This window comes from Agrococcus casei LMG 22410 (genome assembly GCF_900163565.1).
GTDB classification, from domain to species: Bacteria; Actinomycetota; Actinomycetes; order Actinomycetales; family Microbacteriaceae; genus Agrococcus; species Agrococcus casei.
This window is the reverse complement of sequence record NZ_FUHU01000020.1, coordinates 115,344-227,005: the sequence shown is the minus strand read 5'-3', so window position 1 is coordinate 227,005 and position 111,662 is coordinate 115,344. Positions and strand designations below refer to the sequence as shown.

General features: G+C 64.3%; 120 protein-coding genes and 1 pseudogene (2 of these 121 cut by a window edge). 33 read left to right on the top strand and 88 right to left on the bottom strand.

All coding sequences use genetic code 11. The annotated features are described in order from the left end of the window. Positions 1-578, top strand: partial view of a phospho-sugar mutase gene (locus CZ674_RS04060; protein WP_086991245.1) — the 3' end only. The gene continues 1,036 nt to the left of window position 1, outside the view; the window shows 578 of its 1,614 coding nt (coding positions 1,037-1,614); its start codon lies off the left edge, out of view; it ends in the stop codon at positions 576-578. Between the two features lie 12 nt (positions 579-590). On the opposite strand, the gene CZ674_RS04055 is transcribed toward CZ674_RS04060, so the two are convergent. The 12 genes from CZ674_RS04055 to CZ674_RS04000 all read right to left on the bottom strand — a co-directional run bounded on the left by CZ674_RS04055 (position 591) and on the right by CZ674_RS04000 (position 12,233). Then, a complete protein-coding gene (locus tag CZ674_RS04055) occupies positions 591-1,040 on the bottom strand; it encodes a PTS sugar transporter subunit IIA (RefSeq protein ID WP_086991244.1) in 450 nt (149 codons plus the stop codon). After that, positions 1,037-2,134 (bottom strand): adenosine deaminase, encoded by a 1,098-nt coding sequence (locus tag CZ674_RS04050; RefSeq protein ID WP_086991243.1) that lies wholly within the window; start codon positions 2,132-2,134, stop codon positions 1,037-1,039. The genes CZ674_RS04055 and CZ674_RS04050 overlap by 4 nt, the downstream gene beginning before the upstream one ends. Before the next feature lie 79 nt (positions 2,135-2,213). Next, positions 2,214-2,714 (bottom strand): hypothetical protein, encoded by a 501-nt coding sequence (locus tag CZ674_RS04045; RefSeq protein ID WP_086991242.1) that lies wholly within the window; start codon positions 2,712-2,714, stop codon positions 2,214-2,216. 59 nt (positions 2,715-2,773) lie between these two features. After that, positions 2,774-3,274 (bottom strand): hypothetical protein, encoded by a 501-nt coding sequence (locus CZ674_RS04040; protein ID WP_143244623.1) that lies wholly within the window; start codon positions 3,272-3,274, stop codon positions 2,774-2,776. Positions 3,275-3,316: 42 nt separating this feature from the next. Then, on the bottom strand, positions 3,317-3,892 hold the full coding sequence (locus tag CZ674_RS04035) for a hypothetical protein (RefSeq protein ID WP_086991240.1): 576 nt from the start codon (positions 3,890-3,892) through the stop codon (positions 3,317-3,319). A gap of 64 nt (positions 3,893-3,956) precedes the next feature. After that, the gene (locus CZ674_RS04030) at positions 3,957-5,249 is read right to left on the bottom strand and encodes a thymidine phosphorylase (protein WP_086991239.1); all 1,293 of its coding nucleotides are present in this window, start codon (positions 5,247-5,249) and stop codon (positions 3,957-3,959) included. Then, positions 5,249-5,662, bottom strand: a complete 414-nt coding sequence (locus CZ674_RS04025) for a cytidine deaminase (RefSeq protein ID WP_086991300.1) — start codon at positions 5,660-5,662, stop codon at positions 5,249-5,251. Before CZ674_RS04025 ends, CZ674_RS04030 begins: the two co-directional genes overlap by 1 nt. Before the next feature lie 10 nt (positions 5,663-5,672). After that, positions 5,673-6,986, bottom strand: coding sequence for an ABC transporter permease (locus CZ674_RS04020; protein ID WP_086991238.1), 1,314 nt, complete (start codon positions 6,984-6,986; stop codon positions 5,673-5,675). Next, positions 6,983-8,200 carry an ABC transporter permease gene (locus CZ674_RS04015; RefSeq protein WP_086991237.1) on the bottom strand — a complete coding sequence of 406 codons (1,218 nt, stop codon included), beginning with the start codon at positions 8,198-8,200 and terminating at the stop codon, positions 6,983-6,985. The genes CZ674_RS04020 and CZ674_RS04015 overlap by 4 nt, the downstream gene beginning before the upstream one ends. Next, positions 8,197-9,720 carry an ABC transporter ATP-binding protein gene (locus tag CZ674_RS04010; protein ID WP_086991236.1) on the bottom strand — a complete coding sequence of 508 codons (1,524 nt, stop codon included), beginning with the start codon at positions 9,718-9,720 and terminating at the stop codon, positions 8,197-8,199. Before CZ674_RS04010 ends, CZ674_RS04015 begins: the two co-directional genes overlap by 4 nt. A 106-nt stretch (positions 9,721-9,826) precedes the next feature. After that, positions 9,827-10,912 carry a BMP family lipoprotein gene (locus CZ674_RS04005; protein ID WP_086991299.1) on the bottom strand — a complete coding sequence of 362 codons (1,086 nt, stop codon included), beginning with the start codon at positions 10,910-10,912 and terminating at the stop codon, positions 9,827-9,829. A 196-nt stretch (positions 10,913-11,108) separates the two neighbouring features. Next, entirely contained in the window at positions 11,109-12,233 is a 1,125-nt protein-coding gene (locus CZ674_RS04000; RefSeq protein WP_086991235.1) for a mannose-1-phosphate guanylyltransferase, read from the bottom strand. Positions 12,234-12,565: 332 nt separating this feature from the next. Here CZ674_RS04000 and CZ674_RS03995 point away from each other — a divergent pair, with 332 nt between their 5' ends. The 5 genes from CZ674_RS03995 to CZ674_RS03975 all read left to right on the top strand — a co-directional run bounded on the left by CZ674_RS03995 (position 12,566) and on the right by CZ674_RS03975 (position 17,302). Continuing rightward, the gene (locus CZ674_RS03995; RefSeq protein WP_234988412.1) at positions 12,566-13,723 is read left to right on the top strand and encodes a glycosyltransferase family 4 protein; all 1,158 of its coding nucleotides are present in this window, start codon (positions 12,566-12,568) and stop codon (positions 13,721-13,723) included. An 80-nt stretch (positions 13,724-13,803) separates the two neighbouring features. Further along, a complete protein-coding gene (sdhC, locus tag CZ674_RS03990; protein ID WP_086991234.1) occupies positions 13,804-14,235 on the top strand; it encodes a succinate dehydrogenase, cytochrome b556 subunit in 432 nt (143 codons plus the stop codon). Next, the gene (locus CZ674_RS03985) at positions 14,235-14,687 is read left to right on the top strand and encodes a succinate dehydrogenase hydrophobic membrane anchor subunit (protein ID WP_086991233.1); all 453 of its coding nucleotides are present in this window, start codon (positions 14,235-14,237) and stop codon (positions 14,685-14,687) included. The genes sdhC and CZ674_RS03985 overlap by 1 nt, the downstream gene beginning before the upstream one ends. Positions 14,688-14,718: 31 nt before the next feature. Next, positions 14,719-16,521, top strand: coding sequence for a succinate dehydrogenase flavoprotein subunit (sdhA, locus tag CZ674_RS03980; RefSeq protein ID WP_407640212.1), 1,803 nt, complete (start codon positions 14,719-14,721; stop codon positions 16,519-16,521). Positions 16,522-16,534: 13 nt separating this feature from the next. Further along, positions 16,535-17,302 (top strand): succinate dehydrogenase iron-sulfur subunit, encoded by a 768-nt coding sequence (locus CZ674_RS03975; protein ID WP_086991231.1) that lies wholly within the window; start codon positions 16,535-16,537, stop codon positions 17,300-17,302. Between the two features lie 54 nt (positions 17,303-17,356). Here the strand turns inward: CZ674_RS03975 and CZ674_RS03970 are convergent, their stop codons facing one another. Further along, entirely contained in the window at positions 17,357-17,980 is a 624-nt protein-coding gene (locus CZ674_RS03970) for a hypothetical protein (protein ID WP_086991230.1), read from the bottom strand. A 133-nt stretch (positions 17,981-18,113) separates the two neighbouring features. On the opposite strand from CZ674_RS03970, the gene CZ674_RS03965 reads away from it, so the two are divergent. After that, on the top strand, positions 18,114-19,856 hold the full coding sequence (locus tag CZ674_RS03965) for a dynamin family protein (RefSeq protein WP_159456888.1): 1,743 nt from the start codon (positions 18,114-18,116) through the stop codon (positions 19,854-19,856). After that, positions 19,853-21,445 carry a GTPase gene (locus CZ674_RS03960; protein WP_086991228.1) on the top strand — a complete coding sequence of 531 codons (1,593 nt, stop codon included), beginning with the start codon at positions 19,853-19,855 and terminating at the stop codon, positions 21,443-21,445. Before CZ674_RS03965 ends, CZ674_RS03960 begins: the two co-directional genes overlap by 4 nt. A gap of 76 nt (positions 21,446-21,521) precedes the next feature. Here CZ674_RS03960 and ptsP read toward each other — a convergent pair whose 3' ends face one another. Further along, a complete protein-coding gene (ptsP, locus tag CZ674_RS03955; RefSeq protein ID WP_086991227.1) occupies positions 21,522-23,171 on the bottom strand; it encodes a phosphoenolpyruvate--protein phosphotransferase in 1,650 nt (549 codons plus the stop codon). Positions 23,172-23,222: 51 nt separating this feature from the next. Here ptsP and CZ674_RS03950 point away from each other — a divergent pair, with 51 nt between their 5' ends. Genes CZ674_RS03950 through CZ674_RS03930 form a run of 5 tightly spaced genes read left to right on the top strand, consistent with a single transcriptional unit; the run spans position 23,223 to position 27,656 of the window. After that, complete coding sequence (locus CZ674_RS03950; protein WP_086991226.1) at positions 23,223-24,251, top strand: YihY/virulence factor BrkB family protein; 1,029 nt, start codon at positions 23,223-23,225, stop codon at positions 24,249-24,251. 24 nt (positions 24,252-24,275) lie between these two features. After that, the gene (locus CZ674_RS03945; RefSeq protein WP_086991225.1) at positions 24,276-25,103 is read left to right on the top strand and encodes an exodeoxyribonuclease III; all 828 of its coding nucleotides are present in this window, start codon (positions 24,276-24,278) and stop codon (positions 25,101-25,103) included. 10 nt (positions 25,104-25,113) lie between these two features. After that, a complete protein-coding gene (trpS, locus tag CZ674_RS03940) occupies positions 25,114-26,109 on the top strand; it encodes a tryptophan--tRNA ligase (RefSeq protein WP_086991224.1) in 996 nt (331 codons plus the stop codon). Further along, the gene (locus CZ674_RS03935; RefSeq protein WP_086991223.1) at positions 26,109-26,702 is read left to right on the top strand and encodes a GNAT family N-acetyltransferase; all 594 of its coding nucleotides are present in this window, start codon (positions 26,109-26,111) and stop codon (positions 26,700-26,702) included. The genes trpS and CZ674_RS03935 overlap by 1 nt, the downstream gene beginning before the upstream one ends. A gap of 60 nt (positions 26,703-26,762) precedes the next feature. Further along, positions 26,763-27,656, top strand: a complete 894-nt coding sequence (locus tag CZ674_RS03930) for a hypothetical protein (RefSeq protein WP_086991222.1) — start codon at positions 26,763-26,765, stop codon at positions 27,654-27,656. Positions 27,657-27,662: 6 nt separating this feature from the next. On the opposite strand, the gene guaB is transcribed toward CZ674_RS03930, so the two are convergent. Continuing rightward, on the bottom strand, positions 27,663-29,168 hold the full coding sequence (gene guaB, locus CZ674_RS03925; RefSeq protein WP_086991221.1) for an IMP dehydrogenase: 1,506 nt from the start codon (positions 29,166-29,168) through the stop codon (positions 27,663-27,665). Positions 29,169-29,314: 146 nt separating this feature from the next. On the opposite strand from guaB, the gene CZ674_RS03920 reads away from it, so the two are divergent. The 4 genes and pseudogenes from CZ674_RS03920 to CZ674_RS03905 form a co-directional block, all read left to right on the top strand. Next, positions 29,315-30,760 (top strand): branched-chain amino acid ABC transporter permease, encoded by a 1,446-nt coding sequence (locus CZ674_RS03920; protein WP_234988411.1) that lies wholly within the window; start codon positions 29,315-29,317, stop codon positions 30,758-30,760. 1 nt (position 30,761) lies between these two features. Continuing rightward, positions 30,762-31,769, top strand: coding sequence for a branched-chain amino acid ABC transporter permease (locus tag CZ674_RS03915; RefSeq protein WP_086991220.1), 1,008 nt, complete (start codon positions 30,762-30,764; stop codon positions 31,767-31,769). Next, positions 31,762-32,700 (top strand): ABC transporter ATP-binding protein, encoded by a 939-nt coding sequence (locus tag CZ674_RS03910; protein WP_086991219.1) that lies wholly within the window; start codon positions 31,762-31,764, stop codon positions 32,698-32,700. The genes CZ674_RS03915 and CZ674_RS03910 overlap by 8 nt, the downstream gene beginning before the upstream one ends. Further along, a pseudogene (locus CZ674_RS03905) lies at positions 32,697-33,425 on the top strand (ABC transporter ATP-binding protein); the annotation flags it as partial. The gene CZ674_RS03910 and the pseudogene CZ674_RS03905, both read left to right, overlap by 4 nt. A gap of 392 nt (positions 33,426-33,817) precedes the next feature. Here the strand turns inward: CZ674_RS03905 and CZ674_RS03900 are convergent. From CZ674_RS03900 to groES, 3 genes are all read right to left on the bottom strand, one after another. After that, positions 33,818-35,086, bottom strand: coding sequence for an ABC transporter substrate-binding protein (locus tag CZ674_RS03900; RefSeq protein WP_086991217.1), 1,269 nt, complete (start codon positions 35,084-35,086; stop codon positions 33,818-33,820). Positions 35,087-35,241: 155 nt separating this feature from the next. Beyond that, positions 35,242-36,168, bottom strand: a complete 927-nt coding sequence (gene rarD / locus CZ674_RS03895) for an EamA family transporter RarD (protein ID WP_086991216.1) — start codon at positions 36,166-36,168, stop codon at positions 35,242-35,244. 68 nt (positions 36,169-36,236) lie between these two features. Continuing rightward, a complete protein-coding gene (groES, locus tag CZ674_RS03890; RefSeq protein WP_086991215.1) occupies positions 36,237-36,533 on the bottom strand; it encodes a co-chaperone GroES in 297 nt (98 codons plus the stop codon). Between the two features lie 125 nt (positions 36,534-36,658). Between groES and CZ674_RS03885 the strand changes: the two genes are divergently transcribed. Beyond that, complete coding sequence (locus CZ674_RS03885; protein WP_086991214.1) at positions 36,659-37,831, top strand: THUMP-like domain-containing protein; 1,173 nt, start codon at positions 36,659-36,661, stop codon at positions 37,829-37,831. Positions 37,832-37,850: 19 nt separating this feature from the next. On the opposite strand, the gene CZ674_RS14240 is transcribed toward CZ674_RS03885, so the two are convergent. From CZ674_RS14240 to glmS, 9 genes are all read right to left on the bottom strand, one after another. Further along, positions 37,851-38,804 carry a hypothetical protein gene (locus tag CZ674_RS14240; RefSeq protein ID WP_200810038.1) on the bottom strand — a complete coding sequence of 318 codons (954 nt, stop codon included), beginning with the start codon at positions 38,802-38,804 and terminating at the stop codon, positions 37,851-37,853. A gap of 106 nt (positions 38,805-38,910) precedes the next feature. After that, a complete protein-coding gene (locus tag CZ674_RS03875; protein ID WP_086991213.1) occupies positions 38,911-39,255 on the bottom strand; it encodes a DUF4190 domain-containing protein in 345 nt (114 codons plus the stop codon). Further along, positions 39,252-40,337, bottom strand: a complete 1,086-nt coding sequence (tsaD, locus tag CZ674_RS03870; RefSeq protein ID WP_086991212.1) for a tRNA (adenosine(37)-N6)-threonylcarbamoyltransferase complex transferase subunit TsaD — start codon at positions 40,335-40,337, stop codon at positions 39,252-39,254. The genes CZ674_RS03875 and tsaD overlap by 4 nt, the downstream gene beginning before the upstream one ends. After that, positions 40,334-40,789 carry a ribosomal protein S18-alanine N-acetyltransferase gene (rimI, locus tag CZ674_RS03865; RefSeq protein ID WP_086991211.1) on the bottom strand — a complete coding sequence of 152 codons (456 nt, stop codon included), beginning with the start codon at positions 40,787-40,789 and terminating at the stop codon, positions 40,334-40,336. The genes tsaD and rimI overlap by 4 nt, the downstream gene beginning before the upstream one ends. A gap of 16 nt (positions 40,790-40,805) precedes the next feature. Next, positions 40,806-41,363 (bottom strand): tRNA (adenosine(37)-N6)-threonylcarbamoyltransferase complex dimerization subunit type 1 TsaB, encoded by a 558-nt coding sequence (gene tsaB / locus CZ674_RS03860; protein WP_159456887.1) that lies wholly within the window; start codon positions 41,361-41,363, stop codon positions 40,806-40,808. Continuing rightward, positions 41,360-42,268 carry a tRNA (adenosine(37)-N6)-threonylcarbamoyltransferase complex ATPase subunit type 1 TsaE gene (gene tsaE / locus CZ674_RS14350; protein ID WP_086991209.1) on the bottom strand — a complete coding sequence of 303 codons (909 nt, stop codon included), beginning with the start codon at positions 42,266-42,268 and terminating at the stop codon, positions 41,360-41,362. The genes tsaB and tsaE overlap by 4 nt, the downstream gene beginning before the upstream one ends. Continuing rightward, positions 42,265-43,263, bottom strand: coding sequence for an alanine racemase (locus CZ674_RS03850; RefSeq protein WP_086991208.1), 999 nt, complete (start codon positions 43,261-43,263; stop codon positions 42,265-42,267). The genes tsaE and CZ674_RS03850 overlap by 4 nt, the downstream gene beginning before the upstream one ends. Further along, positions 43,263-43,628: a holo-ACP synthase gene (locus CZ674_RS03845; RefSeq protein WP_086991207.1), complete on the bottom strand. Its 366-nt coding sequence runs from the start codon at positions 43,626-43,628 to the stop codon at positions 43,263-43,265. Before CZ674_RS03845 ends, CZ674_RS03850 begins: the two co-directional genes overlap by 1 nt. Next, entirely contained in the window at positions 43,628-45,478 is a 1,851-nt protein-coding gene (gene glmS, locus CZ674_RS03840) for a glutamine--fructose-6-phosphate transaminase (isomerizing) (protein ID WP_086991206.1), read from the bottom strand. Before glmS ends, CZ674_RS03845 begins: the two co-directional genes overlap by 1 nt. A gap of 53 nt (positions 45,479-45,531) precedes the next feature. Here glmS and coaA point away from each other — a divergent pair, with 53 nt between their 5' ends. From coaA to CZ674_RS03825, 3 genes are all read left to right on the top strand, one after another. After that, complete coding sequence (gene coaA / locus CZ674_RS03835) at positions 45,532-46,467, top strand: type I pantothenate kinase (RefSeq protein ID WP_086991205.1); 936 nt, start codon at positions 45,532-45,534, stop codon at positions 46,465-46,467. A 195-nt stretch (positions 46,468-46,662) separates the two neighbouring features. Further along, the gene (locus tag CZ674_RS03830) at positions 46,663-48,552 is read left to right on the top strand and encodes a glycosyltransferase family protein (RefSeq protein WP_086991204.1); all 1,890 of its coding nucleotides are present in this window, start codon (positions 46,663-46,665) and stop codon (positions 48,550-48,552) included. Between the two features lie 23 nt (positions 48,553-48,575). Further along, entirely contained in the window at positions 48,576-49,817 is a 1,242-nt protein-coding gene (locus CZ674_RS03825) for a glycosyltransferase family 4 protein (RefSeq protein WP_234988410.1), read from the top strand. 20 nt (positions 49,818-49,837) lie between these two features. On the opposite strand, the gene wecB is transcribed toward CZ674_RS03825, so the two are convergent. The 3 genes from wecB to CZ674_RS03810 are packed head-to-tail and all read right to left on the bottom strand — an operon-like array spanning position 49,838 to position 52,837. Then, the gene (wecB, locus tag CZ674_RS03820; RefSeq protein ID WP_327078611.1) at positions 49,838-50,974 is read right to left on the bottom strand and encodes a non-hydrolyzing UDP-N-acetylglucosamine 2-epimerase; all 1,137 of its coding nucleotides are present in this window, start codon (positions 50,972-50,974) and stop codon (positions 49,838-49,840) included. Positions 50,975-50,991: 17 nt separating this feature from the next. Beyond that, positions 50,992-51,918 carry an ABC transporter ATP-binding protein gene (locus tag CZ674_RS03815; protein ID WP_234988409.1) on the bottom strand — a complete coding sequence of 309 codons (927 nt, stop codon included), beginning with the start codon at positions 51,916-51,918 and terminating at the stop codon, positions 50,992-50,994. Then, a complete protein-coding gene (locus CZ674_RS03810; protein ID WP_086991202.1) occupies positions 51,911-52,837 on the bottom strand; it encodes an ABC transporter permease in 927 nt (308 codons plus the stop codon). The genes CZ674_RS03815 and CZ674_RS03810 overlap by 8 nt, the downstream gene beginning before the upstream one ends. A gap of 261 nt (positions 52,838-53,098) precedes the next feature. On the opposite strand from CZ674_RS03810, the gene wecC reads away from it, so the two are divergent. The 3 genes from wecC (at position 53,099) to CZ674_RS03795 (ending at position 57,547) form a co-directional block, all read left to right on the top strand. Further along, positions 53,099-54,367, top strand: a complete 1,269-nt coding sequence (wecC, locus tag CZ674_RS03805; RefSeq protein WP_327078610.1) for a UDP-N-acetyl-D-mannosamine dehydrogenase — start codon at positions 53,099-53,101, stop codon at positions 54,365-54,367. Next, complete coding sequence (locus tag CZ674_RS03800) at positions 54,367-56,517, top strand: glycosyltransferase (RefSeq protein ID WP_234988420.1); 2,151 nt, start codon at positions 54,367-54,369, stop codon at positions 56,515-56,517. The genes wecC and CZ674_RS03800 overlap by 1 nt, the downstream gene beginning before the upstream one ends. A gap of 184 nt (positions 56,518-56,701) precedes the next feature. Beyond that, positions 56,702-57,547, top strand: coding sequence for a hypothetical protein (locus CZ674_RS03795; protein WP_086991199.1), 846 nt, complete (start codon positions 56,702-56,704; stop codon positions 57,545-57,547). A gap of 117 nt (positions 57,548-57,664) precedes the next feature. On the opposite strand, the gene CZ674_RS03790 is transcribed toward CZ674_RS03795, so the two are convergent. Further along, positions 57,665-59,155, bottom strand: coding sequence for a hypothetical protein (locus tag CZ674_RS03790; protein ID WP_086991198.1), 1,491 nt, complete (start codon positions 59,153-59,155; stop codon positions 57,665-57,667). A gap of 30 nt (positions 59,156-59,185) precedes the next feature. After that, complete coding sequence (locus CZ674_RS03785; protein ID WP_143244622.1) at positions 59,186-60,403, bottom strand: asparagine synthetase B family protein; 1,218 nt, start codon at positions 60,401-60,403, stop codon at positions 59,186-59,188. 404 nt (positions 60,404-60,807) lie between these two features. Between CZ674_RS03785 and CZ674_RS03780 the strand changes: the two genes are divergently transcribed. From CZ674_RS03780 to CZ674_RS03770, 3 genes are all read left to right on the top strand, one after another. After that, on the top strand, positions 60,808-61,539 hold the full coding sequence (locus tag CZ674_RS03780) for a DUF6270 domain-containing protein (protein ID WP_086991196.1): 732 nt from the start codon (positions 60,808-60,810) through the stop codon (positions 61,537-61,539). A 35-nt stretch (positions 61,540-61,574) separates the two neighbouring features. Beyond that, complete coding sequence (locus CZ674_RS03775) at positions 61,575-62,378, top strand: hypothetical protein (RefSeq protein ID WP_086991195.1); 804 nt, start codon at positions 61,575-61,577, stop codon at positions 62,376-62,378. A gap of 207 nt (positions 62,379-62,585) precedes the next feature. Then, complete coding sequence (locus tag CZ674_RS03770) at positions 62,586-63,872, top strand: HNH endonuclease signature motif containing protein (RefSeq protein ID WP_086991194.1); 1,287 nt, start codon at positions 62,586-62,588, stop codon at positions 63,870-63,872. A gap of 97 nt (positions 63,873-63,969) precedes the next feature. On the opposite strand, the gene CZ674_RS03765 is transcribed toward CZ674_RS03770, so the two are convergent. From CZ674_RS03765 to CZ674_RS03560, 42 genes are all read right to left on the bottom strand, one after another. Continuing rightward, the gene (locus CZ674_RS03765; RefSeq protein ID WP_143244621.1) at positions 63,970-65,652 is read right to left on the bottom strand and encodes a glycosyltransferase family 4 protein; all 1,683 of its coding nucleotides are present in this window, start codon (positions 65,650-65,652) and stop codon (positions 63,970-63,972) included. Between the two features lie 26 nt (positions 65,653-65,678). Continuing rightward, complete coding sequence (locus tag CZ674_RS03760; protein ID WP_086991192.1) at positions 65,679-66,680, bottom strand: LCP family protein; 1,002 nt, start codon at positions 66,678-66,680, stop codon at positions 65,679-65,681. 37 nt (positions 66,681-66,717) lie between these two features. Beyond that, positions 66,718-68,064: a phosphoglucosamine mutase gene (glmM, locus tag CZ674_RS03755; protein ID WP_086991191.1), complete on the bottom strand. Its 1,347-nt coding sequence runs from the start codon at positions 68,062-68,064 to the stop codon at positions 66,718-66,720. A 6-nt stretch (positions 68,065-68,070) separates the two neighbouring features. Beyond that, positions 68,071-68,547 (bottom strand): 30S ribosomal protein S9, encoded by a 477-nt coding sequence (gene rpsI, locus CZ674_RS03750; protein ID WP_086991190.1) that lies wholly within the window; start codon positions 68,545-68,547, stop codon positions 68,071-68,073. Between the two features lie 17 nt (positions 68,548-68,564). Then, complete coding sequence (gene rplM, locus CZ674_RS03745) at positions 68,565-69,011, bottom strand: 50S ribosomal protein L13 (protein ID WP_086991189.1); 447 nt, start codon at positions 69,009-69,011, stop codon at positions 68,565-68,567. 252 nt (positions 69,012-69,263) lie between these two features. Continuing rightward, positions 69,264-69,827 (bottom strand): hypothetical protein, encoded by a 564-nt coding sequence (locus tag CZ674_RS03740; protein ID WP_086991188.1) that lies wholly within the window; start codon positions 69,825-69,827, stop codon positions 69,264-69,266. A 36-nt stretch (positions 69,828-69,863) separates the two neighbouring features. Further along, complete coding sequence (locus tag CZ674_RS03735; protein WP_143244620.1) at positions 69,864-70,439, bottom strand: hypothetical protein; 576 nt, start codon at positions 70,437-70,439, stop codon at positions 69,864-69,866. Positions 70,440-70,513: 74 nt separating this feature from the next. Further along, on the bottom strand, positions 70,514-71,827 hold the full coding sequence (locus CZ674_RS03730) for a hypothetical protein (protein ID WP_086991186.1): 1,314 nt from the start codon (positions 71,825-71,827) through the stop codon (positions 70,514-70,516). 66 nt (positions 71,828-71,893) lie between these two features. Next, entirely contained in the window at positions 71,894-72,739 is an 846-nt protein-coding gene (gene truA / locus CZ674_RS03725; RefSeq protein WP_200810037.1) for a tRNA pseudouridine(38-40) synthase TruA, read from the bottom strand. Positions 72,740-72,840: 101 nt separating this feature from the next. After that, positions 72,841-73,542 (bottom strand): 50S ribosomal protein L17, sunset domain variant, encoded by a 702-nt coding sequence (gene rplQ, locus CZ674_RS03720; protein ID WP_086991184.1) that lies wholly within the window; start codon positions 73,540-73,542, stop codon positions 72,841-72,843. A gap of 32 nt (positions 73,543-73,574) precedes the next feature. Continuing rightward, complete coding sequence (locus CZ674_RS03715) at positions 73,575-74,567, bottom strand: DNA-directed RNA polymerase subunit alpha (RefSeq protein ID WP_086991183.1); 993 nt, start codon at positions 74,565-74,567, stop codon at positions 73,575-73,577. A gap of 101 nt (positions 74,568-74,668) precedes the next feature. Continuing rightward, positions 74,669-75,067, bottom strand: coding sequence for a 30S ribosomal protein S11 (gene rpsK / locus CZ674_RS03710; RefSeq protein ID WP_086991182.1), 399 nt, complete (start codon positions 75,065-75,067; stop codon positions 74,669-74,671). 19 nt (positions 75,068-75,086) lie between these two features. After that, positions 75,087-75,467: a 30S ribosomal protein S13 gene (gene rpsM / locus CZ674_RS03705; protein WP_086991181.1), complete on the bottom strand. Its 381-nt coding sequence runs from the start codon at positions 75,465-75,467 to the stop codon at positions 75,087-75,089. A 137-nt stretch (positions 75,468-75,604) separates the two neighbouring features. Next, positions 75,605-75,718 (bottom strand): 50S ribosomal protein L36, encoded by a 114-nt coding sequence (rpmJ, locus tag CZ674_RS03700; protein WP_086991180.1) that lies wholly within the window; start codon positions 75,716-75,718, stop codon positions 75,605-75,607. Positions 75,719-75,783: 65 nt separating this feature from the next. After that, positions 75,784-76,005 (bottom strand): translation initiation factor IF-1, encoded by a 222-nt coding sequence (infA, locus tag CZ674_RS03695; protein ID WP_086991179.1) that lies wholly within the window; start codon positions 76,003-76,005, stop codon positions 75,784-75,786. A gap of 110 nt (positions 76,006-76,115) precedes the next feature. Next, positions 76,116-77,237, bottom strand: a complete 1,122-nt coding sequence (locus CZ674_RS03690; RefSeq protein WP_086991178.1) for a mannitol-1-phosphate 5-dehydrogenase — start codon at positions 77,235-77,237, stop codon at positions 76,116-76,118. Next, positions 77,237-79,264 carry a PTS mannitol transporter subunit IICBA gene (locus CZ674_RS03685; RefSeq protein WP_086991177.1) on the bottom strand — a complete coding sequence of 676 codons (2,028 nt, stop codon included), beginning with the start codon at positions 79,262-79,264 and terminating at the stop codon, positions 77,237-77,239. Before CZ674_RS03685 ends, CZ674_RS03690 begins: the two co-directional genes overlap by 1 nt. 11 nt (positions 79,265-79,275) lie before the next feature. Then, on the bottom strand, positions 79,276-79,530 hold the full coding sequence (locus CZ674_RS03680) for an HPr family phosphocarrier protein (protein WP_086991176.1): 255 nt from the start codon (positions 79,528-79,530) through the stop codon (positions 79,276-79,278). A gap of 52 nt (positions 79,531-79,582) precedes the next feature. Continuing rightward, positions 79,583-80,401, bottom strand: a complete 819-nt coding sequence (gene map, locus CZ674_RS03675) for a type I methionyl aminopeptidase (protein WP_086991175.1) — start codon at positions 80,399-80,401, stop codon at positions 79,583-79,585. 17 nt (positions 80,402-80,418) lie between these two features. Then, positions 80,419-80,997 (bottom strand): adenylate kinase, encoded by a 579-nt coding sequence (locus tag CZ674_RS03670; RefSeq protein ID WP_200810036.1) that lies wholly within the window; start codon positions 80,995-80,997, stop codon positions 80,419-80,421. Continuing rightward, the gene (gene secY, locus CZ674_RS03665; RefSeq protein WP_086991174.1) at positions 80,994-82,334 is read right to left on the bottom strand and encodes a preprotein translocase subunit SecY; all 1,341 of its coding nucleotides are present in this window, start codon (positions 82,332-82,334) and stop codon (positions 80,994-80,996) included. Before secY ends, CZ674_RS03670 begins: the two co-directional genes overlap by 4 nt. Positions 82,335-82,390: 56 nt before the next feature. Continuing rightward, positions 82,391-82,849 carry a 50S ribosomal protein L15 gene (gene rplO, locus CZ674_RS03660; protein WP_086991173.1) on the bottom strand — a complete coding sequence of 153 codons (459 nt, stop codon included), beginning with the start codon at positions 82,847-82,849 and terminating at the stop codon, positions 82,391-82,393. Beyond that, a complete protein-coding gene (gene rpmD / locus CZ674_RS03655; RefSeq protein ID WP_200810035.1) occupies positions 82,849-83,031 on the bottom strand; it encodes a 50S ribosomal protein L30 in 183 nt (60 codons plus the stop codon). The genes rplO and rpmD overlap by 1 nt, the downstream gene beginning before the upstream one ends. Beyond that, positions 83,028-83,762, bottom strand: coding sequence for a 30S ribosomal protein S5 (gene rpsE, locus CZ674_RS03650; protein WP_086991172.1), 735 nt, complete (start codon positions 83,760-83,762; stop codon positions 83,028-83,030). The genes rpmD and rpsE overlap by 4 nt, the downstream gene beginning before the upstream one ends. Further along, positions 83,759-84,130: a 50S ribosomal protein L18 gene (gene rplR, locus CZ674_RS03645; protein ID WP_086991171.1), complete on the bottom strand. Its 372-nt coding sequence runs from the start codon at positions 84,128-84,130 to the stop codon at positions 83,759-83,761. The genes rpsE and rplR overlap by 4 nt, the downstream gene beginning before the upstream one ends. Further along, the gene (gene rplF, locus CZ674_RS03640) at positions 84,130-84,666 is read right to left on the bottom strand and encodes a 50S ribosomal protein L6 (RefSeq protein WP_086991170.1); all 537 of its coding nucleotides are present in this window, start codon (positions 84,664-84,666) and stop codon (positions 84,130-84,132) included. Before rplF ends, rplR begins: the two co-directional genes overlap by 1 nt. A 6-nt stretch (positions 84,667-84,672) precedes the next feature. Further along, positions 84,673-85,071 carry a 30S ribosomal protein S8 gene (gene rpsH, locus CZ674_RS03635; RefSeq protein ID WP_086991169.1) on the bottom strand — a complete coding sequence of 133 codons (399 nt, stop codon included), beginning with the start codon at positions 85,069-85,071 and terminating at the stop codon, positions 84,673-84,675. A gap of 91 nt (positions 85,072-85,162) precedes the next feature. After that, entirely contained in the window at positions 85,163-85,726 is a 564-nt protein-coding gene (rplE, locus tag CZ674_RS03630; protein ID WP_086991168.1) for a 50S ribosomal protein L5, read from the bottom strand. Further along, positions 85,719-86,090, bottom strand: coding sequence for a 50S ribosomal protein L24 (rplX, locus tag CZ674_RS03625; RefSeq protein ID WP_086991167.1), 372 nt, complete (start codon positions 86,088-86,090; stop codon positions 85,719-85,721). The genes rplE and rplX overlap by 8 nt, the downstream gene beginning before the upstream one ends. Next, a complete protein-coding gene (rplN, locus tag CZ674_RS03620; RefSeq protein ID WP_086991166.1) occupies positions 86,091-86,459 on the bottom strand; it encodes a 50S ribosomal protein L14 in 369 nt (122 codons plus the stop codon). Positions 86,460-86,484: 25 nt separating this feature from the next. Next, complete coding sequence (rpsQ, locus tag CZ674_RS03615; protein ID WP_086991165.1) at positions 86,485-86,766, bottom strand: 30S ribosomal protein S17; 282 nt, start codon at positions 86,764-86,766, stop codon at positions 86,485-86,487. Beyond that, on the bottom strand, positions 86,766-87,080 hold the full coding sequence (gene rpmC / locus CZ674_RS03610) for a 50S ribosomal protein L29 (RefSeq protein WP_086991164.1): 315 nt from the start codon (positions 87,078-87,080) through the stop codon (positions 86,766-86,768). The genes rpsQ and rpmC overlap by 1 nt, the downstream gene beginning before the upstream one ends. Then, positions 87,080-87,496, bottom strand: coding sequence for a 50S ribosomal protein L16 (rplP, locus tag CZ674_RS03605; RefSeq protein ID WP_086991163.1), 417 nt, complete (start codon positions 87,494-87,496; stop codon positions 87,080-87,082). Before rplP ends, rpmC begins: the two co-directional genes overlap by 1 nt. 2 nt (positions 87,497-87,498) lie before the next feature. Then, on the bottom strand, positions 87,499-88,242 hold the full coding sequence (gene rpsC / locus CZ674_RS03600; RefSeq protein WP_086991162.1) for a 30S ribosomal protein S3: 744 nt from the start codon (positions 88,240-88,242) through the stop codon (positions 87,499-87,501). Next, a complete protein-coding gene (gene rplV / locus CZ674_RS03595) occupies positions 88,242-88,607 on the bottom strand; it encodes a 50S ribosomal protein L22 (protein WP_086991161.1) in 366 nt (121 codons plus the stop codon). Before rplV ends, rpsC begins: the two co-directional genes overlap by 1 nt. Before the next feature lie 24 nt (positions 88,608-88,631). Beyond that, the gene (gene rpsS / locus CZ674_RS03590) at positions 88,632-88,913 is read right to left on the bottom strand and encodes a 30S ribosomal protein S19 (RefSeq protein ID WP_086991160.1); all 282 of its coding nucleotides are present in this window, start codon (positions 88,911-88,913) and stop codon (positions 88,632-88,634) included. Between the two features lie 11 nt (positions 88,914-88,924). After that, positions 88,925-89,764 (bottom strand): 50S ribosomal protein L2, encoded by an 840-nt coding sequence (gene rplB / locus CZ674_RS03585; RefSeq protein WP_086991159.1) that lies wholly within the window; start codon positions 89,762-89,764, stop codon positions 88,925-88,927. A gap of 20 nt (positions 89,765-89,784) precedes the next feature. After that, positions 89,785-90,087 (bottom strand): 50S ribosomal protein L23, encoded by a 303-nt coding sequence (rplW, locus tag CZ674_RS03580; protein ID WP_086991158.1) that lies wholly within the window; start codon positions 90,085-90,087, stop codon positions 89,785-89,787. After that, positions 90,087-91,043, bottom strand: a complete 957-nt coding sequence (gene rplD / locus CZ674_RS03575) for a 50S ribosomal protein L4, sunset domain variant (RefSeq protein WP_086991157.1) — start codon at positions 91,041-91,043, stop codon at positions 90,087-90,089. The genes rplW and rplD overlap by 1 nt, the downstream gene beginning before the upstream one ends. Positions 91,044-91,045: 2 nt before the next feature. Further along, complete coding sequence (rplC, locus tag CZ674_RS03570; protein ID WP_086991156.1) at positions 91,046-91,696, bottom strand: 50S ribosomal protein L3; 651 nt, start codon at positions 91,694-91,696, stop codon at positions 91,046-91,048. A gap of 11 nt (positions 91,697-91,707) precedes the next feature. Further along, positions 91,708-92,016 (bottom strand): 30S ribosomal protein S10, encoded by a 309-nt coding sequence (gene rpsJ / locus CZ674_RS03565; RefSeq protein ID WP_086991155.1) that lies wholly within the window; start codon positions 92,014-92,016, stop codon positions 91,708-91,710. A 579-nt stretch (positions 92,017-92,595) separates the two neighbouring features. After that, the gene (locus CZ674_RS03560) at positions 92,596-92,814 is read right to left on the bottom strand and encodes an antitoxin (protein ID WP_086991154.1); all 219 of its coding nucleotides are present in this window, start codon (positions 92,812-92,814) and stop codon (positions 92,596-92,598) included. Between the two features lie 272 nt (positions 92,815-93,086). Between CZ674_RS03560 and CZ674_RS03555 the strand changes: the two genes are divergently transcribed. The 5 genes from CZ674_RS03555 to CZ674_RS03535 are packed head-to-tail and all read left to right on the top strand — an operon-like array spanning position 93,087 to position 97,463. Beyond that, on the top strand, positions 93,087-94,160 hold the full coding sequence (locus tag CZ674_RS03555) for an ABC transporter ATP-binding protein (protein WP_086991153.1): 1,074 nt from the start codon (positions 93,087-93,089) through the stop codon (positions 94,158-94,160). Between the two features lie 2 nt (positions 94,161-94,162). After that, on the top strand, positions 94,163-94,810 hold the full coding sequence (locus CZ674_RS03550) for an ABC transporter permease (RefSeq protein WP_086991152.1): 648 nt from the start codon (positions 94,163-94,165) through the stop codon (positions 94,808-94,810). Continuing rightward, the gene (locus CZ674_RS03545) at positions 94,810-95,508 is read left to right on the top strand and encodes an ABC transporter permease (protein WP_086991151.1); all 699 of its coding nucleotides are present in this window, start codon (positions 94,810-94,812) and stop codon (positions 95,506-95,508) included. Before CZ674_RS03550 ends, CZ674_RS03545 begins: the two co-directional genes overlap by 1 nt. 33 nt (positions 95,509-95,541) lie before the next feature. Beyond that, positions 95,542-96,459 (top strand): ABC transporter substrate-binding protein, encoded by a 918-nt coding sequence (locus CZ674_RS03540; RefSeq protein WP_086991150.1) that lies wholly within the window; start codon positions 95,542-95,544, stop codon positions 96,457-96,459. Between the two features lie 50 nt (positions 96,460-96,509). Continuing rightward, a complete protein-coding gene (locus CZ674_RS03535; RefSeq protein ID WP_234988408.1) occupies positions 96,510-97,463 on the top strand; it encodes an arginase family protein in 954 nt (317 codons plus the stop codon). Between the two features lie 465 nt (positions 97,464-97,928). Here the strand turns inward: CZ674_RS03535 and hutI are convergent, their stop codons facing one another. From hutI to hutH, 3 genes are read right to left on the bottom strand one after another with little or no spacing between them, the layout of a single operon-like run. After that, a complete protein-coding gene (gene hutI, locus CZ674_RS03530) occupies positions 97,929-99,119 on the bottom strand; it encodes an imidazolonepropionase (protein WP_086991149.1) in 1,191 nt (396 codons plus the stop codon). Continuing rightward, the gene (gene hutU, locus CZ674_RS03525; RefSeq protein ID WP_200810034.1) at positions 99,116-100,798 is read right to left on the bottom strand and encodes a urocanate hydratase; all 1,683 of its coding nucleotides are present in this window, start codon (positions 100,796-100,798) and stop codon (positions 99,116-99,118) included. Before hutU ends, hutI begins: the two co-directional genes overlap by 4 nt. After that, positions 100,795-102,348, bottom strand: coding sequence for a histidine ammonia-lyase (gene hutH, locus CZ674_RS03520; RefSeq protein ID WP_086991147.1), 1,554 nt, complete (start codon positions 102,346-102,348; stop codon positions 100,795-100,797). Before hutH ends, hutU begins: the two co-directional genes overlap by 4 nt. Before the next feature lie 91 nt (positions 102,349-102,439). On the opposite strand from hutH, the gene CZ674_RS03515 reads away from it, so the two are divergent. Beyond that, on the top strand, positions 102,440-103,201 hold the full coding sequence (locus CZ674_RS03515; protein ID WP_234988407.1) for an IclR family transcriptional regulator: 762 nt from the start codon (positions 102,440-102,442) through the stop codon (positions 103,199-103,201). 20 nt (positions 103,202-103,221) lie between these two features. Here the strand turns inward: CZ674_RS03515 and CZ674_RS03510 are convergent, their stop codons facing one another. The 11 genes from CZ674_RS03510 to CZ674_RS03460 all read right to left on the bottom strand — a co-directional run. After that, positions 103,222-103,500: a DUF4190 domain-containing protein gene (locus CZ674_RS03510; RefSeq protein WP_086991146.1), complete on the bottom strand. Its 279-nt coding sequence runs from the start codon at positions 103,498-103,500 to the stop codon at positions 103,222-103,224. Positions 103,501-103,636: 136 nt separating this feature from the next. Beyond that, on the bottom strand, positions 103,637-103,852 hold the full coding sequence (locus CZ674_RS03505) for a PLDc N-terminal domain-containing protein (RefSeq protein ID WP_086991145.1): 216 nt from the start codon (positions 103,850-103,852) through the stop codon (positions 103,637-103,639). Further along, positions 103,852-104,415, bottom strand: coding sequence for a dTDP-4-dehydrorhamnose 3,5-epimerase family protein (locus CZ674_RS03500; protein WP_234988406.1), 564 nt, complete (start codon positions 104,413-104,415; stop codon positions 103,852-103,854). Before CZ674_RS03500 ends, CZ674_RS03505 begins: the two co-directional genes overlap by 1 nt. Positions 104,416-104,424: 9 nt before the next feature. Beyond that, the gene (locus CZ674_RS03495) at positions 104,425-105,591 is read right to left on the bottom strand and encodes an AI-2E family transporter (RefSeq protein WP_086991144.1); all 1,167 of its coding nucleotides are present in this window, start codon (positions 105,589-105,591) and stop codon (positions 104,425-104,427) included. Between the two features lie 69 nt (positions 105,592-105,660). Then, complete coding sequence (locus CZ674_RS03490; RefSeq protein ID WP_086991143.1) at positions 105,661-106,083, bottom strand: DUF1801 domain-containing protein; 423 nt, start codon at positions 106,081-106,083, stop codon at positions 105,661-105,663. Positions 106,084-106,216: 133 nt separating this feature from the next. Beyond that, positions 106,217-107,410 (bottom strand): elongation factor Tu, encoded by a 1,194-nt coding sequence (gene tuf / locus CZ674_RS03485; protein ID WP_086991142.1) that lies wholly within the window; start codon positions 107,408-107,410, stop codon positions 106,217-106,219. A gap of 109 nt (positions 107,411-107,519) precedes the next feature. Continuing rightward, positions 107,520-109,634 carry an elongation factor G gene (gene fusA / locus CZ674_RS03480; RefSeq protein ID WP_086991141.1) on the bottom strand — a complete coding sequence of 705 codons (2,115 nt, stop codon included), beginning with the start codon at positions 109,632-109,634 and terminating at the stop codon, positions 107,520-107,522. A gap of 68 nt (positions 109,635-109,702) precedes the next feature. Further along, positions 109,703-110,173, bottom strand: coding sequence for a 30S ribosomal protein S7 (gene rpsG / locus CZ674_RS03475; RefSeq protein WP_086991140.1), 471 nt, complete (start codon positions 110,171-110,173; stop codon positions 109,703-109,705). Then, positions 110,173-110,547: a 30S ribosomal protein S12 gene (gene rpsL / locus CZ674_RS03470; RefSeq protein ID WP_086991139.1), complete on the bottom strand. Its 375-nt coding sequence runs from the start codon at positions 110,545-110,547 to the stop codon at positions 110,173-110,175. The genes rpsG and rpsL overlap by 1 nt, the downstream gene beginning before the upstream one ends. Before the next feature lie 297 nt (positions 110,548-110,844). Continuing rightward, on the bottom strand, positions 110,845-111,471 hold the full coding sequence (locus CZ674_RS03465) for a hypothetical protein (protein WP_086991138.1): 627 nt from the start codon (positions 111,469-111,471) through the stop codon (positions 110,845-110,847). Continuing rightward, positions 111,468-111,662, bottom strand: the 3' portion of a protein-coding gene (locus tag CZ674_RS03460) for a hypothetical protein (RefSeq protein ID WP_086991137.1). 171 nt of this gene lie beyond the right edge of the window; only the last 195 of its 366 coding nucleotides appear in the window; its start codon lies beyond the right edge, outside the window — the gene reads right to left on this strand; the stop codon is at positions 111,468-111,470. Before CZ674_RS03460 ends, CZ674_RS03465 begins: the two co-directional genes overlap by 4 nt.

The window sequence follows — 111,662 nt, the reverse complement described above, 5'->3', positions numbered from 1 at the left end:
GGCTCGAGGCGATCGCGAAGCACTTCGGCCTCGAGTTCCAGGCGACGCTGACGGGCTTCAAATGGGTCTCGCGCGTCGACGGCCTCGTCTACGGCTACGAAGAAGCGCTCGGCTACCTCGTGAACCCCGAGACGGTGCGCGACAAAGACGGCATCTCTGCCCTGCTACGCATCCTGTCGATTCACGGTGCTCTGCGCGCCGAGGGTCGCACCCTGCTCGACCTGCTCGACGAGATCGCGACCACCGTCGGCGCCTATGCCTCGGGTCAGGTCTCGGTGCGCGTCACCGATCTCGCGCGCATCCCAGCGACGATGGCTGCCTTGCGCGCCACACCGCCGACCGAGCTCGCAGGCGTCGCCGTCACCGCGGCCGACGACCTGAACCTGCCGGAGCACGGGTCGATCGGCAACATCCTGCGCTTCACGATGGCCGACGGCTCACGCGTCATGGTGCGGCCAAGCGGCACCGAGCCGAAGGTCAAGGTCTACATCGACTCCGTCGACGCGACGGGCGACCAGGATGCGGCACGCGCGCTGGTCAGTGCGTACGCAGAGGCGATGCGTCCACTCGTCGCGTAGCGAGGCCTCTGGCTACGCGCGCACCTTGACGCCCAGCAGCTCGAGGGCCTCCTTGCGGCTGCCCGCGGCCACGATCTGGTTGACGACACCGGGTGCGTCGAGCGACTTCGCGAGCCCTGCAAGCATCGTGATGTGGCGCTTCGCCGTGGTCGCGGCGATGCCGACGATGAGGCGAACCGGGTCGTTGTGCGGGTGGCCGAAGCGCACCGGCTCTTCAAGTGCCAGCACGGCGACGCCGTCTTTGCGCACGAGCGAGCTCGCGTTCGCGTGCGGCACGGCGACGCCGGGGGCGACCACGCAGTAGGGGCCGTAGTTGTCGATGATCTGCAGCATCTCGTCGATGTACGCCGGGCCCACCGCGTGCGCGTTGACGAGGTCGAGGCCGGCAGCTCGGACGGCCTCTTCCCACGACGGGGCATAGACGCCCGACGCGTACGTCGCCGTCGCAACAGTCACGCTCATTGCAGGTCGTCGAATCCGTCAGAGATGATGTCGGCCAGCTCTTCGCGCTCGTCGACCGGCAGGAAGGCAGCTGCAGCCGCATGCAGCTGCAGCGCCTCGTGGTCGATCAGGTCGTAGCCGAAGGCGTCAGACAGGATGCTCAGCTCCCGTGAGAGGGTCGTGCCGCTCTGCAGGCGGTTGTCGGTGTTGACCGTGACCTTGAATCCGAGCTGGAACAGCAGGTCGATCGGATGCGAGCGCACGTCGTCGCCCCACTGCTCGATCGCGCCGGTGCCGAGGTTGCTCGTGACCGACAGCTCGAGTGCGATGCCGCGGTCTTTGACCCACTCGGCAGTCTGGCCGAGCATCACCTGCAGCGCGTCGCGCTCGTCAGACACCTCGATGTCTTCTGCGATGCGCACGCCGTGCCCGAGGCGCAGCGCGCGGCCGACCGTGAGGGCCTCGCGAATCGAGTCGAGGCCGGCTGCCTCGCCCGCGTGCACCGTAACCGGCATGAACTCCTTCGCCAGATAGTCGAAGGTGCCAGCGAACCGCGAAGGGGCAAAGCCGTCTTCGGGGCCGGCGATGTCGAAGCCGGCCACCCCGCGGGCACGGTGCCGCACTGCGAGCCGAGCGATCTCATCCACCCGATCGCCCTGTCGCATGCCGCACAGCAGCTGCTGCACCCGCACATCCTCGTCGGTCTCGTCCATGCCGTCTTCGAGACCGCGACGCACCGCGGCGACAGCCTCGTCGAGCGTGAGGCCCTGCTGCAGATGCTGCTCGGGAGCCCACCGGACTTCGCCGTAGACGACGCCGTCGTCGGCGAGGTCGAGCACGTACTCGCGAGCTGCGCGCTCGAGGCTCTCGGCCGTCTGCAGCACCGCTGTCGTGACGGCGAAGGTCTCGAGGTACTCGGTCAGCGAGCCGGAGTTGGCAGAGTCGACGAACCAGTCGGCCAGTGCATCTGCATCGTCTGCAGGCACGTCGACGCCGGCTTCGTCAGCCAGGTCGAGAATCGTCTCGGGCCTGAGGGCCCCGTCGAGATGGTCGTGGAGGCTCACCTTGGGGATGGCGACGGCATCGATCCCATCGGTCATGAAGTCATCGTCCATGATGCACGCTCCCCTGCTCTCCGCCGCCATTGTACCCAGCGCCCGGTTCTTGAAAGTGAACTCTGGCACATTGCGATTCTCACGGTCGCTGCCCCTGCTCGACAAAGCGCAGCTGGTACCCCGCATACGTCTTGCCGGCCGCCCAGATGGCGAAGCCTGTGACCGGCACGCAGATGCCGAGCGCGAGCATGCCGATGCTCATGATCCAGTGGAAGACGCCCGAGATGAAGCCGGTGTCGGCCTGCAGCCACAGCAGCGCGGCGAGGCCGACCGCAAAGGCGATGACCGCAGTGAGCACCCCGACGACGCGCTGCAGCGACTGCAGCTGCGCATCCGCCTCACGACGCCCGACCACCGAGTGTGCGGTGATCGCCACGAGCACGCCTGCGAGCAGACCCGTGGCGACTGCCGGCACGCCGCCTGCGAGGGTCGGGATGCCGAGCGAGCGAGCGCCGGTCGAGATGAGACCCAGCAGCTCGGTCATGATGAGCGCGATCAGCCCGCCGACCACGCCCCACAGCGCGCCGCGGATGATGACGAAGATCAGCGGAGAGTCGCCGCGCAGTCCGTCTCTAGCCATAGGGGCCAGTCTAGTTGCGGATGCGGGCCGTCAGCGCTGGATCGTCGTGACGCGTCGGGTCAGGTCGTCGGAATCACCGGCATGCACTGCGTCACCGCGTTCTCGCGTCGCAGCAGCGAGCGCCGCGTGTGCCAGATGGCGAACAGGCAGACAGGCAGAGCGGGTGCCAGCACGAGCATCCAGACCGCGAACGTCGGCATGAAGCCGGTGTCGCTGATCTCGGCGAACCAGGCCAGCCCCAGCGCGACGACCGCGATCGGCACGGCAGCCGAGAGGGCGACGATGAGCACGAGACTCGCTCGCTGCGATGCCGTCTGCAGGCGACGACGCACGAAGCGCCAGCCGACAGCGGCGACCAGGAGGCCGCAGAGCGCACCGACCAGGAGCGCCGGAGCAGCGAAGACCGCAGCCGATTCGAACGACCACGCGCGACCGCCGGATGCAAGGTTGAAGCCCATTGCGCCGACGAGTGTCGAGGCCCCTGCGAGGGCGCCCCAGAGGGTCCCGCGGGCAAGGAGAAGCCGGCGGTTTCCGGCTCGTTCGCTGCTCTTGGACCCCACTCTTCGAGGCTACGCGGATGCGCGCTGCGGCAAGCCCGGTTTCTATGCCGATTCGGTCACGATTGTGTCGTCTGAGGTGTCACTGGCGGGGTCGGAATCGCGGATGCGCGGGCGCTGCACACGAACGATGGTCCAGCCGGCGAGGGCCGAGAGGGGAACCAGCGCGAGGCCAGCGGCGGTCGGTCCGACCATCGTGGGCCAGTCGATGTCGCCCCAAGCACCCGATGCGATGTGGATGAGCAGCGCCACCGCAGGCAGCAGGAGCGCCGTCATCAGCGCGAATGCGGCGCCGTACCACGCGCCGTGTCGTGATGCGACACCGCCACGACGCTTCGCCCAGAGCCACCCCACGGCACCTGCCAGCGCCGCGGACGCCGCCAGAGGCAACACCAGAACCGGCACGACTTCAGTCAGGCCCGACATTGTCGTGGTGAAGATCGGGTCCTGCCCGCAGCCACATCCGTCTTCGGTACTGTCGTCAATCAGTTCGAGCGCGTCAGGCAGCACGCCGAAGGCCAGCACCAGCAGCACCGACTGCAGCGCACCCCACAGTGCCCCGAACAGAATGGTCGGAACAGCACGGATGCGCGATGCAGGCGCAGGGCTGACTGGGGTCATGCTCTCAACAGTAGGAGGGCGCGCTGGTCGGCCCCTGGCAGGCTGCCTCAAGAACGCTGGACGTCTACGCCGTGATGCGGTCTCGCACGATCGGCAGGGCATCGAACGCCGTGCCGGGAGCCGCCACATCGTAGGCGCCCTCGAGCGCCTCGAGTGCACGCTCGAAGCGTGCCGGCTCATTCGCCGAGAGCGTGAACAGCGGCTCGCCTGCGCGCACCACGTCGCCGGGCTTCGCGTGCAGGTCGATTCCTGCCGCGTGCACCACGGCATCCGTCGCCCTCGCGCGACCTGCCCCGAGACGCCAGGCTGCGATGCCGAACGACAGGGCGTCCTGGCGGGTCAGCACACCGTCTGCCTCAGCCTTGACGACATGCGTCTCGTTCGGGGTCGGCAGCGCGCCGTCGGGGTCGCCGTCCTGGGCGGTGATGAACTGGCGCCACACGTCCATCGCGCGGCCGTCGCTGAGCGCGGCTTCGACGTCGGCGTCGGGCTGGCCGACCGACGCGAGCATCTCACGAGCCAGCGCGACCGTGAGCTCGACGACGTCGGAAGGCCCGCCGCCTGCGAGCACCTCGACCGATTCGCGCACCTCGTTGGCATTGCCGATGGCGAGGCCGAGGGGCGACTCCATGCTGGTGAGCAGCGCCGAAGTCGTGACTCCGGCGTCGGTTCCGAGGGCGACCATGGTCTCGGCGAGCTCGCGAGCCCGCTCCTCTTCGCGCATGAACGCGCCCGAGCCGAACTTGACGTCGAGGGTGAGCGCGCTCGTGCCCTCTGCGATCTTCTTCGACATGATCGACGACGCGATCAGCGGAATCGCCTCGACCGTGCCGGTCACGTCGCGCAGCGCGTAGAGTCGCTTGTCGGCAGGTGCGAGCCCCTTGCCCGCCGCGCAGATGACGCCGCCGAGGCCTTCGAGCTGCTGCATGATCTCGTCGTTCGACAGGTCGGCACGCCACCCCGGAATCGACTCGAGCTTGTCGAGGGTTCCTCCCGTGTGCCCGAGGCCGCGGCCCGAGAGCTGCGGCACCGCCACACCGAATGCGGCCACGAGCGGCATGAGCGGCAGCGTGATCTTGTCGCCGACGCCGCCGGTCGAGTGCTTGTCGACGGTCGGCTTCGACAGCTGCGAGAAGTCCATGCGCTCGCCCGAGCGGATCATCGCCTGCGTCATGTCGAAGATCTCGCGACGCTCCATGCCGTTCAGGAAGATCGCCATGATGAGCGAGGCCATCTGCGCGTCGTCGACGTACTCGCGCGTGTACGCGTCGATGAGCCAGTCGATCTGCTCGGTGCTCAGCGCACCCTTGTCGCGCTTGGCGCGGATGATGTCGACAGCGTCGAAAGCTTCAACCATCATGAGTCCTTTCGGTAGTCATCGAGTGCGCTCGGGCCGAACGCGTCGGGCAGCACTTCGTTCATGGTGCGGATGCCCGACACAGTCATGAGGCGAGTCTCGGCAGTCGAGTGCTCGTTGAGCAGCTGTCGGCAGCGCCCGCACGGCATGATGACGTCGCCGTCGCCGTTGACGCACACGAACGCGGCGATCGTGCCGCCGCCCGTCATGAACAGCTCTGACACGAGCGAGCATTCGGCGCACAGCGTGACGCCGTATGCGGCGTTCTCGATGTTGCAGCCAGAAACCAGCCGGCCGTCGTCGGCGAATGCCGCAGCGCCGACCGGGTAGGCCGAGTACGGCACGTAGGCCTTCTTGGTCGCCGCGAGGGCAGCCTCGGTCAGCGCATCCCAGTCGATCGAGTTCTCGCTCATGCCTGTCACACTATTGCTTCGCGTACGGTTTGCCGCTGGCGGCAGGCGCACGCGAGAGCCCGATGAACCCGGTCACCGCGAGGATCGTGATGACGTACGGCAGCATCAGCAGCACTTCGCTGGGCACCTGGCTTCCGGCCGCCGACAGCGTCTGCTGCAGCGCCCTCGCGAAGCCGAACAGCAGCGCCGCGAACGTCGCCTTGAGCGGGTGCCACTTTCCGAAGATGACTGCGGCGAGCGCGATGTAGCCCAGGCCGCCCGTCATCTCCTTCGTGAACTGGCCGGTCTGGTCGAGTGTGAAGTATGCCCCTCCGAGACCCGCGATCGCTCCTGCGAGCGAGACGTTCCAGAAGCGCCACCTGCCGACCTTGATGCCGACAGTGTCAGCAGCCAGCGGGTGCTCGCCGAGCGATCGAAGGCGAAGACCCCAGGTCGAGTTGAACATCGCCCAGGTGATCACGACAACCGCGACGTACATCGCGTAGACGATGATCGTCTGGTTGAACAGCGTCGGCCCGATGACCGGGATCTTCGACAGCAGAGGAAGCGCTATCGCCGGAAGCCGGTCGGGGTTGTTCAGCTCGGGCGACGATGACAGCACCGACGAGTAGAAGAAGCCTGTGAGGCCGACGACGAGCACGTTGAGCACGACACCGACAATGACCTGCTCGACGAGGTACTTGATCGCGAAGGCTGCGAGCACGAACGACACGAGCATGCCGGCGACCATAGCGGCGAGAAGACCGACGTATGTGTTGCCGGTGATCGAGGCGACGAGGGCACCTGAGAACGCACCCGAGAGGAGCTGCGCCTCGATCGCGATGTTCACGATTCCCGCACGCTCAGAGATCACGCCGCCGAGGGCACCGAAGATCAGGGGCACCGACAGGGCGACCGTCGAGATCATGAGGTCGGTGAACGAGAACTGGCTGCCAGACCCGGCCCAGGTGAGGAAATCGACCGCGAAGAAGGCGCCGAACACGACGTACAGCCAACCCCAGACGCGCTTGCGGGCGAGGGTGCGCCAGACGGCGATGCCAGTGATCGCCGCCATGACAAGCGTCGACACGATGCCGATGACTCGCACACCGAGCGCAACTGCCGGAATCGAGAAGAAGTCGCTGCCCTTCGCGAAGCTGAACGTGGTGCTCTCGTCAGTGCCGAATCCGACCGTCAGCACGAACGCCACGACTGTGAGCGCCGCGAGGGCGATCGCAGGGCGCCATTTGCGCACCACGACACGCTCGAGATGAACCTCGGTGTCGGGCTGGTGGGTGCCCTCAGCTGCCTTCGATGTGTCTGTCGAGGGTGCTTCGCTGCTCATTTGCGGCCTCCCTTCGGCAGGAAGAAGATCGTCTTCACCAGCGCGGGCGCTGCGATGAAGAGAACAATGAACGACTGCAGCACGAGCACCAGGTCGATCGGCACACCCTCAGCCGCGGCCATGTTGTAGCCACCAGCCTTGAGAGCGCCGAACAGGATGCCGGCGATCAGGGTTCCCCACGGAGACGACCGGCCCAGCAGCGCGACGGTGATCGCATCGAACCCGATGCCTGCGTCGATGTGCGACGTGAACCCGGTTGTCACCTGACCAGTCACCTGGATGCCGCCGGCGAGTCCCATGAAGGCTCCGGCGAAGAGCATCGCAAGGGTCGTGATGAGGCCGACGTTCATGCCTGCCATTTTGGCCGCCGCCGGGTTGAGGCCGACGGTGCGGAACTGGAATCCGAGGCTCGAGCGTTCGATGAACCACCAGTAGAGCACCACGACTGCCAGCGCAATCAGGAAGCCTGCGTGCACTTTGAAGCCGGGGAGCGGATTGAGGATGGCCGTTTCGAGCATGCCCGGAGTGATCGGGTTGTTGTTGTCTGGGTTGCGCAGCAGGTCTGGCGAGCGCAGCGCATACACGAGCGCCCAGTAGGCGACGTAGTTGAGCATGATCGTCAGGATCACCTCGTGAGCGCCAGTGCGGGCCTTCAGCAGGCCGACGATGCCGCCCCAGATCGCAGCGGCTCCGATTCCGGCGATGAGTGCGACAGTGACGTGGATGATCGGCGGCATTTCGACCGAGAAGCCGATCCAGCCTGCAACAGCAGCGCCGACGAGCATCTGCCCCTGCCCGCCGATGTTGAACAGGCCGACCTTGAAGGCGATCGCAACGCCGAGCCCCGCGATGATCAGCGGTGCCGCGTAGTAGAACGTGTTCGACACCGGTGTCAGCGCCTGCTGCAGCGTGTCGATGCGATTGATGTTGAGGATCGAGCCTTGGAACATCGCTGTGTATGCACCGGCGACTGAGTCCCAGAGTGCCTGCAGCATGTCGGTGGGCCGCGCGAAGAAGTAGCCTGCGGTCTTCGCCACACGCTCGTCGGTGAAGGCGATCAGCAGTGCACCGAGCACGAGCGACGCGACAACCGCGAGCACCGAGAGCATCGGAGTGCCGGTCATCAGTCGCTGCATGAACTCCCGAGAACGGTCGACCTGCTCTTCGCCTTCAGGCGGGGGCGGAGCCGCCTGCTTTGCCAACTGTTCGCTCATGCTGCAGCCTCCTCAGCCGCTGCCTTGAGATGCTCAGGCATTTCGCCCGCCATCATCAGACCTAGGTCTTCGCGGTCGGTGTCGGCCGGCACGATGCCGACGATGCCGCCGCGGTACATCACTGCGATGCGATCTGCGAGGCCGATGACCTCGTCGAGCTCTGTTGACACGACCACCACGGGAATCCCTGTGTCACGCGTTGCGATGATCTGCTTGTGCACGAACTCGATCGATCCGACGTCGAGCCCGCGGGTGGGTTGCGAGGCGACGAAGAGCTCGAGCTTTCGACCCAGCTCGCGCGCCAGCACAACCTTCTGCTGGTTTCCGCCCGAGAGCGAGCCAGCCGGCGAGTGGATGCTCTGCGCGCGAACGTCGTAGTCGGTCTTCGCCTGCTCGGCGAATTCGTTGCGAGTCGCGAAGTCGATGGTGCCCGCCTTGACGAACGGTGCTCCCTTGTAGCGGTCGAGCATGATGTTCTCAGACACTGAGAACTCTGAGACGAGGCCGTCGACCTTGCGATCTTCGGGCACAAACCCGACACCTGAGTCGAGCACTTCGCGCACCGACTTGCCTGTCAATCGCCTGCCGCTGAGCGAGATGCTGCCCGATGCGGGCTTCTCGAGACCGATGATCGCCTCGGTCAGCTCAGTCTGGCCATTGCCCTGCACACCCGCGATGCACAGGACTTCTCCGCCTCGCACCTCGAATGAGACATCGTTGACGACCTTCTGTCCAATGCGGTCAAGCACTGTGAGCACTGTGACCTCAAGCTTCTTGTCTGTGAACTTCGCGTCGTCTTTGTCGACAGTGAGTGAGACATCGCGGCCGACCATCAGCGACGCGAGCTCGTTGCTGCTCGCCGTGGGCTCGGCGGAGCCGACGATCTTGCCAAGGCGGATGACGGTGATTCTGTCAGCGACCTCGCGAACCTCACGCAGCTTGTGCGTGATGAAGACGATCGCTGTGCCGTCGTCGCGCAGCTGACGCATGACATTCATCAGCTCGTCGGTCTCTTGCGGCGTGAGCACTGCAGTGGGCTCGTCGAACACGAGCACCCGAGCATCGAGCGAAAGCGCCTTGATGATCTCGACGCGCTGCTGCACGCCGACCGGCAGATCCTGCACCAGCGCATCCGGGTCGATGTCGAACCCGAACCGCTTCGACAGCTCGACGACAGCTTTTCGAGCGCCCTTGAGTCCGCCGAGCTCACGCTCGTGGCCGAGCAGAACGTTCTCGGCGACAGTGAACACGGGAATCAGCATGAAGTGCTGGTGCACCATGCCGATGCCGGCGCGCATCGCATCGCCGGGGCCCTGGAAGCGCTGCGGCTTGCCGTCAATGAGAATCTCGCCCTCTTCAGCCTGGTAGAGGCCGTAGAGCACATTCATCATCGTCGACTTGCCGGCACCGTTCTCACCGAGCAGACAGTGGATCTCACCAGCCTCGATCTTGAGGTTGATGCGATCGTTCGCCGTGAATGTGCCAAAGCGCTTGGTGATGCCCTTGAGCTCAAGCGTCATCGCTTCGTCCCTTCGTTTCGCCTAAGAGAATCTAGCCGAAAACCTGATGAGACACCGAAACCGGGAGTCGACACGAGCCGACTCCCGGTCTGGGTGCTGTCGGTGACTAGATCGCGGGCGAGGAGGGCGAGCCCACCTCGATCGATCCGTCGATGATGCCCTGCTTGATCTCGTCGAGCTCGGCCATGAGGTCCTCAGGCAGCTCAGCCTCGAAATCATTGAACGGTGCGAGGCTCACGCCCTCGTTCTCGAGCGTGCCGACGAACGGAGTGTTGTCGAACTCACCGTTCACGGTGTCAGTGATGGCGTCTTCGACCGAAGTGGCGAGTCCCTTCATGACCGAGGTCAGGAAGAGGTCGGCGTACTGCGGAGCCGACTGCGAGAGGTCGGTGTCAACACCGATCATCGCGATGTGCTCGTTGCCGTTGTCGTGTGCGTCGATGACAGCCTCAGCAGCGGGCTGGAAGATCGGTCCGCCCACGGGCATGAGCACGTCAGCGCCCTGCGAGATGAACGTTTCGGCCATCGACTTGGCCTGCGTGTTGGCCTCGAAGCCACCGGTGAACGAGCCGTCCTGAGCCTCGAGGTCCCAGCCGAGCACCTCGACATCGTCTTCGTTCTGCTCGTTGTAGTACTCGACACCCGCGACGAAGCCATCCATGAAGACGGTGACGGTGGGGATGTTCATGCCGCCCCAGGTGGCGACCTTGCCGCTCTCGGAGTACGAGGCAGCCGTGTAACCGGCCATGAACGCGGGCTGCGCTGCATCGTAGATCAGCGGGCGCACGTTCTCGGCGTCGATCTGGTTGTCGTCGATGATGGCGAAGTTCACGTCGGGGTTGGCGGCAGCCGCTGCCTCGGTTGCGTCCTTCAGCAGGAAGCCGACCGAGAAGATGACGGTGCAGTTCTGAGCGACGAGGCTCTCGATGTTCGACTGGTAGACCGTGTCGTTCTCTGACTCGGCGGTCTTGTACTCGATGCCGTTGGCGTCAGAGCCTGAGAGCAGGCCGTCGTAGCTGAGCTCGTTGAACGACTTGTCGTCGAATCCGCCCGAGTCGGAGACCATGCAGGCGAGGTTGTCGCCGCCGGCTGCGTCGGTGTTGCCGCCGTCGCCTTCGGGAGCTTCTTCGGGTGCGGTGCCGCACGCTGCGAGCAGGCTGGCGATGGCGATGGCAGATGCGCCGCCCAGCATTGCGCGACGCGCTGCCTTCTTGTTTGAGAGCTTGATCAAGGGATCCTCCGGATCAAAGAGTTGAAAACCGCATGCCGCGGTTGAGATACACAGATGTTACGCGAGCGTCACCGCGAATTAACGCGGGAGTCGGCGATCGAAACCGAAATGTTGCGATTGAGGTTGACGCAATTGGAGGATCGCGCTAAAAGTCGGCTCAGAGCACGTCGGAGTTGCCAGAGCGACGGATCGCGTCAACGACCTGCTTGACCCGCTGGGCCTGCTCTGTCGTGGTGACGAGCAGCGCATCCGGAGTGTCGACGACCACGATGTCCTTCACCCCGACGAGGGAGATGATGCGCTTCGACTGCGAGATCACGACGCCGGCCGACGAGTCTGCGAGCACCGTGCCGCCGTCGCCGAGGATCGCGAGGCGGTCGTTGCGGCCCTGGTTGTGCAGCTTCGCGACCGCCGAGAAGTCGCCGACGTCGTCCCAGTCGAAGTCGCCGGGCACGACGACGAGGCGGCCGCGCTCGGCTGCGGGCTCGGCGACCGAGTAGTCGATCGCGATCTTCTTCAGCTGCGGCCAGATGCGGTCGACTGCGGGGCCGCGCTGCTCGGGCTCGTCCCACACTGCGGCGAGCTCTTCGATCTGGTCGGTCAGCTCGGGCTCGCTCTTGCGCAGCTCGTCGATCAGCACGTCGGCGCGAGCGATGAACATGCCGGCGTTCCAGAGGTAGTCGCCCGAGGCGACGTACTGCTGCGCGACATCGAGGGTCGGCTTCTCGACGAAGCTGTCGACCTTGCGGGCGCTGGGGGCGCCGTCGATCTCGGCCGGGCCGTCGGCGCAGATGTAGCCGAAGCCGACAGCCGGCTCGGTGGGCGTGATGCCGATCGTGGCGATGTGGCCTGCGCGAGCCGCAGCGACCGCCTCGCCGACGCAGCGACGGAAGCCGCGCTCGTCGTTGATGACGTGGTCGGCGGCGAACGATCCGACGATCACGTCGGGCTCGCGGCGCTTGAGGATGGCGGCTGCGAGCGCGATCGCGACCGTCGAGTCGCGCGGGTCTGCCTCGAGCACGATGTTTGCGTCTGACAGGCCCTCGACCTGGCTCTCGACTGCCGAACGGTGAGCGCGGCCTGTGACGACCATTGTCCGGCCTTCGCCGGCCAGCGGCGCGAGGCGGTCGACGGTCGACTGCAGCAGCGTCTTGCCGCTGCCGGTGAGGTCATGCAGAAACTTGGGGGCCTCTGCGCGCGAGAGCGGCCAGAGTCGGGAGCCGACACCACCGGCCGGGATGACAGCGTAGAAGTCGTCGAGCGAAGCTGTTGCGTCGTGCATGGCTCCAGCGTAGCCGCGCGGGTGCCGGACCAAGACTGCTGTGCCGACTCCAAAGGGAGTTCAGATTGCACAGGTGCACTCCAAAGGGAGTTCAGTGCTCGAAAAGGAGCTGGTTCAACTCCCATTGGCGATTTCAGCCCGTCTGACCTCCTTTTCAGACATGACCCGCGCATCCCAACTCCCTTTGGAGTTCAAAACGGCCACGACGCCACAAACCGAGCCGCGCATCCGCGACCCCATCTCAACTCCAAAAGGAGTTCAGTTCAGCAAGGTTCACCCGGCATTCACCTCGGGTTCGACCCGAAAGCACCGGGGCTTCCTACGCTGAAGCTGTGAAGATCGAACGAGTTGCCATTGTGACTGAGTCTTTCCTCCCCACTATCAACGGCGTCACCACCAGCGTGTGCCGTGTGCTCGACCACCTGCAGGAGACGGGCCGCGAGGCCATCGTCATCACTCCTCGCTGCGGAGCACCGACCCAGTACCGCGGCACTCCCGTGTTCGAAGTGCCGTCGCTCGCCTACCGCCAGTTTCCGGTGGGCCTTCCGAGTCCGCAGGTCGCGGCTCTCCTGCAGCGCTTTCAGCCGGATGTGCTGCATGCGGCGAGTCCGTTCATGCTCGGCGGACAGGCGATCGGCGAGGCTCAGCGCGTCGGCCTCCCCTCGGTCGCGATCTACCAGACCGACGTCGCCGGCTATGCGAAGCGCAACCGGCTCGGAGCCGGAGCCAGCATCGCCTGGAAGGTGATCAAGCAGATCCACAACGGAGCCGACCGCACGCTGGCACCGTCGAGCGCCGCCATCGCCGACCTCAAGAACGCTGGCGTCAAGCGCGTCAAGAAGTGGGTGCGGGGCGTCGACCTCGAGGGCTTCCACCCCGACAACCGCCGTGGCGCCGCATCCGCCGCCCTCCGCGAGCGCATCGCACCCGGCGGCGAGACCATCGCCGGCTACGTGGGCCGCGTCGCACCCGAGAAGGGCCTGCACCGGCTCGAGGCGCTCGAAGGCATTCCGAACATCCGCGTCGCGATCGTCGGAGACGGCCCCGCGATGCCCGAGGTGCGCAGCCGCCTCGCGAAGTTCGACCCCGTCTACCTCGGCGCCCTCAGCGGCAACGCGCTGTCGGCCGCCTACGGCTCATTCGACATGTTCTGCCACACAGGAGCCGAGGAGACCTTCGGCCAGACCCTGCAGGAGGCCGCCGCTGCCGGTCTGCCGGTCATCGCGCCGCGAGCCGGCGGCCCCATCGACCTCGTCGACGAGGGCGAGACGGGCCACCTCTTCGAACCCGACTCGCGCACCGAGCTGCACCAGGCGGTCGCGAGGCTCGCCTCATCGTCGTCAGAACGGGGGCGGATGGGCGAGGCAGGTCGCAGACGCGTGCTCACCCGGTCGTGGCCCTCGGTGTGCGATGACCTGATCAAGCACTACGAGAAGGCGACCGCACGCGCCCTCCGCGGTGTCGAAGAGGCAGAACTGGTCGAGGCCTGACGCCGCTCCGGCCGCTAAGGCGAACCTAAGCGCCGGCGAGGCGTAGACTGATGTCGTCTCTTACAGCAACAAGAAGGGGAATGCGCGTGTCCCAAAGCACCAGCAGCCTCGCCGATGAGACCCCGAAGCCTTCGAAAAACCGCATTGCGGGCACCGTTTACCGGGGCAACGAAGGAATGTGGTCGTGGGTCCTGCACCGAATCACCGGCATCGCCATCTTTTTCTTCCTCCTGGTACACGTTCTCGACACGGCGGTCGTCCGTGTGAGCCCAGAGGTCTACAACGCCGTCATCGGCGCCTACAAGAACCCCATCATGGGCTTCGGCGAGATCGTGCTGGTCGGAGCAGTGGTCTTCCACGCGCTCAATGGCCTCCGCATCATCGCGGTTGACATGTGGCCGGCGGCCACCAAGATCCAGCGTTCGCTGTTCTGGGTCGTCATCGCGCTCGCCGTCATCCTGGTGGTCGGATTCTCGATCCGCCACATCCCGAACGTGCTGGGAGCCCACTGATGACGATCGACAACCCCAACTACGCGTACCCGGCTCGCTCGTCGAACCGCAAGGGCCCCAACCTCGACAAGATCGGCTGGGTCTTCATGCGCGCCTCCGGCGTCGTGCTGATCGTGCTGATCTTCGGGCACCTCTTCTACAACCTCATCTGGACCGAGGGCGGCATCCAGGCCATCACCTTCGGATTCGTGGCCGGCAAGTGGGCTGACCCGTTCTGGATGTGGTGGGACGTCATCATGCTGTGGCTCGCATTCATCCACGGCTCGAACGGCATGCGCACCGTCATCAACGACTACGTGCACAAGGAGGGCATCCGCAAGGTGCTCATCGGCGCGGTCGTCGTGGCCGCTGCAGTGCTGATCATCCTCGGCACGCTCATCACGTTCACATTCGACCCGTGCCCCGCCGGCGCAGACCCCGAGCTGCTCCCGTCGTTCTGCGCGACGCTCTAGCGACAGGCATCTAAGGACTATGGCTAAGAAGATCAAGACAAACCCCAACGCGGGCGAGATCCGCGACGGCATCCACTACCACCAGCACGACGTCGTCATCGTCGGGGCAGGCGGAGCCGGGATGCGCGCCGCAATCGAGTCCGCGCCGCAGGCATCGACTGCCGTGATCACCAAGCTGTACCCGACGCGATCGCACACCGGTGCGGCGCAGGGCGGCATGGCGGCAGCGCTGGCGAACGTCGAAGAAGACAACAACGAGTGGCACACCTACGACACCGTCAAGGGCGGCGACTACCTCGTCGACCAGGACGCCGCTGAGATCCTCACCCGCGAGGCCATCGACGCAGTGCTCGACCTCGAGAACATGGGTCTGCCGTTCAACCGCACGCCTGAGGGCAAGATCGACCAGCGACGCTTCGGCGGCCACACCCGCGATCACGGCAAGGCACCGGTTCGCCGCGCCTGCTACGCGGCAGACCGCACGGGTCACATGATCCTGCAGACGCTCTACCAGAACTGCGTCAAGCACGGCGTGAACTTCTTCAACGAGTTCTACGCCCTCGACCTGGTCATGACCGAGGTCGACGGCGTGCAGCGCGTCTCGGGCGTCGTGGCCTACGACCTGTCAACGGGCGACATCCACGTCTTCCAGGGCAAGTCGGTCATCTTCGCAACGGGCGGCTTCGGCAAGATCTTCAAGACCACGTCGAACGCGCACACGCTGACCGGCGACGGCGTCGGCATCATCTGGCGCAAGGGCCTCCCGCTCGAAGACATGGAGTTCTACCAGTTCCACCCCACCGGCCTTGCCGGCCTCGGCATCCTACTCACCGAGGGTGCTCGCGGCGAGGGTGCGATCCTGCGAAACGCATCCGGCGAGCGCTTCATGGAGCGCTACGCCCCCACCATCAAAGACCTCGCACCTCGTGACATCGTCGCGCGCTCGATGGTGCAGGAGGTGCTCGACGGTCGCGGCGCCGGCCCCAACAAGGACTACGTCTTCCTCGACTGCACGCACCTCGGCGAGGATGTGCTCGAGAACAAGCTGCCCGACATCACCGAGTTCGCACGCACCTACCTGGGCGTCGACCCCGTGACCGAGCCTGTTCCCGTCTACCCGACCGCGCACTACGCGATGGGCGGCATCCCGACGAACAACGACGCCGAAGTGCTCGCCGACAACGACACCGTCGTGCCCGGCCTGTACGCAGCGGGCGAGTGCGCCTGCGTCTCGGTCCACGGCGCCAACCGCCTCGGAACGAACTCGCTGCTCGACATCAACGTCTTCGGCAAGCGCGCCGGCAACAACGCCGTCACGTACGCCAAGACGGCTGAGTTCATCGACCTGCCAGCCAACCCCGCTCAGGGCGTGATCGGCATGCTCGACGAGCTGCGCGCATCCGACGGAACCGAGAACGTCGCCGCGATCCGCAAGGATCTGCAGGACACGATGGACATGAACGCCCAGGTGTTCCGCACCGAAGAGACGCTCACGAAGGCCACCGAGGTCATCGCCGGTCTGCGCGAGCGCTACAAGAACGTTGCTGTGCACGACCGCGGCAAGCGCTTCAACACCGACCTGCTTGAGGCAGTCGAGCTCGGGTTCCTGCTCGATCTCGCCGAGGTCCTCGTCGCATGCGCGCTCAACCGCAAGGAGTCGCGCGGCGGTCACATGCGCGACGACTACCCCGACCGCGACGACGCGACGTACCTGAAGCACACGATGGCGTACCTCGCGGGTGACCCCCATTCGTCGGTCGCCACCGACCATATTCGTCTCGACTGGAAGCCCGTTCGTCTCGGCACGTACGAGCCGAAGGCCAGAAAGTACTAGCAGGAGGTATCGATTGAGTGACGCTGCTGTTGCAGAAGCCGGCGAAGTGATCGTCGAAGAAGAGGCTCCCAAGTCGTTCACGGTGACGCTGAACATCCGCCGCTTCGACCCTGAGGTCGACGACGAGCCCCGCTGGGTCGACTACGACGTCGAGATGTTCCCGACCGAGCGCATCCTCGATGCCTTGCACCGCATCAAGTGGGAGCAGGACTCGACGCTGACGTTCCGCCGCTCGTGCGCTCACGGCATCTGCGGATCGGATGCGATGCGCATCAACGGCAAGAACCGCTTGGCATGCAAGGCGCTCGTGAAGGACTTCGACATCTCGAAGCCCATCTACGTCGAGGCGATCAAGGGTCTGCCCCTCGAGAAGGACCTCATCGTCGACATGGAGCCGTTCTTCGACTCCTTCCGCGAGATCCAGCCGTTCCTGCAGGCGACTTCGAAGCCCGAGAAGGAGCGTCACCAGACAGTCGAGCAGCGCGCTCGCTTCGACGACACGACCAAGTGCATCCTGTGCGCAGCATGCACCACGTCATGCCCCGTGTTCTGGACTGACGGCCAGTACTTCGGCCCGGCCGCGATTGTGAACGCACACCGCTTCATCTTCGACTCGCGTGACGAGGCATCGCAGGTTCGCCTCGATATCCTCAACGACCGCGAGGGCGTGTGGCGCTGCCGCACCACCTTCAACTGCACCGACGCCTGCCCCCGCGGCATCCAGGTGACGAAGGCGATCGCAGAGGTCAAGCAGGCGATGATCTCGGGCGTGAAGCTCTAACTCGAACATCACAGCTGATGGCGGGGCCCCTCGGGGCTCCGCCATTCTTCTGTCTCAGCTGATGTCGGCTGCGTTGGCGACGAGAGCATCGTGGACGACCCGAAGGTAGCCAGCCAGATCCTCGTAGCTGATGTCAGCACTGTACGAGGTCATCCATGTCTCGCCGTCTGTTCCGATGATCCAGCACGTGCGCGAATAGATCTCTGACTCGCTGGAGCCGCCATTGCCACCGCACAGCACTCCGTCGACGTAGTGCAGGTTGCTGTACGAGTAGTCGCGCGCGTTGTAGCCATAAAAGTTGTCGGCGACCCGCACCGAAAGCAGGTTGTAGTCGTTGTCGGTGTAGACACTCGAGACGAAGAAGGTGGTGACGTTAACGTCTGTTCCACCGGTGAAGCCGTCGCCGACCTCGTGCGGAAACTCGACCACGCCTGACTCAGGCCACAGCGGCTGCGGTTCATACGGGGGCGGCATGCCCATGTGATCGGGGGTGTGTTCGCCGCTGGGCTCACTCTCGTCAGCTGCGGACTCGCGATTGGGGAGCGTGCCGTCATGCTGCTGTTCTTGCTGAGTCTGCTGCGGACGCGCCTGGGGGGTCGCATTGCTGGCACAACCGGCCAGCAGGGTCAGGGCAGCAGCGGTTGCGACCATGGCTGTGATGCCTTGCCGCTTTCGCATGAGTGCTCCCTGATGTTCAGAATTGAAACGAGTCTGCCGTCGACTTCTGATGGTAACCGCTCATCAGCAAAGGACGCTGAACGCTGGCTATGAGGCCGATGGGCAGGAAGCCTGCATGGGGCAGAATGGAATCGTGCCAGGCAACCAGACAGATGCGCCGCAGGCGCTGCGCTCAACCCTAGAAGAGACGCAGTTCGCCCTCGACGCCGACTCTGCCGCCAAGCGAGACTCCATCGTGCGACAGCTCGCCGACTACGTGCAGCCAAGGCTCGAGCGACTCGACGCTCCCCTGCTCGCAGTCGTTGGCGGTTCGACGGGCGCCGGCAAGTCGACACTCGTGAACGCCCTGGTGGGCCGCCGTGTCAGCGCCGCCGGTGTCATTAGGCCGACCACCAGGCAGCCGTTGATCGTCTGCCATCCCGATGACGAGCGCTGGTTCAGCGATTCGCGCATCCTGCCGTCCCTCGCTCGCGTGCGCAGCGACGGCGCCACCGGTGAGAGCGCAGACGGTGCTGCAATTCGCATCCTCGCGACCGACTCGATGCCCTCGGGCCTCGCCCTGCTTGACGCCCCCGACTTCGACAGCATCGACGACGGCAACAGGGCACTGGCAGCTCAGTTGCTGGCTGCCGCCGATCTCTGGCTGTTCGTCACGACACCGGCGCGATACGCGGATGCGCTCCCCTGGCAGTTCCTGCATCGTGCGGCCGAGCGCGACATCGAGGTCGCCGTGGTGCTGAACAGGGTTGACGAAGAAGCCCGCGAGAGCATTGCCGCCGATCTGCAGGTGATGCTGACAGAGGCCGGTCTCGGCGACGCGCGGCTGTTTGAAGTCGGCACGGTCTCGCAGTTCGACGAGGTGCTGCCTGCCGAGAGCATCGAGCGCATTCGCAAGCATCTGCACGGGCTCGCCGAAGACGCCCAGTCGCGTCGGGCCGTTGCCGCGCGGACGCTGGTGGGCGCCGCGCGCGATCTTGCATCCGGTGTCGACGCGCTGGCCGACGCCCGCGCCCGCGAACTCGAGCGTGCATCCGCCGCTCGTGCGCTCGTCGCCGCCGAGTACGCCGAGGCGACCGAGCAGGTCATCGAGGCGACCAGCGACGGACGCCTGCTGCGCGACGAAGTGCTCGGCCGCTGGCAGGACTTTGTGGGCACCTCCGATGTGTTTCGCAAGGTCGAGCAGTGGTTCTCAGGAACCGTCGACCGCATCGGCCGCTTCTTCACCGGCAAGCCCGAGCCGCTGCAGGCCGTCGAGACCGAGATCGAGCATGGGCTGCACGCCGTCATCATCGACGCCGGCGAGTCGGCGGCCGCACGCGCGTGGCGGGGCATCGGACGCACCGAGCCGCAGCTGCGCGACCTCGACACGCCCGGCCTTGCCACCGCATCCGCCGATCTGAGCGGACGCTCGGCGCAGCTGATTCGCGAGTGGCAGGCGTCGCTCGTCGAGACCATTCAGGCGAGTGCCGGGGGCAAGCGCATGCGTGCGCGGATCATGTCGCTCGGGCTCAACGCGATCACGGTGGCGCTCATGATTGTGGTGTTCGCGTCGACCGGCGGGCTGACGGGCGGCGAGATCGCGATCGCGGGCGGGTCGGCTGTCGTTGGCCAGAAGCTGCTCGAGACGATCTTCGGCGAAGATGCTGTGCGACGCCTGGCGGCGAAGGCCAAGACCGAGCTGAACGAGCGCGTCGACCGGCTCATGAGCGAAGAGGCGAAGCGCTACGAGGTGCTGCTCGAGCAGCTCGAAGCCGGGTCGTCGGCTGACGAGCTGCGTGAGCGGGCTCGCGACGTAGTCGAGCTGGCAGAGTCGGCGGTCGCGGTTGGGCAGAGCGATGCGGCGAGGCCCAGCGACGGAGCGGGAGACGCCTCGTGAGCAAGCCGACACTTGCCGAGCGGCTGACCGCCCTCGACACCGCCGCAGAGCTCGCCGACGGCCGTATCGCTCGCGCGGACTCCGAGCGCATTCGCGCAGTGGCCCAGTCGGGCTCGTCTCGGCGCGAGCTCTCTGACGAGCACACGGTCGTCGGGTTCTTCGGGGCGACCGGCAGCGGCAAGTCATCGCTGTTCAACGCGATCGTCGGGGCGGATGTGGCGACGACGCACGTGCGCAGGCCCACGACCAGCACGCCCCTGGCGGCGGTGTGGCAGCCGGATGGCTCGGCCGCGCTGCTCGACTGGCTCGAAGTGCGCGACCGCTCCGAGCGCACGGGCGGCTTCGACAAGCAGGTAGGCCCGCTCATTCTGCTCGATCTGCCCGACTTCGACTCGGTGCGATCCGAGCACCGCGACATCGCCGCGAGGCTGGCGGCACAGGTCGACGTGCTCGTGTGGGTCGTCGACCCCGAGAAGTATGCCGACGCAGTCATACATCGCGATTTCATCACCCCTCACTCCGGACACAGCGCCGTGACGCTCGCTGTGCTGAACAAAACCGACCTGCTCAGCGCATCCGATCAGAAGGCCGTTGCCGACTCGTTCAGAGACCTGCTCGAGCGCGACGGGCTCGGCAAAGTCAAGGTGCTCGGAGCAAGCGCGCGCACTGGCGACGGCGTCGACGCGGTGCGGCAGCAGATCGCCAAGGTCGCGAAGGGGCGGCGTGCCCAGCTCGAACGAATCGAGGCCGACATCGACTCGGCGACCTCGGAGTGGGCGGATGCGCGGGTGCCGTCACAGCCGCCGCGAGATGCAGAGAAGGCGCTCACGCAGGCGCTGGGGCAGGCTGCCGGGGTTCCGGCGATCGCTGCAGCCGTCGGCTCGTCGTATCGCAAGCGCCTCGGGCAGCGCACCGGCTGGCTGCTGACGTCGTGGATGCTGCGGTTTCGGGCTGACCCGCTGCGCCGGCTCGGCCTGCGCGAGGAGGCCGACGAGAGTGGCGTGCACCGATCGAGCATGCCGAAGATGTCTGCCTCTGGTCGGGCGCAGGCCAACAAGGGCGTGCGCGACTACGCTGCCCGGGCGTCGGCAGACCTGAGCGGCGGATGGGCCGAGTCGGTTCGCGAGCGCGCAGAGTCTGCGCTGCCGGGGCTGCCAGAAGAGCTGGATCGCGCGGTTGCTCGCACTCGCCTGCAGGCGCGCGTGTCGTGGGGGTGGAGCATCGTCACGGTGCTGCAGTGGGTGGCACTGCTGGCCGCGCTGGTCGGCGTCGGCTGGTATCTGCTGCTGTGGCTGATGGGTTCGTTCGGCTTCGGGCTGCCGTTTCTGACGCCCGAGGTGCCGACGGTCGAGGGGTGGCAGGTGCCGACGCTGCTGGTTGCAGGCGGCATTCTGCTCGGGATCCTGCTCGGGCTGCTGAGCGCTGCCTTCGGCGGTGTCGCCGGGGCTGTTCGACGCACGAGGGCGCGGCGACGGCTGCTGCGTCAGGTCAACGCGACGGCGCGCGAGGAGATCGTCGAGCCGGTGCGCGAGGAGCGCGAACGCTGGCGTGGCTTTGTCGAAGCGGTGAAGCTCGCGCGGCGACGCTGAACTCCAAAAGGAGATCGCGCAGCGATCTCGTGGAAAGGCGAACTCCAAAAGGAGTTCAGATCAGGTCAGCCGGCAGCTAAGCCCCCGCAGCGAACCGCCGAGCCTCAGCCGCATCGACAGCGGTCAGCGCACGCGCAGCGCGCTCCCGCGCCTCCTCGAGCGTCACGCTCTTCAGCTCAGCACGCACATCGCCGAGCGCAGCAGCCGACATCGACAGCGACGTGACGCCGAGCCCGACCAGCACTGCCGCGAGCGCCGGGTCAGCCGCAGCCTCACCGCAGACTCCGACGGGCTTGTCAGCCGCGGCACCCGCGTCGCCGAGCATCCCGACCAGGCGCAGCACGGCCGGCTGCCACGGATCCTGAAACTGCGCCACTGTGCCGAGCAGCCTGTCGGCCGCAAATGTGTACTGGGTGAGATCGTTGGTGCCGATCGACACGAAGTCACAGCGCTCCAGCACCTGCGAGCCCTGCAGCGCGATCGACGGCACTTCGGCCATGGCCCCGACGGTCTTCAGCCCGTACTCGCGGCTGATCGTCACAAAGTACTCGGTCTCTTCAGCATTGGCGATCATCGGCGCCATGACCCACAGGTCGGCGTCTGTCGCGGCGTCAGCATCAGCGAGCGCCTGCAGCTGGTCGCGCAGCACCTTCTCGTTGGCTCGCAGCGCACGGATGCCGCGCAGGCCGAGTGCCGGGTTCTCTTCGTCGTCATCGTTCAAGAAGGCCAGCGGCTTGTCGGCGCCGGCGTCGAGCACGCGAACGACGACCTTCTTGCCCTCGAAGGCACGCAGCATCGCGGCATACTGCTCGGTCTGCTGCTCGACCGTCGGCGGCGTCTTCGAATCCAGAAAGAGAAACTCGGTGCGGAACAGTCCGACACCCTCAGCGCCGAGCTCGAGCGCAGCCGCAGCCTCTTCCGGGCGGCCGACGTTTGCGAGCAGCTGCACCGGGGTGCCGTCTGCGAGTGCTCCGGGGGTGATGGGGGCGTTGGCGACCTCGGCGCGCTTGATGCGCTCGGCCTCAGCGGCCTCCTGCTGCTCGGCGGTCGGGTCGAGTGTGACCTCGCCGCTGCGCGCATCCGCGATGATCAACTGCCGGTCTGAAACCTTGTCGAGCAGCTCGGGCACGCCGACGATCGCTGTGATCGACTTCGAGCGAGCGAGAATGGCGGTGTGCGAAGTGGGGCCGCCGTCCTGCGTGACGAGGCCGAGCACCTTGTCGAGGTCGAGGGTCGCGGTGTCAGCAGGAGCCAGGTCGCGTGCGATCAGCACGAACGGCTCGTCGCTCATCGGCACGCCGGGGGCCGGCACGCCGCGCAGCTGTGCGATGACACGCTGAGCGACGTCGTCGAGGTCAGTGGCGCGCTCGGCCATGTAGCCGCCGAGTGCGACCAGCATCTGCTTGAACTGGCCGAACGCCTCCTGCACTGCGAATTCGGCGTTCACACCAGCACGGATGCGCGCGGCAACGTCGTCTGCAAGGGCCGGGTCCTGCGCCATCAGGGCAGCGGCCTGCAGCACATCCTGCGCCTCGCCTCCCACTGTCTCGCCTCGCGACATGAGGTCGCCCGCGACCTGGTGCAGCGCATCCGTCGCCCGCTGCACCTCGCCTTCGGCGTCGCCCTCAAGCGGCGCATCGGTCGGTGGGGTGAGCCTGTCTGGCATCCGCAGTGCCTTGCCTGCAGCGATTCCGCGTCCTACGCCTACTCCGTGCAACTGTGACATGCCTTCACACTACGCTGTTGGCGAGAGCACTGAAAAGATTGCAATGGAGGAATGGTGCAGATCATAAAGCGAGTCATGCAGCTGCGTCCGGTGCGCGCCTACATGCATTACACAGGCAATGACGGGCCCGTGTATGCGCAGGGCATGACGCTGTCGGCGTTCTTCTCGATCTTCGCCGGGCTCTTCATCGCCTTCGCGGTCTTCATGCAGGTGCTCGGCGGCAACGTCGAGCTGCGCGAGATGATCATCGAGTCGATCTCCGGGCAGATTCCGGGGCTGATCCAAGACGCTGACGGCAATGGAGTCATCAACCCCAACACGCTCGTCGAGTCCCGCGCAGTCGACATCGCCGGAGTCGTGGCGGCAGTCGGAATCATCATGACCGCAACCCGCTGGATCGCCACGAGCCGACTCGGATTTCGCGCCATGCTGGGCCTGCCGAGCCCGCTCAAGAACCCGGTCGTGCTGAAGCTCACCGACCTCGGCGTCGCGATCGGCATCGGACTGCTCGTGCTCGTCTCGAGCAGCGTGCTCGCGGTCACGCAGGCGTTCGCCCAGCAGCTCGGCCTCGGCGGCTTCAGCTGGCTCGTCGGTTTCGTGGTGCAGCTCGCACTCGACACCGCGATCGTGCTGCTGATGTACCGGTGGGCGGGGCAGGTGCGGCTGCCCATCAAGTACCTCTTCGGCTCGGCCCTGCTGAGCGCCGGCGCCTTCGCAGTGCTCAAGTTCTTCGCGTCGATGCTGTTCGGCTCGATCGCGAACAACCCGCTGCTCGCCTCGATCGCATCCGTCTTCGTGATCCTGATCTGGCTCGGCTTCGTCAACCAGATCTACCTGATCTCGCTGGCGATCCTCGCTGTCGGCCGCGGCGACGGCTCGGAGTCGCGCCTCGACGCCGCCCTCGAGGTGCAGCGCGAGCGCTCGCGAGAGAAGATCGCGGCAGACAAGAAGGCAGAAGAAGAGCGGCTGCAGCGCGTGCGCGACGAGCTCGCCGAGCTCAAGGAGCGCGACGACCCGCGCCTGGCACAGCTGGTCCTCGGCAAGCAGCAGAAGAAGCGCCGCAAGAAGGCTGCGAAGTAGCGAGGGGCCACTAGGCTGGAGGGCATGATTCGGCTCGCTTCAGTCAACGTCAACGGCATCCGCGCGGCAATGCGAAAGGGCATGGGCGAGTGGCTCGAGTCGGTCAATGCCGACATCGTGACCCTGCAGGAGGTGCGCGCGACAGAAGACATCCTGGTGCCGCTCGTGCCGGGCTGGCACGTGCTCTCTGACGAGGCGACAGCCAAGGGCCGCGCCGGCGTCGCGCTACTCTCTCGCGAGCCGGCCGTCGCGCACCGCACAGACTTCGGCGCGGTCGACTTCGACTCGAAGGGCCGCTGGCTCGAAGGCGACTTCGAGATCGGCGGCGCGAAGATCACGGTCGTCTCAACCTACGTGCACTCGGGCGAGGCAGACACCCCCAAGCAGGTCGAGAAGTTCAAGTTCCTCGACGCGATGAACGAGCGGATGCCGCAGCTGCGCGAGCACGCAGAGCACGTTGCGATCGTGGGCGACCTGAACGTCGGCCACCGCGAGTTCGACATCAAGAACTGGCGCGGCAACCGCAAGAAGAGCGGCTTCCTGCCTTCCGAGCGCAGCTACTTCGACGGGTTCTTCGGCGAAGGCGAAGTCGAGGCGATCGACGGCGTCACGCGACCCGGGCACGGATGGGCGGATGTCGGGCGCCGTTTCGCAGGCGAAGTCGACGGGCCGTACACCTGGTGGTCGAACCGCGGCCAGGCTTTCGACAATGACACGGGCTGGCGCATCGACTACCACATGGTCTCCCCCGCCCTCGCGGCATCCGTCGAGCACTACCGCGTCGACCGCTACCCCAGCTATGACACACGGTGGAGCGACCACGCTCCCGTCGTCGTCGACTACAACATCTAAGGAACCCCACATGACCAAGCCCCGCATCTACTCGGGCATGCAGCCCTCTTCGGGCTCGCTGCACCTCGGCAACTACGTCGGAGCACTCATGCAGTGGCGCGAGTTGCAGGCCGAGGGCGAAGCGTTCTTCTCGATCGTCGATCTCCATGCGCTCACGAGCGCCAAAGACCCGAAGGTGCTGCGCCAGCAGGTGCGCACCCTCGCCGCGCAGTACATCGCGGGCGGCATCGACCCCGAAGCATCGTGCCTGTACGTGCAGTCGCACGTCGCAGCCCACTCGCAGATGGCATGGCTGCTGTCGACCATCACCGGCTTCGGCGAGGCCAGCCGCATGACGCAGTTCAAAGACAAGAGCGCGAAGGAGGGCGTCGAGGCCGCGAACGTCGGCCTCTTCACCTACCCCATTCTGATGGCGGGCGACATACTGCTTTACGACACCGATCTTGTTCCGGTCGGCGGCGACCAGAAGCAGCACGTCGAGCTCACCCGCGACCTCGCAGAGCGCTTCAACAAGCGGTTCGGCAAGACCTTCAGGGTTCCGAAGCCGCACATCCTCGGCGAGACCGCACGCATCATGGATCTGCAGGATCCGACTCGCAAGATGTCGAAGTCGGCCGAGACCGACAAGGGCATCATCTGGCTGCTCGACGAGCCCGGCAAGACGGTCAAGAAGATCAAGTCAGCAGTGACCGACACCGACGGCTCGATTCGCGTCGACGCCGAGAACAAGCCCGGCGTGACGAATCTGCTCGGCATCCTCTCGGCGTTCACGGGCCGCCCGATCGACGACCTCGTTGCCGAATTCGATGGCCAGGGCTACGGAGCCTTCAAGGGTGCCGTCGCAGAGGCTGTCATCGATGAGCTGTCGCCGATTCGCGACCGCACGCTCGATCTGCTCGACGACCCCGCCGAGCTCGATCGCATCCTCGACGCCAACGCCGAGCGGGCAAGCGCCGTGGCCGACGCGACGCTCGATCGCGCGATGGTGGCGATGGGCCTGCGCTGATGTCTGCGGCGCCTCTCGCCGGGCCGTCGCTGCCGGTGCTCGGCGGCAAGGTCGTGCTGACGGCTCTGCGCGAGAGCGATGTCGAGCGCATGGTCGAAGCCTGCTCGACCGACGACGCACACCGGTTTCTCGAGACTCCATGGCCGTACCAGCGCTCAGATGCCGAGTTCTTCATCCGCGAGTTCGCCCCCGGCGGCTGGCGCGGCGAGCATGACGAGCGAGTCTGGGCGATTCGCGAGCGCGTGAGCGGGCCCCTTGCTGGCGTCATCGGGCTGCGCGAAGACGAGCGCGAAGTCGGATTCTGGCTGCATCCCGACGCCATGGGTCGCGGACTCATGACGGATGCGCTGCGCACCTTGGTCGGGCACGCTGAGGGGTGCCTCGTGTGGCCCGAGGTGCACTGGAACTGCTACGAGGGCAACATCGCTTCGATGCGGGTCGCGAAGGCGGCAGGATTCACCTACCTCGGACTCCACGACATGCAGGCACCGACCGATCTGGCCCGGGCATCCGGTCGCGAACGCCAGCATCACGCTGTGATCACCAGTGGCGGAGACGTCGAGGGCGCTCTCCCATGGCCCGATCTCGCCTGACAGCGAACACCACCCAGGTGTTCAGGCAATGCTGAGATCGAGGGCGCACAATGGCACATCATGAAGCTCACTTACGCCTCCGCAGCCGATTGGGCCGCCCGCGAGCCAGAACCCGACCCGACCGAGCTTGAGGTCTACGCCGCGCAGCGTGACCTGGCAATCGTCGACACGCTCAAGGGCTACACCAGCTCTGCATCTGCAGAAGAGTCGCAGCGTCAGCGCAAACGCGGTGCAAACCGCGGATTCGCGTACGCGCTCGAAGAGTGGATCCTGCCGTGCATAGGCGGTGCAGGGCTGCTCTTCGGCATGCTCATGCTCAGCCCCCAGACCTTCTTCGGCGACTCGATCAGCTACTGGGGCGGCGGCGGCAAGCGGTTCGAGATCGACACCGTCGGCTACAGCAATGTCGACACTCGCATCGTGCTCGCCACGATCATGTCGATGCTCGGCCTCGTGCTGCTTGCAGGCAACGCCATCGCACGCACCATCTCGAAGAACGCGCGTCTCGAAACCTCGGTGATGAGCCTGATCATGATGGCCATCTCGGCTGTCAGCATTCTCTACATCACCGTGATCAGCAATGAGGGGTTCGACGGATTCGCGGTTCCACTCGCAGCGCACATTGGAGTTCTCATTGCGGGGGTCGTCAACATCGTGCTGTACCAGGTGCACAAGCGACGCCGTCACCCCTCGAATGACGATGCCGAACAGGCTCAGTCACGGCAGCTGCAGCAGCACCTGGCGCAGCGGTATGCAGCGGCGAACGCACAGTTCGCACAGCTTCCGCCTGCCCGACAGCAGGAGATCCTGACGGATCGTGCTCAGGCCGTCAACGTGCTCGTCGCCCGCGGCGTGCTGCACCCGAAGGTCGAACAGGATCTCGGCCACTTGCGATTCGGCGACCTGACGGCTGCTCTGACTTCTGCGCGAACGGACGCTCGCGCATCCGCGTGACGAACCCTAGCGACCTCGGTAGTTAGGAGCTTCGACGACCATCTGCACGTCGTGCGGGTGCGACTCCTTGAGGCCTGCCGCGGTCATCTGCACGAAGCGCCCCTTGGCCTTGAGCTCGTCGATCGTCGCCGCGCCGGTGTAGAACATCGACTGACGGAGGCCGCCCGTGAGCTGGTACAGCACCGTGGCTGCGTTGCCCTTGTAGGCGACCTTGCCCTCGATGCCCTCAGCGATGAGCTGGTCGTCGACTGCGACGTCTGCCTGGAAGTAGCGGTCGCGTGAGTACGAGGTCGTCTTGCCACGGGTCTGCATCGCACCGAGGGAGCCCATGCCGCGGTAGGTCTTGTACTGCTTGCCGCCGACGAAGATGAGGTCGCCGGGCGACTCGTCGGTGCCTGCGAGCAGCGAGCCGAGCATGACGGTCGAAGCGCCGGCGACGAGCGCCTTGGCGATGTCGCCCGAGTACTGCAGGCCGCCGTCGGCGATGACCGGAACACCCGAGTCGTATGCTGCTTTGGCTGCCTCGTGCACGGCCGTGACCTGCGGAACGCCGACGCCGGAGACGATGCGCGTCGTGCAGATCGAGCCGGGGCCCACGCCTACCTTGACGGCGTCGACGCCTGCATCGACCAGTGCCGCCGCGCCCTCGTAGGTTGCGATGTTGCCGCCGATGACGTCGATGCCCTTGAAGCCGCTGTCGGCCTTGATGCGCTTGACGATGTCGATCTCGCCCTGGCTCTGGCCGTTTGCGGTGTCTACGACGATGACGTCGACACCTGACTCTGCCAGGCGCTCGGCACGCTCGAACGCGTCGCCGAAGAAGCCGATCGCCGCGCCGACGCGCAGACGGCCCTGGGCGTCTTTCGTGGCGTCGGGGTGCTGCTCGACCTTGTCGAAGTCGCGCAGGGTGATGAGCCCGGTGAGCTTTCCTTCGCCGTCGACGAGCGGCAGCTTCTCGAGCTTGGAGCGACGGAAGATCTCGAAGGCCACTTCGCGCGTCGAGCCCTTGGGCGCGGTCGTGAGCGGAGCGGGCGTCATGACGTCGCGGACGAGCGTGGTCTCGTAGTCTTCGCGCTCGACGAAGCGCATGTCGCGGTTGGTGATGATGCCGACGAGCACGCCGTTGTCGTCGGTCACGGGCAGCCCCGAGACGCGGTACTCGCCGCAGATGCGGTCGACGTCGGCCACGGTCGCGTCTGGGCGTGTCGTGACTGGGTCGGTGATCATGCCCGACTCGGTGCGCTTGACGCGGTCGACCATGTACGCCTGGTCTTCGATCGAGAGGTTGCGGTGGAGGATGCCGAGACCACCGGCACGGGCCATGGCGATTGCCATGCGGTGCTCGGTGACGGTGTCCATGGCGCTGGAGATGATGGGAATCTGCAGGCGGATGTTGCGAGTCAGCTGCGTTGCCGTGTCTGCCTCTGACGGGATGACGTCAGTATGACCGGGGAGCAGCATGACGTCGTCGTAGGTGAGGCCAGTGAACTCGAACGGGTCGCGCATCGTCATTGCTCAATGGTATCGATTTGTAACCAAAACCTCGCATCTGTTCGCTGGAGGCTGTGTAGTGTCAATACCCAAGTGAAACTCAGCCACTAGCCCTGGCCTGCAATCACCGTAGTCACGAGCAATGAAGCTACAGATACGGAGGACAAGTGAACACAGCAGGGCCCGCTCCGCTTGTGCGGAACGCAATCCAATGGGGCGGAGCGCTGCTGCTGGCGCTGCTCCTCACCCTCGGCCTCGGCATGGCCACAGCCACTGCCGCGACCGATCACGACGGCAAGACCGTCGCGTCCATCCAGCAGACCGAAGAGGAAGAGAGCCCATACTCATTCCAAGGCTCGATGCGCGACTCCGATCGCGAGCCCATCGTCGGAGTCGAGGTCACCGTCACTGACGAGTCCGGCTTCTCCGGAACGGGCACGACGGACGAGAGCGGCGAGTGGAGCGTCGGGGTTCCGACCCCGGGCACCTACACGGTGACGCTCAACGTCGACTCGCTTCCTGACGGCATCACGCTTCGTGACCCGGCTCACGAGTCGCGGGAGTTCGAGATCGCAACGACTGCTCAGCAGGGCGTTCTGTTCGCCTTCGGCGACCCGCCGTCTGCGCAGCCGACGACGGATCCGGGCGAGAGCGAGACAGGCTCTGAGACGCCGACAGGCGACGACAGCGAAACCGAGACGGCTGCAGAGCAGCCTCGCGGCCAGGGATTCATGGCGGCGCTCACGCAGCGTGCCATCAACGGCCTCTTCTTCGGCCTGCTGCTGGCACTCGGCGCGATCGGCATCACGCTCATCTACGGCACCACCGGCGTCAGCAACTTCGCGCACGGCGAGCTGCTCACCTTCGGCGGCATCGTGTTCTACGCGACCACAACGCTGTTCAGCCTCCCGATCGTTGCGGCGATCGCGATAACGCTGGTCGCCTGCACCGTATTCGGATGGCTGCATGACTTCGCCCTGTTCAAACCCCTGCGAAAGCGAAGGGTCGGCATGGTGCAGCTGCTGATCGTCACGATCGGCCTCTCGATTGCGCTGCGCTACTTCTTCCAGTTCCTCATCGGAGGCGGAACACAGCAGCTCAGCATCAACCGAGGCGCTGCCATCGCAATCGGCCCTGCGAACATCTCGACGTCGGTGCTCATCGCTGCCGGCATCTCCGTGATCGTGCTGGCAGGAGTCGCGTACTTCCTGACAAGGACACGGATGGGCAAGGCGACTCGCGCAGTCAGCGACAACGCGTCGCTGGCCTCCGCGTCAGGAATCAACGTCGACAGCGTCATCCGCACAGTGTGGATCGTTGCCGGATTCCTGACGGGTCTCGCCGGGCTCCTCTACACGTACTTCATCGGTGGAGCGATCCGCTGGGACACCGGGTTCTCGATCATGCTGCTGCTGTTCGCAGCCGTCACGCTCGGTGGCCTCGGCAGCGCGTTCGGCGCTCTGGTCGGTGCGCTCTTCATCGGTCTCGTGACTGAGATCTCGACACTCTGGCTTCCTGCGGACATCCGATACGCAGTGGCCCTCGGCATTTTGATTCTGGTGCTGCTGTTCCGCCCGCAGGGCATTCTCGGTCGCAAGGAAAGGGTCGGCTGACATGGAAATCCTCAACGCATTCTTCTCCGCCTTCGTCGACTCGAGCAGCGCAGCATTCGCGCTGGCCGCGATCGGCCTGGGCGTCCACTTCGGCTATGGCGGCCTCCTGAACTTCGGTCAGGCCGGCTTCATGGCGATGGGAGCCTACGGCTTCTCGATCTGGACCGCAGTGGTCGCACCAACCGAGAACTGGGGCTGGCACCCGATCGCGTCGTTCCTGTCGGCGATCGTCGTCGGCATCATTGCCGCATCCATCTACGCGTTCATCCTCGGACTCCCGACGCTGAAGCTCCGCGGCGACTACCTGGCAATCGTCACGATCGCCGCTGCAGAGATCGTGAGATTCTCTGTTCGCACCACCGAGCTCACCCCGATCACGGGTGGCTCGCAGGGCATGACCGGAGCGTCGATCAAGACCGACATCCAGGAGATCAACCCGCTCCCCAGCGGTCAGTACGGGTTCTGGGTGTTCGAGGCAGGCGCCTACGACACGTGGGTCCGCATCATCGGCTGGTCGCTCGTTGCGGTTGCCGTCGTCCTGGTGTGGGCGCTGTTCCGCAGCCCGTGGGGCCGTGTCGTGAAGGGCATCCGTGAAGACGAGGACGCCGTGCGCTCGCTCGGCAAGAACGTCTTCAGCTACAAGATGCAGGTGCTCGTGCTGGGCGGTGTGCTCGGCGGGCTCGGCGGAATCATGTACATCCTGCCGAGAGCGCTGCAGCCCGACTTCTTCGCGACTCCGACGACGTTCTACCTCTGGACCGCGCTGCTGCTCGGAGGAGCAGCAACCGTGTTCGGGCCCGTCATCGGAGCAATCCTGTTCTGGGCGCTGCTGAACGGCGTGCGATCGATCATCGGAGTGGCCCACGAGTACGGCTTCTTCTTCGGCCTCTCGTCAACACAGGCCGCTCAGCTGTCGTTCGTGTTCGTCGGCATCGCACTGATGGTGCTGGTGGTATTCAGGCCACAGGGAATATTCGGCAACAAGAAGGAGCTGTCGTTCAATGTCTAAGGTCACAGCCGCCGATCTCATCTCGGGCACCAATGGCCCGGGAGTTGCCAAGAAGGATCCGATCATCGTGGCGGATGGGGTCACCCGACAGTTCGGCGGCCTCAAGGCTGTCGACGTCGATCACCTCGAGATCCCGCGCAACGCCATCACAGCGCTCATCGGCCCCAACGGTGCCGGCAAGACGACCCTGTTCAACCTGCTGACAGGATTCGACAAGCCGAACACCGGCACGTGGTCGTTCGACGGCACCAACCTGGCGGGCATCCCCTCGTTCAAGGCTGCGAGGAGCGGCATGGTTCGCACCTTCCAGCTGACGAAGAGCCTCGGCCGCCTCACGGTGCTCGAGAACGTGCTGCTGGGCGCATCCGATCAGAAGGGCGAGCGGTTCTGGGCGTCCTTCATCCCGGGCATCTGGCGCGAACAGGAGAACGCGAATCGCGAGAAAGCTCTCGAGCTGCTCGCCAGGTTCAAGCTCGACGCCAAGAAGGACGACTACGCCGCGTCGCTCTCGGGAGGCCAGCGCAAGCTGCTCGAGATGGCACGAGCCCTGATGAGCGACCCGCAGCTCGTCATGCTCGACGAGCCGATGGCAGGCGTCAACCCGGCGCTGACGCAGTCGCTGCTCGATCACGTGCTCGGGCTCAAGGAAGACGGCATGACCGTGCTCTTCGTCGAGCACGACATGCACATGGTGCGCCACATCTCTGACTGGGTCGTCGTGATGGCGGAGGGCAAGGTCGTCGCTGAAGACGTGCCCGAAGACATCATGAAGAACCAGGCAGTGGTCGACGCCTACCTCGGGTCGCACCACGACACCGACCTCGGCTCGATCACGGGCCAGATCGAGATGGAAGAGGCGCTGCAGGCAGAGCTCGCAGAAGAGCGTGCCGATGCTGACACAGAAGCAGCCACCGACAAGGAGCAGTCATGACCGCACAACGAGTGCTCGAGCTCAACGAGGTGCACGCCGGGTACCTGCCCGGCGTGAACATCCTGAACGGATGCTCGATCCATGCCGACCAGGGCGAGCTCATCGGCATCATCGGCCCCAACGGCGCCGGCAAGTCGACGCTGCTCAAGGCCGTGTTCGGGCAGGTTAATGTTCGCGAGGGTGAGGTCAAGCTTCACGGCGACAACATCACCGGCCTCGGCGCCGACAAGCTGGTCGAGAAGGGCGTGGGCATGGTGCCGCAGAACAACAACGTCTTTCCGTCGCTCTCGATCGAAGACAATCTGCGGATGGGCGCCTTTCAGAAGCCGTCGCTGTTCAACGAGCGCTTCGAGTTCGTCGCCGACCTGTTTCCGGAGCTCGCCAAGCGCCGCAAGCAGCGAGCCGGCGGGCTCTCGGGCGGTGAGCGCCAGATGGTCGCCATGGGCCGTGCGCTGATGATGGATCCCGCCGTGCTGCTGCTCGATGAGCCCAGCGCTGGCCTCTCCCCCGTCAGGCAGGACGAGGCGTTCCTGCGCGTGGCCGAGATCAACAAGCAGGGCGTGACCATCGTGATGGTCGAGCAGAACGCGCGCCGCTGCCTGCAGATCTCGCACCGCGCGTATGTGCTCGATCAGGGCAAGGACGCCTACACGGGCTCAGGCCGGTCGATGCTCAATGACCCCAAGGTCATCGAGCTCTACCTCGGCACGCTCGCGACCGACGTCGAGGAGAAGGCGCACAACGAGGAGCAGCCCGCTGCGGCTGCTCCCGAGGCGGCTCCTGAGGTCGCTCCTGCCGAGCCGACGCTGCCCGAGCCCAAGCGGGCCTCGGATGCACACGGCACCCCCTCACCCGAAGACAAGCCTGACAGCTCGTCCTGAGGCGATAGGAGGCCCGCAGTCCCGCAATGGGACTGCGGGCCTCTCGCTTGCGCCCGGGAGCCACAGAGCCGTCTGGCTTTCTCGGTCGCTCAGCACATCCGCGTCAATAGTTGATTCGGAACCCCTCAGCGACCGAGAAAAGCAGCGCCCCACCGCATCGAGGCACAACACCAAGGGCACAGCGAAGGGCCCGGACAGTTCGCTGTCCGGGCCCCTGCGTTGCTGTTGCGTGGCTCCTAGATGGTGCCCTCTTCAGCGCGGACGAACTCGTAGCGGTTGTCAGCACCGAATTCGTAGACGCCGATGTATGCCGACGTCGGGTCACCCTGCTCGTTGAACTCGATCGGGCCGGAGACACCGTCATAGTCGATGTCTTCGCCGTCTGCGAGCAGATCAAGGCATTCCTGGATCGTCGTGCACTTCGTGCCGCCCTCAGAGACCGACTGCATGTTGGCCTTGATGGTGTCGGCATCCGTGCCGCCGCCCTGCGCTGCTGCAAGAGCCGCCAGCACGACTGCGTCGTAGGACTCAGCTGCGTAGTTGAAGTCGACGAGCTCGGGGTCCTGCTCGAGCAGACGATCCTTGAAGTCGCCCTCTGCGATGGCGCCGGGCTGGGTGCCCAGTGCGCCCTCGAGGGTTCCCTCAGGGAAGTCGAACGTGTTCGACAGGTTGCCGTCGACGAAGTACATCATGTCGCCGGTGACACCAGCATCCGACAGCGCGGGCACTGCGAGGTTGACCTCGTCGAAGGTGATCAGAGCGATCGCGTCAGGGTTCTGACCCATGATCGAGCTCACCTGCGTTGCGAAGTTCGTCTCACCCGGGTTGAACAGCTCTTCTGCCACGACGCTGCCGCCTGCCGACTCGACCGCGATGCGGGCGTTCTCAGCGAGACCGGTTCCGTACGGGTCGTTCACGACGAGGAACGCGACGTTGGCTGCGCCGTTGCCCGTCATCAGGTTGCCGAGCACGCGGCCCTGCAGCACATCAGACGGTGCGGTGCGCCAGTAGACGTCGTTGTCGTCGTAGTCGGTGAAGTCAGGCGCGGTGTTGGCCGGCGAGATCATCACGATGTTGGCGTCGATCATCTTGTCGATGAAGGTGAACGAGCTGCCCGACGAGGCCGCGCCGATGACGACGCTTGCGCCTTCCTGGACGACTGCGTCTGCCGACTGCGTTGCGATGTCGGTCGTGGTGTCGCCCGAGTCGTGGTGCGACAGCGAGATGTCGTACTCGTAGCCGGCTTCTTCGAGCTCGGCAACAGCCAGCTCGACGCCTGCGAACTCGGGCGGGCCGAGGAACGACAGGTTTCCGGTCTGGGGCAGGATCGTGCTGATCTTCAGCTCGTCGCCGGATGCGCCGTCTCCGTCGCCGCCGTCGCCGTCATCTCCTCCGTCGCCGCCCGACGATGAACAGCCAGCGAGCACGAGTGCAGCGGCCGCGCTTGCGGACCCCAGCATCAGTGCACGACGGGTGTTGCGCGATCTGGTCTTCAGTGCATTCATAGACACTCCTCATTGAGTGGGCGGTACAGATACCGTCCGCCGCTTGATCAATCACTATACGAAAGCGGCGCGCGCAATTGAGCCGAATTTGGTAACAGTCTTGTTGCGAATGCCGTCAGACGCCTGCAAACCGCAGGTTTGGCGCGTCTGGCGCTCTAGATCAGCGGTTCGACGCGTGCTGCCCGAGCTGCGCGACGCGACTTGCCGGCGTAGATCAGGGTGTCGACCGTGAACACGATCAGAGCCACCCACACCAGCGCGAAGGCGGCCAGCCGCTCGAGCGGCATCGGCTCGCCCAGCAGGAACACCCCGAACAGGAAGCTCATGATCGGCGCGATGTACTGCATGATGCTCAGCACGGAGAGCGGCAGCCTGCGCGCCGCGGACGCGAACATCACGAGCGGGCCCGCGGTCACGACGCCGAACCCGAGCACGAGCCACGGCACGTACGCCGGGCCCTCGGTGATCGTGAGTCCGCCGGTCATCGCGACGACGACGATCATGCCGATCGAGAAGGGAATCGTCGCGGCGGTCTCGACCGTGAAGCCGACCAGCGCATCCACGCGCTTGCCGGCCTGCTTCTTGAGCAGACCGTAGATGCCGAACGAGCCGGCGAGCAGCAGGGCGATGATCGGCACGCTGCCGTAGCCGACGATCATGACGACGACAGCCACGACCATGATGCCGATGGCGACCCACTGGAGGGGGCGCATCCGCTCGCGCAGGAAGACGACGGCCAGCGCAACAGACAGGAGCGGCTGCAGGAAGTAGCCGAGGCTCGTGTCGAGCACCCGCTCAGAGAGCACGGCGTAGGCGAAGGTCGTCCAGTTGATCAGGATCGCGACGCCGGATGCGGCGAGCCAGGCAAGCGCGCGCTTGTCGTGCCAGAGCGCTCGAAGCCGCTTCCAGCCGCGCATGAAGGTGAGCAGCAGCGCCGCGATGAGCAGTGACGCGAACACTCGCCAGCCGACGAGCTCGAACGGGTTGACGCTGATCATGAGCACCACGTAGAGCGGCATCATGCCCCAGATCAGGTATGAGCCCAGGGCGAAGAGCATGCCCTTGCGGTACTCGGAGTCCACCGCGTTCCTTTCAGAAACAGCAACGACGGCACCGCACGGTGCCGTCGTTGCGAGAACTGTTGCCGAGCTTAGCGCACGACGATCGCGAGCACGTCGCGAGCCGAGAGCACGAGGTACTCGTCAGCGCCGAACTTGACTTCGGTGCCTCCGTACTTCGAGTACAGCACGCGGTCGCCTGCGGTCACGTCAACCGGAACGCGGTTGCCGTTGTCGTCGACACGGCCGGGGCCGACTGCCACGACTTCGCCCTCCTGGGGCTTCTCCTTGGCAGTGTCAGGAATAACGAGACCGCTTGCGGTGGTCGTCTCTGCCTCAACCTGGCGGATGACAATGCGGTCCTCGAGCGGCTTGATGGAAACCGACACGGTTACCTCTTTCTGTTGAAGTTCCTGTTGGCAGTCGAGTGGTTCGAGTGCCAGAACCAACTGTAGTCAACCGCTGGCACTCGGTCAATATGAGTGCCAAGAACCGCCTGTGCTTGGATGAATGCGTGTCTCACCCTGCATTCGACGCATCCCTGCGCGCCCTGATCGACAGCGCCCGCGCATCCCTCGAAGCCGGTGACGACTCCCTCGCCTTCAACACCCGAGCACGCCGCGACGGGCACGACCCCGAGCAGGTGCGCGCGGCCCTGCAGCAGGCGCAGCTGCAGCTCAAGGGCCGGCAGAAGTTCGGCGTCGGCGCCGACTCGATGCTGTTCACCCGCGACGGGTACGAGCAGGCCACGCGCGGCTGGATTGCGGCGGAGCACGCCGAGCGGATGCGCGCAGCAGGAGCCAGCAGCATCGCCGACCTGGGCAGCGGCATAGGGGCCGACTCGATCGCCTTCGCACGAGCGGGCCTGCGCGTCGACGCGGTCGAGCGCGATGCCGAGACGGCAGCCCTGACCGCAGAGAACCTCAGCGGCTTCGCGGATGCGCGGGTGCACGCGGCAGACGCCGAGCAGTTCGACGTCGGGGCGGCAGATGCTGTGTGGCTCGACCCCGCTCGCCGCAGCGGCTCGAAGCGCCGCATGACGCCGGCAGACTGGTCGCCGTCGCTCGACTTCGCATTCGGGCTCGCCAAGACCCATCTGCTGGGCGTCAAGCTCGGGCCCGCCGTGCCGCACGAGGTGCTGCCGGCCGAAGCCGAGTGGCAGTGGGTCGGCGAGGGCACGCAGACCCTGGAGGCAGCCGTCTACTGGGGCGGCGCCGAGCGCGAGCCCGGCTTGCGCAGCGCACTGCTGCGCACAAGCGACGGCAGGTTCGAGCTGCGATCTTCGGCCGCCGATGCGGCGGGCGTCGAGACTGCCCCGCTCGGGCGGTATCTGCACGAACCGCACGGAACCGTGATCCGTGCGGGCCTGCTGCCAGTGCTGGCGGCCGAGCTGGGGGCCGGCCTGGTGAGCGAGAGCATCGCGTACCTGACTTCGGAGACGCATGTCGCGCATCCGTTCGCCGCCTCGTTCGAAGTGCAGGAGGTGCTGCCCCTGCACGCCAAAGCGATTGCGAAGCGGATGCGCGAGCTGCAGATCGGCACGCTCGAGATCAAGCAGCGCGGCACCGGCATCGAGCCCGCCGACTTCAGGAAGCGGCTGAAGCTGCAGGGGCCGAACAGCGCGACACTGGTGCTGACACGAATCGAGGGCGACCACCATGCGGTGATCGCCCGTCGAATCGTGTGAGGCGGAGAAGCTCGGGTCGTCAGGCGACCAGGATCATGATCGAGATGATGATCAGGATCAGCGCAAGCACGATGCCGAGTGCACCCACCAGCATGCCGATGAGCGGCCAGGGCTTGTTCTCGGGAGCCTTCTTCATGGCCATGACACCGGTCACGACTGCGGCGATCGAGAGCAGCAGGCCGAATCCGTTGGCGATGCTGAGCAGGAAGCCGACGCCGGCGAGGATGAGCGTCCAGAGCGTGAGCGGGTGGAAGCCCTTCTTCTCGGTCGTCTGGCCGCCGTACTGGTTGTAGTTGTAGGCCTGGCCTGCGTCCTGCTGCTGGCCGTAGGGGTTCTGCGACTGGTCGCCGTACCCGCCTGAGGTGTAGCCGCCCGCTGCGTAGCCGGGCTGCGACTGCTGGCCGTACGGGTTCGCCGTGGGTGCGCTCTGCGACTGCTGCGCATACGGGTTGGCAGCAGGTGCGCTCTGCGACTGCTGAGCGTAGGGGTTTGCGGCAGGAGCCTGGCCCGGTGCCTGCTGACCGGGTGCCTGCTGGCCCGGTGCCTGCTGACCGTAGGGGTTCGGGCTGCTCTGCTGCTGGCCGTAGGGGTTCGGAGCGCTCTGCTGGCCGTACGGGTTGGGTGCCGACTGGCCAGGGGCCTGCTGACCCGGAGCCGACTGACCAGGTGCCTGCTGACCGTAGGGGTTCTGCGCCTGCGAGTTCTGGGCAGCCTGCTGGCCGTAGCTGCCCTGCTGGGAGTACGGATTCGAGGCTGCGGGTGCGCTGGCAGCGGCCGACGGCGCCGAAGCGGCCGAGCCGTACGGGTTCTGGCCCTGCTGCGATGCGTAGGGGTTCTGCTGAGCCGACTGGCCTGCGGCGTCAGGCTGCGACGCCGAGGGCTGACCCTGCGGTGCGTAGGGGTTCTGCTGGTTCGACTGCTCAGGCTGGCCGTAGGGGTTCGGCTGCTGGGGTCGGTTGAATTGGTCGCTCATGATCTCCTCCTGCACGTATGCTCCGTCAACTCTATCTGGGCGCATGCAGAGTCAACCTGTAAATCTCTTGAACGGATGCCGTGAGACGGCCGCGAAACGCCTGCGGTCAGAGCGACGAGAGCATCGCGATGCCGCTGATGAGCAGCAGGGTCCCGAGCACGACCGAGACGCCCGCCGCGACCAGCGCCATGATGACGAGCTCACGCCCGCCCTCGTCGCGCTGCTTGATCTGCTTGAGAGCGACGAATCCGAGCACGACGGCCGCAATCGTGCCGAGCGGGCCGGTCAGCACCCAGGCCGAGGCGGCTGCCATCAGCGAGAGGATGGCCATCAGATTCGTGGGCTTCGACTCGTAGCCGCGATGCGCCGGCGCACGGTCGAGTGCCGGCGGACGCCAGCTGTTCGCCGTCGGAGGTGGCCCCATCGGGGCGGGCGCCGAGTACGAAGTCATGCTTCCATCCTGTCATGCGACGCCTGCACAACGGCTTGACGCACATCCAGCGTCGAATCTGCTCCGAAGTCGGCAGGGCTCGGCTCGTATCCCGCTGCGATCGCGAGGGATCCGAGCCCGGCGATCATCGCACCGTTGTCGGTGCACAATGCCAGCGGCGGAATGCGCAGCTCGACCCCCGCATCCGCGCATCGCTTCGCCGCGACTTCGCGCAGCCGGGCGTTCGCGACGACGCCGCCACCCAGCAGCAGCCTGCGCGTGCCGGTGTGCTCGCAGGCGTCGAGGGCCTTCGTGAGCAGCACGTCGACGACGGCCTCTCTGAAGCTTGCGGCGACATCGGCGAGCGGAATCTCGCGACCGGCCGCCTGCTCTCGCTCGACCCAGCGGGCGACCGAGGTCTTGAGGCCCGAGAACGAGAAGTCGAAGCGGTGCTTCTCGCGGTACTTGGGCAGCGTGAGGCCACGCGGAAAGCGGATGGCGTCAGGGTCGCCATCGACAGCGGCACGGTCGATCGCGGGGCCGCCAGGGTATGCAAGGCCGAGCAGGCGCGCGACCTTGTCGAAGGCTTCGCCTGCTGCATCATCGATCGTCTCGCCGAGGAGCTCGACGTCTTCTGTCAGGTCGCGCACGTGCAGCAGCGAGGTGTGACCGCCTGAGACGAGCAGCGCCACGGTCGGGAGCTCAATGCTCGCCGCATCGAGCGCATCCGCTGCCACGTGCCCCACGAGGTGGTTCACGCCATAGAGCGGCACACCGAGCGAGGCGGCCAACCCCTTGGCTGCGCCGACGCCGACCATGAGCGCGCCGGCCAAGCCCGGGCCCGCCGTGACCGCGACAGCGTCGATGTCGGCAAGCGTCACGCCAGCCTCGTCGCACGCTGCCAGAATCGTCGGCTGCATCGCCTCGAGGTGGGCCCTCGCCGCGATCTCGGGCACGACGCCGCCGAAACGCGCGTGTTCATCCATGCTCGATGCGACGGTGTTGGCCAGCAGCTGCGAGCCGCGCACGATGCCGACGCCGGTCTCGTCACAGCTGGTCTCGATGCCGAGCACGAGCGGCGCGGTCGTTGCGGTTTCGTTCACACGGGCTCTTTCATCATCACGATCGCGTCGATGCCGTCGGGCTGGTAATAGCCGTGGCGCACGTCGATCTGCTCGAAGTCGAGCGATTCGTACAGGGCGATCGCATTCGGGTTGTCAGCGCGCACCTCGAGGAACATCTGCAGCGCACCCTCGTCGCGGGCGGCCTGCATGAGGTGCTCCATGAGCGCGCGGCCGAGCCCCTGGCCGCGGCTGCCGTCGGCGACCGCGATGGTCTGCACGTCGGCATCGCAGGCGACCACGCGGATGCCGCCGTATGCGACGGGGGTGTCGTCACGCTCGAGCACGTAATATCGATTCACTCGCGAGCGCAGCTCTCGCTGCATCGTCTCGCGGTTCCACGCATCCGACGGGAATGTCGCGGTCTCAAGCTGCATGATCGCGTCGAGATCGTCGACGGAGGCCTGCCTGAGATTCACAGCGCTGTCGTTCATAACACTGCCATTTCTTTCACACAGACACCCGTTTGGGTGCTCCTGGAACCATGGCATCAGCCGGTCGCAAATACAAGGCGGCCGAAACCTGTTCGCTCCGGGCCGCGTTGCGGGCGAGCGAGACGGCATCCACCGAGTCGATGTCGACCCGCACTGCGTCTGCGGGCGTCGGGACCGCATCCGCCTTCGCCAGGCTCGGCCCCTCGATGCGGCGACCGGCTTCGTAGAGGCTCCATGCCCGCTCGCCGCGGCGCACGTCGCTCGTGACGAGGGTGCGTTCAGCTGCCGCCAGCCCTGCTGCATCGTGGCTGCAGACCTTGACGCGCTCGACGCCGAGGCCGGTTGCGATCGACTCCCCCGCCGCGATGCCGACGCGAAGCCCCGTGAAGGCGCCCGGGCCCATGCCGACGACGACCTGCTCGATGCGGTCGCGGTGCTGCATGGCCTGCGCGATGAGCGGCCCCAGCGTCTCAGCGTGGCTGCGCGAGTCGGTGCCGCGGTAGTCGATCACGGTCTCGTCGCCGTCGATGAGCGCGAACGAGGTGCCGAGTGAGGTGTCGATTGCAAGGATCACGAGTTGCCTCCGTCTGTCAGTCGCAGCAGCCTCTGCACGGGCAGCGAGCCGCCTGCACGGATGCGCACGGTGCGAGGGTCGTCTGCCTCGTCGTCGAGCGGGTCGGCAGATGCGCCGGATGCGCGCTCGATGCTCACGTCGAACCAGTGCGGCATCGCGTGGGTCAGGGGTGCGCCCCACTCCGCGACGGTGATCGAGCCGGCGAGGTCGAGGTCGAGGTCGCCGATGAGCCCCTCCTCGCCGAGCCGGTAGGCGTCGACGTGCAGCAGCGGCGCGCTGTCGGTCTGGTGGGTTCTGGCGATCACGAACGTGGGCGACTGCACGGTGCCGCGAGCGCCGAGGGCTGCTCCGAGCCCGCGCGTGAATGTGGTCTTGCCGGCTCCGAGCTCGCCCTTGAGCACGACGGCGTCGCCTGCTCGCAGCTCGCTCGCGAAGCGGGTGCCGAGGGCTTCCATGTCCTCGCTCGTCTCGATTCGAGCCACGATCTCGGCTTCGACACGAGGGCCGACGTAGCTTGTCAATGCCACCTCTGGAACACCGGCTTTCTCTGCCAATGTTGCGACGGGCATCCGTTCACCCCAGAACTCCACTTGCGAGCCGGCTGGCACTGCGGATTCTGGGCCAAGGTCAACCACGACTTGATCCATGGCGACGCGACCGCAAATGGTGAATACGTCGCAGCCGATCATGACCGAAGCACCTGTAGCCGAGCGCGGAATGCCATCGGCATAGCCCATGCCCACCAGCCCCAGCACGGTGTCGCAGTCAGTCACGTACTCGCCGCCGTACGAGACGGCCTGGCCAGCGGGAACCGGTTTCACAGACACGAGTTCGCCGACCAACGACGTGATGCGGCCGGTCTCGAAATCAACCTGTGCGTTTCGCCGCGGGTGCGTGGACGTCATACGGGCCTCCGCTCAAGCCCTGGTGCAAGTCGAGTGACAATCTCGTAGTTGATGGTGCCTGCCTGTTCCGCCCAGGCTCCGGCCCCCGGCTCACCGCGAGCGGGGTCACCGATCACCACTGCCTGGCCGGTCACTGGGCGTTCGAGCGTTGTCGAGCGCGCATCCTGGCTGATGATGCTGACGCGTTCTCCGTCGACGAGCATCCAAGCACCGGGCGCTGGAAGCAGCCCGTCGCGGAAGCCCACGTCGACGACGCCGTTCTCAGCACGAGCGAGCAGCCGCAGTGCTGGTCGCAGCCCGAGCTCACGGGCCATCGCGCCGTCGGCGTCGTGCCCTTCAGGATGCAACCCGTATGCGGCGATTCCGATGCGCACCGCATTGCCCGAGCTCAGGGTGAGTGCACCGTTCGACGCCGAGAGGTGCGTGCGCTCAGCGCCGAGATATGCAGCCTTCGCGACCAAGGTCTCGAAGAGCTCGGCTTGCTGACGGTCTGCGGCTTCGCTCGTTCCGGCGAGGTGCGACATCAATCCGACGACACGGATGCGCCCACGACGCTGCAGCGCGTCGGCGCGTTCGATCGCGACTCGCCAGTCCGCCTGTGGAATGCCGTTGCGTCCGAGCCCGGTGTCGAACTTCAGGTGCACATCGAACGGCCGGTCCGGAACGTGGGCTGCTGCGACATGATCAAGTCGCTGGACGCTCGAAATGACGACCTGGATGTCGTGCTCATGAGCGTCGACGAACTTCGGGGCGGACGAGTGCAGCCATGCCATCAGTGGAACGCTGCAGCCCAGCTTGCGAACAGCGATGACCTCAGCGATGTCGGCTGTCGCGAGCGCGACTGCTTCGCCAGCGACTGCCGCTGCCGATGCGAATTCGGCGCCGTGCCCATAGGCATTTGCCTTGACAACGACGATGATGTCTTTGCCCGTGCGCTCGCGCAGGGCTGCGACGTTGTCGCTGATCGCCTGTGTGTCGGTTTCGATGTGTGCCATCAGGCCGACTCCAGCACTGCCACCGCCGCCGCGAGGCCGCCGTCGTGAGTGATCGAGACGTGCCACCGCGATGCGCCACGCGCCTCGGCAAGTTCGAGCGCCTCGTCGTGCAGAGTCACACTCGGTTCGCCGGATGCGGCGCTCACGATCTCGACGTCGTGCCAGCGATTCGTCTGTCCGCCGAGTGCCTTGAACACGGCCTCTTTCGCGGCGAATCGTCCTGCGAGCGAGCGGAGCGACCGCTGCCGGCCCTCAAGCTCGAGCTCACTGAGCCGAAACAGCCTCGGAGCCAGGCGCGGGGTAGCGGCCATCGCTCGCTCGAACCGTGCGAGGTCGGCGATATCGAGCCCGACTGCGACGATCACTACTCGACCGTGACGCTCTTTGCGAGGTTGCGGGGCTGGTCTACGTCGAGGCCCTTGGCCGATGCGAGCTCGAGTGCGAACAGGTGCAACGGCACCACCGAGAGCACTGCGGAGAGCATTGGATGCGTAGTACCGACTCGCAACACGATGTCGGCATACGGCAACACGGCGGCGTCACCCTCTTCGGCCACCGCGATGACGCGGGCACCTCGAGCGCGAATCTCTTGAATGTTCGAGATCAGCTTCGAGTGCATTGTGGGCTGTGTGCGGGGGCTCGGCACGACGACGAACACGACCTGGCCGGGTTCGATCAGCGCGATCGGGCCGTGCTTGAGCTCGCCGCCTGCGAAGCCCTCTGCATGGATGTAGCTGATCTCCTTGAGCTTGAGTGCACCCTCGAGTGCGACGGGGTAGCCGACGTTGCGGCCGAGAAACAGCACCGAGCGGGTGTCGCTCATCCAGTGTGCGAGTTCGCGCACGTCGTCGGCGTTCTCGAGCGTGAAAGCGAGCTGTTCTGGCAACGCCTCAAGATCAGCAGTGACCGTACGGATTTCATCGTCGGTCATGGTGCCTCGAACACGAGCGAGGTGCAGTCCGAACAACAGCTGCCCCACGACCTGGGCGAGGAACGCCTTCGTCGAAGCCACAGCCACCTCTGGGCCTGCGTGAATATAGAGCACTGCGTCAGACTCGCGCGGAATCGTCGAGCCTTGCGTGTTACAGATTGCAAGCGTGTGAGCCCCATGCTCTGCTGCGTACTGCACGGCCATCTTGGTGTCCATCGTCTCGCCGGACTGCGAGATGGAGATCACCAGTGTGTTTTCGGTCAGCACAGGGTTCGAGTAACGGAACTCGTGGGCGAGTTCGACCTCGACAGGGACCCGGGCCCATTCTTCAATCGCGTACTCACCGGCCATAGCCGAGTACGACGCTGTACCGCAGGCGACAATGATGATGCGGTCGAGGTTCTTGAGCTGCTCATCCGTGAGCGTCTCGTTCTCACCGAGTGCGATGACGCCGTCTTCGATGCGGGCACGAAGCGTGTTGCGGATCGCTTCGGGACCCTCTGAGATCTCCTTGGCCATGAACGACGGCCAGCCGCCCTTCTCAGCCTCTGCAGCATCCCACGTGATCTCGAACTTCTTGTTGTCGGTGACAGGCTTGCCGTTGAAGTCGGTCACGTTGATGTCGGATGCGCGAATCGTCACGATCTGGTCGTTGCCGAGGGCCTCTGCCTTCTTCGTGTACTTGACGAAAGCGCTGACGTCGGAGCCGAGGAAGTTCTCGCCTTCGCCGAAGCCGATGAGCAGCGGAGAATTGTGGCAAGCACCGACCACCACGCCGGGGTGGTCGACGTGCGTTGCGAGCAGCGTGAACTGACCTTCAAGTCGCTGCACGAGCTGCTGCATCGCCTTCGTCAGGTCGCCAGTCTCGCGCACGTAGCGGCCGAGCAGCAGTGCAGCTGCCTCGGAGTCGGTCTCACTCAGGAAGGTCACCCCGTCAGCTGCGAGCTCTTCGCGCAGTGCGCTGAAGTTCTCGATGATGCCGTTGTGGATCAGTGCGAGCTTGCCGTCGTCGCCGAGATGCGGATGCGCGTTCTCGTCGGTGGGGCCACCGTGCGTCGCCCAGCGGGTGTGTCCGATGCCTGCGCTCGAATCTGGCAGCGGTGAATCTTCGAGGCTCGAGCGCAGCACCTTCAGCTTGCCGCCTCGTTTGCGCGACGCGATGCCGTCGGCAGCTACCACTGCAATTCCCGCTGAGTCGTAACCGCGGTACTCAAGCCTTGCCAGGCCCTCGAGCAGCACTTGCGTCGTATCGGCCTCGCCGACGTATCCCACAATTCCACACATGCCGTTAATCGTACTGCCGAGATGAGGCGATGTCGCACTAGGCTCGCTATTTGATGTCCCAACACCACAGCACTCCCTTTGTCGAAGTCGACCGGGCCGAATGGGCCAGGCTGGCGCCCAACACAGCCATGCCCTTGACCGAGCTCGAGGTGCACGCCCTTCGAGGCCTCGGGGATTCGCTCGAATTGCGCGAGGTTGCCGAGGTCTATCTGCCGGTATCGCGCCTCATCTCGCTGTATCACGAGGCATACAAGCGCCTGCACAACGACACCATGGCCTTCCTCGGACAGCAGGGTGCGAAGAAGGTGCCGTTCATCATCGGCGTCGCCGGATCGGTTGCCGTCGGCAAGTCGACAACGGCCCGCCTGCTGCAGAGCTTGCTGAGCCGTTGGTCAAACTCGCCACGGGTCGACCTCGTGACGACCGATGGTTTTCTCTATCCGAATGCCGAACTCGAACGTCGCGGCATCATGGCGCGCAAGGGTTTTCCGGAGTCGTACGACCGCCGCGCGCTGCTCAACTTCGTGTCACGCATCAAAGCAGGCGAAGAGCGGGTGACGGCTCCTGTCTACTCGCACCTGACCTACGACATCGTCGAAGACGCCGAGGTCGTCGTAGAGCAGCCTGACATCCTGGTAGTTGAGGGACTCAACGTGCTGCAGGCACCTCCATCGAACGCCCACATGGCTGTCAGTGATCTGTTCGATTTCAGCGTCTACGTCGATGCGAGTTCACAATCGATCACCGATTGGTATGTCGACCGTTTTCTGAAGCTCAAACGCGGCGCATTCACCGATCCGAACTCGTACTTTCACCGGTTCGCAAGCCTCGATGACGAAGCCGCCACAGATCTCGCCCTCACCATCTGGAAGGCGACAAACCTGCCGAACCTCAAAGAGAACATCCTGCCGACGCGCTCGCGCGCAGACCTCGTGCTGCGCAAGGCGAGTGACCACACCGTGCATTCGGTGCTGTTGCGCAAGCTGTAGCGAGTCGCATCGAGAAGATCAACAGACTGGTCGGCAACAACTTCGTGCATCCCGACAAGCAGCTGTCACTGCGCCTCGCAATTCGTGGTCACACTCTTCTCGGCGGCCAAGAATGAAACCCGTGAGATAACGATTTCTGAACAGATATCGCATTACGGCGGCGGGTGCACCCCATGCAGTTGCTAAGTTTCTCTTATGGCACCACAGCAGCAGGCCGCCGCGAGATTGCGCGCAATTCGCACCGCGATCTGGCATCTCCGCAAGGGTGGCCTGTCTCAACTGCGCGACTGGCGCCAGCGCCGCAGGGCGGAACCGGTCGATTTTCGCATTCGCATGCGCTCGGGCGGCACGTTTGAGGGTAAGCATGTTCCCGAATGGCCAGTCCCCGAGGCCACGAACCCCACATTCGCGCTACGCGTAGGCATCGTCATGGACGTGTTCAGCGCCGACGCCTGGAGTTACGAGTTCGACACTGTCGAGCTGAAGCCATCAAACTGGCGTGACCGGGTCGACCAGCTGCAGCTGCTGTTCGTAGAATCAGCCTGGGCCGGCTCGCACGGTGCCTGGAAGTACCAGCTGACAGGATCCAAAGCCCCTAGCGACGAGCTGCAGGCCCTCGTCGCTGCCTGCCGTGAGCACGGCATCCCTACCGTCTTCTGGAACAAAGAAGACCCTCCGCACTTCGACGACTTCCTCACCACGGCCAAGTTGTTCGATCACGTGTTCACAACCGATCAGAACAAGGTCGACGACTACCGTCTGGCTCTCGGCCACGACAATGTCGACGTGCTCGGCTTCGGGGCACAGCCCGCCATGCACAATCCGATTCGCATCGCCGGCATGCACCAGGTGCGTGACATCGGCTTCGGCGGCACATACTTCAGCCACAAGTTTCCTGGGCGGCGTGAGCAGATGGATCTACTGCTCGGCGCCGCCGCCCGAGTCAGCCAGCGCCGCGACATCGAGTTCGACATCTATTCGCGCTTTCAGGCTGATGAGAAGTACAGATTCCCGAAACCACTTGACGAGCACGTGCGCGGTTCGCTCGAGTACCGGCAGATGCTCACCGGCTACCGCCTGCACAAGGTAATGCTGAATGTGAATTCGGTCACCGACTCCCCCACCATGCTTGCTCGCCGTGTGTTCGAGATCCTTGCCTCAGGAACCCCCGTGGTCTCAGCCCCCAGCCCTGCCATCGACCACTGGTTTGGCGAGGGTCTCGTGCAGACCGTCACCGGCCCCGATGAAGCTGAGCATGTGATGCGGGCTCTTGTGAAGTCGCCGGAGCTTCGTGACCGCACAGTGCATTTGGCACAGCGTCACATTTGGCAGAACCACACGTTCACACACCGAGCCGAACAGGTGATGCGGGCCACGGATGCACGGTTCAGCCCCCAGCGCCGCAAGACGGTGACGGCGGTCGCACCGACCATCCGCCCTCACCTCGTGGAGGGCATCATTCAGACCATTGCCCGACAGCGCGACGTCGATGTACAGCTCAAGCTGCTGACACACGGATTCGACGCCGACCTCGGCCGAGTGCGCGCGCTGGCAGCTGAAGCTGGCCTCGACATAGAGGTGCTGCACGCTACCCGCCACTCATCGCTCGGCGAAAACCTCAACCGGTTGATCGCGGCTGCCGACGGTGAAGTAATCGCGAAGATCGATGACGACGACTTCTACGGTGACCACTACCTCTCTGACGCGCTCTTCGCGCTCGATTATTCAGATGCGCAGATCGTCGGCAAACAGGCACGCTACGTGCGACTCGAGGCGAGCGGCGCGACTGCCCTCGCTCACGAGGAACGCGAACACCGCTTCACCGATTTCGTCGCGGGCCCCACGCTCGTTGGCCCGCGCGAGGTGTTCGAGCAGGTTCCCTTCGAAGCTCGCACCATCGGTGAAGACACCGCGCTGCTGCACGGCGTCACTGATGTCGGAGGTCGCATCTATTCTGCAGACAGATTCAACTTCGTGCAGTTACGGCACGGCGAGGGCCACACATGGCAGCAGACCGATGCCGAGATGCTGGCGAACAGTCGGGTGGTGGCCTACGCAACGCTCACAGAGCACGTCAATGTCTGATTTTCAAGCGATCGCAAGGAGGTATGCCTGACATGCACATCCTTCTCGTGACGCACTACTTTGCTCCTGAGAACTCGGCGCCCACCAGACGCTGGGCTGCATTTGCTGAGCGCTTCATCGACCACGGACACCAGGTGACGGTCGTCGCTCCGCCGCCCCATTACCCTCAAGGGCGAGTGAAAGACGGGCTGAAGCAACAGTACAAGCCTGGCAGCTCGGCCATTGAGGAATACGGCGCAAACGTGTTTCGCACAAAGTACCTGCAGCACCGCGCTGACATCGTGTCACGCACCAGCGATCATCTTGTCGCCGCGTACGACAGCCTTGGTGTTGCCAAGCGTGCCGCGAAGCAGTTCGGCCCGCCCGAGGTTGTGATCGCTACGGCACCAGGCATCCCCTCGCTCATCGCCGGCAGACGGATTGCGAAAGCCTTTGGAGCACCGCTCATTGTTGAAATGCGAGATGCGTGGCCCGACCTCGTCACCCATACCGCTGGCCTTTCTGGTGGTGGTCCGAAGAAGTGGGTGAAGAAGATTATCCACGAGCGCATCACAGATTGGCAGCTGCATTCTGCCCAGGTCGTAACCACGACCCAGAGATTCGCTGAAGTGCTGGGCGAGCGTGGGGTGTCGAGCCCCGTCGTCATCCGCAATGGCACAAACATCGAGCGGTATGGCAACATCGGTGAGCGCACGGGCAATGACCGCCTGCACCTGCTCTACATGGGCAACATGGGGCGCAGCCAGGGGCTGCACACCGTCATCGAAGCAGCGGCCAAGCTCAAGGCTCAGGGAGTGCCGATCGAGGTGCGGTTCGTCGGACACGGGGCAGACAAACCGCGTCTTCGGCAGCTCAACAAGGCACTCGGATGGCCGGTTGAGATTCGCGATCAAGTCGAGCCGAACGAGGTACACGAGCACTACGCATGGGCTGACTCCCTTATCGTGTCGTTGCGTGACTGGGAACCGTTCGAGTGGACGGTGCCGTCAAAGCTCTATGAAGCCCTTGCGACAGGTCGTCACATCACAGGCCTTCTAGCCGGTGAAGCGGCATCTGTGTTGCGCAGCGCTCGGGGAGGCGAAGTCATCGAGCCCGGCAACGCAGACCAGCTCGCGAGCTTCTGGCGCGAACTCGCAAACAGGCCGGGCCTACTCAAAGTCTCTTCGAGCGCAGTTGAGTGGGCCAGCGAGCACGCCAACTACGACACGCTCGCTAGTCGCTATCTCGATCTCATAGAAGAGATCGTCGCCGGGTGCGAACGCTAACGTTCGCACCGACGTAAGCCCTACGCCTCTGGCTCGAAGTCGGCGATCCGCTCGCCGATACCAAGCAGCTGGGCAACTGCCGCAACCGTTCGTTCGGCAGCGTGACCGTCGCCGTAAGGGTTCGTGGCGTTAGCCATAGCTTCGTAGGCCGCCGGGTGATCGAGCAACAACTCAACTTCAGAGAAGATGCGGTCTTCGTCGGTGCCGATGAGCTTGACGGTGCCGGCTGTAATCGCCTCGGGGCGTTCGGTGTTCTCACGCATGACAAGCACGGGCTTGCCGAGGCTCGGCGCCTCCTCTTGCACGCCTCCAGAGTCGGTGACGACGAGCGTCGCGGCGTTCATGAGTGCTGTGAACTCTGCGTAGGCGAGCGGTTCGGTCACGATGACGTTCTCGAAGCCTTCGATCTGGGGCAGCACGGCTTCGCGAACGGCGGGGTTGCGGTGTGCGGGCAGCACGATGGTGTGCTCGGTGTACTTCGTGGCGAGCCTTGCGATGGCTCGTCCGATGTTCTCCATGGCGCCGCCAAGGTTCTCTCGGCGGTGAGTCGTGAACAGAATGATGGGCTTGTTCGCGTCGACGGCAGCCTGAATGCGCTCGTCGCTGAGCTGTGTCTGCCAGGTGATCGCTTCAAGCAGCGCGTCGATCACGGTGTTGCCAGCAACGGCGATCGTCTCGGGGTCGATGCCCTCGCGCAGCAAATTGTCGCGCGATGCCGAGGTGGGCGCGAGGTGCAGGCGAGCGATCGGCGAGATGAGGCGGCGGTTGGCTTCTTCAGGGAACGGCGAATCGATGTTGCCAGTGCGGAGCCCAGCTTCGAGGTGCACGACCTTGATCCCGCGGTTGAAGGCGGCGAGGCCGCCTGCCATGGCAGTCGAGGTGTCACCCTGAACGATCACGACGTCGGGCTGGTGCTTTTCGAGCAGCTCGTCAAGGCCGGTGATAGCGCGCGAGACGATGCCGTTGAGGCTCTGGCCGGGGCGCATGATGTTGAGGTCTTCGACCGGCGTGATGCCGAACATGGTGTTGACCTGATCAAGCATCTCGCGGTGCTGACCGGTGATGACGGGAATCGACTCGAATCGTTCGTCGGCTTCGAAGGCCTTGATAACGGCTGCCACTTTGATGGCCTCTGGCCGGGTGCCGTAAATGGTCATGATTTTTGGCTGCGTAGTCATCGTGTGCTCCCTCTTGACTGGAAGGTTGTTGGTGGGTGTTCGTCACGTGCTCGAAGAAGCGCTTTATCAGCGCCCTCTTTGTTGTCGTTAGCAAGGGCGTGGGCGAAGAATCGGTAGAGGCGAGCGACTTCGGTCGCGGGCCCGTCGGCAACCACCGCGCCCTTGTGCAGCCAGATAGCTCGCGTGCAGAGATCTTCGATGGTCTTGGCAGCGTGGCTGACGAGGAACACCGTGCCGGATCGATCAAGGAGTTCGTGCATGGCGTCTTCAGAGCGCTTGTGAAATGCGGCGTCGCCCGTTGCAAGGGCTTCGTCGATCATCAGAATCTCCGGCTGTGCGGCTACCGAAATCGCGAAGCGCAAACGGGCGGCCATTCCCGATGAATATGTACGCATAGGCTGGCGAATCGCGTGTCCGATATCCGCTAATTCGATGATCTTATCTTTTGCGTCGTGCGCCTGATCGGGATCCATGCCCATCGCAAGGGTTCCGAGCCAGATGTTGTCGAGGCCAGAGAGATCCGGCACGAGGGCCGCACTGACGCCAAGCAGCTGCGGTTGTGAGCTGGCAAACACGTAGCCCGACGTCGCGGGCTCCGACCCGGCCAACACGCGAAGCAGCGAGCTCTTGCCCGAGCCGTTAAGGCCCACAAGACCGACCATCTCGCCTTCGCGCACGATGAGAGATACGCCACGGACGGCCGGAACCGACTGCCGCTTTCGACGGCCTCGGATGAACGAACGGCCGGGTGAATCTGCGTATATGGTGTAGCGAAGTCGCACGTCTTCAGCTGCAAGGGTGACCTTTGGTTCACCAGCAAGGCTCCAAGCTTCGCGTTCGAGTTCTGGTGGCTGACTCTGCGCCGCCACTTCGATGAAGTTCTTCGAAGACCCTCGTTGCACACCGATGTTGTTCTTATTCACGACCGTATGACTCCTCTGCCCACCAGAAGACCACAAAGCCGACCAGGAAAGCACCGACAGCCCAGGCCAAAAAGTGCAACCAGTCTCCGGCTGGCGGCGCTTCACCGTAGACGAGAATTGAGCGATACATCTCGAGCATCACGAACAGCGGGTTGCTGGTGATTACCGCCTCAACCCACTGTGGCATATCGAATCGTGTGATGGGAATGATGACGCCTGATCCATAGAACAGCACCCGCTGAATGAACGACATGAGCCTCGCGAAGTCGGGCAGCATCGCACCTAATCGGGCCAAGAACAAGACCAGCCCTAAATTCAGCAGCAGCTGAACCGCGAGCATGGGCACCATCAAGAACATAAGTCCAGTCGGCCAAGCGTGGGGTGGAATCAACGCGATCAGCAGCAGCATTGTCACGAAGGAGGGGACAGCTAGTAAGAGCTCTCGCGTGACGTTCGCGAATGCCAACGACGCTCGTGGGAACGCAAACGCACGGATCATGGACTTTGAGCTGCGGATCAATGTGACGCCGGCGGTCATCGAACGCTGCGTGAACTGGAACATGAACAGCCCAACCAGCAGCCAGGCGATGAAGTTGTCCATGCCGCGATCGACCTTAAGCAACAAGGCGAAAATCACATAGTAAAAAACGGCATCGAGAAGGGGGCGGATAATCAGCCACAGGAGCCCCAAACGATCACGCGAGTGGCTGGTACTGGCTTCGCCACGAGCCCCAACGTAGATGAACAGACGTCTGTCCCAGAGGTCGGCGAGATAGTTGCCAATACGCGGCCGCTCGCCGACTCGCTTGAGGTTGGCAACTCCTGGTAGCCCATCGAGTTCCTCTTTGAACTCTGGGGAGAGCCGTCTCGAGATCGACCGGCGAAAGATGCCGGTGCCTCGGTGGTTTCCACTGGCCACTCGATCGAACTCGCTTCCTACGGGGCAGCTGCACGTGAGTCAATGCAGAAAATAAAAGGCTGTGAACGTTATGCAAGACCGACACTGGCCAGGCTCGTTCTTATTCCTCAATCGCCACTGATCCTACTATGCGAGGAGTTCCACAATTCGCGCCAATGTACTACGTATGCATCACGAGTCTTAAGTATTCGAGGAATGGTCGCGAGATAAACCGATAAAGTACGCAGTGTCCCTGCACTACCTATATCAAGGAGCCGTTGCGTGAGCCCTCACACCCGAAGAGAAGTGGCGTCATTCGACACCGTCAGTGTTATTGGCCTTGGCTATATCGGTCTACCGACCGCTGCTTTCATTGCTTCAAAGGGCATCCGCGTTTACGGAGTCGATGTCAAGCAGAGCCACGTCGACCAGATCAACCGTGGCGAGGTGCCATTTTACGAGCCCGATTTCGAGGCGACCCTTGCCGGTGTCGTGCACAAGGGCAATCTGTCGGCGCAGACCGAGACCCCGCACGCAGACGCCTACATCGTCGCCGTGCCCACTCCGTTCACCGATGATCACAACGTTGACACCAAATACATCGAAGCGGCCGCAAAGAATATTGCAGCTGAACTCACTGGTGGCGAGCTGATTGTCCTCGAGTCCACGTCGCCTCCTGGCACCACCGAGAAGCTGGCCGACATGATTCTCGAACAGCGCCCTGATCTGTCACTGGAAGACGGTCGACAGAACAGCGTGTACTTTGCTCATGCTCCCGAACGTGTGCTTCCTGGCCGCATCATGGTCGAAATGGCTGAGAATGACCGTGTCATTGGTGGCGTGACTCCGCGTAGTGGCCAGATGGCTCGGGACCTGTATGCGACGTTCTCGAACGGCGAGTTGCTGGTGACCGATGCACGTACAGCCGAAATGGCCAAGCTGACCGAGAACTCGTTCCGCGACGTAAATATCGCATTCGCCAACGAACTGTCGATTATCTGCGACAAGCTGGGAATCGATGTTTGGGAACTCATCGACCTGGCCAATCACCACCCGCGAGTGAACATCTTGCAGCCAGGCCCTGGCGTTGGTGGCCACTGCATCGCTGTCGACCCTTGGTTTATCGTTGCAGCGGCTCCTGAAGAGGCGAAGTTGATCCGATGGGCGCGCGAAACGAATGACGCAAAGCCGAAGTACGTCATCAACAAAGTTATGGAAAAGGCCGAACGGTTCAAAGCACCGGTGGTCGCCGCTCTCGGCATCGCCTTCAAGCCTGACATCGACGATCTTCGCGAGTCGCCATCACTCAACATCGTGAAGGAATTGGCCGAGAAGCTTCCCGACGCAAAGATTCTTGTTGCTGAGCCCAATGTTGAGCAACTGCCTGAGGACCTCACTGCAATCGAGAACATTCATCATGAGAATTTCGACGATGCAATCGAGGCCGCTGACATTGTCCTGATGCTAGTTGATCACGCCCCATTCAAGGAGATCCAGCGGGAACAGCTGGACGACAAGGTCGTTATCGACACCAAGGGTGTGTGGCGCTGATGCGCAATCGGATTGCACGTATGGGCCGCAGGCTCCTGAACCGCTTGTCGCCGCAGAATACGGCTGACGAATCTCTTGCGCTGCGCCAAGCGGAATCTGATGCCCTGTTGCAGCAGGCACAGGAACTAGCAACGACCGGGAAGCACTCGCGGGCCACCCCAATCTTCCGTGAGGCGATCCACATCGCGCCCGACTCGGGCAGAGCCGCAGTCGCATTCGCTCGGTATCTCATCTCTCAATCGAACGGTGCGGGCGCAGAGGAGGTTCTCGCGGCCACGCTCTTCCACAATGGAGCAAACCCTGACGCTGTTGAACTGTACGTAGAGATTGCCAATACTCTCGATCGTTCTACTGCCAGTGTTGATTGGGCAATGAACCGCTTGGTTGCAGACCTCAACGACCACCCCGAAGCGCACCGTGGCTCTTTGGACTTTGTGATCTCCCGCCAGCTCAAGGCGGCCTACCCGATCCTCTCCAGCAGCCGTGACCAGGTCTCTCGCGTAACTATGACGCTAAACGCAGCGTTCGAGTCGGGTACTGCAGACGAGACCACACAGAATGAAATCACGGGAGAGCTACCTCCCGCCGAAGCCAATCGTGCTCTCGCCATTACTCTGCTGGGCAGGGGGAAAACTAGCGCTGCTGTGTCGTTGCTCTCGTCAATGGAGCCTAACTCCATTCCCATGAACTCTCTCCGACGTGCCATTCGGAGAGCGCTTCAACGCGACAACGACAAACAAGCACGGAAGTACTTGGAGGCATATCTCCGGGTTTCTCCACAGGACGGCTGGGCTACTCGAACGCTCAAGGGGATCAAAGAACCAGGATTCTCCAATTATCAATTGGGCAAGCGTGGATTCCCATTCCCCAAAGCCAAGAAATCACCGATCTACGAGCCAAATGACCAGCTTGTCTTCTACTTACTCCATAACAGCCTCCCCCACAATTCTGCGGGCTATGCGACCCGCACACACGGCCTCCTTAAGGCTCTCAACTTTGACGGCTGGGATGTCGACGGCGTTACTCGTCTTGGCTATCCGTACGATATGCCTGGCAAAGCCGATATTGATGACGTCCCACCGATAGATACCGTCGATGGGGTCGACTACTTGCGACTGCTCGCCGGCCGTGAGCTGGAGAAGAAAAACCCCCTATACGACTATGTGCAACGCTATTCGTCGGCGTTAATCGACCTAGCCAAACGTGAGCGCCCCGCAATCATGCATGCGGCGTCCAATCACTGGAACGGCCTGACTGCCGTGTCAGCTGCCAATCAACTCGGGATTCCCTCCATTTATGAAGTCCGAGGACTTTGGGAGGTGACGAGAGGCTCCCGAAACCCCGATTGGGCGCAAGGCAACATGTTCCGGTATATCGCGCGGATGGAAGCCGATGCAGCGCGAGGCGCTACACGGGTGTTTACGATCACAAATGCTTTGCGGCAGGAGATGGTCTCCCGCGGCGTGGACGAACACAAAATCACGGTATTGCCCAATGGAGTTGACACTTCGCGCTTTGCCCCGCTTGATCGTGACGAGGAGTTGGCTGCGGAGCTTGGCGTGAAAGATAAGACCGTCATCGGTTACATTGGCTCCATTCTCGATTACGAGGGTCTCGAACTTCTTATCGATGCGGCGTCACGCATGGCCTCGAAAAGAACAGACTTCCATCTTCTTTTTGTCGGTGACGGTGCTGAACTCGATTTCTTCCAGGATCGAGTTGAAAACGACGGCCTCGGTGACGTCATTACCTTTACCGGCAGGGTCCCTCACGAGGATGTAGAACGTTACTATTCATTGGTCGACATCGCCCCATTCCCACGTCTCCCATTGCCAGTCTGCGAGATGGTGTCTCCGCTGAAGCCATTTGAAGCTATGGCGATGGGCAAGGCTGTCGTGGCATCAAATGTTGCCGCACTGGCGGAGATCATCACACCCGGGCTTAATGGGCTGCTGCACGACAAAGGCGACAGCCATTCCCTGCAGGCTCAGCTCGAACTCTTGCTCAATGACCAAGAACTGACGAAACGGCTTGGCGAACAAGCCCGAGAATGGGTCGTGGCGAATCGAGACTGGAGTTCCATAGCTAAGACAGTGTCCGAAACTTATGCTGAACTCACTGGTAAAACTACTGCTACGAGGGTGTCTTAGTTGGTTCGGTCCTGCAGCCCCGATTGAGCTTGAAGGTCGCTAAGGCCTAACCAAGTAATGTCGTCCCTCGATCGTATGCAGCTAGAAGATCGAAGCCGAGCTTGAATTACCCGCGCGCGGTCCAAAGGCACCGCATCGGCCCACTTCGCCTACGAGAAGCAAGACAATAGGAAGTTCCGAAACAATGACTGTTCGCGCGTCCCAGCGGTTCGTGAGCCCAGCTACACAAACACTGTTTAAGTCTCTCCCGGACTTTTTGGCCGCGGACTCGTACAAGAACGGTGTTCTCACCATCCAGCATGGTGGCATACCGATTGACATCAAATTCGACGGTCGAGGACACGACACAACCACTATCTTTTTTCACGCCGCACTGTCCAGCGGTACTGCCAAGTTTCCAATATTCGCGGGCCAGCTAATGTCAGAGGACCTCCCGACGAACCGCATCCATGTCTCGGATCCAACGATGCTGATTGACGATAATCTCATGCTCGGGTGGTACGCAGGAAACCATCGACAGCCCAAGTTACAGACAACCCTTCGGTTCATACTTGGCGCGCTCATTCCGCCGGACCAGCGAGTTGTAACGTTTGGAGCTTCGGGAGGAGGGTTTGCGTCGCTCTACTACGCAGGACGGTTCGACGGCGCAACCGCCATCGCTGTCAACCCTCAGACAAACATCGCTAGATACATACCTCAAGCAGTTGATCGATACACGCAACTGGGCTGGAAGGTACGAGGCACCAACAAGATCGGGACAGTACCCGCAATCACCAATCTTGTATGGCGGTACAAGAGGCCAGTTCCAAATCGCGCGTTCTATGTACAGAACTTAAACGACACATTCCATATGGCCAACCACTATTCGCCGTTCATTGACGCGGTACACGCGGAGAATGAAGTGCACTCGCTAATGTTCGACGGTAAAAAGGGGCATCAGCCCCCTAGCCCAGAATTCATGCGTGGCGTCCTCGAGGCAGCTATATCAGGAGGTCCGGCCCCCACATCACTCACATTGCCTGCTACTTGATTTTGAACGTACTACTGACTTACCAGGTCTGCCAGCAATACCTCGTGGATTGGCCGGGAGAACCTGGGGTGCTTTAGCCGCCCATTTTCACTGATCTCCTTGAAGGCAAGACGCGCACTAGCGACTGTAGTCTCTGCCACCAGTCCGGCCGGGATTCGCCCTGCTGCAGCCTCGAACGCTTCCTCTGCCTGATCCCAGGGCTTCTCGCGATCTGAGGGGGGTTTCCGCATTAACCAAGTCCCCCAGCCCGAAGATCTCTCCACGCATAGGGTTCATCGCCACCGGCTCCGCCAAGTCACCCAGTATTACGTGACTGGGCACTTTGCTGGGGGTGTCGTATGGCATCGAGAGCAAGGAAGGAGCGGCTAGCCCGACGACGTCATACAGCATCTGGCCACGATTCAACGCGTCAGTCGAGAGGAGATCCGAAGCGGCATACATAAGCTTGCTGGCAAGCGGTTGCAAGCGAATCTGTTGTTGTGCATGGAGCCCGCTGTGAAGCCTGTCACGAAACTCCCTGTAGTGGGCCACAGTCGGCGAAACACCTGGGTACTCATCTTCCAAAACCATGCGTGTCTCTTCAAACGCATTAGCTGCACTGCGATAGACCTCAGCGTCCGGGAAAGAGTCTCTATGGGCCTCGAGAACTGCCTGAGGGGACTCATAAGTCCAATATGACCGGTGACCTTCACCTCCATGACCGCCAACAGTGAACCGACCTTCGGCGACATTTGCAGCTGGCCAATAGATCGGCCCATAACTTCCGAGGGAGAACGCACGCCACTGCTCGAATGGATCACGAAAGTTGGTTCCGTAAGTCAACTGTTGTTGTCGCCGGTTGATAGGTATGCGATACGTCTTAGCGATCTGCGTGGCGACACGCAGGTCGTCGGGGTAAGTCAGCCCCGAGCTAAGCATGAGCTGCTTGCCGAAGTTCGTAGGGAAGAATTGGCGGAGTGCCAGCGCAAGAGCCAGAGGGACACGAGAGTCCACGCCTCCGGTCAACTCCATTAGGAGCTGTGTGTCTGGTCTACGGATAGTCGTGCCGATACGGCCTATCCACGTCTGAACAAACTCACCGAGTGCTTGCAAGTAGCCCTGTCGATCTGGCGTCGGCGGGGTTCGTTCGGACTTTACAACATTCAAAGTGCCTTGATCATCGACCTCGAGCGAGTGCTGTCGAGGAAGCACCGAAATTTCATGAGCTGCTGTCTCGAACGTCGAGAACTGCTGCCAGAATGCGCCTGGGAATGACCACGTCGATATCACTGCCCTGTTTGGAGTGATGACCCACCCTCGGGCTCGAACGCTCTCAACCAGTTTAGAGAATGAGTTCGACACTGCCCAGTGTCCGTCACGCTGGTAAACGTAGAGCTTGCAGTACCCCTTGTAGTCAGCTCCTATTTTCACCTGACCGTCGCGCGGGCTAACAACCATGTAACACCCGTCGAGATGCTCTTCCAGCTCCTGCCGCCCCGTTGACAACCATTGTTGGTAGCCGATCTCGCCAATAATGAGGTGAGCGCCGCTAAATGCATATCCGGTGAATACGTCTTCGTTTACAAGCGCATCGGAAGTGATGAGCAACGGCTCCAGGTGCGAGAACATAGGGCAAATCTATCAGCGGTGCTAGCGGAATCAGAGTCGCTCAAGTTCAGGGTCAAACAGTCTCATAATTCGCGGCAACAGGTCTGGCGAGAACCGTTCGGCTTCGGGGAGCCCCCACGCAGCTTGAAACATTCGACGACTATTCATCGCGGAGTGAGACTGCATAGCCACCGCCATCTCGGCATGTTGCACCGACGTCCAGTTCCCCATACGCTGCTCCCAGTACACGAGATCGCCCACGTCACATCCGTGGAGATTTTCAGAGTAGTTTGCACGCGAAATGAAGCCCCTAATCGCTTCCATTGTTGTAGATTGGTATGCCTCGTCGTGCGCCGGAACTGCTTTGCCGGCGTAGAGGCGATACATCATTTTCTCGGGCCCCTCAGGTAACCAACTCAACTGTCCAGAATTCCAAGGGCCTCTCATGACCTCACCCCCGAGCCCCTTGACGAAAACGTCACGCGTTCCGGCAAGTTCGGCCATGAGTGAAGGCAGCACCGGCCGCCCCCGCGTGTAGTGCGTGGCCTCCCTCGCGATATCTCGCATGGGCTCGTACTCCTGTCCCACTTTGCTCGCGGACAGTTCAATCCAGTCATGCCTTGCGTCCAAATGACTCACTAGACCTGGGATTCGAGCAGCTTCGTCACTACCCATATCCCAAGTGACGTATCGGGGCTGCACTCCGAAAGAGCGAAGCGTCGCAATCACTGTTCTAGAATCGAGCCCGCCCGTCAGCCCAACAACCGGTTCATATGTCGCTTGCAGAAGCCTTGAGTAGTTCCTGAAGTAGTCCGTCCACACCTCGAGGAGACCCTCGAAAGTCTCCGGCTCAACAGCCTGTCGCGGCCAATACCGCGATGTCATTCCGGTGTCCATGCGCAGCTCATTATTGGGGACTAGGTGCACAATGCCGTCGTATAGCGTCAGGTCCCCTGGCATGAACCGCGTGTTGCGAGCCCGATACCCTTCCGACTGCATGTAGTTCACAAGAGATGATGCCCTGCGCCGCCCGACCACGGCAGCCAACAGACTTGCATGCGACGAAACGATGGAATCAGATCCCAACGTATAGAAAACTGACTGGGATCCAAGTGGATCATTCAGGACTGTAGCCGACAACCCGTCTAGGACAAAGACTGCAAATCGTCCCGAAATGTCGTCAGTGACTACGCGGTCACCGGAGGCTAGGAGCAACAAGAGCTCATCAAGCTGCCTCGTTCCGTGTGCAACGAAGATATCGCCGATCACGACGACTGTCCTCCCCGCGACATCAGTGAGCGTGCGCACATTAGCCTGAGGATGGACGAAAAACTTGTGATGATCAGTCAGAATTCGATTCCAGTTAGAGAATCGCTGCTGATTCTCAAGGGCTTGGCTTCGACGAGCGCAGACAAAACCGAGCCGATAGTCCAATGGGTCCATAGGGTTCCCTCCCGAGAAGCTAATGGATGTTCGTGGGCAGCGCCTCAGTCTCATCATTGAGCGGCATTCTTATGTGAGACAACTGTCTAGACAGACTAGCCAAGTTCCGCCAAGTTGGCGCATCTCACTTGACGCAAAGCACTCCTTGTGGAGCTCCGAAAGCACTGTTGAAGGTAGAATCTGAGACCATCTGCCATGAAACGCACGCATTCCGAGCGAGAAGTATCGATTTGACCACCACATCCATCTACGGCAGCTGCGTCGCCCGCGACACCGCAGCTCTGAAGAGTGGTGCCTGGAAGATCGCGAACTACACCGCCCGACAGAGCATGATCAGCGCGGTCAGCGGGCGCGCATCCGTCGAAGGTTCCATCGACCTCGAATCAGCGTTCCAGACGCGCATGGTGCAGGCCGACATCGCTGGCACAGCACTCGAAGATCTGCAGAAGGTCTCGGAGGATTCCGCGGCCATTCTGATCGACATCATGGATGAACGGCTCGGCGTCTACGCTGCCGGCAACGCCTACCTCACCAAGACGTGGGAGCTCGAGAAGAGCGGAATCCTCCAGCACCAGACTCCGCCGCTGCGCCACATCGAATTCGCAACTGACGAGCATTTCGACCTGTGGTTCGCTGCTGCACAACAGGTTGCCGCTGCCGTTGCTTCGTACGACGTGCCCGGCATCGTGCTGGCGCCTCCCCTCGCCGATCACGATCTCGACGGGGATCCTCTCGACTACATGGGCGCATCCGTCGAGTCATGGAACCAGCGATTCGACCGCTACTACACCGCCCTCGAACAACTCGGCTTGACCGTGCTGCGCCCACCGGCCACACTCGCAGTCGCCGACAAAGCACATCAGTGGGGACTCGCTCCATTCCATTACGCCCCTCAGATGTACGAATGGTTTATCGCCGAGATCGAACGCGCCATCGCAGAACACCGCGCACAGCGGGCATAGACTGAACTCCCACGTCCCCGTTCACGAATGCAATCATGGGCATAGCTCTCACCGAGTTCCTCGACACCACCCGCACCCCAGCTAGCGGTCGATACGACATCGACTACGGCGGCCTCTCCATCCCCTGCTCATGGGAGTCCCGCGGCCACCACACCACACTCGTCACGTTCTCTGGCGCGCTCACCCCGAACATCACAGAGCTGCCGGCCTTTGTCGGCTGGGGAACCACCCGCCACCTCACCTGCAACGTGCTCATGCTGTCTGACCCATCGCTCGCGATCGACCCCAAGCTGCGCCTCGGCTGGTACGCGGGCTGCACGGCACTCCCCCGCCTACAAGCGAAACTGACCAGGGTGATCCGTCGCTTTGCCGCGCGGTCGCGAGTGGTGCTGTTCGGCGCATCCGGCGGCGGATTCGCGGCCCTCGAACACGCACCTTGCCTCCCTGGGTCATTGGCGATCGTCTCGAACCCGCAGACCGACATACTGCGCTACCACCAGGATGCCGTCGAGGCGTACTTCAAGATCGCATGGGGTTCGAATCCCTCTGCCGCATCGGAACTGCCACTCGAGCACGAAGTCGTCACTCGCTACAGCTCGCCCGTTGCAGCCGACGTCATCTATCTGCAGAACTCTTCCGACGACTTTCACATCGAGAACCACGAGCGCCCCTTCCGCGACAGCCTGCACCCTTCGAATCGCGTCCACTTCGTCCGCGGAAGCTTCGGCATAGGCCACGTCGGCCCCAGCAAAGAACAATTCACCCGGATGTTCGAAGCAGCAACCAGCGAGCGCCGGTTCAGCCGCGTGGTCGCCGGTGTCGATGCGGCCCTTCGCTGAGCTACGCACCCGCACGTATTCACCCTCGACAGACGTCTCTACGATTCCCCCGCGCGTGCCAGTGCTCCACTTGACGACGGCTGGTCGCGCTTGGGTTCAACCTTAAGACGGTGACCGATCAGCGCTGCCCCTAATCAAAGACTCGTATCTTTGTTCTAGTTACATGCCCGTTCATCTGGTACACTCTTTCGAGAAGGAGTGATAACGATGTCAACCCAGACCAGCACCATCGCAACAGCGATACTCAATGCTGCGTCTGACATCAATCAGCTCATCGAGCGTGCCTTCGACGATTTCGAGTGGGCCTCCATAGAAGAGCGACGCGAGATAATGCACGTGTTCAGTTCGGTCGCATTGCAGCACCAAGCTGCCGTCAGCAAGTTCGCTCACGCAGTCGACAAAGCGCCTACCTCACGGCGCGACAACGCGGCGCGCGAGCTCGACTACCACTCCACGACCGAGCTAGTGCAGCACGAGCTAGGGGTCGGCAAGACGCTGGCTGACGGGTACGTTCGACTCGGCCGTCTCTTGCAGACCCGAGAGTATCCAGCACTTACAGCCGCGGTCGAGCAAGGCACTGTCTCTGCCCAACAAGCGACCGTGATCGTACGCCTCCTCGACGAGTGGCAATCGACCTGCTCGCGCGAATTCATCCTTCAAGCCGACGCCAGCGCCGTCAGAATGGCAAAGACGAAAGACGGCACAACCCCGTCGAAGGTCGACGCTCTCGCCAGAGCTCTCACTGCTTGGCGCATACGCAAGAACCCAGAAGAGACTGAACTCAATGCCGATGAGCAGTGGGAAAACCGCAAGGCCACAGTCTGGCGACGTCGCGACGGCAGTGTCAGCGTCAACGCCGTGCTTCCAGCCACGGTCGGCGCCGCCATTAAACAGTTCCTGGATGCGAACGCTTCGCCAAAATCACGCTACGGCTCGCCCGCCGAAATCGACGAACGCACCCGCCCTCAGAAAATGGCCGATGCGTTCGCAACAGCCTTTGGTGTCGCAGCCAAGTCAGGCGAGAGCTGCACGCAGGGCGGCGAAGCCCCTACTCTGACCGTCACAGTGCCAATCGAAGAGATGCGACGTTACGCCGAAGGAGCACCGTCACTCGCCACTGTCGGCCACACCCAAGAGCTCATACCGGTCGCTGAAGCAGCACATCTGGTCTGCGAAGGCGCAATCCAAGTAGCTGCGGTCGACAAGCACGGTGCTGTACTCCAGCTCGGTCGCTCTCAGCGACTGTTCTCGAGAAGCCAGCGCAGAGCACTGAACGAGATGTACCCAGAGTGCGCGTTGGGCGGATGCACAATCCCCGCAGTCTGGTGTGAAAGTCATCACGTCACCTGGTGGTCAGCCGGCGGCAATACCGACCTCGACAACGGGGTCAACCTCTGCAACTACCACCATCACGAGGCGCATCTAGGCAACTTGCACATCGCTCGCGACCACCAGCAGAACCGCTGGAAGGTTACTCGAGCAATCCGCAGATGATGCCTGACTCAAGCCTGCCACCCCGCTGAGCAAAGACTCCACGGGGCGCACGCACACGCCCAGAGCTCTACAAGCGCTCAAAGCCGAGTGCCCGGTCTCAACCGCCCGTGAGCCGTGCGTAGTGCTCGGCGTACCGCTCACCTGCGTGCTCCCACGTACGCTTGGCCGCCCGCGCGCGGCCAAGCTCGCCAAGCCTGGCGCGCAGCGACTCGTCACCCGACAGCCTCGTCAGCGCATCCGCCAGAGCACCCGCATCTGAAGGCGCGACCGCGCACCCAGCTGTCACGAGCTCATCACCTATCGTCTCCGTCAACGGCGGCAGGTCGCTGACCAACAGTGGCTTGCCTGCCGCAAGCGCTTCGATCGGCTTCAGCGGCGCAACGCTGCGCGTCACTTCGAGATCACGCCGCGGAACAACAACGACATCGAGCGCCGAGAGATACCGCTGAGCCTGCGCGGCATCAACACGACCTGGCAGAACCGCTGCCTCACCGAGATCTGCCGCCTGCTGCACGAGTGCGGGCCGCTCGACACCGTCTCCCACCAGCAGCAACCGCACATCTGTGCCGGATGCGCGAATCCGCTTCACTGCATCAATGAGCGTGTCGAAACCTTCGTATCCGACCAGCGAAGACACCGCCCCGACCCAGAATCCGTCGCGCGGCAGTCCTAAATCGGCACGCGCATCCGACGGAAGAACACACGGCTGCTCGAGCCTTGCCGCAGGAATCCCGTTAGGCATGACGTGCACTGACTCGCCGTCGACCCCTCGACTAATTAGGTCTTGCCGCATGCCTTCAGACAGCGTGAACACCACGTCGGACGCGCTCGCCAGCTGCGCCTCACGAGCACGAATCAGACGATAGCGCTCGCTGCGCACTGCCCGCTCGCGCGCTTCAGCACTGTGCAGCGTCGCGATCCACGTCTGCTCTTGCATGCCCCGCACTTCATAGGCCCACGGAATCCCGAGCACCCCAGCGGCTGCCTGCACCGCAATCGCATTGGCATAGTTCGTCGTCGTATGCAGCAAGCGAGCACCCGCACCGATTCGCACGATCGCACGTGCATGCTGCTGCAGCCGACGGTCTGGCTGTGACGCCAAGATGGCGGGCAGAACCCGAGCGTATGAGATGCCTTCGACCACGTCTGCAGCCTGCGCGTCAATACTCCCCGTCACCAGCGGGTACCCGGGACGTGTCACAGCTTCTACGCCCAGCCCGGCCTGACGCTGCGCAAGCAGAACATTATGCGAGCGGATGGTGTACCCCGACTGGGTATGCGGCAGCGAGTTCGTGAGCACGTGCAGCACAGTGTCACCGCAAGCACTCGCGTCGCCGATACCGACTGACAGACGCATGCCGGGCGTCATCATCGCTCGCTCTGCCACGAGCGTCTTCGCGTACCGAGACCGGTACGGCACCATCGCAAACGCTGTTTCGACATCACCGAGCATCCAGGCTGCTCTGGCACGCGCAATTGGCCTCAGGCGCACATCGTCGACGACAAGATCGGGGTGACCCGCCGCAGTCGCGATTTCGGCACCAACCACTCCTAGGCCCTCGACACTGGCCGCATCGCGTTGCAACTGCTCGGTAAGCGCATCCTGCTCCCCTGCCGACCACAGGTGCAGCAGAGTTGCGGCACGACTCTCCCCCCGGCCGGTTAAGTCATCGAGCACGCTGCGAAGACCAGCAAACCTGCGTGTCACCTGCATTCCGAACATGACCGGATCGTGCGCGAGTGACCGCACACCCGAGAGCGCGATCGTAGGCGCGTTCACCGCTGCCCGCTTCAGCTGCACCACAATTACCGCGGAGGAGGTGGTGTGAAGTTCGACATGCTGTCTTCTGCAAACGCCTCGCTGATGATCTCGAGCTGATCCCAGTCGACATGCACGACCGACTGATCGCCGATCATGCCCGTGCCGGCCGTGGGAAGCGTGAATGTCTGCATCTGCGGCTTACCGCCACTTGCCGAGACGAGCGACGCACCGAGGCTCGCCATCTGTGTCGTGGACAGCGTGTCTGTTGTAGCCATGTGCGGCCCTAGGCTGTCGACAATGCTTGATATTTTGAGCGGATTCGAAAGCACACTCGGCGACAAGATGCCGTTGAGCGCCCCGCGCATAAACGCCTGCTGGTTGTGTACGCGCTGATAGTCGCCGTCTTCGAACGCCATACGCTCGCGCACGTACGCCAACGCCGCATCACCATCGTCGATCGTAATCTCTCCCTGCTCAAAGGATTCGCCGGCATTGGTCGTGAACGCCTGATCGTTGTTGAGCGTGACGCCGCCGAGCTCTTCTGTGAGCCCCTTGAAGCCCTCGAAGTCGATGACTCCGACGTGGTCGATGCGCTGATCAATCATGCCCTCAATCGTCTGCACCATGAGCGAGACGCCGCCGAGGGCGAGGGCGGCATTGACTTTGTTCTCACCGTGACCGGGGATGTCGACCCACGAGTCGCGCATGATCGACATGATCTGCACACTCTCGCGGTCGGGCGGGATGTGCGCCACCAGGATGGCGTCGGCGCGGTCACCGAGATTGTCGAGCAAGTCTTGCCCGGTCTCGCGCGAGTCAGTGCCGAGAAGCAGAATGTTGATCGGGCTGCCGGACTCAGATTCGGCCGCGACCGGTCGATCTGCGTCATCGGGGAACGCAGACTCCATGGTCTGCACATTCTCGAAGGACGAGTTCAACCGGACCAGCAGTGCCGCGATCGCAATCGCAAGCACAACCGCCACGCCCAGCAGAACCCAGAGGACCTTGCTGACGCGGCCGCGCTTGACGGCAGCGTGACGGTTCATGGCAGCAATCCTGACACGGGTGCAGACACGATGCGAATCACTCGCCCAGGCGAACCTTGATCAGCTCTGCGAGCTCGTCGGCTGCCGCCTTGGCGTGCAGCTCATCGGCAGCTTCGACCATGACGCGAATGACGTTCTCGGTGCCCGAAGGCCTGAGCAGCACACGCCCGGTGTCGCCGAGCTCTGCCTCAATCTTCGCTGCGTGACGGTCGATCTCGGTGTCGCCGGCAAGCCCGAGTCGGTCGACGCCGGTGACGTTGACGAGCACCTGCGGGTACACCGTCATGACGCTGGCCAGTTCTGCAAGCGACTTGCCGGTGCGAGCCATCTCGGCTGCGATCTGGAGACCGGTCAGAACACCGTCTCCTGTTGTCGCCGCATCGGTGAAGATGATGTGGCCCGACTGTTCGCCACCGAGCGAGAGGCCAGATGCGTTAAGAGCCTGCAGTACGTAGCGGTCGCCCACCTTCGTCTGCACCATCTCGATGTCGTGTTCTTCCATTGCAACGCGCAGGCCAAGGTTTGACATGACCGTGGCGACAAGCGTGTTGTCTTTCAGTAGTCCCCGTCGCTTGGAAGAGACCGCGAGGATCGCCATGATCTGATCACCGTCGACGATGTTGCCGTCGGCGTCTACTGCCAGGCACCGGTCAGCGTCGCCGTCATGGGCGATGCCGAGGTCGGCACCAACGTCTTTCACCGTCTGTTGCAACAGCTGCAGATGCGTTGAGCCGACATCGCGGTTGATGTTGACCCCGTCGGGATCGTTGCCGATCACTGTGACCCGGGCCCCCGCATCCGCGAATGCATCTGGGCTGATGCCGCTGGCAGCTCCGTGGGCGCAGTCGAGAACAACGTGCAGCCCACCAAGGCTGACGTCGAGCGTCGAGAGCAGGTGCACGACGTATCGGTCTTCAGCATCAGCAAAGCGGTCGATCCGCCCCACGTCACCGGCGACCGCGCGAATGGGCTTCTCACCCATGGCTACTTCGATCTCGTTCTCGATCTCGTCGGCGAGCTTGACGCCGCCGCGCGCGAAGAACTTGATGCCGTTGTCGGGAGCGGGGTTGTGCGAAGCCGACACCATGACGCCGAAGTCTGCGCCGAGGTCGGCCACGAGGAACGCCGCGGCAGGTGTCGGAATGACGCCCGCGTCTTGCACATCGACACCGCTGGCAGCAAGGCCAGCAGCGACGGATGCGCTGATGAAGTCACCGGAGACGCGCGGGTCCCTTGCAATTACAGCGACAGGGCGCCGATCGGCCTGCCGGGCTTCACGCCCGAGCACGACCGCGGCGCCCTGTGCGAGCGACATCGCGAGTTCTGCTGTGATATCGCTTCCTGCAAGGCCGCGTACGCCGTCCGTTCCGAACAGCCGCGACATCGCTGATTAGCGCTTCGAGTACTGAGGCGCCTTGCGGGCCTTCTTGAGACCAGCCTTCTTGCGCTCGATGACGCGAGCGTCACGCGACAGGAAGCCGGCCTTCTTGAGGGGTGCACGGTTGTTGTCGACGTCGATCTCGTTGAGCGCACGGGCGATGCCGAGACGCAGTGCGCCGGCCTGTCCCGAGGGTCCGCCGCCCGAGATGCGCGTGATGACGTCGTAGCTTCCGGCCAGCTCGAGGAGCGTGAACGGGTCGTTGATCAGCTGCTGGTGCAGCTTGTTGGGGAAGTACTCCTCAAGGGTGCGGCCGTTGACCGAGTACTTGCCGGTGCCGGGAACGAGGCGCACGCGTGCGATTGCCTGCTTGCGGCGTCCGAGGCCCTTGCCGCCGATGTTCACCACGCGAGGAGCCTTGGGGGCCTCCTGCTCGGGCGACTCGGTCGTGAAGGTCTGAGGGTCGATGGAATCCTGAATTTCAGCCATGATTATCCTTCCTGGCCCTACTGAGCAACCTGGTCGAAGGTGTACGCAGTCGGCTGCTGTGCAGCGTGCGGGTGCTCAGCGCCTGCATAGACCTTGAGCTTCTTGATCTGAGCGCTGCCCAGCTTGTTCTTGGGGAGCATGCCGCGGATGGCAATCTCGACGGCGCGCGTCGGGTGCTTCTCGAGCAGCTCGGCGTAGCCGGTTGCCTTGAGGCCGCCCGGGTAACCCGAGTGGCGGTATGCAACCTTCTTGGCGAGCTTCTGGCCAGTCAGCGCGACCTTGTCGGCGTTGACGACGATGACGAAGTCACCCATGTCCATGTGGTTCGAGAACGTTGCTTTGTGCTTGCCGCGCAGGAGCGTTGCTGCGTGGCTGGCCAGGCGGCCGAGCACGACGTCGGTTGCGTCAATAACAACCCAGTCATGCTGGACGTCGCTCGCCTTGGGCGAGTACGTGCGAGTCATAGTTGCCTCACTAGTCGATAGGAAATGGTCGTGAATCCCGCTCCGATGAACATTCTCTGGGCGATGCCCGGGGAATCTTCCGGTGGAGGGTTCCTTGCTGGCGCACTGGCAAAAGCGCACCAAGGGGATACTCTACCGGCTTTGCTGTCTGCTGCACAACACTGCGGCGCGTCGCCTCGCCCTTCACGCGTGCACGAGAAACCGTGATTCGCGCATCCGCGCACCAAACACCGCAGATTTCGCGGCTTCTCGTCACATCCCGGCTTCTGGTGACCTGGCGTCGCCTGCTGTCGACGACCGCCGCCGGTTGAAGTGCATGATCATGAGCACTGCCCCGGCCACCAGCAGCGCCGGAACGACGAGCTTAACGACCAGGCGCGCGTCGCTCGCACCGTCGGCGGCGCCGCGATCAATCAGCAGCACGTCAGCGCCCAGCGCTGAGCACTCGACATACATCGTGGTGTGCTCAGCCGGAACGATTTCAGACGCGAGCGCCCACCGCTTGTCGAAATATGTCATCTGGGCAGGGTCGGATGCGGGCTGCACGTCGAGCGTCGTGCCTACCGTCTCGTCGTACGCACAGCGCAGCGGGTCGAAGCCACGAGTGTCAGCGGGCACCCAGATCTCGACCACGACGCCGCCGTCGACTTCTATCTCGGCCGGCAGTTCACCTGAGCTGTACGCCGGTGCAGCAAGCAATGTGGCAATTGCGGCGGCGCCGCCTCCGACGAGTCCGCCGAACACTCCGAGAGCCAGCAAGACGACGCCGGCCACGAGAAGTGAGTTGTTGCGGCGAACCGTTTGCTGTTGTGCCATGTCTGGCAGTCAACCAGGCCTGCAGGCCTGCCAGGCTCATGTGCGCGCATTGTCCGCCTGCGGGATGACAGCGCGGTTGTGTCGGTTCACGCGCACCAGCAGCACGATGCCCAGAACCAGCAGCGCCAGCCCCAAGGCGAAGATGACAGCAGAGACGACGAACAGGGTGTTCATCGTCTGGCTTGCCTCCGCCAGCCCGCTCTGCGCGTACACCTCGGTGTTCGCATCCGCGCAGTCGACAGCGTGCTCGCCCTGTTCTGTCGCCTCGAACTGGGCGAACGCCTCATACGAGACGCCGCTGTCAGTGTGCGAGATGCCGGGGAGACCCTTGCCCGAGACCGGCACCGAGGCACCCGACGGCGAGGTCACGACACATGCCTCAGCTGGCGGCAGCTCTGAAGCGTCGGCGAACAGCGTGACGGATGTCTGGGGCTCAGTGAGCCACGGCGGCTGGTCGTCGACCGAGGCACCGTCGAGGTCGATCGCGAATGAAGTCAGTGCCATTGACGCGAAGCCAATGCCTCCTGGCACCGGCGACAGCAGCATGACCAGCGGCCCGAGCACGATCATCAAGATCGAGAGGACACGGCTCTTTCGGGCAGTGGCAGACATGCGCCGAGTCAATCAGCCCACCCTGAAAGCACGCCCGACCGAGCGCACAGCCGACTCACTCGGCGTGCGAGGCGCTACTTCTCTTCTTCTTCTTCGACGATCTCGGCGTCGGTTGCCTCTTCGTCGACGACCAGCACATCCGCCTCGCCGAACGACACCTCGACGGGGTCGACCTGCTCGCGGTCGTCTTCGATCTCGGTCTCGGGCACGTCGTCGCCGAACACGGGGGCCTCGTCGACGTCGGTCTCGTCAGCGGCCTCTTCGTCTTCGACCGGGATGCGCGCGGCTTCTGCGATCTTCATGAGCGAGTTCATCTCGGCGACGAAGCCGGTGATCTGCTGCTGCTGGTAGCGAAGCGTGCGCTGGCGGTCTTCTGCGTCGCGCAGCATCTCCTTCGAGTGGCCGAGCACGTTGTCGATGATCGACTGCGCGCGAGTCTGAGCCTCAGAGAGGATGCCGTTCGACTTCGCGATAGCACTCGCCTCGGTGTGCTTCGCCTGAGCACGAGCGAGGTCTTCGAACGACTGCGACTGATCGGCGATGTGATTGGCGTGCTGCAGCGCGCTCTGCACCTTCTCGTTGGCGTCGGCCGTGATGCGCTCGGCGTGCGCGATCGCCTGGTTATGCAGGCGCAGGTACTCCTGCTGCGCCTCGTCTTCACGGCGCTTGACGGCGGCATCGAGCTCAAGCTCACGCGCTTTCGCCTCGCGCATGATGCGCTCTGCTTCGGTGCGCAGCGCATCCGTCTCTCGCGTCGCCTGTGCGCGCATGGCCGACGTGGCGCGCTCTGCCTCGGCGACGATGACCTGCGCCTCGCTCTCGGCCTGCTGCGTGCGCTGCTCGAGCACGGTCATGCGCTCGGCCTGCTCGGCCTCGTGGCCCGACTTCTCGGTGTCCATGCGCAGGCGCGTCTGCTGCTCCTGGTGCTTGGCCTCGCCGATGATCGCCTCAGCGTCTTCGTCGGCCTGCTTGCGCTGCTTGGCGATCTGCGCCTTGGCGTCTTCGATCATGCGCTCAGACTGCTTCGCGGCGTTGTCGATCAGCGACGACGCCTGCTCTTCGGCGACCTTGAGGATCTCGCTGAAGCGCGCGGGGTTCTCGTCATCGCCGTCCATGACCTCCTGGCCGAGCGTCTCGGCGCGAGCCTCAGCTGCCTGCGCACGCGACCCGGCTTCTGCGGCGTCTGCCTGCAGCGACATGATGCGCGACTCTGCCGCCTCCATGTCTTCTGTCAGGTGTTCGATCTGCGCGTCGGCCTCCTGGCGGCTCGCAGTCGCAGAGCGGCGCGCCTGCTCGATCTGGTCGCGGAGACGCTGCATCTCGGCATCGACCTGGTCTTTGTCGTACCCGCGAAACGCCTGGGCAAACTGGCTCGAGGTCTCGTTCACACTTTTCTCCCTGATTGTGCATGGCTGGCCGGTGACGTGAGCGCCTGCAGATCGGCGACGGGCCTGTCAAGCATCGTACCGGGCTGCGCTCTGCACGTCTTCTTCAGATCGCTTCGCCCGGGCGCGCCGCGACTGAGCCTCGAGCTCGCCCTCCGGCGGGTACCCGACAGCATGCAGCACGAGCCCCTGCGGCGGCATGAGCGTGAAGCCGCCCACGCGCTTGCGCTCGCTCAGCAGCGACTCGGCCTTCGCCAGATTCATCCGTCCCTCCCCCACGGCGACGCAGGCTCCGACGAGCGAGCGCACCATCGAGTGGCAGAAGGCGTCGGCAAGCAGGCGAGCCTCGAGCACGCGCCCGGGGCCGTCGGTCTCAACCTCGTGCCATGAGAACTCGCGCAGGTGCCTGATCGTGGTGGCTCCCTCGCGCGGCTTGCAGAAGGCGGCGAAGTCGTTCAGGCCGATCAGCGCCTCTGCGGCCCGCTGCATGGCGTCTGCATCGAGCGGCCGGGGCCAGAAGGTGCGGTCGCGCACCAGCGGGTTGGGGGCTTCGAACTGCAGCCGGTATCGGTAGCTGCGCGAGATCGCACTGAAGCGAGCGTCGAACCCGACAGGCGCGACAGACGCGGCGAGCACGGCGATGTCGGATGCGCGCATCAGCGAGTTCAGACGCTGCGGCAGGCGGTCGTCGAGCACGAATCCCTCAGGGGCGTCGAAATGCGCGACCTGCCCTGTCGCGTGCACCCCCGCATCCGTTCTGCCTGCCACGGTGACCGTGACCTCGCGCTGCAGCACCGTCGAGAGCGCAGCCTCGAGAAGTCCCTGACAGGTGCGCAGCACCGGCTGCCTGGCCCATCCGCTGAAGTCAGTGCCGTCGTACGCAATGTCGAGACGGATGCGGACACAGGCGGGCATGCGAATCATCGTACCGAGAACCCGTCTGTCAGACATGCGCTCGATGGCATGCGAAAGGGGGCCACAGCTTGCGCTGTGACCCCCCTGTTCTGCGATTCGAGCTACTTGCCCGCCTCGACGAAGCCAGCCTCTTCGGCAGCCTCAGCCGTGCGGAACCAGACCTCGGCGACAGTGGCGTCGTACCACTGGCCATCGGGGCGGTGGAACTTCATGGAGTCCTTGTTGCCCTTGATGTCGAAGCCTTCAGGAGCTGATCCGTCTTCGAGCGGAGCAGCCGAGTCGGCGCCGTAGCCGCCGTCTGCGTCTGCCTCAGCTGAACCGCCGGCAGCGCCGCCCTCAGCCTCTTCAGTTGCAGGAGCGTCGGTTGTCTCGACGGTCTCGGTCTCTTCGACCTCGGTCGTGGGCTCTTCGCTGGCAGCAGCCGCTGCACGCGACTTGCTGACGACCGGCTCGAGGACGAGCTCGATCTGCGCCACAGAGGCGTTGTCGCCCTTGCGGTAGCCGAGCTTCGTGATGCGGGTGTATCCGCCCGGGCGGTCTTCGACCAGCGGTGCGATCTCAGTGAACAGCACGTGGACGACCGACGGGTCGTGGATCACGCGGAGCACACGGCGACGTGCGTGCAGGTCTCCGCGCTTGGCGAAGGTGATGAGGCGCTCAGCGAACGGACGCAGGCGCTTGGCCTTGGTCTCGGTCGTCTTGATGCTCTTGTGGGTGAACAGGGAAGCGGCCAGGTTGGCGAGCATCAGGCGCTCGTGCGCCGGACCGCCGCCGAGGCGCGGACCCTTTGTGGGCTTAGGCATAATTCGTTGTCTCTCTCAGTCGACAGCCGCGGTTAGCGGCTTTCCTCGTCGTCATATCCGCTGTAGAAGTGTGCTCCGTCAAAGCCGGGCACGGTGTCCTTGAGGTTCAGGCCGAGCTCGGTGAGCTTGTCCTTGACCTCGTCGACCGACTTCTGGCCGAAGTTGCGGATGTTCATCAGCTGGGTCTCGCTCAGTCCCACGAGCTCGGACACCGTGTTGATGCCCTCGCGCTTGAGGCAGTTGTACGAGCGGACCGAAAGGTCGAGCTCCTCGATCGGAGTCGACAGCTCGCTCGAGAGCTGCGCCTCGGCGGGTGCCGGACCGATCTCGATGCCCTCTGCAGCGGCGTTCAGGTCGCGCGTCAGGCCGAACAGCTCGACGAGCGTCTTGCCTGCCGAAGCGAGTGCGTTGCGCGGCGTGATCGAAGGCTTGCTCTCGACATCGACGACGAGCGAGTCGAAGTCAGTGCGCTCACCGGCACGCGTCGCCTCGACGCGGTAGGTGACCTTGAGAACAGGCGAGTAGATCGAGTCGACGGGGATCGAACCGGCTTCGACGAACGATGCGCGGTTCAGCTCTGCCGAGACGTAGCCGCGGCCGCGCTCGATGGTGAGCTCAAGCTGGAACTTCGCCTTGTCGTTGAGGTGTGCGATGACAGCCTCGGGGTTGTGGATCTCGACACCGGCGGGGACAGTGATGTCTCCGGCCGTGACGACACCCTCGCCCTGCTTCGACAGGTAGGCGACGATCGGCTCGTCGTGCTCTGACGAGACGACGAGCTGCTTGATGTTGAGGATGATCTCAGTCACGTCCTCCTTCACGCCCTGAACGGTCGTGAACTCGTGGAGAACGCCGTCGATGCGGATTCCGGTGACTGCAGCACCGGGGATCGACGACAGGAGGGTGCGGCGGAGTGAGTTTCCGAGGGTGTAGCCGAAGCCGGGCTCGAGCGGTTCGATAGTGAAGCGCGAGCGGTACTCCGAGATGTTCTCCTCGGTCAGTGTGGGTCGCTGGGCGATCAGCACGTGATGTGTCCTTTCGATTGCGAGTCCGCTATATGACTCGCGTGGATACGTGGATTGCTGGGCGCGTGCGGAGGATCACTCCCCCGCACGCAGAGTCCGTGCTAGTTGCGGCGCGGCTTCGGCGGGCGAACGCCGTTGTGGGCCTGAGGCGTGACGTCGTGGATTGCGCCGATCTCGAGGCCGGTGGCCTGGAGCGAGCGGATCGCGGTCTCGCGACCCGATCCTGCGCCCTTCACGAAGACGTCAACCTTCTTCATGCCGTGGTCCTGGGCCTGACGAGCAGCCGACTCAGCAGCGAGCTGTGCGGCGTACGGGGTCGACTTGCGCGAGCCCTTCATGCCGACGGCACCGCCCGAAGCCTGCGTCAGAACAGCACCGGTGGTGTCGGTGATCGACACGATGGTGTTGTTGAACGTCGACTTGATGTGAGCCTGTCCGACCGAGATGTTCTTCTTGTCCTTGCGGCGCGGCTTGCGCGCGGCAGTCTTAGGTGCAGCCATGGTATTCCTCCCCTACGGCCTAGCGGCCGGCCTTCTTCTTACCGGCAACCGTGCGCTTCGGGCCCTTGCGGGTGCGAGCGTTGGTCTTCGTGCGCTGACCGTGGACGGGCATGCCGCGACGGTGGCGGACGCCCTGGTACGAGCCGATCTCGACCTTGCGGCGGATGTCTGCGGAGACCTCACGACGAAGGTCACCTTCAACCTTGAAGTCGCCGCTCTCGAGGTAGTCGCGAAGGGCGACGAGCTGGTCGTCGGTCAGATCCTTCACGCGGATGTTTCCGTCGATGCCTGTCGACTCGAGCGCCTTGAGAGCGCGAGTGCGGCCGACACCGTAGATGTACGTCAGTGCAATCTCCGAGCGCTTCTCGCGCGGGATGTCTACACCAGCAATACGTGCCATGGTGGTTCTCCTTCTGGAGTGATGAGAGGTGTGGAGCAGCGGAGGTGCCTGGGCCTCTCCCCAAGGTGTCGCCCTTTCGGGCTCTTACCGCTGCGGGTGTATTCAGTTGTGCCTACCGTCACCGGCAGAGATGTTGACTAACCCTGACGCTGCTTGTGGCGGGGGTTGTCGCAGATCACCATGACGCGACCGTGACGACGAATGACTTTGCACTTGTCGCAGATCTTCTTGACGCTGGGGTGAACCTTCATGTTGTTTTCGCTTTCTCGCTGGCCTCGTGCGCGCGCGATTGCGCGTGCCGTTCCTTCTCAGCTGTCTACTTGTAGCGGTAGACGATGCGGCCGCGGCTGAGGTCGTAGGGGCTCATCTCAACGATCACCCGGTCCTCAGGAAGAATGCGGATGTAGTTCTGGCGCATTTTGCCAGAGATGTGAGCAAGCACGATGTGCCCGTTGGTCAGCTCTACGCGGAACATTGCGTTCGGAAGAGCTTCGACCACCGAGCCTTCGATCTCGATGACGCCGTCTTTTTTGGCCATTGCCTCGTTCAATTGCTAGAAGTGGATACCGGTCTTGCGAGTGCACACGTCAAAAGACGCATGACACCAAGGGTCTACTATAGAGCGCTCCGCATGGGGCGCGCAAGCCCTCAGCGCGTCGCGACTGCGGCAGTCAGCGTGTCGAACAGCGGGTGCCCCTGCTCGATTCCGCTGACCTGCGTCACGAACTCCGCCGGCGACAGGTCTCGCAGCAGCTGCTGAAGCTCTGCCGCCTGCTCATCGTCGGACGCGTCGAACGCGAGTGCTGCGCCGTATGCGGCGACCAGCGCATCCGTCTCGGCTCCGCGCTCTGCCAGCTCGGCGGCGGGCCTCACGAACCGGTCTTCGCGCCCCAGCTTGCGGAGCGGCTGCCTGCCGATGCGCACGCAGGTGTCGGGCAGCGCCGGGTTTCTGAAGCGCTGGATTGCCCGTGCCGCATACTGGGCATGCTCGTCCGGATCGAATCCGAAGCGGTCGACGATGAGCTTCGAGGTCTCTTGGAGCGCCGCCTCGACAGCGGCCAGGATCTCGGGCCTCTCGAGCGCCTCGGCAATCGTCTCGATGCCGGCGCGGTACCCGAAGTACGCCGTTGTCGCGTGCCCGGTGTTGACCGTGAAGAGCTTGCGCTCGATGTACGGCTGCAGGTCGTCGACGTAGTGTGCATCCGGGATGCGCGGCTCATCACCCGCAAACGGAGTGCGGTCGATCGCCCACTCGAAGAAGTCCTCGACGGTGACGTCGATGCCCGAAGGATCCTGCCCGGGCACGATGCGGTCGACCGCGGTGTTCGCGAACACCGCCCGGTCAGCGACGCCCGGTGCGCCCTCGACCACGTGCTCCCGCAGCTGGTCGGTCGCGCCGATCGCGTTCTCGACGGCCATCACGGTCAGCCGCGCGGCCTCGGGTGCTCGAGCCTCGAGCCCCTTCCTGATCACAGGGGCGATGAACTTCATGACGTTCGGCCCCACGGCGCACGTGACGATGTCGGCCTCGGCGACAGCGCGAACCGCCGCCTCGGGGTCGGCCTGCGAATTGATCGCGTCGAAGCCGGTGACCGTGATGTCGTCGCCGTGGTCGCCCACCTCGTGAACCACGTAGCTGTCGTGCGCGTTGATTGCGTCAATCAGCTCGGCATTCACATCGACGAAGGTCACGTGATAGCCGGCCCTGTGCAGGATGACGCCGACGAAGCCTCGACCGATGTTGCCAGCACCGAAGTGCACGGCTCGCATCAGTCATTCACCTCGCTGAGCATCGCATAGAGCTCGTCATCGCCTTCGGCCGCCAGCAGCCTCTCGACCTGCGCCTCGTCAGCGAAGATCGTCGCGATCTTCGCGAGGATCTCGAGGTGCCCGCCGTCTTTGCCTGCGATGCCGATCACGAAGCGCACTTCGTTGCCGTCCCAGTCGATCGGCTCGGGGTAGCGCGCGACCGTGAGCGCTGAGCCCAGCACGGTCTCTTTCGCCGCGTTCGTGCCGTGCGGAATAGCGAGCCCGTTGCCCATGAACGTCGAGACCTCGGCCTCGCGGTCGAACATCGCCTGCTCGTAGGCGCCGGTGACGGCACCAGCGGCGACGAGTCGCCCGGCAGCCTCGCGGATGGCTTCGTCGCGGTCGCGCGCAGCAGGTGCGGTCGTGACGCGGTCGGGGGTGAGGACATCGCCCGGCCCCGCTGCCGCAGGAGCTGCCGCCGCAGCCACCACCGGCGCATCCGATTCTGCCAGCTCGCCGCCTGCCGCATCGCCCTCTTCGCGACTCTGCCGCACGAGCTCGACGACTTCGTCGTAGCGCGGACTCTTCATGAAGTTGTCGACCGACACGTGCACGGCAGAGGAGTTCTGCTGCTTGGCGCGTGGTGTGAGCTCCTCTTGCGTGATGACGACCTGCGGGGTGTCATCGAGGTTCGCGATCGCGAGGTTCGTGACCGTGACGTCTGTGAAGCCTGCTCCGTGCACCTTCTTGCGGAGCACCGACGCGCCCATGGCGCTCGAGCCCATGCCCGCGTCGCATGCGAAGACGATGCGCGTGATCGGCTCGGTCATGACCGCTGTCGAGAGGCCCGAGAGGAACGACGATTCCTTGCCCTTGTTCGCCTGCGTCTTGGCAACGGCGGCTCCGAGGGAGTCCTGACCGGCTGCCTCGGCCGCGAGGTCGCCCTTGCGCGATGCCCGGAGGATGACGGCCGCGATGATGAACGACACCGCCGCTGCGACGACGACCGACGCCATCACTCCGACGAAGTTCATGACGCCCGGGCCGATCGCCTGCGCGCCGATCGCGATGATGCTGCCCGGAGCCGCGGGGCCGCCGAGGCCGGTGCCGAGCAGCATGTTGGTTGCGACGCCCGATGCGCCGCCGCCGATGACTGCGAGCAGCAGGGTCGGCTTCATGAGCACGTACGGGAAGTAGACCTCGTGGATGCCGCCGAAGAACTGGATGATGGCAGCACCGGGAGCGGTTGCGCGAGCTGCGCCGACGCCGAAGAACGTGAACGCCAGCAGCACGCCGACGCCCGGACCCGGGTTGGCTTCGAGGAGGAACAGGATCGACTTGCCGTCGACCGCCGCTTCGGTTGAGCCGAGTGGAGTCAGCACTCCGTGGTTGATGGCGTTGTTGAGGAAGAACACCTTGGCGGGCTCGATGAGCAACGAGACCGCGGGGAGCACGCCCGTCTCGATCAGCCAGCCGACACCGGCGCCGAGCCATTCCATGATCTTGTTGACGACGGGAGCCAGCAGGAAGAAGCCGCCCAGCGCCATGATGAAGGCGAAGATGCCCGCGCTGAACATGTTGACCAGCATCTCGAAGCCGGCCTTGACCTTGCCCTCCCAGAGCTTGTCAAGCTGCTTCATGAGCCATGCGGCGAGCGGCGCCATGATCATCGCACCGATGAACATGTGCACCTTGCCGAGGCCGCCTTCGCCTTCGGCAGCGTTGGCATTGAACTGGTCGATCAGCCAGTCAGAACCTCCGATGACACCGAGCGTCGCGAACGAGCCGACAACACCGCCGCGCACGTCGTAGACCATCTTGCCGCCCGTATAGGCGATGAGCAGCGGAAGCAGGTAGTGGATCGCCGGATCGACGAGCGACGCGATTGCCTCATTCGGGAAGGGCCCCACTTCGATGAACAGGGCGGTGACGATGCCCCACGCGATCAGCGCGGGGATGTTCGGCATGACCATTCCAGAGAGGAACGTGCCGAGCTTCTGAACGGCCGTACGAACGGAGGCCCTCTCCTTGACGACGGTGTCACTCATGGTTCACACGCCTATGCGTCGTGATCTGTCTCGAGCAGCGCTGCGAGCTCGTCGACCACCGCGTCGTCTTCGCTTTTCAGCACGACCTCATCGCCCTGCGAGACACCGAGCGAGATGACGGAGAGGATGCTTGCCGCATTGACCTCTTTGTCGCCTTTGGCCACGGTCACAGGGACCGACGCCTTTGCAGCAGCCTGGGCGAACAGGGAAGCCGGACGTGCGTGAAGTCCGTGCGCGGAAGCTACGGTGACGGTGCGCTCTGCCATGAGATTCTCCTTGCAGGTGATGTTGTGTCGAAACTATCACCTCGCCGGATCGTTACGGCGTGGGAATCGGCACGGGCACAACCCCGTACGGAGCAAGCTCCTCCGCTCCTCCGTCGAGTGCCGTCAGCACCCAAATGCCGCCATCGTGCACAGCAACCGCGTGCTCCCACTGGCAGGTGTCAGCGCCGTCGGCATTGCGCACGGTCCAGCCGTCGGCGTCGACAGTCGAGATCGCTTCGCGAGATGCGTGGATGATCGGCTCGATGCAGATGCACAGGCCCCGCTGCACAGCGGGTCCCGGGTCGTTCGTACGGTGATTGAACACGTAGGGCGACTCGTGCATCGATTTGCCGATGCCGTGCCCCACGTAGTCTTCGTCGATGCTGTACGGAGTGCTGTCGAGGATCGCGTCTTCGATCGCCCCGCTCACTTCGCCGAGGAGACGAGCTGAGGCGACTTTGGCCACGCCCGAGAGCATCGCATGCCGCGTCGCGGCCGAGAGCGCCTCGCGGGCCTCGACGACGGGGCCGCTGCCACCGGGCACGACCATCGAGAATGCGGCGTCGCCGTTGTACCCCTCGAACTTGGCGCCGCAGTCGATCGTGACGAGGTCGCCGGGCTGCAGAGGCGTGTCGTTGGGGATGCCGTGCACCAGCACGTCGTTGACGTTCGCGCAGATCGTGTGCTCGTAGCCGGGCTCGAGCTGGAAGTTCGGGATTGCACCGTGGTCGCGGATGACAGCCTCGGCGATCGCGTCGATCTCGAGTGTCGTCACGCCGGGCTTGATCGCCTCGCGTGCGGCCTGCAGCGCCAGAGCCGTGATGCGGCCGGGCTCGCGCATTGCGGCCAGCTGCGTCTTCGACTTGTACATGCCGCGCGAGAAGCGCCTCACTTCAGGCCACGCTCCGCAAGGGCCGTGAGCACGCGCTCGGTGACCTCGTCGATCTCGCCGAGGCCGTCGACCTCGACGATCAGGCCGCGCGAAGCGAAGAGCTCGATGAGCGGAGCGGTCTCACGCTCGTAGACATCCAGACGGTGACGGATGGTCTCGGCGTTGTCGTCGCTGCGTCCCTGCTCTTCTGCGCGCTTGCGCAGGCGGCGGACGACTTCTTCTTTGTCGGCGACCAGGCGCACCACTGCGTCGATCTGCTGACCGCGCTCGGTGTTGACGCCGTCGAGGAACTCGACCTGACCGGTCGTGCGGGGGTAGCCGTCCAGGAGGTAGCCCTCGCGTGCGTCTTCCTGGTGCAGACGGTCGGCGATGAGGTCGTTCGTGAGCGAGTCGGGAACCAGCTCGCCGCGGTCGAGGATTTCGGAGACCTTCTTGCCCAGAGTCGTCTGGTCCTTGATGTTCGCCCGGAAGATGTCTCCGGTCGAGATCGCGGGGATGCCGTATCGCTCAGCGATGCGCACAGCCTGGGTTCCTTTGCCGGCTCCGGGAGGGCCGACGATCAGCAGGTTGGTCACGGGCGAATCAGTCCTTCGTAGTGGCGCTGCTGCAGCTGTGCATCGATCTGGCGAATGGTCTCAAGACCGACACCGACCACGATGAGGATCGAGGCGCCACCGAACGGGAAGTTCTGGTTTGCACCGATCGTCGACAGCGCGATGAGCGGGATCAGTGCCAGCACACCGAGGTACAGCGAGCCTGGCAGGGTGACGCGGGTGAGCACGAAGTCGAGGTACTCGGCAGTCGGTCGACCGGCGCGGATGCCCGGGATGAAGCCGCCGTACTTGCGCATGTTCTCTGCCACGTCGTCGGGGTTGAATGTGATGGCCACGTAGAAGTACGTGAAGCCGATGATCAGGAGGAAGAAGATCGCCATGTAGAACGGGCTGTCGCCCGACACGAGGTTGTCGTTGATCCACTGCACCCACACAGCGGGCGTCTCGCCCGGAGCAGGCTGGCTGAACTGTGCGACCAGCAGCGGCAGGTAGAGCATCGACGACGCGAAGATCACTGGGATCACACCCGCCATGTTGACCTTGATGGGAATGTACGTGCTGGAGCCGCCGTACATGCGCCTGCCGACCATCCGTTTTGCGTACTGCACCGGAATGCGACGCTGGGACTGCTCGACGAAGACGACCGCGCCCATGATCAGGATGCCGACGCCGAGGACGAGGATGAAGACCATCATGCCCTGGGTCTGGATGATCTGGCCGAGTGCCTGCGGGAACGATGCGGCGATCGAGGTGAAAATCAGCATGGACATGCCGTTGCCGATGCCGCGCTCGGTGATGAGCTCGCCCATCCACATGATGAGGCCGGTGCCGGCGGTCATGGCGATGATCATCAGTGTGATCGCCCACCACGAGTCGTTGGTCAGGAGGTCCTGGCAGGCGCCGACAGCGGGAGCGCCGCCGCCGTTCGCCTGGAACAGCTGACCGGTGCGGGCGATCGTGATCAGCGTGGTGGCCTGCAGCGCACCGAGGAAGATCGTGATGTAGCGCGTGTACTGCGTGAGCTTGGCCTGGCCCTGCTGGCCCTCCTTGTAGAGGGTCTCAAAGCGGGGAATGACCACGCGCAGCAGCTGCACGATGATCGACGCCGTGATGTAGGGCATGATTCCCAGCGCGAACACGGACAGCTGCAGCAGTGCGCCCCCCGAGAACATGTTGACGAGCTGGTAGAGCCCGCCAGTCGTCGCACTGGCAGCAAGACACGCCTGCACGTTCTGGTAGTCGATGAACGGCGCGGGCAGGAATGCACCGACGCGGTAGATCGCGACAACGAACAGGGTGAAGAGGATCTTGCGTCGAAGATCACGCGTCTTGAAGACTCGTGCGATTGCGCTGAACACTTACATTGCCTCCGTACAGCAGAAGGGGGTGACCCTCGCGGGCCACCCCTCCTGAATTACTTGATGGAGCCGCCGGCCGCGACGATCTTCTGCTCTGCTGAAGCCGACACCTTGTCGACCTCGACATTCAGACTAACCGTCAGCTCGCCGTTGCCGAGAACCTTGACGAGCTCGTTCTTGCGAACGAGGCCCTTCTCGACCAGTGCAGCGACTGTGACGTCGCCGCCCTGCGGGAACAGCTGCTCGAGCTGGGCCACGTTGACGACCTGGTACTCGGTGCGGAACGGGTTCTTGAATCCGCGCAGCTTGGGAGCGCGCATGACGCTGTTGAGCTGCCCGCCCTCGAAGCCGGGGCGCACCTGGTAACGAGCCTTCGTGCCCTTGGTACCGCGTCCTGCGGTCTTGCCCTTCGAGCCTTCACCACGGCCGACGCGGGTCTTTGCCTTCTTGGCACCCGGAGCCGGACGAAGGTGGTGCACCTTGAGAGGTGCGAGCTCTTCGTTGTTCTCAGCCATTACTTGACCTCCTCGACTTTCACGAGGTGACGAACAGTGTTCACGTAGCCGCGGTTCTGTGCGTTGTCCTCGCGAAGGACGCTCTGGCTGATGCGCTTGAGTCCAAGCGATCGGAGCGTCTCACGCTGATTCGGCTTCTCTGAGATAGCCGACTTGATCTGGGTCACCTTGAGCATGCTCACTGTGCTTCCGCCTTCGCGATCTCTGCATCGTGCTTGACGCTCTCGGCCTCTGCACGGAGCAGACGCTCGGGCACGACACGGTCGACCGGCAGACCACGGCGAGCTGCGACTGCGCGCGGCTCTTCGAGCATCTTGAGGGCCGTGACGGTTGCACGCACGATGTTGATGGTGTTCGACGAGCCGAGCGACTTGCTCAGCACGTCGTGGATGCCTGCGCACTCGAGCACGGCGCGGACAGGACCACCGGCGATGACACCGGTACCTGCAGCGGCCGGACGCAGCAGCACGACGCCGGCTGCATCCTCGCCCTGAACGGGGTGGGGAACGGTCTTCGCGACACGGGGAACGCGGAAGAAGTTCTTCTTCGCCTCCTCGACACCCTTGGCAATTGCCAGGGGCACCTCGCGTGCCTTGCCGTAGCCGACACCGACCATTCCGTCGCCGTCTCCGACGACAACGAGTGCGGTGAAGCTGAAGCGACGTCCGCCCTTGACCACCTTCGAGACGCGGTTGATTGTCACAACACGCTCGAGGAACTGGCTGTCGTTGCGGTCGCGGGGTCCGCGCTCACCGCGGGTGCCGCGGTCGCGGCTTCCACGGCGCTGCTCGCGCGGCTCGTCGCGGTGGTCGGACTGCTTCTGCCCAGCGGTGTTCTCGGCCGTCGCCTGCTCAGCGGTGTTCTCCGCCGATGCCTGCTCGGTCACCTGGGTCTCCTTCGTCTCTTCGCTCACAGCTCCAGACCTGCCTCTCGTGCGCCTGCTGCGACTGCAGCGACACGACCTGCGAAGCGGTTGCCGCCGCGGTCGAACACTACCTTCTCGATGCCGGCCGACTTCGCGCGTTCGCCGACGATCTCGCCGACGCGCTTTGCCTTTGCCGACTTGTCGCCGTCGAGAGCACGGAGGTCTGCCTCCATGGTCGATGCCGACGCCAGGGTCATGCCCTTCGAATCGTCGATGACCTGCACGAAGACGTGCTTGGCCGAACGGCTCACCATGAGACGCGGTGTGGTCTCGCTGCCGACGATCTTCTTGCGCAGACGCGCGTGGCGACGTGCACGAGCGGCGGACTTGCTCTTGCCTCGTGTTCCGAGTGCCATTACTTACCAGCCTTTCCGGCCTTGCGGCGGATCTGCTCGCCTGCGTAGCGAACGCCCTTGCCCTTGTAAGGCTCAGGCTTGCGGAGCTTCCTCAGGTTCGCTGCCACTTCGCCGACAGCCTGCTTGGAGATGCCGTTGACGGTGATCTTGTTGTTGCCCTCGACCGCGAAGCTGATGCCCTCGGGCGCTTCGACGGAGACGGGGTGGGAGAAGCCGAGTGCGAACTCGAGGCCCGTGCCCTTGGCCTGAACACGGTAGCCCGTGCCCACAACCTCAAGCGACTTCGAGTAGCCCTCGGTGACGCCGACGATGTCGTTGGCGATGAGGGTGCGGGTCAGGCCGTGGAGCGAACGCGACTCGCGCTCGTCGTCGGGACGGGTCACCTGGACCTGGCCCTCTTCGACCGAGACCTCGATCGGAGCCGCGATGCGCTGCTGCAGCTCACCCTTGGGCCCCTTGACGGTGACGCTGTCACCCTCGACCTTGATTTCGACACCCGACGGGATGCTGATGGGAAGACGTCCAATACGCGACATTCTGTATCACCACACGTAAGCGAGGACTTCCCCGCCTACGCCCTTCTGCTCGGCCTCGCGGTCCGTGAGGAGCCCTGAGGAGGTGGAAAGAAGCGCAACGCCGAGGCCGCCCAGAACCTGGGGGATCTCAGTCGAGCGTGCGTAGACACGCAGGCCCGGCTTCGAGACGCGCTTCAGGCCGCTGATCGAACGCTCGCGGTTCGAGCCGTAACGGAGCTCGAGGGTGAGCGTCTGACCGACGCGTGCATCCTCGTTCTTCCAGTCGGCGATGAACCCCTCGCGCTTGAGGATCTCGGCGATGTTGGTCTTCAGTTTGCTTGACGGCAGTGACACGCTGTCGTGGAATGCGGTGTTTGCGTTCCGCAGACGGGTCAGCATGTCGGCGACCGGATCGGTCATCGTCATGATTTTCTCCTGTTCTGGTTTCGGCACCTGTTACACAAGTGACGACCTGGATACTCTGAGGCACCGATTGGTGCCGGGTGACTGGTCGAGCTTACTCGGCCTTGAACGGAAAGCCGAGCGCCTTGAGCAGCGCGCGACCCTCATCGTCGGTCTTTGCGGTGGTGACGACAGTGATGTCGAAGCCGCGGACGCGATCGATCTTGTCCTGGTCGATCTCGTGGAACATCGACTGCTCCGTGAGACCGAACGTGTAGTTGCCGCTGCCGTCGAACTGCTTGGGGCTCAGGCCGCGGAAGTCACGGATGCGCGGAAGCGCAAGCGTGAGCAGGCGGTCGAGGAACTCCCACATGCGGTCGCCGCGAAGCGTCACGTGTGCACCGATCGGCATGCCGTCGCGCAGCTTGAACTGTGCGATCGACTTGCGAGCCTTTGTGACCATCGGCTTCTGGCCAGTGATGGCCGTCAGGTCGGCGATGGCTCCGTTGATGACCTTCGAGTCACGGGCGGCTTCGCCGACACCGGTGTTCACGACGATTTTCGTCAGGCCGGGAACCTGCATGACGTTGGCGAAGTCGAACTCGCCCTTCAGCTGCTCGACGATCTCGGCGCGGTACTTCTGCTTCAGGCGCGGAAGGCGCACTTCAGTTTCAGTCATTTGTCTTGATCTCCTTGCCGGACTTGGTCGCTACGCGAACCTTCGTCGTGACCTTGACACCGCTCTTCTCGGTGGTCGTGGTCTCCTGGCGCACTCGCGTGGCGTCCTTGGACTCAGGGTCGATCAGTGCGACGTTCGACACGTGGATCGGAGCCTCCTGGGTCTCGATTCCACCTGTCTTCGTGCCGCGCTGCGTCTGGCCGACCTTGACGTGCTTCGTGACGAGGTTCACGCCCTCGACGATGACACGGTTCTGCTCGGTAAAGACCTCGAGGACACGACCGGTCTTGCCGCGGTCGCCGCCGCGTGACTCACGGCCGCCCGAGATCACCTTGACTACGTCACCCTTGCGGATGTTCGCCATTTAGATCACCTCCGGTGCGAGCGAGACGATGCGCATGAAGCGCTTGTCTCGCAGCTCACGGCCAACGGGGCCGAAGATACGGGTGCCACGGGGCTCACCATCGGTCTTGAGAAGCACTGCTGCGTTCTCGTCGAACTTGATGTACGAGCCGTCGGGGCGTCGGGTCGACTTCACCGTGCGAACGATGACTGCCTTGACGACGTCACCCTTCTTCACGTTGCCGCCGGGGATTGCGTCCTTCACCGTGGCCACGATCGTGTCGCCGAGACCGGCGTATCGGCGGCCGGAGCCACCGAGCACGCGGATGGTGAGGAGCTCCTTGGCGCCGGTGTTGTCGGCAACCTTGACGCGGGATTCCTGCTGGATCACTGTTTACTCCTTCTCGATCCTCGGCCTACTTGGCCTTCTCGAGGATCTCCACCAGACGCCAACGCTTTGTGGCGCTCAGCGGACGCGTCTCGGCAAGCAGCACGCGGTCGCCTTCAGCGGCCTCGTTCTGCTCGTCGTGCGCCTTCACCTTCGAGGACTTCCGAACGATCTTGCCGTAGAGGGCGTGCTTGACGCGGTCCTCCACCTCGACAACGATCGTCTTGTCCATCTTGTCTCCGACTACGATGCCCTGCAGCGTCTTGCGGTAGCCGCGCTCCTGGGCCTCTGTCGTCTGTACGTCAGCCATTAGTTGTCCTCAGCCTTCGCGTCCTCGGCCGTGGCGTCAGCCTCGGTCTTGTCGGACTTCTTCTTCGAGCTCTTCTTCTCGACGGGAGCCGGCGAAGCGGCGATGCCGAGCTCGCGCTCACGGATGACCGTGTAGAGACGAGCGATGTCGCGCTTCACGGCACGCACGCGGCCGTGGCTCTCGAGCTGACCTGTGGCTGCCTGGAAGCGCAGGTTGAACAGCTCTTCCTTTGCCTTCTTCAGCTCCGAGACCAGTCGCTCGTCGTCGAATGTCGCGAGCTCGCTGGGCATGAGTTCCTTTGAACCGATAGCCATTAGTCGGTCTCCTCACGCTTGATGATGCGTGCCTTGAGAGGCAGCTTGTGGATGGCGCGAGTCAGTGCCTCACGCGCCAGTTCTTCGCTCACGCCGGCGACCTCAAAGAGGACGCGGCCGGGCTTGACGTTGGAAATCCACCACTCGGGGCTTCCCTTACCGGAACCCATGCGGACTTCCGCAGGCTTCTTGGTGAGGGGGCGGTCCGGGTAGATGTTGATCCAGACCTTGCCGCCACGCTTGATGTGACGGGTCATGGCGATACGAGCGGCCTCGATCTGTCGGTTCGTGACGTACGCAGGCGTCAGAGCCTGGATGCCGTACTCGCCGAACGAGACCTTGGTGCCGCCAGTAGCCTGACCGCGACGGGTCGGACGGTGCTGCTTGCGGTGCTTGACCTTACGAGGAATCAACATGGTTATGCCTCAACTCCTGCTGCTGCGGGAGCAGCGTCGCGCTGCGGGCGGCGACGACGGTCGCCGCGCTGCGGCTTCTGGTTCGCCTGCTCGCGAGCGAGCTCCTTGTTCGTGATCTCACCCTTGTAGATCCACACCTTGACACCGATGCGACCGAAGGTCGTACGAGCCTCGTAGAAGCCGTAGTCGATGTTGGCGCGGAGGGTGTGCAGGGGCACGCGGCCCTCGCGGTAGAACTCCGACCGGCTCATCTCAGCGCCGCCTAGGCGACCCGAGACCTGGATGCGAACACCCTTTGCGCCGGCGCGCTGAGCGCCCTGCATGCCCTTGCGCATTGCGCGGCGGAAAGCGACGCGAGCGCTGAGCTGCTCGGCGATTCCCTGGGCGACCAGCTGAGCCTCAGCCTCGGGGTTCTTGACCTCGAGGATGTTCAGCTGGATCTGCTTCTTCGTGAGCTTCTCGAGGTCAGCGCGGATGCGCTCGGCCTCGGCGCCGCGGCGGCCGATCACAATGCCCGGGCGGGCGGTGTGGATGTCGACGCGGACACGGTCTCGAGTGCGCTCGATCTCGATGCGGGCGATGCCTGCACGGTCGAGCGAGCTCTTGAGGTGCTCGCGAATCTGGATGTCTTCCTTCACGAAGTCTGCGTAGCGCTGACCGGGCTTCGTGCTGTCAGCAAACCAACGCGACACGTGGTCGGTGGTGATGCCGAGGCGGAAGCCGTACGGGTTGACTTTCTGTCCCATTACTTCTCCTCAGTCTCGGGCGTCGCCAGGACCACAGTGATGTGGCTGGTGCGCTTCTTGATTCGGAATGCGCGGCCCTGAGCACGGGGGCGGAAACGCTTGAGCGTCGTGCCCTCGTCTACGAACGCGCGGGTGATGTAGAGGTCCTGCTCATCGAGGTACTCGTTCTGGCCGTCTGCCTTGACTCGTGCGTTTGCCATAGCGCTGGCAACGAGCTTGTAGACGGGCTCAGATGCACCCTGGGGAGCGAACTTCAGAATCGCGAGCGCCTCTTCAGCCTGCTTGCCGCGGATCAGATTCACGACACGGCGGGCCTTCTGAGGGGTCACTCGGATGTGACGAACGCGAGCGATCGACTCAACCATTTGCTTCTCCTATCGCGTCGCCGCTTAGCGGCGACGGCCCTTCTTGTCGTCCTTCACGTGTCCACGGAAGGTGCGGGTGGGGGCGAACTCGCCCAGTTTGTGTCCGACCATCGTCTCTTCGACGAAGACGGGGATGTGCTTGCGACCATCGTGCACTGCAATGGTGTGACCCAGCATTGCGGGGACGATCATCGAGCGGCGCGACCACGTCTTGATGACGTTCTTGCTGCCGGCCTCGTTCTGCTTGACGACCTTCTGCAGGAGGTGTTCGTCGACGAACGGACCCTTCTTCAGGCTGCGTGGCATCTTTCTACCTCCTACTTACGCTTCTTGTTGGCTGAACGACGACGCACAATGAGCTTGTCGCTTGCCTTGTTCGGACGACGGGTGCGTCCCTCGGACTGACCCCAGGGGCTCACCGGGTGACGGCCACCTGAAGTACGGCCCTCACCACCACCGTGCGGGTGGTCGACGGGGTTCATGACGACACCGCGGACTGTCGGGCGGACGCCCTTCCAGCGCTTGCGGCCTGCCTTGCCCCAGTTGATGTTCGACTGCTCGGCATTGCCGACCTCGCCGATCGTTGCGCGGCAGCGTGCGTCGACGTTGCGGATCTCGCCCGACGGCAGACGAAGCTGCGCGTAGGGGCCGTCCTTGGCGACGAGGCGAACCGATGCGCCAGCCGAACGAGCGAGCTTTGCACCGCCACCGGGGCGGAGCTCGATCGCGTGCACAACGGTACCCGTGGGGATGTTGCGCAGCGGGAGGCTGTTGCCGGGCTTGATGTCAGCGCCTGCGCCGGTCTCGACGACGTCACCCTGCGACAGGTTCTCGGGAGCGAGAATGTAGCGCTTGGTGCCGTCCACGAAGTGGAGCAGTGCGATGCGTGCCGTGCGGTTGGGGTCGTACTCGATGTGAGCTACGCGGGCGTCGACGCCGTCCTTGTCACTGCGACGGAAGTCGATGACGCGGTACTGGCGCTTGTGGCCACCGCCGATGTGGCGGGTCGTGATGCGACCGGTGTTGTTGCGGCCACCCGACTTCTTGAGCGGGCGAAGCAGCGACTTCTCAGGGGTTGAACGCGTGATTTCTGCGAAATCAGCAACCGAGGAGCCGCGGCGACCGGCGGTCGTCGGCTTGTACTTGCGAATTGCCATGGTGTGTTACTCCTCGATTCCTAGCCGACAGCCGTGAAGATGTCGATGGAGAAGCCGTCCTTCAGCTTGACGATGGCGCGCTTGGTGTCCTTGCGCTTGCCAGTGCCGAAGCGTGTACGACTGGTCTTGCCCTTGCGGTTCAGCGTCTTGACCGCCGAGACCTTCACGCTGAAGATCTTCTCGATTGCGAACTTGATCTCAGTCTTGTTCGAACGGGGGTCCACCTCGAAGGTGTAGTACCCGGTGTCGATCAGGCTGTAGCTCTTCTCCGAGACGATCGGGCGAATGACGACGTCGCGGGGGTCTTTGTTGATGCCGCTCATCAGTTCTCGTCCTTGTCTTCCTCAGTCGCCTTCGCCGGCTTGCCGGCCTCGACGAATCCGGCAGCTTCGGCGTCTTCCGCGGTGCGGAACCAGACCTCAGCGACCGTCTGCTCGAACCAGCGTCCGTCGGGACGGTGGAACTTCATGGAGTCCTTGTTGCCCTTGACGGTGTAGCCCTCAGGAGCTGCGCCGTCCTCGAGAGGAGCGGCTGCGTTCTCGAACTCGACCTCGTCGGCAACCGGAGCAGCCTTCTCAGCCTTGGGGGCATCCGCCTTCTTCTTTGCAGCTGCGGGAGCGGCGGCGACCGGAGCGGCCGTCTCTGCACCCTGCTTGGCTGCGACGAAGGCGTCGAACGCCTCCTTCGTGAAGACGAGGTCGTCGGACCGGACGACGTCGTATGCGTTGAGCTGGTCCCACGTGATGTAGTGGACGCTCGGCACGTTGCGGATTGCCTGGATCTGCTCGTCCTGGCCGCGCTCGAAGACCAGCAGCACGTTCTGTGCGGCCACGTCTGAGACGGTGTTCAGGACTGCGAGAGCCTGCTTGGTCTTCGGGGTCTCTGCCACGAGCGACTCGATGATGTGCACGTTGCCGGTGCGAGCGCGGTCCGAGAGAGCGCCGAGCAGTGCTGCTGCGACCATCTTCTTGGGGGTGCGCTGCGCGTAGCTGCGCGGCGTCGGGCCGTGGACGATGCCACCGCCGGTGTGCTGCGGCATGCGGACCGAGCCCTGACGGGCGTTGCCCGTGCCCTTCTGCTTGAAGGGCTTGCGACCCGAACCTGAGACCTCGCCGCGGTTCTTGACCTTGTGCGTGCCCTGACGAGCAGCGGCCAGCTGTGCGACGACGACCTGGTGGATGAGGGGGACGTTGGTCTCGACGGCGAAGATCGACTCGGGAAGGTCAACCTTGCCCGACTCCTTGCCCTTCACGTCGATGACGTTGATCTGGGTTGCCATGGTCAGGCTCCCTTCACTGCGGTGCGAACGAATACGAGTCGGCCGCTTGCGCCGGGAACTGCACCCTTGACCAGGATGAGGCCCTTCTCAGCGTCGACTGCGTGGACCTTGAGGTTCTGGACGGTCACGCGGTCGGAGCCCATGCGGCCCGGCATGCGCTTGCCCTTGAACACGCGGCTCGGGGTTGCCGAGGCGCCGACCGAACCAGGCTTGCGGTGGTTGCGGTGCGCACCGTGCGATGCCGAGACACCTGCGAAGTTGTGGCGCTTCATGGCACCGGCGAAGCCCTTGCCCTTTGAAGTGCCGACGACGTCGACCTTCTGGCCGGCCTCGAAGATGTCAACTGCGATCTCCTGGCCGAGCTCGTAGCCGCTTGCGTCATCGAGACGGATCTCGGTGAGGTGGCGACGCGGGGTCGCGCCAGCAGCCTTGAAGTGACCGGCCTTGGGCTGGTTCACCTTGCGCGGGTCGATCTGACCGTAGGCAATCTGGATGGCCTGGTAGCCGTCCTTCTCGTCGGTACGGACCTGCGTCACCACGTTGGGGGTGATCTCAATGGCGGTCACGGGAACGAGCTGTGCGTTCTCATCCCAGACCTGGGTCATACCGAGCTTCTTGCCCAGCAGACCGTGCGTTGTCTTCACTGCAGACATATTGCGGTTCCTTAGAGCTTGATCTCGATGTTGACGTCGGCGGGCAGGTCGAGGCGCATGAGCGAGTCGACAGCCTTCGGCGTCGGGTCAATGATGTCGATGAGCCGCTTGTGGGTGCGCTTCTCGAAGTGCTCGCGGCTGTCTTTGTACTTGTGGGGAGAACGGATGACTGCGACGACGTTCTTCTCGGTCGGCAGCGGCACCGGGCCGACTACTGTCGCGCCGGCACGGGTCACAGTGTCAACGATCTTCCGCGCCGACGTGTCGAGACCGGCGTGGTCATACGACTTCAGTCGAATGCGGATCTTTTGTCCCGCCATGGCTGACTCTCTTCCTTCGATTCGCGCACCGCCCTGTTTCGGACGGCTCGCAGAGCACTTTTCGTGCACCGCTGTTCTTCTATCAATTGCCCTGTCGGGCGCGTCACGAATGCGCTCTCGCGCTTCGCTAAGTGAATGTCGTGCTGTCTGCGGCCCAGAGATCACTACATTCAGGAAAGAATGCGCTCTGTGCACTGCCAGGCAGTGAGCCACATCGAGATGCGGCGTATGCAACCTGTCTATTCTGGCATGACTTTGGCCTTGCGTGCAACCCGGGCGTGTCGAAAAGTCAGGAGGCCATTTCTGGCCTCCTGCCGACACGCCGTGGCGGCCGTCTCGGCCGCCAGATGTCGCGTCCTGACAGGAGCACCTATGCGCCTCCGCACGGCCAGCCTGGCGTCACGAGAGACCGCAATGTCACGGCAAACCGCAGGATCTGCGGTTTCTGGTGCACGGATGCGCGAATTGCGGCAGGTCGTGACGCGCGCGGGCTAAGAGGGCAAGGGGGCAAGAAAAAGGGGAGCAGACCGTGCCTGCTCCCCTTGCTCCACCAGGGCGTTGCACCCCTGCAGCTTGCGACTACTGCTGCTGGTTGTTGTTGTTCTCGTTGTTGTTGTTGCCCTCGTCACCGTCGCCGACGTGGCCGTCTGCAAAGTCGCGACCCTGGCTGACCTGGTCTTCGAACTTGCCGCCAGTGACCTTGTTGATGCCATCGCTGGCGCCGTCGAGCAGCTTGTCGCTCTGCTCTTCATTGCCGAGAGCGTCCTTGCCCTTGTTGATGAAGTCTCCGATACCCATGTGTACCTCCTTGAGATCACGCCGCAATGCTGCTCATCGCGACTTCTGCAAGACAGCACACCACACATCACCGCGCTTTCGCCACCCTGTTGCAGTTTTCTGCAGCCGGGCGAGTCCGACTCGAGTTCGCCCTGAGGTTGCATCGGCCTGCCTCACGCGCTTGACTGGAAGCCAAGCAAATGGGCTGTCATTCACCCGCGCGCACCGACTGGACACAGAACGCCCGTCGCAAGCGCAAACCGTACGCGGCCCGCGTGAGGTGAACAGAACGCATGATCGTATTCGACAACGTCAGCAAGCAGTACCCCGACGGAACGATGGGTGTCGACGGCCTGAGCTTCACTGCCGACGAGGGGCAGATCACGGTGCTCGTGGGCCCCAGCGGCTGCGGCAAGACGACGTCGCTGCGCATGATCAATCGCCTGCTCGAGCCGACGGGCGGCAGCATTTTGGTGGGCGATGCAGACGTGATGAGCCAGAACGTCGTCGCCCTGCGCCGTCAGATCGGCTACGTCATTCAGAACTCGGGCCTGTTTCCGCACCGCACCGTGCTCGGCAATGTCGCATCGCTGCCGATCATGCTGGGCATGAGCCGCAAGGATGCGCGGGCGCGGGCACACGAGCTGCTCGAGACGGTCGGCCTGGATGCGAGCTATGCCAAGCGCTACCCCTGGCAGCTGTCGGGCGGCCAGCAGCAGCGAGTCGGCGTGGCCCGCGCACTCGCAACCGACCCTCCGTACATGCTCATGGACGAGCCGTTCAGCGCCGTCGACCCGATCACGCGTGCGCAGCTGCAGCAGGAGTTTCTGCGCATCCAGTCAGAGGTCGGCAAGACCATCGTCATGGTCACCCATGACATCGACGAGGCGCTGACGCTCGGCGACCGCATCGTGATGCTCCGCACCGGCGGCCACCTCGCCCAGAACGCGACGCCGCGTGAGCTGCTGCGAAACCCCGCCGACGAGTTCGTCGCGAACTTCGTCGGCCGTGCCCGCGGCTACGGCGCCCTCGGCTTCACCAGCGACGTGCAGCTCGACATCCAGCCGGCGCGCTCGGTGCGAATCGGCGAGCAGACCGCGAACGACGACGAGTGGCTGGTCGCCGTCGACGACGAATCGCGCCCGCTCGGCTGGCTGCGCACAGACGACGAGGGCATCGCCCAGCACGCCGACGTCGAGCACGCCACGATCATCACCCGGGCCGACGGCACGCTGCGCGACATCATGGACGCCGCCCTCTCGAGCCCGAACGGCCGCGGCATCCTGGTGCATGAGGACGGCACGCTGCGAGGGGTCATCACCCTCGAAGAGGTCACGCGCGCGATTCGGGTCTCGAAGGGCCTCTAGCCATGGGCTTCGACTGGATCGCCTACAACGCCGGCCGCATCGGCGAGCTCACCCTCGCGCACCTGTGGATGACGCTGACGCCGACTTTGATCGGCCTCGTCATCGCACTGCCGGTCGGATGGGTTGCATACCGCTATCGACGTCTCTACCCGTGGATCGTCGGGGTCGGGGGCCTGCTCTACACGCTGCCCTCGCTTGCGGTCTTCATCATCCTGCCGATGATGGTCGGCACGCAGATCCTCGATCCGATCAATGTGCTCATCGCGCTGACCGTCTACACCTTCGCCCTGCTGGTGCGGTCTGTGGCAGACGGGCTCGCATCCGTCTCCCCCGAGACCAACCAGGCGGCCGAGGCTATGGGATACAGCTCGATGCAGCGCTTCGTGCGCGTGCAGCTGCCCGTGGCGACGCCCGTGATCATGGCGTCGATGCGCGTGATCCTGGTGACGAACGTGTCGATCGTGTCGATGGCCGCGGTGATCGGCGTGCCGCAGCTGGGCTCGCTCTTCACAGAAGGGTTCAGCCGCCGGCAGACGCTGCCGATCATCGTCGGCATCGTGGTGTGCCTCATTCTGGCGATCATCCTCGACCAGCTCGTCGTGCGCGCGTCGAAGTGGCTGACGCCCTGGCTGCCGAAGGAGCGTGCCTGATGCTCGACTTCTTCTTCGACCCCGAGAACTGGTCGGGCGGCAACGGGATTCCGATGCGAACCCTCGCCCACCTCGCCTACACATTCATCGCGCTCGGCATCGCCGCAGCGATCGCGGTGCCGCTCGGCATCCTGATCGGCGTCACAGGTCGAGGCGAAGCGCTGATCGCCGGCCTCGCGAACGCACTGCGAGCACTGCCGACCCTGGGCTTGCTCATCCTGATCGTGATGCTCGTCGCACCGCTGATCTCGAGCAGCCTCGCATTCACGATCCCCGCGATCATCGTGCTGGTGCTGCTTGCCGTGCCGCCCATCCTCACCGGAACGTACTCGGGCATCCAGAACGCCGACCGCAATGCGGTGCAGGCTGCGCGAGGGATGGGCTACACGACCGGGCAGATCCTCTGGCGGGTGCAGGTGCCGATGGCGCTGCCGCTGATCATGTCGGGGCTGCGCGGCGCGCTGCTGCAGGTCGTGTCGACCGCGACCGTCGCCGCGTTCGTGTCGCTCGGCGGTCTCGGCCGCTACATCATCGACGGCCGCGCGACCCAGGACTACCCCCAGATGCTCGCCGGCGCGCTGCTCGTCGCTGTGCTCGCGCTCGCCCTCGAGCTTTTGTTCATGCTGCTGGAGCGGTTCGTCGTCTCGCCGGGCCTGCAGCGAAAGACCACCTCAGGAGCGGCGCTGGCCACTGCCTGATTCCCTGCATCGTCACTATCTACGGAGGAACAGATGCGCAAGTTCAACAAGTTCACTGCAATGCTCGCGGTCGGAGCCGTCGCGCTCACCGGGTGCGCCGCATCCGACCCGCTCGCCGAAGACGGCGGTGGCGGCGACGACGAGAGCGCCGCGACGGGCGCGATCACGGTCGGCTCGGCGGACTTCCTCGAGAGCCAGGTGCTCGCCAAGATCTACTCGATCGCGCTGCAGGATGCGGGGCTCGAGGTCGAAGAGCGTCTCGGCATCGGCAGTCGCGAGGTGTACATGCTCGCGCTCGAAGACGGCTCGATCGACGTCGTGCCCGAGTACATCGGCGCGCTGCTGCGCTACATCGACCCCGAGTCGACCGAGACCGAGTACGACGACGTGCTGGCGGCGCTCGACGAGAGCATGCCGGAGGGCATCGTGCACCTCGACCCGTCGGAGGCTGCCAACAGCAACACTCTGTCGGTCACTGCTGACACGGCCGAGGAGTACGGGCTCGAGACGTTCTCCGACGTCACCGAGCACGCCTCGGAGTGGTCGATCGGCGGCCCGCCCGAGTGGGAGCAGCGACAGAACGGCATCCTCGGGCTGCAGGACATCTACGGCATGGAGTTCAAGCAGTTCGTGGCGCTCGACGCCGGCGGTCCGCTGTCGGTGACGGCGCTGCAGAACGGCCAGGTCGAGGTCGCGAACCTGTTCACCACGAACCCCGTGTTCGGCGAGGGCGAGCTCGTCTACCTCGAAGACGACCAGCAGCTGTTCGCGGTCGAGAACGTGACGCCGGTCGCGACCGAGTCGAAGCTGACCGATGAGGCCATCGCGGTGCTCAACGAGATCTCGGCTGCGCTCACGACCGATCACCTGATCGAGATGAACGAGCAGGGCGACGCGGGCGTGCCGCTCGAGCAGATCGCGCAGGAGTGGATCGACGCGAACCTGGGCTGATGCCGGTCGCAGTGCTGATCTCAGAGGGATGCTCGGCATAGGCTGAACGCATGACTGAAGACAGCAGAGAACAGGCACGCCGCGCACGCGAGGCCATGAGCGTCGACGCGCTCTGGCCTCGCGCCGGCGGGTGGCCAGACTTCGAGTCAGTCGAGGGCGACGTCGACGCAGTGCTCGTGGGCCTCGGCACGCATTCGACCTCGATCTCGCTCACGAACGCGCGCACGACACCGGGCGCTGTTCGCGAGGCGCTGGCGCGATACTCGCCGTTTGCCTACGGCACCTCGGTCGACGAGCTGGTCGTGGCCGATGCGGGTGACGCTGATGGCCCCGACGCACGAGAGGCGGATGCGGCGGCACTCGTGCAGGACGCCGCGAGTCGTTCGCGGCTCGTGATTGCGCTTGGCGGAGACAACGCGGCAACGGTGCCGGCGGCTGTCGGCACCTGGGAGGCGCACCGGGCAGGCGGCTCGGAGGCAGGCGGTGCTCAGGCGGGGCTGATCACGCTGGACGCCCACCACGATCTGCGCGATGGCGTCTCGAACGGCTCGCCCGTGCAGCGGCTGATCTCGGCCGGACTCGATCCTCGGCGCGTAGTGCAGGTCGGCATCCAGGACTTCGCGAACTCGCGAGCGTACGCCGAGCGCGCTGGCGATCTGGGCGTGACCGTGATCTCGCGTGCCGAGTGCGAGGCGGCGTCGATGGCGGCTGTCGCTGAACGTGCGCTGTCGATCGCGGGAGCAGGCGGAGGCATCGTGCACGTCGACATCGATGTCGACGCCTGCGACAGGAGCGTGGTTCCCGGATGCCCCGCATCCGTTCCCGGAGGGCTCTCTGCGTGGCAGCTGCGCTCGTTCGTGCGCGAGCTCTGCCGCGATGCACGGGTGCGGTCGATCGACTTCACCGAGGTCGATGCGTCGGCTGACACCGAAGACGGGCGCACGGTGCGGCTCGTTGCCCTGGGCGTGCTCGAGGCGCTGGCCGGACTCGCGGAGCGACGGTAACTGGCGGCGTCCGCACAGAACCACGGCTATTTCGGACACCACGTGGATAATCCACACGACGTCCGGATCAGCCGTGATTTTGTGCATCCGCTGGTAAACCGGGCCGTCAGCGGAACCCGCCCGCCAGTGCACGCCCAGAACGCAACCTCCCGCCACTTACTCCAAAAGGAGAGAAACCACCACGGCACCTACTCCAAAAGGAGAGAATCAGCCCTCAATATGTGAAAGGGAGTCGGTTCAACTCCTTTTCGAACGTTTCGCTCCTTTTGGAGTGCCGTGGAAAGAGAATTCTCTCCATTTGGAGATACGCGGGTCAGGGCTGACTCCCTTTGGAGACGAGCTGCGCGAGCGAGTCGTGGGGTGACGACGCGGTAGCGAGCCCCGACTGCACAAATTCACGGCTATATCGGGCACCACGTGGATAATCCACACGACGCCCGTGTATCCCGTGGTTTTGTGCGCGAGCTAGACAACCCGCTGACCGCGCTGCCACACGGCTGAGGTGAGCGGCACACCCGGCCGATAGGCCAGGTGGGTGACGGATGGGGCGTCGAGCATCTGCAGATCGGCCCGGTCGCCGACGCGCACACGGCCGATCTCACCGTCGAGCCCGAGCGCGATCGCTCCGCCGAGCGTTGCCGCCCGCACTGCCTCGGCCACGGTCAGCCGCATCTGCAGCACGGCCGTTGCCACACAGAATCCCATCGAGGTCGTGTACGAGGTGCCCGGGTTGGCGTTCGACGCGATTGCGACGACTGCGCCCGCGTCGAGCAGGTCGCGTGCGGGTGCGAGCGGCATCCGCGTCGAGAGGTCGCACGCCGGAAGCACTGTCGCGACCGTGCCGCGCGCATCCGTCTTCCATGACTCCGCAAGCATCGCGATCTCGTCGCTGCTCACGAACGCCACGTGATCGACGCTCTGCGCACCGAGCTCGACCGCGAGACGCACGCCGGGCCCCTCGCCGAGCTGATTGCCGTGCACGCGGAGGGCGAGGCCAGCATCGCGCCCTGCCTCGAGCACGCGGCGCGACTGCGCCTCATCGAAGGCGCCGCGCTCGCAGAACACATCGATGGAGTCGACGAGCGGCGCGACCGCCTCGAGCATCTCGCCGCACACGAGCGAGACGTATTCGTCGGCGTCGCTGCCGGCTGGCACGAGGTGGGCTCCGAGGAAGGTCACGGAGTCGGCCCGAGTGCTCGCGATGCGCGCAGACCGAACCTCGTCTTCGACCGTGAGCCCGTAGCCGGTCTTGGTCTCGAAGGCGGTGGTGCCGCCGCGCAGCGCTTCGTCGGCCAGTCGGTCGAGGCCAGCCAGCAGCTCGTCGTCGGAGGCCGCGCGCGTCGCATCGACCGTCACATTGATGCCGCCGGCGGCATACGCCTCGCCAGCCATGCGAGCCTCGAACTCGTCGGTGCGGTCGCCCGCGAACACCATGTGCGTATGGGAGTCGACCCAGCCCGGCAGCACGGCCCGCCCATCCGCGTCGAAGCGCTCGTCGGCAGCCGGTGCCGAAGCGGACGCGCCGACCCACGCCACCCGATCGCCTTCGACGACGACAGCGGCGTCGCGAAGCCGCCCGAGGTCGCCAGCATCTGCACCGTGTGCTTCATCGTTGGTCGTCAGCTCACCGATGCCGGTGATCAGCAGCGAGGTCACTGCGCACTCCCGCCAGTCTGCCTGCGCATGGGCACAGCGACATGGTGGCTCTCTGCGAAGTCGATGGCCTCGTCGTAGCCGGCGTCAACGTGACGGATCACACCCATCTCAGGGTCGTTCGAGAGCACGCGCTCGAGCTTCTGCGCCGCGAGCTCGGTGCCGTCGGCCACGGTGACCTGCCCCGCGTGGATCGAGCGGCCGATGCCGACCCCTCCTCCGTGGTGCAGCGAGACCCAGGATGCGCCGGATGCGGTGTTCACCAGGGCATTCAGCAGCGGCCAGTCGGCGATGGCGTCAGAGCCGTCCTTCATGGCCTCGGTCTCGCGGTACGGGCTCGCGACCGAGCCCGAGTCGAGGTGGTCGCGGCCGATCACGACCGGCGCCGAGAGCTCGCCCGAGGCGACCATCTCGTTGAACTTCAGGCCAGCGCGGTGGCGCTCGCCGGCGCCGAGCCAGCAGATGCGCGCCGGCAGCCCCTGGAACTGCACGCGCTCGCCCGCAAGCGTGATCCAGCGGCGCAGGTGCTCGTCTTCTGGAAACAGCTCGAGGATCGCGCGGTCGGTTGCTGCGATGTCAGCAGGGTCGCCCGAGAGCGCAGCCCATCGGAACGGCCCCTTGCCCTCGCAGAAGAGCGGACGGATGTATGCGGGCACGAAGCCGGGAAAGGCGAAGGCGTCGTCGAACCCGCCGAGCACTGCCTCTGCGCGAATCGAGTTGCCGTAGTCGAAGACCTCGGCTCCTGCCTTCTGGAACCCGACCATGGCTTCGACGTGCTTCGCCATCGATGCTCGCGCATCCGCCGTGAACTGCTCGGCGTCGCGCTCTCGGTCGGTGCTCCAGGTGTCGAAGCTGTAGCCGCTCGGCAGGTACGCGAGCGGATCGTGCGCACTGGTCTGGTCGGTGACGATGTCGATCGGAGCCTGCATCTCGAGCAGCTGCGGAAACACGTCTGCGGCATTCGCATGCAGGCCGATCGAGAGGCCGCGGCCCTCGTCGCGAGCGGCGACGGCCTTCGTGAGCACGTCGTCGATGTCGTCGGCGAGCACATCGAGGTAGCGGTGCTCGATGCGGCGGTCGATGCGCGAGCGGTCGACGTCGACGCAGATGGCGACGCCGTCGTTCATGGTCACGGCGAGGGGCTGCGCGCCGCCCATTCCGCCGAGGCCTGCGGTGAGCGTGATGGTGCCGGCGAGCGACTCGCGGCCGAGCGTGCGGGCGACGGCCGCGAAGGTCTCGAAGGTGCCCTGCAGGATGCCCTGCGTGCCGATGTAGATCCACGATCCGGCGGTCATCTGGCCGTACATCATGAGGCCCTCGGCCTCGAGTCTGCGGAACTCGGGCCACGTGGCCCAGTCGCCGACGAGGTTCGAGTTGGCGATCAGCACGCGCGGCGCCCACTCGTTCGTGCGCATGACGCCGACGGGCTTGCCCGACTGCACGAGCAGCGTCTCGTCGTCTTCGAGCTGCTTGAGCTCGCGCACGATCGCGTCATAGGCGCCCCATGAGCGAGCGGCGCGGCCCGTGCCGCCGTAGACGACGAGGTCGTCAGGGTGCTCGGCGACCTCGGGGTCGAGGTTGTTCTGCAGCATGCGAAGCGCTGCCTCCTGCTGCCACCCCTTGGTGTTCAGCTGGGTGCCGCGGTATGCGCGGACGGGACGGGGTCCTGATGTCTCAGTCACGATGCTGCTCCTTCGCTGCTGTCTGTGAGTCCTGCTTCTGCGATTGCACGGCCGCTGGCGACCAGCTCGACCGCGTGCGCGATCTCGTCGGCGACGATTCGGTCTGGGCCGACGCCCTCGACGGTCTCGCGAAGCGCCGCGATGACGGCTCCCGTGCGGGGGCCGGCGGGGTCGCCTCGCATCTCGGTGCCGCGAGCCGCGGTCATGAGCTCGACCGCGAGCACGCGCTGCAGGCCGTCGACCGAGCGGCGCAGCTTGCGGGCGGCGCCCCAGCCCATCGACACATGGTCCTCCTGCATCGCACTCGACGGAATCGAGTCGACGGATGCCGGGGCCGCCAGCCGCTTGAGCTCTGAGACGATGCCGGCCTGGGTGTACTGCGCGATCATGAGGCCGGAGTCGACGCCGGGATCGTCTGCAAGGAACGCGTGCAGCCCGTAGTTGCGGGCCGGGTCGAGGAAGCGGTCGGTGCGGCGCTCGCTCATCGACGCGACGTCGGCGGTCACGATCGCGAGGAAGTCAAGCACAGCCGCGACCGGCGCACCGTGGAAGTTGCCGTTCGAGACGACCCGCCCATCCGCCATCACGACCGGGTTGTCGATTGCGCTCGCCAGCTCGATCTCGGCGACTCGTGCCGCGTGCGCGTGGGTGTCGCGGGCGGTGCCGTGCACCTGGGGTGCGCAGCGCAGCGAGTAGGCGTCTTGCACGCGGGTGTCTTCTGGCCCCTTGTGGCTTGCGACGACGGGGCTGTCGGCGAGCAGCGCGGCGATGTTCGCGGCGCTGGCGGCCTGACCCGGATGCGGCCGCAACGCCATGAGATCGGCTGCGAACGGCGAGTCGGTTCCGAGCAGTCCTTCGACGCTCATCGCTGCCGCGAGGTCGGCGGTGAGCAGCAGGCGATCGAGGTCGTCAAGCGCGAGGCACAGCATCGCGAGCATGCCGTCGGTGCCGTTGATGAGGGCGAGCCCCTCCTTCTCGGCGAGCTGCACAGGCTCGAGGCCGGCGGCGGAAAGCGCCTCGGCTGCCGGAATCGCTGCGCCTCGGCTGCCGGATGCTGCGACGTGCACCATGCCTTCGCCCATCGCAGCGAGCGCGACATGCGACAGCGGTGCCAGGTCGCCTGAGCATCCGAGTGATCCGTACTCGCCGACGACGGGCGTGATGCCCGCGTTCAGCATGCCTGCGTAGAGGCGCACGGTCTCGGGCTTCACGCCGGTGCGGCCGGTCATGAGGGTCTGCAGGCGCAGCAGCATGAGTCCGCGCACGACCTCGGTCTCAACCGCGTCACCGCTCGAGGCCGCATGCGAGCGGATGAGCGAACGCTGCAGCTGCGCGCGGTCGTCGGGTGCGATCTGCGTGTTGGCGAGTGCGCCGAAGCCGGTCGAGATGCCGTAGTGCGGGCGGGTGTCGCTCGCGAGGCCGTCGATGACGGCGCGTGCTTCTGCGACGCGGTCGAGTGCCGCCTTGCTGAGTTCGACGGATGCGCCGGCGCGGGCGACCGCGACGACCTGGTGGCGTGTGAGCGGGGTGTCTCCGATGACGATTGGCATGCCTCCATTTGACCCGGTGCCGCGCACGATTCCGATGCCTGGCGCTACATTGGTGTCTGACATATCAGACATCCGAGGCTTTGGAGTGACCATGACGGTTCGCATGCCCGCTGCGCGCAATGCGCTTCGCGTGCTCATGCTGCTGGCCGAGCAGGTCGGCCCGGTTCGTGCGGCGACGGTGGCTCGCGAGCTCGACATTCCTCGCTCGAGCGCCTACCAGCTGCTGCAGGTCATGCGCGAGGAGGGGTTTCTCGTGCACTATCCCGAGCTCGGCGCGTTCGGCCCGAGCGCCCGGGTTCGCGAGATCGGCAGCCGGGTCGGCGCAGCAACACGCCTCGAGCGGCTGGGACAGCCCGTGCTCGACCGGCTGATGCGCGCATCCGCGATTCCGGCAACGGCGCACCTTGCGGTGCTCGCCGGTCGCGACGTCGCGTACGCCGCCCGTGCGCAGGGCAGCCGCTCCCCCACGACGGTCTCGCGAGTCGGTGTGCGACTGGTGGCGCTCGCAACCGCGACCGGCCGGTCGCTGCTGGCGGCGCTCGACGATGACCAGGTGCTGGCGCTGACGCCGAAGCTTCCGGTGGAGGGCGCCGACATCCGAACGCGTGCACAGCTGCGCGAGCTGCTGTCGGGAGTGCGGATGCGCGGCTACGCCGTCGAGGAGGGTGACGTCGACGCGTCATACGGGTCAGTGGCCGCCGCTGCCTTCGACGCAGCCGGGTACCCCGTGGCTGCTGTCGGCCTGACGTTTCGGCTTGACGCCCTCGGGGCCGACCAGTGGGAGGCGCTCGGCGAGGCGGTGCGCGAAGCTGCCCGCGAGCTCACGCGGAGGCTCGGCGGGCAGCCGGCCTGAACTGCGTTGGTCCGCCGCGCTCACACGAACAGCGACAGGCCGAAGAAGGCGCCGCCCAGCAGCATGAGCACGACCAGGCCGATGATCCAGCCGATCAGCGCCAGGCCGTTGAGCACGAGGCCAGTGACCCAGAAGCCCTTGCCCGCAGGCTCGCGCCTCATGCCCATGAAGCCGCAGATGACACCGGCGATCGGCACGAGGAACGTCCACCCGAACAGCAGGCTTGCGATGCCGAGCACCATCGACGTGATGCTGAGCGTCTTGGTCTCGGTGTGCTGTGCTGACATGTGGGCGGTCATTGGTCTCTCCTGATTCTGGCGGCGGCTGTTCGCGATGCCTGCACTGCAACGCTACGGCGCTGGCAGGCTGTGCACCAGGCGAAACGGGCGATCTCAGCCCCGCGAGGGACGGGAACAGTCCCCAGGTACTACGCCGCTACTCTTCGTCGGGGTCGTTGAGGCCGAAGACGCGAAACGCGAACCACAGGATCGAGCCGATGTACGGAATCAGCAGCAGCGCGATCGCCGACCACAGCACCTGCACCGGCCGGCGCAGCTGCTTCTCCTTGAAGATCGTCACGATCGCATAGATCGACAGCGCGATCGAGCCGGCCCACATGGCCCACGGGATGATGTTGAAGTCGGCGTCCACTACTGCCCGAGCACGTCGGCGAGGGTGGGCGCGTCGAGATCCTTCTGGCTGATCTGTGCACGGTTGTCGACGTCGATCGGCAGCGGCCAGCGGATGCCCAGGTCGGCATCGAGCGGCGTCACCGCGACGCCCTGCATGCCCGGCACCCACTCGCTCGTGAAGCAGTAGACGTACTGCGTCGGCGTCTCGCCCGTCGACTGGAAGCCGTTGCAGACGCCCTCGGGCACAAGAATCTGCACCCCGGGCTCGAGCTCAGCCTGAAAGACCTCGCCGCGCGTCGGCGAACCCTCGCGAGTGTCGACCCAGGCGCCGTACGCGGTTCCGTGCGCGATCGCGATGAGCTTTGTCATCGCTTCACCGTGCATGCCCCGCACGCCACCCGGTCGCGTCTCTGTGACGTTCACCTGCGTGAACGGCGGCAGCGAGTATCCGGCATTCTGAAAGGCGGATGCGCGGAAGAATTCGCGCACCGTTCCGCGGTCGTCGGTCACCTGCTTCATTCGCACGAGCGCGAGCCCGTCGATGTTGGTCTTCTGGAGTTCGAAGTCGACTATGTGCACCACGGTCTCAGCCTACTTCTCGCCCACTCGGACTTTCTTGCGGAACATCTTGGCCGGCAGGTTCTCGCCGTCCCAGACCTGGATGACGCCCCACGCGACGGCCGCGACAGGAACCGAGAGCACTGCTCCGACGATGCCGCCGAGCACGGTGCCGACCGTCAGAGCGATCAGGATGACGAGTGCGTGCAGCTTGAGCGAGCGGCCCATGACCACCGGCTGCAGGAAGTTGCCCTCGAGCTGGTTGACCAGCACCACGATGCCGACGATGGCCAGCGCGACCAGCCAGCCGTTGGCAACGAGGGCGACCAGTGCCGCCAGGATGCCGGCGACTGTGGCACCGACCAAGGGGATGAAGGCCAGCAGGAACACGAGCACAGCCAGCGGAATCGCCAGCGGCACCTGGAAGATCAGCAGACCGATCAGGATGCCGATGGCATCGACGGCCGCGACGGTCGCGGTGCCTCGCACGTAGCCGCCGAGCGTCTCGACGGTCTTCGAGCCGACGCGCTGTGCACGGGCGTACCGCTCGCCGGTGAACGGGCGCATCAGGAACTCCCAGATCTGCGGTCCGTCCTTCAGGAAGAAGAAGAGCACGACGATCATCAGCACGAGACCGGTCACGAAGTTCGCTGCGGCGCCGACGCCGGCGATCGCGCCCGACCCGAACTGGCTCGACGTGAGGAACCCGATGACGGTCTCCTGCAGCTCGGCAATCTGCGTCTGCAGTTCGTCTGACTCGAGGAACGGCAGGGCCTGCACCCACTCGACGACCTTCGAGATGCCGTCGGAGGCCTGGGCGTACAGGTCGTCCCACTGCGCACGAACCTGCCAGGTGATGAGCCATCCGATGCCGCCGAGCACGACGACGATCGCGAGCAGCGCCGCTACGGTGGCCAGCACGCTCGGCACGCCCTTGTTGCGCATCCAGCGCATGATCGGCTCGAACGCCGAAGCGAAGATGAGCGCAAGCAGCACCGGGATGATGACGACGGTGAGCTGCATCATGCCGATGACCGCGACCGCGACAATGGCGAGCACGATCAGCAGCTGCAGCGCCCGCGTTGCGGTCGAGCCGAGCCCGTCGGTCCAGAGTCGGCCGACAGGGGTGCGCCCTGGTGTCGCAGCCTCAGTGGCGCGGGGTTCGGGTGCAGTCCCGAAGAAGCGGTTCAGCCAGCTCATGCATGCCTCCTTGTGATGACTTCGGAAGTCTATTGCACGGGGGCTGTGCAGCTGTCGAGCGCTGGCCGATCAGGCCTCGGCGTCGGGCCAGCCATTCGAGGCGATGGTCACAAGCTCACGAAGCACGTCGAGATCGATGTCTTCGAGCTTGTTGACATAGACGCAGCCAGCGCCCTCGGTGTACTTGCCGAGCTTCGGCAGCAGGGCCGCGCCCTCCGGCAGGTCTTTCAGCCCGTAGAGCGACAGCTTGGCCTTGCGGGGCGAGAATCCTGCCTTCGGCCATATGCCCGACCGCCGCGGATCGCTGGGCGACTGGTAGCGCATCCGCCCGTATCCGACGATGCTCGGGCCCCACATGACAGCGGTCTCGCCGCTCGCCTCGGCGAAGAGGGCATCGAGCTCGTGCCCCTCGCGGATGCGGCGCTCGGTGGCGGCGTGGTCGAGCGACTCGTCGACCGGCTGGTCAGTGGGCTGCGTCTTCGGTTCGCTCATGCTCGCAACAGTATCGCGGCAGACGGATGCGGTGGCGCGGATTCCCTGCGGCACGCGACATCTGCGGCACAGCGAAAAGAGGGCCCCGCCGAAGCGGAGCCCTCTCTTACTGCAGTGCAGTTGCGAAGATCTACTACTCGTTGATCTTCGTGACCGTACCAGCACCCACGGTGCGTCCACCCTCACGGATGGCGAAGCCGAGGCCCTCTTCCATGGCGATCGGCTGGATCAGCTCGACCGACATGTCGGTGGTGTCGCCGGGCATGACCATCTCGGTGCCCTCGGGCAGCGTGATGACGCCGGTGACGTCGGTGGTGCGGAAGTAGAACTGCGGGCGGTAGTTCGTGAAGAACGGGTTGTGGCGACCGCCCTCGTCCTTGGCCAGGATGTATGCCGTGCCATCGAACTTGGTGTGGGGGGTGACCGAACCGGGCTTGACGATGACCTGGCCGCGCTCGACGTCTTCGCGCTTGGTGCCGCGAAGGAGCAGACCACAGTTCTCGCCTGCCCATGCCTCGTCGAGCTGCTTGTGGAACATCTCGATACCGGTGACCGTGGTCTTCTGCGTCGGGCGGATGCCGACGATCTCGATCTCGGAGTTGATAGCGAGGGTTCCGCGCTCGGCGCGGCCGGTGACGACGGTTCCACGACCGGTGATCGTGAAGACGTCCTCGACGGGCATCAGGAACGGCTTGTCGCGGTCGCGAACGGGGTCGGGGATGTTCTCGTCAGCGGCCTCCATGAGGTCGAGGATCGCCTGAACCCACTTCTCTTCGCCCTCGAGCGCCTTCAGCGCCGAGACACGAACGACAGGTGCGTTGTCGCCGTCGAAGCCCTGGCTCGAGAGGAGCTCACGGACCTCAAGCTCAACGAGCTCGAGGATCTCTTCGTCGTCAACCATGTCTGCCTTGTTGAGGGCAACCATGAGGTAGGGAACGCCGACCTGCTTTGCGAGCAGAACGTGCTCGCGGGTCTGAGCCATCGGGCCGTCAGTCGAAGCGACGACGAGAACCGCGCCGTCCATCTGAGCAGCACCGGTGATCATGTTCTTCACGTAGTCAGCGTGACCGGGGGCGTCGACGTGTGCGTAGTGACGCTTCGGGGTCTCGTACTCGATGTGCGAGATGTTGATCGTGATACCGCGCTGACGCTCCTCAGGAGCGGAGTCGATCGTGCCGAAGTCGCGCTGCACGTTGGTGGCTGACGGGTACTTGTCTGCGAGCACCTTCGAGATGGCTGCCGACAGGGTCGTCTTGCCGTGGTCAACGTGACCGATCGTTCCGATGTTTACGTGCGGCTTGGTCCGCTCGAACTTGGCCTTAGCCACTGTGTCCTCCTAGGACTTGTCTCGTTCTCGTCGGCAGTGCGCTGACGAGAGTTTCAGGGGTATGAAGTTATCTTACGGGGAGCCCGCCGTGTGACGGAAACCGAGTTGGTTACTCGCCCTTGGCCTTCTGAACGATCTCTTCTGAGACCGCCTGAGGCACCTCGGCGTACGACGAGAACTCCATCGAGTACACGGCGCGGCCCGAAGTCTTTGAACGCAGGTCGCCAACATATCCGAACATCTCGGAAAGCGGAACCTGAGCCTTGATGACCTTCACGCCCTGAGCGTCTTCCATTGACTGGATCTGCCCGCGGCGCGAGTTGATGTCACCGATGACGTCGCCCATGTACTCCTCAGGAGTACGGACCTCAACCGCCATGAGCGGCTCGAGGAGGGTGGGCTTCGCCAGGCGAGCGGCTTCCTTGTACGCGATCGATCCGGCGATCTTGAACGCCATCTCGGACGAGTCGACGTCATGCGCCTGACCATCGGTCAGCGACGCCTTCACGCCGACTGTGGGGAAGCCTGCCAGGATGCCGACCTGCATGGCCGACTGGATGCCCTGGTCGACCGAGGGGATGTACTCGCGCGGGACGCGACCACCGGTGACGGCGTTCACGAACTCGTACGTGTTGTCGCCCTCGACCTCCATGGGCTCGAGACGGATCTGCACCTTGGCGAACTGGCCAGAGCCACCCGTCTGCTTCTTGTGGGTGTAGTCGTAGCGCTCGACGGTCTTCTTGAGCGTCTCGCGGTACGCCACCTGGGGCTTGCCGACGTTGGCCTCGACCTTGAACTCGCGCTTCATGCGGTCGACAAGGATGTCGAGGTGCAGCTCGCCCATGCCCTTGATGGTCGTCTGACCGGTCTCGGGGTTGTTTTCGGTGCGGAACGTCGGGTCTTCTTCAGCGAGCTTCTGGATGGCGATGGAGAGCTTCTCCTGGTCGGCCTTCGTCTTGGGCTCGATGGCGACCTCGATGACGGGGTCGGGGAAGGTCATCGACTCGAGGACGACCGGGCTCTGCGGGTCAGCGAGGGTGTCACCGGTTGTGGTGTCCTTCAGGCCGATGACCGCGTAGATGTGGCCGGCAGCCATCGCCTCGACGGGGTTCTCCTTGTTGGCGTGCATCTGGAAGATCTTTCCGATGCGCTCCTTCTTGCCCTTGGTCGAGTTGATGACCTGTGCGCCCGAGTCGACGTGACCCGAGTAGACGCGAACGTAGGTGAGGCGACCGAAGAACGGGTGCACTGCGACCTTGAACGCGAGCGCCGCGAAGGGCTCGTCGAAGTCTGCGTGACGCTCGATGACGGTCTCTTCGTCGTTCACTGCGTGGCCGGGGATGGCCGGAACGTCGAGGGGGTTCGGCAGGTAGTCGACAACCGCGTCAAGCATCGGCTGCACGCCGCGGTTCTTGAATGCCGAGCCGCACAGGACGGGGTAGAGCTGGCTCGAGATCGTGAGCTTGCGGATGCCAGCCTTGATCTCTTCGGTCGTCAGCTCGACGCCTTCGAAGTACTTCTCCATGAGAGCCTCGTCGGCCTCTGCAACAGTCTCAACGAGCTTGGCGCGGTACTCAGCTGCCTTCTCCTTGAGGTCTTCGGGGATCTCTTCGACGGCGTACTCGGCGCCCATCTTGACGTCACCCTTTGCGTCGCCGCGCCAGGTCTTCGCGTTCATCTCGACCAGGTCGACGATGCCCTCGAACTCGCTCTCAGAGCCGATCGGCAGCTGCAGCACGAGCGGCTTGGCGCCCAGGCGGTTCACGATGGTGTCGACCGTGTAGTAGAAGTCGGCGCCCAGCTTGTCCATCTTGTTGACGAAGCAGATGCGGGGGACGTCGTACTTGTCGGCCTGACGCCAGACAGTCTCGGACTGGGGCTCAACGCCCTCCTTGCCGTCGAAGACTGCGACAGCGCCGTCGAGCACGCGAAGCGAGCGCTCGACCTCGACCGTGAAGTCAACGTGGCCGGGGGTGTCGATGATGTTGATCTGGCTGCCGTCCCAGAAGCACGTGACGGCGGCCGACGTGATCGTGATGCCGCGCTCCTGCTCCTGCTCCATCCAGTCAGTCGTGGCGCCTCCGTCGTGCGTCTCACCCATCTTGTGGTTGACGCCCGTGTAGAACAGGATGCGCTCGGTAGTGGTGGTCTTTCCAGCATCGATGTGAGCCATGATGCCGATGTTGCGGACCTTGTTCAGGTCGGTGAGCACGTCTTGTGCCACGAGTTCCTCCGTGAGTTAGAGCAGTGGAGCCGCTGGCGGGCACGGGTTGGTGCCCGCCAGCGATCGGATTACCAGCGGTAGTGAGCGAATGCCTTGTTCGACTCGGCCATCTTGTGGGTGTCTTCGCGGCGCTTGACCGCTGCTCCCAGGCCGTTCGAGGCGTCGAGGATCTCGTTCATCAGACGCTCGGTCATCGTCTTCTCGCGACGCGACTTGGCGTACGAGACGAGCCAGCGGAGTGCGAGCGTGTTCGCACGGTGCGGCTTGACCTCGACGGGCACCTGATAGGTCGAACCGCCGACGCGGCGCGACTTGACCTCGAGCGTGGGGCGGATGTTGTCGAGGCCCTTCTTGAGGACGACGACAGCGTCTTCGCCCGACTTGGCGCTGACGCCTGCGAGAGCACCGTAGACGATGCGCTCAGCGAGGCCCTTCTTGCCGTCGAGGAGGATCTTGTTGACGAGCTGGCTCACGATCGGAGCCCCGTATACGGGGTCAGCAACGACCGGGCGCTTGGGTGCGGGTCCCTTGCGAGGCATTACTTCTTCTCCTTCTTCGCGCCGTAGCGGCTGCGAGCCTGCTGGCGGTTCTTGACAGCCTGTGTGTCGAGAGCGCCGCGAACGATCTTGTAGCGCACACCGGGGAGGTCCTTGACTCGGCCTCCGCGCACGAGCACCATCGAGTGCTCCTGCAGGTTGTGGCCCTCGCCGGGGATGTAGGCGGTGACTTCGGTGCCGTTCGACAGCTTCACGCGGGCGACCTTGCGGAGCGCCGAGTTCGGCTTCTTGGGGGTGGTGGTGTACACACGGGTGCACACGCCACGCTGCTGGGGGTTCGCCTTCAGTGCCGGCGCCTTGGTCTTTGTGACCTTCGGCGAACGGCCCTTGCGGACCAATTGCTGAATTGTAGGCACTTTGCCTCTTTCTACTGCACGGTGACAGGTTCGATGACTTCTCTTCTGTCGGCTGACAGAAGACCATCGGAAAATTCGACTCTCGCAGTGGAGCGAGCGGCTCACGGAGCCAGTCGAACATGCCGTGGGGGCTCGGGGTTACCAATTGCCCAAGTGAGTGGGAAGCGCTGAACAGTCGGCTTTGCGGCACGGCTGGTGGTGCGCTTCCACGCACACCCGCTTCATATTACGGGGCTGGCGTGTTCACGGTCAAGCCCGCACGTGCTGATTCACCCGCTGTTCAGCGAAACGCACCCCTCAGCCGCGCAGCTGCTGGGCCAGCGCGCCCGGCTCGGGGTATCTCGAGGCGAACACGATCTCGTCGAACAGCGTGGTGAGAAGCTCGGTGGCCACCGCATCCGCCATGCTCACATGCACCAGCTGCACATGGTTGCCGCCCGGCACCGTCTGCCAGTAGTCGATCGACAGGACATCGGGCTGCGGGGGCTCGGCGAACACGACTCTGGCGCGGCGCAGCACCGACCGCCCGGGCCTTGTGAAGACGCGGTCGTCGCGGCCGGCCTGGGCGGAGCCGCCCGCGGGTTCGTGCTCTGATCGCAGCAGCAGCGGAACGAACGCGTCCATGACGGATGCGGGGGTCGTCTCCTGCGTCGTGGCGACGGCGATCGACGGGTAGACGGTGATGGCCGCCGGCATCGGCACCTCGTCGGTCAGCATGAGGCCGAGGTGCAGCTGCTCGGCGCTGCCTGCCACGGCCTGCTCGTGGGCTGCCAGCAGCTGCTGGTGCAGCCGCGCTCGCATGGGGGCCTGGCGGTCGTGCGTGCCGGCGAGCTCTCGGGCGACGCGCTTGAGCCGGGCCGATGCGTCATCGGCACCGAGCGGAAACACGAGCCACCTGCCCGGCAGCGTCAGCGTGAGGCTCACAGCTCGCCCGCGTATCGCTCGCGCAGCCATCCGGCCGGCACCTGCACCGCACCGCCTGCGCCGCCGAGGCCCGCGTGCTGTCGTGTGTCGAGCATCCGTGCGGGGTTCACCTGCCTGAGCGCCGAGCCCTCGACGACCGCGCACTGCACCGTGCCGCCGGGGACCCCTGAGCCGCCGGCTCGCGCGATCGC

Excerpts from the sequence above, each read along its gene's own strand:
- CZ674_RS04055 (WP_086991244.1), bottom strand. The coding sequence starts at position 1,040 with ATGAGCGTGACTGTTGCGACGGCGACGTACGCGTCGGGCGTCTATGCC.
- CZ674_RS04050 (WP_086991243.1), bottom strand. The coding sequence starts at position 2,134 with ATGGACGATGACTTCATGACCGATGGGATCGATGCCGTCGCCATCCCC.
- CZ674_RS04045 (WP_086991242.1), bottom strand. The coding sequence starts at position 2,714 with ATGGCTAGAGACGGACTGCGCGGCGACTCTCCGCTGATCTTCGTCATC.
- CZ674_RS04035 (WP_086991240.1), bottom strand. The coding sequence starts at position 3,892 with ATGACCCCAGTCAGCCCTGCGCCTGCATCGCGCATCCGTGCTGTTCCG.
- CZ674_RS04030 (WP_086991239.1), bottom strand. The coding sequence starts at position 5,249 with ATGGTTGAAGCTTTCGACGCTGTCGACATCATCCGCGCCAAGCGCGAC.
- CZ674_RS04025 (WP_086991300.1), bottom strand. The coding sequence starts at position 5,662 with ATGAGCGAGAACTCGATCGACTGGGATGCGCTGACCGAGGCTGCCCTC.
- CZ674_RS04020 (WP_086991238.1), bottom strand. The coding sequence starts at position 6,986 with ATGAGCAGCGAAGCACCCTCGACAGACACATCGAAGGCAGCTGAGGGC.
- CZ674_RS04015 (WP_086991237.1), bottom strand. The coding sequence starts at position 8,200 with ATGAGCGAACAGTTGGCAAAGCAGGCGGCTCCGCCCCCGCCTGAAGGC.
- CZ674_RS04010 (WP_086991236.1), bottom strand. The coding sequence starts at position 9,720 with ATGACGCTTGAGCTCAAGGGCATCACCAAGCGCTTTGGCACATTCACG.
- CZ674_RS04005 (WP_086991299.1), bottom strand. The coding sequence starts at position 10,912 with ATGCTGGGCGGCGCATCTGCCATCGCCATCGCCAGCCTGCTCGCAGCG.
- CZ674_RS04000 (WP_086991235.1), bottom strand. The coding sequence starts at position 12,233 with ATGCACGACGCAACAGCTTCGCTCGACGACTTCTACGCTGTCATCCCG.
- sdhC (WP_086991234.1), top strand. The coding sequence starts at position 13,804 with ATGCGCGTGTCCCAAAGCACCAGCAGCCTCGCCGATGAGACCCCGAAG.
- CZ674_RS03985 (WP_086991233.1), top strand. The coding sequence starts at position 14,235 with ATGACGATCGACAACCCCAACTACGCGTACCCGGCTCGCTCGTCGAAC.
- CZ674_RS03970 (WP_086991230.1), bottom strand. The coding sequence starts at position 17,980 with ATGCGAAAGCGGCAAGGCATCACAGCCATGGTCGCAACCGCTGCTGCC.
- ptsP (WP_086991227.1), bottom strand. The coding sequence starts at position 23,171 with ATGTCACAGTTGCACGGAGTAGGCGTAGGACGCGGAATCGCTGCAGGC.
- CZ674_RS03950 (WP_086991226.1), top strand. The coding sequence starts at position 23,223 with ATGGTGCAGATCATAAAGCGAGTCATGCAGCTGCGTCCGGTGCGCGCC.
- CZ674_RS03945 (WP_086991225.1), top strand. The coding sequence starts at position 24,276 with ATGATTCGGCTCGCTTCAGTCAACGTCAACGGCATCCGCGCGGCAATG.
- trpS (WP_086991224.1), top strand. The coding sequence starts at position 25,114 with ATGACCAAGCCCCGCATCTACTCGGGCATGCAGCCCTCTTCGGGCTCG.
- CZ674_RS03935 (WP_086991223.1), top strand. The coding sequence starts at position 26,109 with ATGTCTGCGGCGCCTCTCGCCGGGCCGTCGCTGCCGGTGCTCGGCGGC.
- CZ674_RS03930 (WP_086991222.1), top strand. The coding sequence starts at position 26,763 with ATGAAGCTCACTTACGCCTCCGCAGCCGATTGGGCCGCCCGCGAGCCA.
- guaB (WP_086991221.1), bottom strand. The coding sequence starts at position 29,168 with ATGACGATGCGCGACCCGTTCGAGTTCACTGGCCTCACCTACGACGAC.
- CZ674_RS03915 (WP_086991220.1), top strand. The coding sequence starts at position 30,762 with ATGGAAATCCTCAACGCATTCTTCTCCGCCTTCGTCGACTCGAGCAGC.
- CZ674_RS03910 (WP_086991219.1), top strand. The coding sequence starts at position 31,762 with ATGTCTAAGGTCACAGCCGCCGATCTCATCTCGGGCACCAATGGCCCG.
- CZ674_RS03900 (WP_086991217.1), bottom strand. The coding sequence starts at position 35,086 with ATGAATGCACTGAAGACCAGATCGCGCAACACCCGTCGTGCACTGATG.
- CZ674_RS14240 (WP_200810038.1), bottom strand. The coding sequence starts at position 38,804 with ATGAGCGACCAATTCAACCGACCCCAGCAGCCGAACCCCTACGGCCAG.
- CZ674_RS03875 (WP_086991213.1), bottom strand. The coding sequence starts at position 39,255 with ATGACTTCGTACTCGGCGCCCGCCCCGATGGGGCCACCTCCGACGGCG.
- rimI (WP_086991211.1), bottom strand. The coding sequence starts at position 40,789 with ATGAACGACAGCGCTGTGAATCTCAGGCAGGCCTCCGTCGACGATCTC.
- tsaE (WP_086991209.1), bottom strand. The coding sequence starts at position 42,268 with ATGACGTCCACGCACCCGCGGCGAAACGCACAGGTTGATTTCGAGACC.
- CZ674_RS03850 (WP_086991208.1), bottom strand. The coding sequence starts at position 43,263 with ATGGCACACATCGAAACCGACACACAGGCGATCAGCGACAACGTCGCA.
- glmS (WP_086991206.1), bottom strand. The coding sequence starts at position 45,478 with ATGTGTGGAATTGTGGGATACGTCGGCGAGGCCGATACGACGCAAGTG.
- coaA (WP_086991205.1), top strand. The coding sequence starts at position 45,532 with ATGTCCCAACACCACAGCACTCCCTTTGTCGAAGTCGACCGGGCCGAA.
- CZ674_RS03830 (WP_086991204.1), top strand. The coding sequence starts at position 46,663 with ATGGCACCACAGCAGCAGGCCGCCGCGAGATTGCGCGCAATTCGCACC.
- CZ674_RS03825 (WP_234988410.1), top strand. The coding sequence starts at position 48,576 with ATGCCTGACATGCACATCCTTCTCGTGACGCACTACTTTGCTCCTGAG.
- wecB (WP_327078611.1), bottom strand. The coding sequence starts at position 50,974 with ATGACCATTTACGGCACCCGGCCAGAGGCCATCAAAGTGGCAGCCGTT.
- CZ674_RS03800 (WP_234988420.1), top strand. The coding sequence starts at position 54,367 with ATGCGCAATCGGATTGCACGTATGGGCCGCAGGCTCCTGAACCGCTTG.
- CZ674_RS03795 (WP_086991199.1), top strand. The coding sequence starts at position 56,702 with ATGACTGTTCGCGCGTCCCAGCGGTTCGTGAGCCCAGCTACACAAACA.
- CZ674_RS03790 (WP_086991198.1), bottom strand. The coding sequence starts at position 59,155 with ATGTTCTCGCACCTGGAGCCGTTGCTCATCACTTCCGATGCGCTTGTA.
- CZ674_RS03775 (WP_086991195.1), top strand. The coding sequence starts at position 61,575 with ATGGGCATAGCTCTCACCGAGTTCCTCGACACCACCCGCACCCCAGCT.
- CZ674_RS03770 (WP_086991194.1), top strand. The coding sequence starts at position 62,586 with ATGTCAACCCAGACCAGCACCATCGCAACAGCGATACTCAATGCTGCG.
- CZ674_RS03760 (WP_086991192.1), bottom strand. The coding sequence starts at position 66,680 with ATGAACCGTCACGCTGCCGTCAAGCGCGGCCGCGTCAGCAAGGTCCTC.
- glmM (WP_086991191.1), bottom strand. The coding sequence starts at position 68,064 with ATGTCGCGGCTGTTCGGAACGGACGGCGTACGCGGCCTTGCAGGAAGC.
- rpsI (WP_086991190.1), bottom strand. The coding sequence starts at position 68,547 with ATGGCTGAAATTCAGGATTCCATCGACCCTCAGACCTTCACGACCGAG.
- rplM (WP_086991189.1), bottom strand. The coding sequence starts at position 69,011 with ATGACTCGCACGTACTCGCCCAAGGCGAGCGACGTCCAGCATGACTGG.
- CZ674_RS03740 (WP_086991188.1), bottom strand. The coding sequence starts at position 69,827 with ATGGCACAACAGCAAACGGTTCGCCGCAACAACTCACTTCTCGTGGCC.
- CZ674_RS03735 (WP_143244620.1), bottom strand. The coding sequence starts at position 70,439 with ATGTCTGCCACTGCCCGAAAGAGCCGTGTCCTCTCGATCTTGATGATC.
- truA (WP_200810037.1), bottom strand. The coding sequence starts at position 72,739 with ATGCCCGCCTGTGTCCGCATCCGTCTCGACATTGCGTACGACGGCACT.
- rplQ (WP_086991184.1), bottom strand. The coding sequence starts at position 73,542 with ATGCCTAAGCCCACAAAGGGTCCGCGCCTCGGCGGCGGTCCGGCGCAC.
- rpsK (WP_086991182.1), bottom strand. The coding sequence starts at position 75,067 with ATGGCTGCACCTAAGACTGCCGCGCGCAAGCCGCGCCGCAAGGACAAG.
- rpsM (WP_086991181.1), bottom strand. The coding sequence starts at position 75,467 with ATGGCACGTATTGCTGGTGTAGACATCCCGCGCGAGAAGCGCTCGGAG.
- rpmJ (WP_086991180.1), bottom strand. The coding sequence starts at position 75,718 with ATGAAGGTTCACCCCAGCGTCAAGAAGATCTGCGACAAGTGCAAAGTC.
- infA (WP_086991179.1), bottom strand. The coding sequence starts at position 76,005 with ATGGCCAAAAAAGACGGCGTCATCGAGATCGAAGGCTCGGTGGTCGAA.
- CZ674_RS03690 (WP_086991178.1), bottom strand. The coding sequence starts at position 77,237 with ATGCGAGCCGTGCACTTCGGTGCTGGCAACATCGGTCGAGGCTTCGTC.
- CZ674_RS03685 (WP_086991177.1), bottom strand. The coding sequence starts at position 79,264 with ATGAGTGACACCGTCGTCAAGGAGAGGGCCTCCGTTCGTACGGCCGTT.
- CZ674_RS03680 (WP_086991176.1), bottom strand. The coding sequence starts at position 79,530 with ATGGCAGAGCGCACCGTCACCGTAGCTTCCGCGCACGGACTTCACGCA.
- map (WP_086991175.1), bottom strand. The coding sequence starts at position 80,401 with ATGTACAAGTCGAAGACGCAGCTGGCCGCAATGCGCGAGCCCGGCCGC.
- rplO (WP_086991173.1), bottom strand. The coding sequence starts at position 82,849 with ATGGCTGAGAACAACGAAGAGCTCGCACCTCTCAAGGTGCACCACCTT.
- rplR (WP_086991171.1), bottom strand. The coding sequence starts at position 84,130 with ATGGCACTCGGAACACGAGGCAAGAGCAAGTCCGCCGCTCGTGCACGT.
- rplF (WP_086991170.1), bottom strand. The coding sequence starts at position 84,666 with ATGTCGCGTATTGGACGTCTTCCCATCAGCATCCCGTCGGGTGTCGAA.
- rpsH (WP_086991169.1), bottom strand. The coding sequence starts at position 85,071 with ATGACGATGACCGATCCGGTCGCCGACATGCTGACCCGTCTGCGGAAC.
- rplE (WP_086991168.1), bottom strand. The coding sequence starts at position 85,726 with ATGACTGAAACTGAAGTGCGCCTTCCGCGCCTGAAGCAGAAGTACCGC.
- rplX (WP_086991167.1), bottom strand. The coding sequence starts at position 86,090 with ATGGCGAACATCCGCAAGGGTGACGTAGTCAAGGTGATCTCGGGCGGC.
- rpsQ (WP_086991165.1), bottom strand. The coding sequence starts at position 86,766 with ATGGCTGACGTACAGACGACAGAGGCCCAGGAGCGCGGCTACCGCAAG.
- rpmC (WP_086991164.1), bottom strand. The coding sequence starts at position 87,080 with ATGGCTATCGGTTCAAAGGAACTCATGCCCAGCGAGCTCGCGACATTC.
- rplP (WP_086991163.1), bottom strand. The coding sequence starts at position 87,496 with ATGTTGATTCCTCGTAAGGTCAAGCACCGCAAGCAGCACCGTCCGACC.
- rpsC (WP_086991162.1), bottom strand. The coding sequence starts at position 88,242 with ATGGGACAGAAAGTCAACCCGTACGGCTTCCGCCTCGGCATCACCACC.
- rplV (WP_086991161.1), bottom strand. The coding sequence starts at position 88,607 with ATGGTTGAGTCGATCGCTCGCGTTCGTCACATCCGAGTGACCCCTCAG.
- rpsS (WP_086991160.1), bottom strand. The coding sequence starts at position 88,913 with ATGCCACGCAGCCTGAAGAAGGGTCCGTTCGTCGACGAACACCTCCTG.
- rplB (WP_086991159.1), bottom strand. The coding sequence starts at position 89,764 with ATGGCAATTCGCAAGTACAAGCCGACGACCGCCGGTCGCCGCGGCTCC.
- rplW (WP_086991158.1), bottom strand. The coding sequence starts at position 90,087 with ATGAGCGGCATCAACAAAGACCCCCGCGACGTCGTCATTCGCCCGATC.
- rplD (WP_086991157.1), bottom strand. The coding sequence starts at position 91,043 with ATGGCAACCCAGATCAACGTCATCGACGTGAAGGGCAAGGAGTCGGGC.
- rplC (WP_086991156.1), bottom strand. The coding sequence starts at position 91,696 with ATGTCTGCAGTGAAGACAACGCACGGTCTGCTGGGCAAGAAGCTCGGT.
- rpsJ (WP_086991155.1), bottom strand. The coding sequence starts at position 92,016 with ATGGCGGGACAAAAGATCCGCATTCGACTGAAGTCGTATGACCACGCC.
- CZ674_RS03560 (WP_086991154.1), bottom strand. The coding sequence starts at position 92,814 with ATGGGTATCGGAGACTTCATCAACAAGGGCAAGGACGCTCTCGGCAAT.
- CZ674_RS03555 (WP_086991153.1), top strand. The coding sequence starts at position 93,087 with ATGATCGTATTCGACAACGTCAGCAAGCAGTACCCCGACGGAACGATG.
- CZ674_RS03550 (WP_086991152.1), top strand. The coding sequence starts at position 94,163 with ATGGGCTTCGACTGGATCGCCTACAACGCCGGCCGCATCGGCGAGCTC.
- CZ674_RS03545 (WP_086991151.1), top strand. The coding sequence starts at position 94,810 with ATGCTCGACTTCTTCTTCGACCCCGAGAACTGGTCGGGCGGCAACGGG.
- CZ674_RS03540 (WP_086991150.1), top strand. The coding sequence starts at position 95,542 with ATGCGCAAGTTCAACAAGTTCACTGCAATGCTCGCGGTCGGAGCCGTC.
- CZ674_RS03535 (WP_234988408.1), top strand. The coding sequence starts at position 96,510 with ATGACTGAAGACAGCAGAGAACAGGCACGCCGCGCACGCGAGGCCATG.
- hutH (WP_086991147.1), bottom strand. The coding sequence starts at position 102,348 with ATGCCAATCGTCATCGGAGACACCCCGCTCACACGCCACCAGGTCGTC.
- CZ674_RS03515 (WP_234988407.1), top strand. The coding sequence starts at position 102,440 with ATGACGGTTCGCATGCCCGCTGCGCGCAATGCGCTTCGCGTGCTCATG.
- CZ674_RS03510 (WP_086991146.1), bottom strand. The coding sequence starts at position 103,500 with ATGACCGCCCACATGTCAGCACAGCACACCGAGACCAAGACGCTCAGC.
- CZ674_RS03495 (WP_086991144.1), bottom strand. The coding sequence starts at position 105,591 with ATGAGCTGGCTGAACCGCTTCTTCGGGACTGCACCCGAACCCCGCGCC.
- CZ674_RS03490 (WP_086991143.1), bottom strand. The coding sequence starts at position 106,083 with ATGAGCGAACCGAAGACGCAGCCCACTGACCAGCCGGTCGACGAGTCG.
- rpsG (WP_086991140.1), bottom strand. The coding sequence starts at position 110,173 with ATGCCTCGCAAGGGACCCGCACCCAAGCGCCCGGTCGTTGCTGACCCC.